At 63.2% G+C, this 113,231-nt stretch carries 105 protein-coding genes and 1 pseudogene (1 of these 106 only partly in view); 50 read left to right on the top strand and 56 right to left on the bottom strand.

The window, feature by feature from the left end; translation table 11 throughout:
• The 5 genes from PQR42_RS05310 to PQR42_RS05290 all read left to right on the top strand — a co-directional run.
• Window positions 1–52: the end of a dihydrodipicolinate synthase family protein gene (locus PQR42_RS05310; RefSeq protein WP_408382878.1), read on the top strand. The gene continues 881 nt to the left of window position 1, outside the view; 52 of the gene's 933 nt are visible here — the last part of the coding sequence; its start codon lies beyond the left edge, outside the window; its stop codon occupies window positions 50–52.
• 441 nt (window positions 53–493) lie between these two features.
• Window positions 494–1,063 carry an RNA polymerase sigma factor gene (locus tag PQR42_RS05305; RefSeq protein WP_408217976.1) on the top strand — a complete coding sequence of 190 codons (570 nt, stop codon included), beginning with the start codon at window positions 494–496 and terminating at the stop codon, window positions 1,061–1,063.
• A complete protein-coding gene (locus tag PQR42_RS05300) occupies window positions 1,063–1,845 on the top strand; it encodes an anti-sigma factor (RefSeq protein WP_408382876.1) in 783 nt (260 codons plus the stop codon). Before PQR42_RS05305 ends, PQR42_RS05300 begins: the two co-directional genes overlap by 1 nt.
• A 137-nt stretch (window positions 1,846–1,982) precedes the next feature.
• Complete coding sequence (locus PQR42_RS05295) at window positions 1,983–3,263, top strand: NAD(P)/FAD-dependent oxidoreductase (RefSeq protein WP_408382874.1); 1,281 nt, start codon at window positions 1,983–1,985, stop codon at window positions 3,261–3,263.
• A 94-nt stretch (window positions 3,264–3,357) separates the two neighbouring features.
• Window positions 3,358–4,053, top strand: a complete 696-nt coding sequence (locus PQR42_RS05290; protein ID WP_408217985.1) for a TetR/AcrR family transcriptional regulator — start codon at window positions 3,358–3,360, stop codon at window positions 4,051–4,053.
• A 75-nt stretch (window positions 4,054–4,128) separates the two neighbouring features.
• On the opposite strand, the gene PQR42_RS05285 is transcribed toward PQR42_RS05290, so the two are convergent.
• The 3 genes from PQR42_RS05285 to aroQ are packed head-to-tail and all read right to left on the bottom strand — an operon-like array spanning window position 4,129 to window position 6,882.
• The gene (locus PQR42_RS05285; RefSeq protein WP_408382872.1) at window positions 4,129–5,490 is read right to left on the bottom strand and encodes an MFS transporter; all 1,362 of its coding nucleotides are present in this window, start codon (window positions 5,488–5,490) and stop codon (window positions 4,129–4,131) included.
• A 49-nt stretch (window positions 5,491–5,539) separates the two neighbouring features.
• The gene (locus tag PQR42_RS05280) at window positions 5,540–6,430 is read right to left on the bottom strand and encodes a shikimate dehydrogenase (RefSeq protein ID WP_408382871.1); all 891 of its coding nucleotides are present in this window, start codon (window positions 6,428–6,430) and stop codon (window positions 5,540–5,542) included.
• Window positions 6,427–6,882: a type II 3-dehydroquinate dehydratase gene (gene aroQ, locus PQR42_RS05275; RefSeq protein WP_408382869.1), complete on the bottom strand. Its 456-nt coding sequence runs from the start codon at window positions 6,880–6,882 to the stop codon at window positions 6,427–6,429. The genes PQR42_RS05280 and aroQ overlap by 4 nt, the downstream gene beginning before the upstream one ends.
• Window positions 6,883–7,202: 320 nt before the next feature.
• Here aroQ and PQR42_RS05270 point away from each other — a divergent pair, with 320 nt between their 5' ends.
• The 3 genes from PQR42_RS05270 to PQR42_RS05260 all read left to right on the top strand — a co-directional run bounded on the left by PQR42_RS05270 (window position 7,203) and on the right by PQR42_RS05260 (window position 10,020).
• Window positions 7,203–9,086 carry a bifunctional sugar phosphate isomerase/epimerase/4-hydroxyphenylpyruvate dioxygenase family protein gene (locus PQR42_RS05270; protein WP_408382866.1) on the top strand — a complete coding sequence of 628 codons (1,884 nt, stop codon included), beginning with the start codon at window positions 7,203–7,205 and terminating at the stop codon, window positions 9,084–9,086.
• A 193-nt stretch (window positions 9,087–9,279) separates the two neighbouring features.
• Complete coding sequence (locus PQR42_RS05265; RefSeq protein ID WP_408217999.1) at window positions 9,280–9,612, top strand: hypothetical protein; 333 nt, start codon at window positions 9,280–9,282, stop codon at window positions 9,610–9,612.
• A 147-nt stretch (window positions 9,613–9,759) separates the two neighbouring features.
• On the top strand, window positions 9,760–10,020 hold the full coding sequence (locus tag PQR42_RS05260) for a hypothetical protein (RefSeq protein ID WP_132377678.1): 261 nt from the start codon (window positions 9,760–9,762) through the stop codon (window positions 10,018–10,020).
• Between the two features lie 116 nt (window positions 10,021–10,136).
• Here the strand turns inward: PQR42_RS05260 and PQR42_RS05255 are convergent, their stop codons facing one another.
• The 6 genes from PQR42_RS05255 to PQR42_RS05230 form a co-directional block, all read right to left on the bottom strand.
• Complete coding sequence (locus tag PQR42_RS05255) at window positions 10,137–10,466, bottom strand: hypothetical protein (protein ID WP_007177862.1); 330 nt, start codon at window positions 10,464–10,466, stop codon at window positions 10,137–10,139.
• Between the two features lie 10 nt (window positions 10,467–10,476).
• Window positions 10,477–11,244, bottom strand: a complete 768-nt coding sequence (locus PQR42_RS05250) for an AraC family transcriptional regulator (protein WP_116123520.1) — start codon at window positions 11,242–11,244, stop codon at window positions 10,477–10,479.
• Window positions 11,245–11,492: 248 nt separating this feature from the next.
• On the bottom strand, window positions 11,493–12,920 hold the full coding sequence (locus PQR42_RS05245; protein WP_408382863.1) for an FAD-dependent oxidoreductase: 1,428 nt from the start codon (window positions 12,918–12,920) through the stop codon (window positions 11,493–11,495).
• Window positions 12,847–13,125 carry a (2Fe-2S)-binding protein gene (locus tag PQR42_RS05240; RefSeq protein ID WP_408382861.1) on the bottom strand — a complete coding sequence of 93 codons (279 nt, stop codon included), beginning with the start codon at window positions 13,123–13,125 and terminating at the stop codon, window positions 12,847–12,849. The genes PQR42_RS05245 and PQR42_RS05240 overlap by 74 nt, the downstream gene beginning before the upstream one ends.
• Window positions 13,118–14,245: an NAD(P)/FAD-dependent oxidoreductase gene (locus tag PQR42_RS05235; RefSeq protein ID WP_408382859.1), complete on the bottom strand. Its 1,128-nt coding sequence runs from the start codon at window positions 14,243–14,245 to the stop codon at window positions 13,118–13,120. The genes PQR42_RS05240 and PQR42_RS05235 overlap by 8 nt, the downstream gene beginning before the upstream one ends.
• Window positions 14,242–15,198: a 4-hydroxyproline epimerase gene (locus PQR42_RS05230; protein WP_408382857.1), complete on the bottom strand. Its 957-nt coding sequence runs from the start codon at window positions 15,196–15,198 to the stop codon at window positions 14,242–14,244. The genes PQR42_RS05235 and PQR42_RS05230 overlap by 4 nt, the downstream gene beginning before the upstream one ends.
• A gap of 349 nt (window positions 15,199–15,547) precedes the next feature.
• Between PQR42_RS05230 and PQR42_RS05225 the strand changes: the two genes are divergently transcribed.
• Window positions 15,548–16,453 (top strand): dihydrodipicolinate synthase family protein, encoded by a 906-nt coding sequence (locus PQR42_RS05225; protein ID WP_408218016.1) that lies wholly within the window; start codon window positions 15,548–15,550, stop codon window positions 16,451–16,453.
• 20 nt (window positions 16,454–16,473) lie between these two features.
• Here the strand turns inward: PQR42_RS05225 and PQR42_RS05220 are convergent, their stop codons facing one another.
• On the bottom strand, window positions 16,474–17,214 hold the full coding sequence (locus tag PQR42_RS05220) for a response regulator transcription factor (protein WP_408493582.1): 741 nt from the start codon (window positions 17,212–17,214) through the stop codon (window positions 16,474–16,476).
• A gap of 397 nt (window positions 17,215–17,611) precedes the next feature.
• Here PQR42_RS05220 and PQR42_RS05215 point away from each other — a divergent pair, with 397 nt between their 5' ends.
• Both PQR42_RS05215 and PQR42_RS05210 read left to right on the top strand, forming a co-directional pair.
• On the top strand, window positions 17,612–18,913 hold the full coding sequence (locus tag PQR42_RS05215) for an MFS transporter (protein WP_408218021.1): 1,302 nt from the start codon (window positions 17,612–17,614) through the stop codon (window positions 18,911–18,913).
• Window positions 18,914–19,058: 145 nt separating this feature from the next.
• Window positions 19,059–20,543 carry an MFS transporter gene (locus PQR42_RS05210; RefSeq protein ID WP_408382853.1) on the top strand — a complete coding sequence of 495 codons (1,485 nt, stop codon included), beginning with the start codon at window positions 19,059–19,061 and terminating at the stop codon, window positions 20,541–20,543.
• Between the two features lie 114 nt (window positions 20,544–20,657).
• Here PQR42_RS05210 and PQR42_RS05205 read toward each other — a convergent pair whose 3' ends face one another.
• The 6 genes from PQR42_RS05205 to PQR42_RS05180 form a co-directional block, all read right to left on the bottom strand.
• The gene (locus PQR42_RS05205) at window positions 20,658–20,930 is read right to left on the bottom strand and encodes a hypothetical protein (protein ID WP_408382851.1); all 273 of its coding nucleotides are present in this window, start codon (window positions 20,928–20,930) and stop codon (window positions 20,658–20,660) included.
• A gap of 64 nt (window positions 20,931–20,994) precedes the next feature.
• A complete protein-coding gene (locus PQR42_RS05200; RefSeq protein ID WP_408218027.1) occupies window positions 20,995–21,426 on the bottom strand; it encodes a DoxX family protein in 432 nt (143 codons plus the stop codon).
• Window positions 21,427–21,639: 213 nt separating this feature from the next.
• The gene (locus tag PQR42_RS05195; protein ID WP_408382849.1) at window positions 21,640–22,047 is read right to left on the bottom strand and encodes a VOC family protein; all 408 of its coding nucleotides are present in this window, start codon (window positions 22,045–22,047) and stop codon (window positions 21,640–21,642) included.
• Window positions 22,048–22,202: 155 nt separating this feature from the next.
• Window positions 22,203–22,667 carry an RbsD/FucU family protein gene (locus tag PQR42_RS05190; protein ID WP_408218032.1) on the bottom strand — a complete coding sequence of 155 codons (465 nt, stop codon included), beginning with the start codon at window positions 22,665–22,667 and terminating at the stop codon, window positions 22,203–22,205.
• The gene (locus PQR42_RS05185; RefSeq protein WP_408382847.1) at window positions 22,661–23,170 is read right to left on the bottom strand and encodes a hypothetical protein; all 510 of its coding nucleotides are present in this window, start codon (window positions 23,168–23,170) and stop codon (window positions 22,661–22,663) included. The genes PQR42_RS05190 and PQR42_RS05185 overlap by 7 nt, the downstream gene beginning before the upstream one ends.
• A 25-nt stretch (window positions 23,171–23,195) precedes the next feature.
• On the bottom strand, window positions 23,196–23,564 hold the full coding sequence (locus PQR42_RS05180; RefSeq protein WP_408382845.1) for a nuclear transport factor 2 family protein: 369 nt from the start codon (window positions 23,562–23,564) through the stop codon (window positions 23,196–23,198).
• Between the two features lie 276 nt (window positions 23,565–23,840).
• Between PQR42_RS05180 and PQR42_RS05175 the strand changes: the two genes are divergently transcribed.
• The 7 genes from PQR42_RS05175 (at window position 23,841) to flhC (ending at window position 28,986) form a co-directional block, all read left to right on the top strand.
• Complete coding sequence (locus tag PQR42_RS05175) at window positions 23,841–24,212, top strand: type II toxin-antitoxin system RelE/ParE family toxin (protein WP_408382843.1); 372 nt, start codon at window positions 23,841–23,843, stop codon at window positions 24,210–24,212.
• Window positions 24,209–24,511 carry an addiction module antidote protein gene (locus PQR42_RS05170; RefSeq protein ID WP_408382841.1) on the top strand — a complete coding sequence of 101 codons (303 nt, stop codon included), beginning with the start codon at window positions 24,209–24,211 and terminating at the stop codon, window positions 24,509–24,511. Before PQR42_RS05175 ends, PQR42_RS05170 begins: the two co-directional genes overlap by 4 nt.
• A gap of 165 nt (window positions 24,512–24,676) precedes the next feature.
• Window positions 24,677–25,543, top strand: a complete 867-nt coding sequence (locus tag PQR42_RS05165) for a helix-turn-helix domain-containing protein (protein WP_408218047.1) — start codon at window positions 24,677–24,679, stop codon at window positions 25,541–25,543.
• 72 nt (window positions 25,544–25,615) lie between these two features.
• Window positions 25,616–26,152, top strand: coding sequence for a GNAT family N-acetyltransferase (locus PQR42_RS05160; protein WP_408382839.1), 537 nt, complete (start codon window positions 25,616–25,618; stop codon window positions 26,150–26,152).
• A 173-nt stretch (window positions 26,153–26,325) separates the two neighbouring features.
• A complete protein-coding gene (locus PQR42_RS05155) occupies window positions 26,326–27,549 on the top strand; it encodes a YeeE/YedE family protein (RefSeq protein ID WP_408382837.1) in 1,224 nt (407 codons plus the stop codon).
• A 532-nt stretch (window positions 27,550–28,081) separates the two neighbouring features.
• Window positions 28,082–28,402 carry a flagellar transcriptional regulator FlhD gene (flhD, locus tag PQR42_RS05150; protein ID WP_028194930.1) on the top strand — a complete coding sequence of 107 codons (321 nt, stop codon included), beginning with the start codon at window positions 28,082–28,084 and terminating at the stop codon, window positions 28,400–28,402.
• A 14-nt stretch (window positions 28,403–28,416) separates the two neighbouring features.
• Window positions 28,417–28,986: a flagellar transcriptional regulator FlhC gene (gene flhC / locus PQR42_RS05145; protein WP_007177883.1), complete on the top strand. Its 570-nt coding sequence runs from the start codon at window positions 28,417–28,419 to the stop codon at window positions 28,984–28,986.
• A gap of 144 nt (window positions 28,987–29,130) precedes the next feature.
• Here flhC and PQR42_RS05140 read toward each other — a convergent pair whose 3' ends face one another.
• The 12 genes from PQR42_RS05140 to PQR42_RS05085 form a co-directional block, all read right to left on the bottom strand.
• Window positions 29,131–30,459 carry an Nramp family divalent metal transporter gene (locus tag PQR42_RS05140; protein ID WP_408382835.1) on the bottom strand — a complete coding sequence of 443 codons (1,329 nt, stop codon included), beginning with the start codon at window positions 30,457–30,459 and terminating at the stop codon, window positions 29,131–29,133.
• A 60-nt stretch (window positions 30,460–30,519) separates the two neighbouring features.
• Window positions 30,520–31,722 carry an acyl-CoA dehydrogenase family protein gene (locus PQR42_RS05135; protein WP_408382833.1) on the bottom strand — a complete coding sequence of 401 codons (1,203 nt, stop codon included), beginning with the start codon at window positions 31,720–31,722 and terminating at the stop codon, window positions 30,520–30,522.
• A 156-nt stretch (window positions 31,723–31,878) separates the two neighbouring features.
• Complete coding sequence (locus PQR42_RS05130; RefSeq protein ID WP_012426429.1) at window positions 31,879–32,535, bottom strand: methionine ABC transporter permease; 657 nt, start codon at window positions 32,533–32,535, stop codon at window positions 31,879–31,881.
• The gene (locus PQR42_RS05125) at window positions 32,528–33,688 is read right to left on the bottom strand and encodes a methionine ABC transporter ATP-binding protein (RefSeq protein WP_408382831.1); all 1,161 of its coding nucleotides are present in this window, start codon (window positions 33,686–33,688) and stop codon (window positions 32,528–32,530) included. Before PQR42_RS05125 ends, PQR42_RS05130 begins: the two co-directional genes overlap by 8 nt.
• A gap of 15 nt (window positions 33,689–33,703) precedes the next feature.
• A complete protein-coding gene (locus tag PQR42_RS05120) occupies window positions 33,704–35,110 on the bottom strand; it encodes an LLM class flavin-dependent oxidoreductase (protein WP_408382829.1) in 1,407 nt (468 codons plus the stop codon).
• A 43-nt stretch (window positions 35,111–35,153) separates the two neighbouring features.
• Complete coding sequence (locus PQR42_RS05115) at window positions 35,154–35,993, bottom strand: MetQ/NlpA family ABC transporter substrate-binding protein (RefSeq protein WP_408218071.1); 840 nt, start codon at window positions 35,991–35,993, stop codon at window positions 35,154–35,156.
• 344 nt (window positions 35,994–36,337) lie between these two features.
• Complete coding sequence (locus tag PQR42_RS05110) at window positions 36,338–36,940, bottom strand: PIN domain-containing protein (RefSeq protein WP_408382827.1); 603 nt, start codon at window positions 36,938–36,940, stop codon at window positions 36,338–36,340.
• A complete protein-coding gene (locus PQR42_RS05105; protein ID WP_408382825.1) occupies window positions 36,940–37,407 on the bottom strand; it encodes a helix-turn-helix domain-containing protein in 468 nt (155 codons plus the stop codon). The genes PQR42_RS05110 and PQR42_RS05105 overlap by 1 nt, the downstream gene beginning before the upstream one ends.
• Before the next feature lie 192 nt (window positions 37,408–37,599).
• On the bottom strand, window positions 37,600–39,192 hold the full coding sequence (locus tag PQR42_RS05100; protein ID WP_408382823.1) for an efflux transporter outer membrane subunit: 1,593 nt from the start codon (window positions 39,190–39,192) through the stop codon (window positions 37,600–37,602).
• 13 nt (window positions 39,193–39,205) lie between these two features.
• Entirely contained in the window at window positions 39,206–42,391 is a 3,186-nt protein-coding gene (locus tag PQR42_RS05095; protein ID WP_408382821.1) for an efflux RND transporter permease subunit, read from the bottom strand.
• A 56-nt stretch (window positions 42,392–42,447) separates the two neighbouring features.
• The gene (locus PQR42_RS05090) at window positions 42,448–43,710 is read right to left on the bottom strand and encodes an efflux RND transporter periplasmic adaptor subunit (protein ID WP_408218086.1); all 1,263 of its coding nucleotides are present in this window, start codon (window positions 43,708–43,710) and stop codon (window positions 42,448–42,450) included.
• Between the two features lie 45 nt (window positions 43,711–43,755).
• Window positions 43,756–44,610, bottom strand: a complete 855-nt coding sequence (locus PQR42_RS05085; RefSeq protein ID WP_408218088.1) for an alpha/beta hydrolase — start codon at window positions 44,608–44,610, stop codon at window positions 43,756–43,758.
• 183 nt (window positions 44,611–44,793) lie between these two features.
• Between PQR42_RS05085 and PQR42_RS05080 the strand changes: the two genes are divergently transcribed.
• Together PQR42_RS05080 and PQR42_RS05075 are read left to right on the top strand one after the other, a co-directional pair.
• On the top strand, window positions 44,794–45,798 hold the full coding sequence (locus tag PQR42_RS05080) for a LysR family transcriptional regulator (protein WP_132377706.1): 1,005 nt from the start codon (window positions 44,794–44,796) through the stop codon (window positions 45,796–45,798).
• 237 nt (window positions 45,799–46,035) lie between these two features.
• Window positions 46,036–46,344: a DUF4148 domain-containing protein gene (locus PQR42_RS05075; RefSeq protein ID WP_408493581.1), complete on the top strand. Its 309-nt coding sequence runs from the start codon at window positions 46,036–46,038 to the stop codon at window positions 46,342–46,344.
• Between the two features lie 222 nt (window positions 46,345–46,566).
• Here PQR42_RS05075 and PQR42_RS05070 read toward each other — a convergent pair whose 3' ends face one another.
• Window positions 46,567–47,640 (bottom strand): purine-nucleoside phosphorylase, encoded by a 1,074-nt coding sequence (locus PQR42_RS05070; protein WP_408382817.1) that lies wholly within the window; start codon window positions 47,638–47,640, stop codon window positions 46,567–46,569.
• Between the two features lie 233 nt (window positions 47,641–47,873).
• Here PQR42_RS05070 and PQR42_RS05065 point away from each other — a divergent pair, with 233 nt between their 5' ends.
• Complete coding sequence (locus PQR42_RS05065) at window positions 47,874–48,854, top strand: aldo/keto reductase (RefSeq protein WP_408218097.1); 981 nt, start codon at window positions 47,874–47,876, stop codon at window positions 48,852–48,854.
• 16 nt (window positions 48,855–48,870) lie between these two features.
• Here the strand turns inward: PQR42_RS05065 and PQR42_RS05060 are convergent, their stop codons facing one another.
• The 4 genes from PQR42_RS05060 to PQR42_RS05045 form a co-directional block, all read right to left on the bottom strand.
• Window positions 48,871–49,776: a cation diffusion facilitator family transporter gene (locus PQR42_RS05060; protein ID WP_408218100.1), complete on the bottom strand. Its 906-nt coding sequence runs from the start codon at window positions 49,774–49,776 to the stop codon at window positions 48,871–48,873.
• 155 nt (window positions 49,777–49,931) lie between these two features.
• Window positions 49,932–54,773 carry an NAD-glutamate dehydrogenase gene (locus PQR42_RS05055; protein ID WP_408382815.1) on the bottom strand — a complete coding sequence of 1,614 codons (4,842 nt, stop codon included), beginning with the start codon at window positions 54,771–54,773 and terminating at the stop codon, window positions 49,932–49,934.
• 169 nt (window positions 54,774–54,942) lie between these two features.
• A complete protein-coding gene (locus PQR42_RS05050) occupies window positions 54,943–55,743 on the bottom strand; it encodes an alpha/beta fold hydrolase (RefSeq protein ID WP_408382813.1) in 801 nt (266 codons plus the stop codon).
• Window positions 55,740–56,774: a M14 family zinc carboxypeptidase gene (locus tag PQR42_RS05045; RefSeq protein ID WP_408218109.1), complete on the bottom strand. Its 1,035-nt coding sequence runs from the start codon at window positions 56,772–56,774 to the stop codon at window positions 55,740–55,742. Before PQR42_RS05045 ends, PQR42_RS05050 begins: the two co-directional genes overlap by 4 nt.
• A gap of 292 nt (window positions 56,775–57,066) precedes the next feature.
• Between PQR42_RS05045 and phnC the strand changes: the two genes are divergently transcribed.
• From phnC to PQR42_RS05015, 6 genes are all read left to right on the top strand, one after another.
• The gene (gene phnC / locus PQR42_RS05040; protein WP_408382812.1) at window positions 57,067–57,972 is read left to right on the top strand and encodes a phosphonate ABC transporter ATP-binding protein; all 906 of its coding nucleotides are present in this window, start codon (window positions 57,067–57,069) and stop codon (window positions 57,970–57,972) included.
• 41 nt (window positions 57,973–58,013) lie between these two features.
• Window positions 58,014–58,991, top strand: coding sequence for a phosphonate ABC transporter substrate-binding protein (gene phnD, locus PQR42_RS05035; protein WP_408218114.1), 978 nt, complete (start codon window positions 58,014–58,016; stop codon window positions 58,989–58,991).
• Window positions 58,988–59,830, top strand: a complete 843-nt coding sequence (gene phnE, locus PQR42_RS05030) for a phosphonate ABC transporter, permease protein PhnE (RefSeq protein WP_408218116.1) — start codon at window positions 58,988–58,990, stop codon at window positions 59,828–59,830. Before phnD ends, phnE begins: the two co-directional genes overlap by 4 nt.
• Before the next feature lie 271 nt (window positions 59,831–60,101).
• Window positions 60,102–60,938, top strand: a complete 837-nt coding sequence (locus PQR42_RS05025) for an EamA family transporter (protein ID WP_408382810.1) — start codon at window positions 60,102–60,104, stop codon at window positions 60,936–60,938.
• Window positions 60,939–61,027: 89 nt separating this feature from the next.
• Window positions 61,028–61,486 carry a helix-turn-helix domain-containing protein gene (locus tag PQR42_RS05020; protein ID WP_408218121.1) on the top strand — a complete coding sequence of 153 codons (459 nt, stop codon included), beginning with the start codon at window positions 61,028–61,030 and terminating at the stop codon, window positions 61,484–61,486.
• Between the two features lie 3 nt (window positions 61,487–61,489).
• Window positions 61,490–62,062, top strand: a complete 573-nt coding sequence (locus PQR42_RS05015) for a VapC50 family PIN domain-containing toxin (protein WP_408218124.1) — start codon at window positions 61,490–61,492, stop codon at window positions 62,060–62,062.
• Window positions 62,063–62,089: 27 nt separating this feature from the next.
• Here PQR42_RS05015 and pdxR read toward each other — a convergent pair whose 3' ends face one another.
• A complete protein-coding gene (pdxR, locus tag PQR42_RS05010; RefSeq protein WP_408218126.1) occupies window positions 62,090–63,595 on the bottom strand; it encodes a MocR-like pyridoxine biosynthesis transcription factor PdxR in 1,506 nt (501 codons plus the stop codon).
• A gap of 123 nt (window positions 63,596–63,718) precedes the next feature.
• Here pdxR and PQR42_RS05005 point away from each other — a divergent pair, with 123 nt between their 5' ends.
• From PQR42_RS05005 to PQR42_RS04995, 3 genes are all read left to right on the top strand, one after another.
• A complete protein-coding gene (locus tag PQR42_RS05005) occupies window positions 63,719–65,002 on the top strand; it encodes a 4-aminobutyrate--2-oxoglutarate transaminase (protein WP_408382807.1) in 1,284 nt (427 codons plus the stop codon).
• Between the two features lie 10 nt (window positions 65,003–65,012).
• Window positions 65,013–66,473, top strand: coding sequence for an NADP-dependent succinate-semialdehyde dehydrogenase (gene gabD, locus PQR42_RS05000; RefSeq protein WP_408245436.1), 1,461 nt, complete (start codon window positions 65,013–65,015; stop codon window positions 66,471–66,473).
• Between the two features lie 221 nt (window positions 66,474–66,694).
• Window positions 66,695–68,110 (top strand): aminotransferase-like domain-containing protein, encoded by a 1,416-nt coding sequence (locus tag PQR42_RS04995; protein ID WP_408382805.1) that lies wholly within the window; start codon window positions 66,695–66,697, stop codon window positions 68,108–68,110.
• A gap of 41 nt (window positions 68,111–68,151) precedes the next feature.
• On the opposite strand, the gene PQR42_RS04990 is transcribed toward PQR42_RS04995, so the two are convergent.
• Window positions 68,152–68,340: a DUF2970 domain-containing protein gene (locus PQR42_RS04990; RefSeq protein ID WP_408218135.1), complete on the bottom strand. Its 189-nt coding sequence runs from the start codon at window positions 68,338–68,340 to the stop codon at window positions 68,152–68,154.
• A gap of 328 nt (window positions 68,341–68,668) precedes the next feature.
• Between PQR42_RS04990 and PQR42_RS04985 the strand changes: the two genes are divergently transcribed.
• From PQR42_RS04985 to PQR42_RS04975, 3 genes are read left to right on the top strand one after another with little or no spacing between them, the layout of a single operon-like run.
• On the top strand, window positions 68,669–70,459 hold the full coding sequence (locus PQR42_RS04985; RefSeq protein WP_408382803.1) for a nitrite/sulfite reductase: 1,791 nt from the start codon (window positions 68,669–68,671) through the stop codon (window positions 70,457–70,459).
• Window positions 70,456–70,872, top strand: coding sequence for a DUF934 domain-containing protein (locus PQR42_RS04980; protein ID WP_408382801.1), 417 nt, complete (start codon window positions 70,456–70,458; stop codon window positions 70,870–70,872). The genes PQR42_RS04985 and PQR42_RS04980 overlap by 4 nt, the downstream gene beginning before the upstream one ends.
• Entirely contained in the window at window positions 70,865–71,344 is a 480-nt protein-coding gene (locus PQR42_RS04975; RefSeq protein WP_408382800.1) for a winged helix-turn-helix transcriptional regulator, read from the top strand. Before PQR42_RS04980 ends, PQR42_RS04975 begins: the two co-directional genes overlap by 8 nt.
• Before the next feature lie 58 nt (window positions 71,345–71,402).
• Here PQR42_RS04975 and PQR42_RS04970 read toward each other — a convergent pair whose 3' ends face one another.
• The gene (locus PQR42_RS04970; RefSeq protein WP_132377724.1) at window positions 71,403–71,729 is read right to left on the bottom strand and encodes a DUF4148 domain-containing protein; all 327 of its coding nucleotides are present in this window, start codon (window positions 71,727–71,729) and stop codon (window positions 71,403–71,405) included.
• 109 nt (window positions 71,730–71,838) lie between these two features.
• Window positions 71,839–72,864 (bottom strand): GlxA family transcriptional regulator, encoded by a 1,026-nt coding sequence (locus PQR42_RS04965; protein ID WP_408218145.1) that lies wholly within the window; start codon window positions 72,862–72,864, stop codon window positions 71,839–71,841.
• Between the two features lie 349 nt (window positions 72,865–73,213).
• Here PQR42_RS04965 and PQR42_RS04960 point away from each other — a divergent pair, with 349 nt between their 5' ends.
• From PQR42_RS04960 to PQR42_RS04940, 5 genes are all read left to right on the top strand, one after another.
• A complete protein-coding gene (locus PQR42_RS04960; protein WP_408493580.1) occupies window positions 73,214–74,179 on the top strand; it encodes a choline ABC transporter substrate-binding protein in 966 nt (321 codons plus the stop codon).
• A 41-nt stretch (window positions 74,180–74,220) separates the two neighbouring features.
• On the top strand, window positions 74,221–75,150 hold the full coding sequence (gene cdhC / locus PQR42_RS04955; RefSeq protein ID WP_408493579.1) for a 3-dehydrocarnitine:acetyl-CoA trimethylamine transferase CdhC: 930 nt from the start codon (window positions 74,221–74,223) through the stop codon (window positions 75,148–75,150).
• A gap of 84 nt (window positions 75,151–75,234) precedes the next feature.
• Window positions 75,235–76,200, top strand: a complete 966-nt coding sequence (locus PQR42_RS04950; RefSeq protein ID WP_408382796.1) for an L-carnitine dehydrogenase — start codon at window positions 75,235–75,237, stop codon at window positions 76,198–76,200.
• A 156-nt stretch (window positions 76,201–76,356) separates the two neighbouring features.
• The gene (locus PQR42_RS04945; protein ID WP_408382794.1) at window positions 76,357–76,866 is read left to right on the top strand and encodes a thioesterase family protein; all 510 of its coding nucleotides are present in this window, start codon (window positions 76,357–76,359) and stop codon (window positions 76,864–76,866) included.
• Window positions 76,859–77,845, top strand: a complete 987-nt coding sequence (locus PQR42_RS04940) for an alpha/beta hydrolase (RefSeq protein ID WP_408382793.1) — start codon at window positions 76,859–76,861, stop codon at window positions 77,843–77,845. Before PQR42_RS04945 ends, PQR42_RS04940 begins: the two co-directional genes overlap by 8 nt.
• Before the next feature lie 34 nt (window positions 77,846–77,879).
• Here the strand turns inward: PQR42_RS04940 and PQR42_RS04935 are convergent, their stop codons facing one another.
• The 3 genes from PQR42_RS04935 to PQR42_RS04925 form a co-directional block, all read right to left on the bottom strand.
• A complete protein-coding gene (locus PQR42_RS04935; protein WP_408205110.1) occupies window positions 77,880–79,319 on the bottom strand; it encodes a sensor histidine kinase in 1,440 nt (479 codons plus the stop codon).
• A 23-nt stretch (window positions 79,320–79,342) separates the two neighbouring features.
• Window positions 79,343–80,305, bottom strand: coding sequence for a response regulator (locus PQR42_RS04930; RefSeq protein WP_408382791.1), 963 nt, complete (start codon window positions 80,303–80,305; stop codon window positions 79,343–79,345).
• 338 nt (window positions 80,306–80,643) lie between these two features.
• Window positions 80,644–81,318 (bottom strand): HAD family hydrolase, encoded by a 675-nt coding sequence (locus PQR42_RS04925; protein ID WP_132377739.1) that lies wholly within the window; start codon window positions 81,316–81,318, stop codon window positions 80,644–80,646.
• Between the two features lie 142 nt (window positions 81,319–81,460).
• Here PQR42_RS04925 and PQR42_RS04920 point away from each other — a divergent pair, with 142 nt between their 5' ends.
• Window positions 81,461–82,489 carry a MerR family transcriptional regulator gene (locus PQR42_RS04920; RefSeq protein ID WP_408382789.1) on the top strand — a complete coding sequence of 343 codons (1,029 nt, stop codon included), beginning with the start codon at window positions 81,461–81,463 and terminating at the stop codon, window positions 82,487–82,489.
• Window positions 82,490–82,607: 118 nt separating this feature from the next.
• Window positions 82,608–83,396: a hypothetical protein gene (locus tag PQR42_RS04915; RefSeq protein ID WP_408382787.1), complete on the top strand. Its 789-nt coding sequence runs from the start codon at window positions 82,608–82,610 to the stop codon at window positions 83,394–83,396.
• Window positions 83,397–83,629: 233 nt separating this feature from the next.
• Here the strand turns inward: PQR42_RS04915 and PQR42_RS04910 are convergent, their stop codons facing one another.
• A complete protein-coding gene (locus PQR42_RS04910; RefSeq protein WP_408493578.1) occupies window positions 83,630–85,906 on the bottom strand; it encodes a hypothetical protein in 2,277 nt (758 codons plus the stop codon).
• Window positions 85,907–87,280: 1,374 nt separating this feature from the next.
• Between PQR42_RS04910 and PQR42_RS04905 the strand changes: the two are divergent.
• Window positions 87,281–87,736 (top strand): annotated as a pseudogene (locus PQR42_RS04905) (ATP-binding cassette domain-containing protein); the annotation flags it as partial.
• A 66-nt stretch (window positions 87,737–87,802) separates the two neighbouring features.
• Here the strand turns inward: PQR42_RS04905 and msrA are convergent.
• Both msrA and PQR42_RS04895 read right to left on the bottom strand, forming a co-directional pair.
• The gene (msrA, locus tag PQR42_RS04900; protein ID WP_408205105.1) at window positions 87,803–88,543 is read right to left on the bottom strand and encodes a peptide-methionine (S)-S-oxide reductase MsrA; all 741 of its coding nucleotides are present in this window, start codon (window positions 88,541–88,543) and stop codon (window positions 87,803–87,805) included.
• A 53-nt stretch (window positions 88,544–88,596) separates the two neighbouring features.
• Window positions 88,597–90,471, bottom strand: coding sequence for a cytochrome c biogenesis protein DipZ (locus PQR42_RS04895; protein ID WP_408382783.1), 1,875 nt, complete (start codon window positions 90,469–90,471; stop codon window positions 88,597–88,599).
• A gap of 266 nt (window positions 90,472–90,737) precedes the next feature.
• On the opposite strand from PQR42_RS04895, the gene PQR42_RS04890 reads away from it, so the two are divergent.
• Together PQR42_RS04890 and PQR42_RS04885 are read left to right on the top strand one after the other, a co-directional pair.
• Complete coding sequence (locus PQR42_RS04890; protein WP_408205103.1) at window positions 90,738–91,484, top strand: response regulator transcription factor; 747 nt, start codon at window positions 90,738–90,740, stop codon at window positions 91,482–91,484.
• Window positions 91,481–92,977 (top strand): HAMP domain-containing sensor histidine kinase, encoded by a 1,497-nt coding sequence (locus PQR42_RS04885; RefSeq protein WP_408382780.1) that lies wholly within the window; start codon window positions 91,481–91,483, stop codon window positions 92,975–92,977. The genes PQR42_RS04890 and PQR42_RS04885 overlap by 4 nt, the downstream gene beginning before the upstream one ends.
• Window positions 92,978–93,010: 33 nt before the next feature.
• Here PQR42_RS04885 and PQR42_RS04880 read toward each other — a convergent pair whose 3' ends face one another.
• Window positions 93,011–93,670, bottom strand: coding sequence for a M24 family metallopeptidase (locus PQR42_RS04880; RefSeq protein WP_408382778.1), 660 nt, complete (start codon window positions 93,668–93,670; stop codon window positions 93,011–93,013).
• Between the two features lie 428 nt (window positions 93,671–94,098).
• Between PQR42_RS04880 and PQR42_RS04875 the strand changes: the two genes are divergently transcribed.
• Complete coding sequence (locus PQR42_RS04875) at window positions 94,099–95,265, top strand: porin (RefSeq protein WP_408382776.1); 1,167 nt, start codon at window positions 94,099–94,101, stop codon at window positions 95,263–95,265.
• 222 nt (window positions 95,266–95,487) lie between these two features.
• Here PQR42_RS04875 and PQR42_RS04870 read toward each other — a convergent pair whose 3' ends face one another.
• Both PQR42_RS04870 and PQR42_RS04865 read right to left on the bottom strand, forming a co-directional pair.
• A complete protein-coding gene (locus tag PQR42_RS04870; RefSeq protein WP_408382774.1) occupies window positions 95,488–96,369 on the bottom strand; it encodes a hypothetical protein in 882 nt (293 codons plus the stop codon).
• Entirely contained in the window at window positions 96,366–96,563 is a 198-nt protein-coding gene (locus PQR42_RS04865; RefSeq protein ID WP_408205098.1) for a hypothetical protein, read from the bottom strand. The genes PQR42_RS04870 and PQR42_RS04865 overlap by 4 nt, the downstream gene beginning before the upstream one ends.
• Before the next feature lie 187 nt (window positions 96,564–96,750).
• Between PQR42_RS04865 and PQR42_RS04860 the strand changes: the two genes are divergently transcribed.
• Window positions 96,751–97,071, top strand: a complete 321-nt coding sequence (locus PQR42_RS04860) for a DUF4148 domain-containing protein (RefSeq protein ID WP_408205097.1) — start codon at window positions 96,751–96,753, stop codon at window positions 97,069–97,071.
• Window positions 97,072–97,479: 408 nt separating this feature from the next.
• Here PQR42_RS04860 and PQR42_RS04855 read toward each other — a convergent pair whose 3' ends face one another.
• A complete protein-coding gene (locus PQR42_RS04855) occupies window positions 97,480–98,448 on the bottom strand; it encodes a hypothetical protein (protein WP_408382772.1) in 969 nt (322 codons plus the stop codon).
• A 193-nt stretch (window positions 98,449–98,641) separates the two neighbouring features.
• Window positions 98,642–99,727, bottom strand: coding sequence for an alpha/beta fold hydrolase (locus PQR42_RS04850; protein WP_408205095.1), 1,086 nt, complete (start codon window positions 99,725–99,727; stop codon window positions 98,642–98,644).
• Between the two features lie 325 nt (window positions 99,728–100,052).
• Between PQR42_RS04850 and PQR42_RS04845 the strand changes: the two genes are divergently transcribed.
• Window positions 100,053–100,514, top strand: coding sequence for a TerB family tellurite resistance protein (locus PQR42_RS04845; RefSeq protein WP_408382770.1), 462 nt, complete (start codon window positions 100,053–100,055; stop codon window positions 100,512–100,514).
• On the opposite strand, the gene PQR42_RS04840 is transcribed toward PQR42_RS04845, so the two are convergent.
• Window positions 100,490–101,368, bottom strand: coding sequence for a LysR family transcriptional regulator (locus PQR42_RS04840; RefSeq protein ID WP_408205093.1), 879 nt, complete (start codon window positions 101,366–101,368; stop codon window positions 100,490–100,492). The genes PQR42_RS04845 and PQR42_RS04840 overlap by 25 nt on opposite strands.
• 120 nt (window positions 101,369–101,488) lie before the next feature.
• Here PQR42_RS04840 and PQR42_RS04835 point away from each other — a divergent pair, with 120 nt between their 5' ends.
• Together PQR42_RS04835 and PQR42_RS04830 are read left to right on the top strand one after the other, a co-directional pair.
• A complete protein-coding gene (locus tag PQR42_RS04835) occupies window positions 101,489–102,253 on the top strand; it encodes a TerC family protein (RefSeq protein ID WP_408205092.1) in 765 nt (254 codons plus the stop codon).
• A 71-nt stretch (window positions 102,254–102,324) separates the two neighbouring features.
• A complete protein-coding gene (locus tag PQR42_RS04830) occupies window positions 102,325–102,618 on the top strand; it encodes a TFIIB-type zinc ribbon-containing protein (protein WP_408205091.1) in 294 nt (97 codons plus the stop codon).
• Window positions 102,619–102,671: 53 nt separating this feature from the next.
• Here the strand turns inward: PQR42_RS04830 and PQR42_RS04825 are convergent, their stop codons facing one another.
• From PQR42_RS04825 to PQR42_RS04805, 5 genes are all read right to left on the bottom strand, one after another.
• Window positions 102,672–103,277 (bottom strand): DUF2894 domain-containing protein, encoded by a 606-nt coding sequence (locus PQR42_RS04825; protein ID WP_408383027.1) that lies wholly within the window; start codon window positions 103,275–103,277, stop codon window positions 102,672–102,674.
• 37 nt (window positions 103,278–103,314) lie between these two features.
• Window positions 103,315–103,962, bottom strand: coding sequence for an OmpA family protein (locus PQR42_RS04820; protein WP_408382766.1), 648 nt, complete (start codon window positions 103,960–103,962; stop codon window positions 103,315–103,317).
• Complete coding sequence (locus PQR42_RS04815; protein ID WP_408382763.1) at window positions 103,959–106,838, bottom strand: DUF802 domain-containing protein; 2,880 nt, start codon at window positions 106,836–106,838, stop codon at window positions 103,959–103,961. Before PQR42_RS04815 ends, PQR42_RS04820 begins: the two co-directional genes overlap by 4 nt.
• A gap of 10 nt (window positions 106,839–106,848) precedes the next feature.
• On the bottom strand, window positions 106,849–107,649 hold the full coding sequence (locus PQR42_RS04810) for a DUF3348 domain-containing protein (protein WP_408493577.1): 801 nt from the start codon (window positions 107,647–107,649) through the stop codon (window positions 106,849–106,851).
• Window positions 107,650–107,886: 237 nt separating this feature from the next.
• Entirely contained in the window at window positions 107,887–108,831 is a 945-nt protein-coding gene (locus PQR42_RS04805) for an aromatic alcohol reductase (RefSeq protein WP_408382758.1), read from the bottom strand.
• Window positions 108,832–109,110: 279 nt separating this feature from the next.
• Between PQR42_RS04805 and PQR42_RS04800 the strand changes: the two genes are divergently transcribed.
• Complete coding sequence (locus PQR42_RS04800) at window positions 109,111–110,022, top strand: LysR family transcriptional regulator (RefSeq protein ID WP_408382756.1); 912 nt, start codon at window positions 109,111–109,113, stop codon at window positions 110,020–110,022.
• A gap of 5 nt (window positions 110,023–110,027) precedes the next feature.
• A complete protein-coding gene (locus PQR42_RS04795; protein ID WP_408382754.1) occupies window positions 110,028–111,260 on the top strand; it encodes an NAD(P)/FAD-dependent oxidoreductase in 1,233 nt (410 codons plus the stop codon).
• A gap of 86 nt (window positions 111,261–111,346) precedes the next feature.
• Here PQR42_RS04795 and mctP read toward each other — a convergent pair whose 3' ends face one another.
• Both mctP and PQR42_RS04785 read right to left on the bottom strand, forming a co-directional pair.
• On the bottom strand, window positions 111,347–112,828 hold the full coding sequence (gene mctP, locus PQR42_RS04790; RefSeq protein WP_408205083.1) for a monocarboxylate uptake permease MctP: 1,482 nt from the start codon (window positions 112,826–112,828) through the stop codon (window positions 111,347–111,349).
• Window positions 112,825–113,022 (bottom strand): DUF3311 domain-containing protein, encoded by a 198-nt coding sequence (locus tag PQR42_RS04785; RefSeq protein ID WP_007177944.1) that lies wholly within the window; start codon window positions 113,020–113,022, stop codon window positions 112,825–112,827. The genes mctP and PQR42_RS04785 overlap by 4 nt, the downstream gene beginning before the upstream one ends.
• Window positions 113,023–113,231: the final 209 nt, after the last annotated feature.

The raw sequence follows: 113,231 nt of genomic DNA, 5'->3' as shown, positions 1-113,231 counted from the left end.
GTTGAAGGTTGCACGGCGGCTCGATCCGCTGGTGCTGCGCTGGGGGCATTAAGGCGCGTCGAAGAGCAACCAGGCGCAAACGGAACAGGCAAAGCGCGCACGAACAAGCAAGCCCATTCCGGTCCGGGCGGTGGCCGACCAATCGGCAACCGCCCGGACCTCATCAGGAATGAGCCGTGCACCCCGTACTTCGTCATACCGCCCGCGACGCGTTTTCCCTCCTGCATCGCGTGGCTCCGTTGCCGGCCTCCCGCTTTCATCAGGCTAGCGCAACGGCCCTACCCTCACTGCACACGCACCCCGTGTCCGAACTGCCCCGCAAGCGCCGCGCAGCGCGCCATATCGTCATGGCGCAACCACATGCAACGCCGGGCCCTGCTGCCACATACGCAAACCTCACCTCATCGGATGCAAGCCGACGAAAAAAAAACCGCATGTAAGGTGGGGGAGAAATTGAGTAACATAGGCTCGCAAGCCGACCCTCACTCCTTCCATGACCGCCAATCCTCGAGAACTGACGCCGGAAACGCTCGCCGAGTTGCTCGAGCGTGTCGCCAAACAGGATTCTGCGGCTTTGCGCGAGCTCTATGATCTCGCCGCCCCGAAACTATTCGGCCTCGCCCTCCGTATATTGAACAAGCACGAGTGGGCCGAAGAAGTTTTGCAGGACAGCTTCGTCAATATCTGGCGTTTTGCCGGCGACTATCGCCGCGCACTGTCCGCTCCGATGACGTGGATGTCGGCGATCGTCCGCAACCGTGCTCTCGATCACCTGCGACGAGTCAATACGCAGGAAACGGAATGGAGCGATGCGTTGGATGATCTCGTGGCGACCGGCGATCCGGATCCCGAAGCGCTGACGGCGGTCAGCCTGCAGGCGCGTTTGCTGGCCGGCTGCATGCAGCAGCTGGAACCGGCGCAACGCCAGGCCGTCGCCCTCGCCTACCTGCGCGATCAAAGCCATAGCGAGATCGCCGAAGTGCTGGCCGTGCCGCTCGGCACCATCAAGTCGTGGATCCGGCGGGGCCTCGCCAAGCTGAAGACCTGCCTGGGAGGCGAGTGATGAATCTCAATCGCTATCCTCAGCTCATCGATCTGCTGGCCGCCGAATATGTGCTCGGCACGCTGCGCGGCGGCGCACGGCGCCGCTTCGAACGCTACGCGGACCACGACACGACGATCCGCACAGCCGTCGACGAATGGCAGCGGCGCATCTCGCCGATGGCCGAACTCGCGGAGCCGCGCATGCCGCCGGCCGCCGTATGGGACGCCATCGAACGGCGTCTCGGACTCGCGGCCACGCGCGAGGCGGCGCGTCCTCGCACTGGTGTGGAAACACCCCCGCGGCCGTCGCGCAGCATCTTCGAGAACCTGGCGTTCTGGCGCGGCTGGGCACTCGGCGTCACGGGCCTCGCCGCAGTCGCCGTGGTGGTCGCCGTGCGCTCGCTGTTGCCGTCCGCTACGCCGCCGGTCACGGCGCCGACCGTTGCTCAGCAACCCGAAACGGCCGTGTCGCATGTCGCGGTGCTGAACAACAAGGACGCGCATCCGGTCATGCTGGTCGCGTGGGACGAAGCGCATTCGACCATGACCGTGCATCCGCTCGGCAAGGTCGAGCTGCCCGCGGGCCGGGCGATGGAACTGTGGGGCATTCCGGCGAGCGGCCATCCGGTCTCACTCGGCATGCTGCCGGACAGCGCGAACGGCAAGGTCACGGCCGGCCAGCAGAAGCCGGAGAATTATGCGGCGCTGGCCGTGTCGATCGAAGCGCCGGGCGGCTCGCCGGATCACAACGCGCCGAGCGGTCCGGTGGTGTTCACCGGCAAGCTGCTGCCGGTGTCCTAGGCGTTTCATGATCAGCGGCATCAGGCCAATGCCGGCATTCGCTCGACGCGAACGCCGGCCTTTGTTTCATCCGCGCTTCGAGACAACGATCGCGCGACGGCTGGACGCGAGCGCGTGATTGCCGCTACCCTAGCCGTATGCAAAGTTTTTACGAAGCCACTGTCACCCGTTCGTCCGCCTATGCGCCGCTGGCTGGCCGGCGTAGCGCCAATGTCTGCATTATCGGCGGCGGCCTGGCAGGACTGTCCACGGCGTTGGGACTCGCCGAGCGGGGCGTCGCCGACGTCACCGTGCTCGAAGCCCGGCAAGTGGGTTTCGGCGCGTCCGGGCGCAACGGCGGGTTCGTGTTCGGCGGCTACAGCCTCGATTGCGCGGACCTGCTCAAAACCCTCGGCGCCATGCGCGCCCGCGAACTCTATACGCTGACTACCGACGCCGTCGATCTGATGAGAAAGCGCATCGCCCGCTATCACATCGACTGCGACGCAACCGACGCCGGCGTGATCCTCGCCAACTGGTTCGACGAACCGGCGCGGCTCGAGTCACAGCGGCGCCTGATGCGCGATTCGTTCGGCGTCGAATGGGAACCGGTGGCGGCGCAGCAGCTCGCTGCGCAACTGAAAACGCGCCGTTATCACGGCGGTCTGTTCGAGCGCAACGCGTTCCACTTTCATCCGTTGAAGTACGTCCTCGGCGTGGCTAACGCCGCGGCGCATGCCGGCGTGCAGATCCACGAGGATTCGCCGGTCGTGCGTCTGCAGCGCGACGGCGCCGGCTTCGTGGTGCACACGCAGCACGGCGCGCTCGACGCGCAACACGTGGTGATGGCGGGCGGCGGTTACGCGCGCCGTGTCTATCCGCTGGTCGAACGCGCGGTGCTGCCGATCGCCACCTACGTGATGGCGACCGAACCGCTCGGCGCGCGTCTGAAAGACGCGATCGACACGCGCGCCGCCGTCTACGACACCCGCTTCGCCTTCGACTACTACCGGCCGCTGCCCGACACGCGCATTCTTTGGGGCGGCCGCATCTCGGTACGCGACCGCGAACCCGAGGTGATCGCGCGCCTGTTGCGGCGCGATCTGCTGAAGGTCTACCCGCAGTTGCACGACGTGCGTATCGAGTACGCGTGGGGCGGCCTGATGAGCTACGCGCGGCACAAGATGCCGCAGATCGGCCGCAGCGCGGATGGCGTCTGGTACGCAGTCGGCTTCGGTGGACACGGCATGGCGCCGACCACCGTGTCCGGCGAACTGCTGGCGGCGGCGATTGCCGGCGAGCGTCCGGTGCCCGAGGCATTTGCGTCCTTCGGTCTGACGCCCGCTTACGGCGCGCTCGGTCTGGCGGCCGCGCAACTGACCTACACCGCCATGCAGACACGCGATGCGCTCGCCGCGCGCCGCCGCCCTGCCGTTTGATGTCGACCAATACGTGGCCGCCTATGCCCGAGACCCGCTCCAGAGGCCAATTTCGCCATGCTAGAATGCGCCGTCACTGCCGCTCGAATACACAATGAAAAAGGGAAGCAAGGCTGCCGAGCCTGATACCAACGGCATCCCGTCCGACAGTCCGCGTACCGACGCCCGGCGCAAGTACGATCCCGAACAGACGAAGCGCAACATCCTCGAGGTCGCGACCCAGGAGTTCTCCGCGATGGGACTGACGGGCGCACGCGTCGACGCGATCGCGGAGCGCACGAACACCACCAAGCGCATGCTGTACTACTACTTCGGCAGCAAGGAAGGGTTGTACCAGGCGGTGCTGGAAAAGGTGTATGGAGACATTCGCGCGCTCGAACAGGATCTGCACGTCAGCGAACTCGATCCGATCGAGGGGATGCGCGCGCTAGTCGAGTTTACATTTGACTATCACGACCGTCAGCGCGACTTCGTGCGGCTCGTGACGATCGAGAATATTCACGGCGCGAAGTACGTCGAGCAGGTCAAGACTTTCAAAGGCCGCAACGTCACCGTGATTCATACAATTGAGGATCTGCTGGCGCGCGGCATCGCGGCTGGGCAGTTCCGCAGCGACCTCGATCCGATCGATCTGCATCTGCTGATCAGTTCGCTGTGCTTTCACCGGGTCGGCAATCGCCATACCTTCGGCACGGCGTTTGGCCGCGATCCGTCGCATCCACGTTTGCGCGCGCGGCATCGCGCGATGATTGTGGATGCCGTGCTGAGGTTCGTGCGCAAGGACGATTGAGGCAATCGGGTTTCAAGTAAAAAACGGGACGCGGCTTTCGCCACGTCCCGTTTTTTTCGTCCAGCGCTGAAACGCTCAATCCACCAGCACGATCCGCTTGATATCGCCGACGATGAAGATGTACGACAGCGCGCCGACCAGCGCAATCGCGCCGATGAACACCAGCGCGCCGACAAACGAGCCGGTTGCCGCGACGATGAAGCCCACCGCCAGCGGCGTCACGATGCCGGCCAGGTTCGCCGCGAAGTTGAAGATGCCGCCGGTCACGCCGAGCAGGCCGTCCGGCGCGATGTCGGACACCAGCGTCCAGCCCAGCGCGGCCATGCCCTGCGCGAAAAACGCCACCGACAGAATCGCGATCACCAGCACGTTGCTCTCGACATAGTTGGCGAGAATGATGGTCGACGCGAGCAGCAGGCCGGCGATGATCGGCAGCTTGCGCGCCACGTTCGGCGACTTGCCGCGGCGCAGCAGCCAGTCGGAAAAGAAGCCGCCGAACATCACGCCGATCGATGCGGCGATGAACGGCATGATCGCGAAGAAGCCGATCTTCAGCCACGCCATATGGCGTTCGGTGGCGAGATACGTCGGAAACCAGGTGAGGAAGAACACCAGCGTCGAGTTGCCGGCGAACTGGCCCAGACAGATGCCCGTCAGTTGACGATGCTTGAGCAGGCGTCCGATGGTGCGCCATTCAAAGCCGCTCTTCGCCGGAGCGACCGTTGCATCGGCGTCCTTCTTGCGATGCGTGAGACCGCCGCCCGCTTCGATATAGTCGAGCTCCGCCTGATTCGCCGACGGATGATCGCGCGGCTCGCGATAGAACATCCACCAGATCACGCCAAACACGAGACCCACGCCGCCCACTACATAGAACAGCGAACGCCAGCCGAACGCACCCATCAGCATGAACAGGAATGGGCTGAAAAAAGCGAGGCCGATATATTCGCCGACCGTGTACGTGCCGGTCGCCATCGCGCGTTCGCTCTGCGGGAACCACGTGGCCACCACGCGGCTATTGGTCGGAAAGCACGGCGCTTCCGAGACGCCGAGGCCGAGTCGGAACGCGAACAGCGCGCCGATGCCGTGCACCAGCCCTTGCGCGAGCGTGCACAGGGACCAGAAGGTCATCGACAGGAAATACGTGACCTTGCTGCCGAAACGGTCGAGAAACAGGCCGCCGGGAATCTGCGCGGCCACATAGCTCCACGAAAACACGGAAAACAGCAGCCCCATCAGCGCGGCGTTGATGCCAAGCTCCTTGGTCAACTGCGGCGCCGCGATGCCGAGCACCGTGCGGTCGAGATAATTGATCATCGTCCCGACCGCGAGCAGCGCCAGAATCTGAAAGCGGGCTTTCGAGCGGCGCGTGGTGTTCACCGTGACGCCTTGCGGCGTGACGGCGTCGACGGGACTGGATTGAATCGGTTGCTGCATGGGGTGTGCGTCTCCTCGATCTGGTTGTTACCGGTTGGCGCGCTACCGGTTAGCGTTGCAACAACGACTGAAAATGGGTGTACACGCGTTCAGCGTCCGGTTCGAGACCGGTGAAGATGCGCATGGCGTCGACCGCCTGATACACCGCCATGCCGCCACCGCTCAGCGTGCGGCAGCCGATCGCTTCAGCCGCCTGCAAAAGCGCGGTGCGGATCGGGAAATAGACAATGTCCGCGACCCACAGATCGCGGTGCAGCAATTCGACCGGCAACGGCAAGCCGGGCAATTTCGCCATGCCGGTGGGCGTCGCGTGAATCAGGCCATTGGCGGCGGCGAGCGATTCGCCGAGCGAGCTGCCGGCGCTGACGGTGGCGGCCGGGAAACGCTTCTGCAATTCCTCTGCAAGCGACGCCGCGCGCGTGGCGTCCACATCGAATAGCGTGAGCGATTTCGCGCCCATGTTCAGCGCGGCGTGCGCGACTGCCGCGCCGGCGCCGCCCGCGCCGAGTTGTACGACGCGCTCCAGCGACACGTCCGGCAAGCCGCGCTGAAACGCACGCGCGAAACCGGACCAGTCCGTGTTGTGGCCGATGCGTTTGCCGTCCTTGAACAGCACTGTGTTGACCGCGCCGAGTGCGCGCGCGTCGTCGGACAGTTCGTCGAGCAGCGGAATCACGGCCTGCTTGCACGGGTACGTGATGTTCAGACCGTTGAAGCCCATGCGTTCGGCGGCCATGAGCAGATCAGGCAGCGCGGCGACGTCGAGTTTCAGCGCTTCCAGATCGATACGCCGGTACACATAGTGCAGACCGAGCTTGCTGCCCTCTTCCTCATGCATCGCGGGCGTCAACGATCCGCCGATCCCCGAACCGATCAGCCCGACCAGATAGGAATGAGGTGTCGCCTGTGAGTTCGTTTGTACGTTCGCTTGTACGTTCATTTCGCCGCCCTATTCTTAAGAATGGTCGCCATCCGCTCCAAAGCCAGTACATAGCCTTGCGTGCCGCAACCGATGATGATCCCGTCCGCCACGGCCGACACGTACGAGTGATGCCGGAACGCCTCGCGGCGATGCACGTTTGAAATATGCACTTCGATGACCGGCTTTTCGATTGCCGTGAGCGCGTCGGCGATGGCCACCGACGTATGCGTGTAAGCCGCCGGATTGATCACGATGCCGTCGACCTTGGTTCGCGCCGCGTGCAGCCAGTCGATCAGTTGATGTTCGGCGTTCGACTGGCAGAAGTCGACCGCGAGATTCAGGCGCTCTCCCGCATCGCGACAAAGTTTCGCGACGTCGTCGAGCGTTTCCGAGCCGTAGATGGTCGGCTCGCGCGTGCCGAGCAGATTGAGGTTCGGTCCATTGAGGACCAGTACTGACGCAAAACTCATGACAACCACTCCTGCTAAGTAAGGCAACAAGCCAGCCACGGCAATCGCCGTGGTTTTGCAACGTGAGCGAAGTGTGCGCGCATTGAGCGTCGCCGTCATTCGGGGTTTCTACGAATTTGTACCATCTAGTTAGTTTGTATAAACTGTCGAGGACTTCGGTTAGAGTGGGCGATTGTGGCCCGCCTCTTGCTGATGCGTGTAACGAACTGGTCCATTTTCCGCATTGCAGCATGTCAGCCAGCGGGATCTGCGAGTGTCGCGCGCCAGGCCGTTGCGCGCCCTATTCAACAGCCGTTTGATTGTTTTTGCAGGAGCCGTTCATGCAACGTTCGATTGCCACCGTGTCGATCAGCGGAACCCTCGTCGAGAAGCTGACCGCGATCCAGGCGGCGGGCTTCGAAGGCGTCGAGATCTTCGAGAACGATTTGCTGTATTTCGACGGCTCGCCCGCCGACGTGCGGCGCATCGCCGAAGATCTCGGGCTGAAAATCATGCTGTTTCAGCCGTTCCGCGATTTCGACGGTGTCAGCCCGGAGCGTCTCGAGCGCAATCTCGACCGCGCCAGGCGTAAGTTCGACGTCATGCATGAACTGGGCACGGACCGGATTCTGGTGTGCAGCAACGTTTCGCCGGACACCATCGGCGACGATTCGCTGATGACCGACCAGCTCGGCGCGCTGGCCCGCGCGGCGGAGGCGGCGGGCGTGATCGCCGGCTATGAGGCGCTCGCGTGGGGCAAGCACGTCAAGACCTACCGGCACGCGTGGAAGCTCGTGAACGCCGTGAATCATCCCAACCTTGGGCTCGTGCTCGACAGCTTTCACACGCTGTCGCTCGACGACACGGTGGACGCGATCGCCGACATTCCGGGCGATCGCATCGCCTTCGTGCAGATCGCCGACGCGCCGAAGCTCGCCATGGACGTGCTCGAATGGAGCCGCCACTACCGCTGCTTCCCGGGCCAAGGCGATTTCGATCTGGCCAATTTCACCGCGCAAGTCGTGAAAACGGGCTACAGCGGCCCGCTTTCGCTGGAAATTTTCAACGACGGCTTTCGCGCCGCCCCCACCACCATCACGGCCGCGGACGGTCATCGCTCGCTGCTGTTCCTCGAGGAACAGACCCGCGCGCTGCTCGAAAGCACGCAGCAGCCGGTCGGCGACCTGTATCGCTCGCCCGCGGCGCCCGCGCACGTCGGCTATCAGTTTCTCGAGTTCGCGGTCGACCACACCACGCGCGCCCAACTCGTCGACTGGCTTGGCAAACTGCGCTTTCGCGAGGCGGGCCGGCATCGTTCGAAAGAAGTCACGCTGTATCAGCACGGCGCGGCCTCGATCGTGCTGAACGCCGAGCCGGATTCGTTCGCCAATGCGTTCTTCCAGCAGCATGGCTTGTCGCTGTGCGCGTCGGCGTTTCGCGTGGACGACGCCAATCAGGCGTTCGAGCGCGCCGCCGGCTTCGGCTACGCGCCGTTTTCCGGGCAAATCGGCCCGAACGAGCGCGTGCTGCCCGCCGTGCAGGCGCCGGACAGCAGCCTGAACTATTTCGTCGACGAAACGCCGGATCAGCCCACCTTGTTCGAGGCCGATTTCGTCCTTACCGACATCAACGGTCCGAGCGAAGTGGGGCCGCTCAGCCGCATCGACCATGTGTGCCTGTCGGTGCCGGCGAATTCGCTGGATACGTGGGTGCTGTTTCTGAGAACCGCTTTGGGGTTTCAGGCCGAGCCCGGCGTGCTGGTGCCCGATCCGTATGGACTCGTGCGCAGCCGGGCGCTGCGCAGCGGTGACGGGTCGGTGCGTATCGTGCTGAACGCCTCCGTGGACCATCACACGGCGGTGGCCGAGGCGCTGCACACCTATCACGGGTCGGGGCTGAACCACGTCGCCTTCAGCACCAGCGACATATTCAGCGCGATTCCCGAGTTCGTCGCCGACGGCTTGCCGGTGCTGCGCATCCCGCGCAATTACTACGAGGATCTGGCCGCCCGCTACGCGTTGCCGGACGAGACGCTCGAGGCGCTGCGCGCCAATAACATCCTGTACGACCGCGACGAGCGCGGCGGCGAGTTTTTCCACACTTACACGGAACAGCTCGACCAGCGCTTCTTCATGGAGATCGTCGAGCGGCGCGGCGGCTACGACGGCTATGGCGCGGCCAATGCCGCCGTGCGGCTCGCCGCGCAGGCTCAGCGGCGCAAATAGGCCGTCAGCGGGTCACGCAGGCAAATTCACGCCGGCCATCCGGGCCAGGCGGGCACGGCGTGTGCGGCATCGGCGGGGGTAGCCGCGCCGCACCGATATAATGGCGCTTGCTTTCGCGGCCAATGCCGCGCGGCTGTGCCACGTGCGGGCGTCGCACGTGCCGTTGTCTGCCGAATGTAACGCCAGGAGAGATATGAAGAAGTTTGCCGTAGTCCTGTCAGTTCCCCTGCTCCTCAGCGCTTGTGCGTATTTCCAGAAGAATCCGGATGCCGGCGAGCCCGTCACGGATACCACCACGCAGCGCTCCGTCAACGACGTGGTCTCGTGCCTCACGCAATTGGCCACCAGCCACGACGCCGCGTTCAAATCCACGGCGATCCCGCAAGGCCAGATGCTCGACTTCGGCGATTCGAATATCGTCAAGGTGCGAAGCGACAACGGTGCCACGACTTACCGTTTCTATGCGGGCAAGCGCCACGTCAGCAACCTGTGGATCGAGTCGGCGGGCAAAACCTGCGCCCCGTAGGGGTTTTGCGGGCATAAGTGTGACAATCGGTAACAGGGTCCGGTGCAATCTTCGTGTCACGGTGTTACAGGACAATGGTGTCTTAAGAATCGTTTAAGACTTCGTCCGCATCATCCACCCGACACTATCCCGCACAAGGTGCGAACCATGAACCAGCCCGATCACAACACGAACGACGCACCGGCGCCGGCCAAGCGGCCCACCATCCTGCGCCGCCTGCTGAGCCACCACGAACTGGCGACGCTGCTGCTGTTGCTGCACGCGCCGATCGACGCATCCGCGAAACCTGAGATTCCGCAGCTTCACGAGGCCGGTCTGATCGAAACGATTTCCGGCGACGCCGGCGCTTCACATATCCGTTTGACGCCTGAAGGTAACGCCGTGCTGCGTGGCCTCGGTGTGAAGTAACGCGCGCTGCTCCAGCTGCGTTCGAAGGCGCGCGCGTCCAGCCGGGGCTCAGGCCCTTTAGTCCAGCCAAACGCCGGCCAGAGCGACTGACGAACACCACGGCCGCCACACACGGCTCATGCCTGCCACACGCCGTACCCCGCTTCACGCAGTCCAATCGCCAATTCCACTTCCATGTCCTGTGCGCCGCGGTAAGGCATGGGATTGAACACCTCATACAGTTCGGGCACGAGGCGCAAGCCGTAATCGCGCACATAGCGATTGGCCTGAATGCCGGCCTTATGCCGGTCGAAGCGCAGATCCGGGTCCAGTCCCGTCATTCCCACATACACGCAAGGCTTGTCGAACCGGTAGTCCGGATTCGCGCGGCGAAAGCGCGCCTCGTTCCAGACCTTGTCGTCCAGCGCGACGACGTAGACGTAGTAATGATGCTTGCGACGAGCCATGTGCAGCGTTTCAGCTCCGCGAAGTGCCGTGCAGCAGCATGCGGTATTCGGTCGGCGTGATGCCGACGGTCGCCTTGAACTGCCGCGTGAACGCGCTGTGGTCGGTGTAGCCGCACAACGCGGCGACGTCGGTGACCTTGTCGTGCGAAACCAGCAGCGCCGTGGCGGCGTCCAGCCGGGTTTTCAGCAGCACCTGACGCGGCGTCAGATGAAACACTTTGTGAAAGTAGCGCTCCAGTTGCGCGACCGACATATCCGCCATTGCCGCGAGCTGCTTCAGATTCAACGGCTGAACGTAATTTTCCTGGATGGACTGCACGACCGCGGCGAGCCGGCTGTAGGCCGGATGGCTGCTTTCGTCCGCTTTCAGATCGCGGGAAATGCCGGCGAGGCCGACCACCTTGCCGGCGGGATCGCGCAGCGGCTGCTTGCAGGTCAGACACCAGCCCGGCTGGCGCCCGGGATACAGATGCAGTTCGAGTTGATCGATCATCTGATTGCCGACGTTGATGATCGCCTTGTCCTGCGCCGTGTAGATGCGTCCGAAGCGGCGCGGGAACACGTCCTCGGCGGTCCGGCCGAGCAGCGCGGACTTTTCCTTGAAGCCGCAGCGTGACGCGAGCGTGCGGTTGACCAGCGCGTAGCGTGCCTCAGCGTCCTTGACGAAGAACACGACGTCCGGCATCGCGTCGAACACCGGCTCGAGCAGCCTGAAGTGCGACAGCATGCCGGACAGCGTTGCGTCGTCCGGTTCGAGCGGATGAGCCAGCGTGTTCATCGTGCGGGTTCCGTTGGTCCGTGCGTTGATGGGGGCAGTCGGGCGAGTGTTCGGTTTTGCGGCGTTGGGTGCTTACGGTTGCTTTGTTGCCGGTTGCATCGTTGCCGGTTGCTTTGTTGCCGCTTGACGCTTGCCGCCTGACGACCGACGCTCGGGACTTGTGGCCTCGTGCCAGGTGTCTCGCATGTGCGGTCGATTATAGGGCCGCGCCGCCGCCGACAATATCCGCTGGCGTGTCGGCGAACGGGTCATTCAAGCTGAGGCGGTTCCGCGATCGCCGCCATCAACGTGCCGATTTGCGCCGGACTGAAGGGCGGACGCGGCGCGCCGGACGGCCAACCGAAGTACAGGTTCGCCGCCGTGCCGCAGATTCGTCCCTGGCAGGCGCCCATGCCGCAGCGGGTGTGCAGCTTGGCCTCGCGCCAGTCGGCGAAGGCGCGCACCTCGCCGATGCTCACGTCCTCGCAGCGGCAGAGCAGCGTGGCATCGGCGGGTGGTGTGCGCGCGGCGTCCCGCAGGGCGAAGGCGGTTTCGGCGCGGCGGCCGAACCGGCGCCATCGCGCGCGTTGCGCGTCGAGGGCGGCACGGCCTTCGGCAGCGCCACTTGCAGTGAGGCCGGCGATCTCGCCCTCCACGCCGGCCAGTTCCGCGCCGCCGACGCCCGTGCACTCGCCCGCCGCCAACACGCCCTCGACAGACGTACGCTGCTCGTCGTCGACGACGATCTCGCCCGCTTCACTGATCGCGCAACCGAGCGCCTGAGCCAGCGTGATGTTCGGCACGAGTCCATAGCCACAGGCGACGCGGTCGCAGTCAAGCGTGACGCGCTTGCTGTCGCGGCCGCGCCGGATGGTGACACGCTCGACGCGGCCGTCGCCCTGCGCTTCTTCGACGATACTGCCGGTCCAGTAATGCAGGCCCGCGAACCCGCGCGTCATGCCGACCGCTTGCCGCAACTTGGCGGGCGCGGCCAGCAGCGAAATGCCGAAACGCGCGACGTCGAACGCCGAAGCTTGCTCCGCCACCGCCACCACCCGTGCCCCCGCCGCACGCGCAGTCGCGAGCGCCGCGATCAGCAAAGGCCCGCTGCCGGCAATCACGATCCGCTCGTCACGCACCGGCATGCCGCCTTTGATGAGCGCCTGCAGCGCGCCGGCGCCGGTCACGCCGGGCAAGGTCCAGCCGGCGAACGGCAGAAGCCGTTCACGTGCGCCGGTGGCGAGAATCAGGCGCTCATAGGTGACACACGCGCCGCCGCGCTCCGCCGATTCGAGCAGCAAGCCGCGTGGACCCAGCGGCGCGATCACGCGAGTCGACGGCCAGTGCGCGATGGTGCTTTGCCCGCTGATCGCAGTGAGGAGGTTGTGCAGCGGCGCCTGCGGCGCGTGGCCCGGACCTTGACGCCAGATCTGGCCGCCCGCGCGTGGATTGTCGTCGAGGAGCGCAACCGTAGCGCCCGCGCGCGCAGCGGCGTGCGCGGCGTTCAAACCGGCGGGACCGGCGCCGACGATGACAATGTCGAAGTGCTGTCTCATCGCGTGCCCGCCGCTTCGCTCAACTCGCCCAAGTTGGCGCCGAAGATGACAATGTCGAAGTGGTGTTTCATCGCGTGCCCACCCCGTCCTGGGTACGAACGATCTGGCCTTCGCGGCACAGAGTCTGACACGCCAGCGCATGTGCCCGGCCGTCGATCGTCACGCGACACTCCTGGCACACGCCCATGCCGCACAGCGCGGCGCGAGGCTGGCCGTTCACCGATAGACGCGTGCTGCGGACGCCCGCTAACATGAGCGCCGCGGCCACGGTCGTGCCGGCCTCGACGTCGATACTCTGGCCGTCGATCGTCAAGCTCACGCGTACCGTGGCCCTCGCGCTACTCATGAATCACCTTCTCAACAAAACGAACAGGCAAATAAGGCTCGACAGGAATCGGCGCGGCGATCCCTACGATCTGCGCGGCAAGCAACTTCGCGGTGGCGAGCGAGGTCGTCACGCCCAAACCCTCGTGACCGGTGGCGAGCCACACGCCGGGCGCGAATTCGCCGGCCGGACCGATCAGCGGCAGGCCGTCCGGCGAGGCCGCGCGAAACCCGGTCCACGCGCGAATGCCATTGAGCGTCGGCAGCACCGGCAGATAGCGTGCGGCGCGCTGCAGCATCTGCGCGAGCACGGGCATCTCGACGGCGGGATCCGTGGTGTCGAACTGGCGCGACGAGCCGATCAGCAATTGTCCCGTGGGCCGCGGCTGCGCATTGAACGCCACCGAGGTGCCGACCGCGTGATGCGCGCTCTTGATGTAGCCGAGTTCGAGCAGTTGATGCCGGATCAGTCCGGGATAGCGGTCCGTGATCAGCAGGTGGCCTTTCTTCGGCTGCACTGGCAGCGACGGCACCAATTGCTGCGCACCCAGACCATTGGCCACGATGACGTGCGCAGCGCCAACTCGCTCGCCGTCCGCAAGCGTAACGCCGCCCGCGCTGACCGATGCCACCACCGCAGCCAGTCGCACGCGGATCTTCGCAGCGCCCGGCGATCGCGTCAGCAGCCACTCGGCGACGGTCGGCGCATACACGATGCTGTCGTGCTCGATCCGCAAACCGCCCGCCAGCGACGCCGCCAGCGCCGGCTCGCAAGCCCGCAAAGCGGGCGCATCGAGCAATTGCGCGGCAATGTCCTGAGCCTCGAACGCGGCATGCATCGCGCGGGCGGCCTGCCACTCTTCTTCGTCGGCGGCGACCCAGAGCGTGCCGCAGCGCGCGAACGCATCGCGCGGACGCAGTTGCGGCGCGAGTTCCAGCCACAAGTCTCGTGAATAGCGGCTCAACGCGAATTCCGCCGGCGAGTCGTTCATCACGACGATGTGGCCCATGCCCGCCGCCGTCGCGCCGCCACCGATGCCCTGCGCGTCGAGCACCTCGACCCGCATGCCAAGCGCCGCCAGTTCCGACGCGCAGGCCGCGCCGACAATGCCTGCCCCGACGATCAGCGCGTCCGCGGTCATGCCGTGCGGATGCCCCAGGCGAAGGGATCGCGCTCGTCGAAGCACAGGCGCGCCTCTGCCGTGACGTACGCGTGACCGGTGATGGTGGGAATCACGTGAACGCCATCGCCGGCATGGCGATAGCTCGCCTCGAACACGCTGCCGATGATGCTCTCCTGCCGCCACACCGCGCCTTCGGCCAGTTTGCCGTCGGCGGCGAGGCAGGCCACTTTGGCACTCGTGCCGGTGCCGCATGGCGAGCGGTCGTACGCGCTGCCGGGACAGAGCACGAAGCTGCGGCTGTCGATACCGTCGCGCGAACCAGGTCCGAAAAGTTCGATGTGGTCGATCAACGCACCTTCCGCGCCGGTGACGCGCTGCGCGATCAGCGCGTCGCGAATCGCCCCGCTGAACGCCGTCAATTCGCCAATGCGCGACGCCTCCAGCGCGCGCCCGTGGTCGGCGACGAGAAAGAACCAGTTGCCGCCCCAGCCGATATCGCCGGTCAACACGCCGTGACCCGGCACGTCCACTTGCACGGACTCGCGATAGCGATACGCCGGCACGTTGCGCACGGCAACGCTGCCGTCCTCATTGAGCGTCGCTTCGACGATGCCGACCGGCGTCTCGATCCGATGACGCCCCGGCCCGATCCGTCCCAGGTGCGCCAGCGAGACGACGAGACCGATCGTGCCGTGCCCGCACATGCCGAGATAGCCGACGTTGTTGAAAAAGATCACGCCGGCCGCGCACGTAGGGTCGTCCGGCTCGCAGAGCAGCGCGCCCACCACCACGTCCGAGCCGCGCGGTTCGGTGATGATGCCCGCGCGCCAGTCGTCGAACTGCGTGCGGAACACGTCGAGCCGTTGCGCTAACGTGCCGCCGCCCAGATCCGGGCCGCCCGACACCACGAGGCGGGTCGGTTCACCGCCGGTGTGCGAGTCGATGATGTCCAAGGTTTTCATGATGCTCATGGTAGAAAGCGCGGCCGGTCGAGTCTTGGTGTGCTTGCGCGTGGATTGTGACGATTTCGGCATAACTACGCGACGCTGCGGCGACTTTGCTCGCTCACGCACACCGCGGCCCGAGCACGCGTGCGGGACGCACAACGGGCGTGGCTCGGAGCACACAGCATCATGCCAGTCACGCGCTCTCGACGCGCCCCGCCTTCCATCCCGAATTAAGCCAGCCGCCTTGATCCTGCGACGCTACAGGCAAAGCGGCTGTGCTGAAATCGTCATTCGCCACGCGCGATTCACGCAAGACGGCAGGATTTTCCCTGCTTACACTGCGCTTGAACACATCACACTCAGGAGAGCAGTCGTGGCGCATATCTGGGAAGGCGTATTGCCCGCAGTCACCACCAAATTCAACGCGGATTTCAGCATAGACCGTGCATGGACCGGCAAGAATATCGAGGCGCAGATCGAAGCGGGTGTGGACGGCATCATCGTGTGCGGATCGCTGGGCGAAGCGTCGACGCTTTCGCTGGATGAAAAGCTGCAAGTACTCGACATCGCCGTCGAGGCCTCGCGCGGCCGCGTGCCGGTCCTGTTGACGATCGCCGAAAACAGCACGCTCGACGCCTGCCGTCAGGCCGAAGCGGGCAGCCGTCATGGCGCGGCCGGTTACATGGTGCTGCCGGGGCTGCGCTATCTGTCGGACCGCCGCGAGACGCTGCACCATTTCCGCAGCGTCGCTGACGCGAGCGCGCTGCCGCTGATGATCTACAACAATCCGCTTGCCTACGGCGTCGACATGACGCCCGAGATGTTCGCGGAAATCGCCGACGAGGAGAAGATCGTCGCGATCAAGGAATCATGCGGCGATGTGCGGCGCGTGACCGATCTGATCAATGCGGTCGGCGACCGTTTCGCGATTCTCTGCGGCGTCGACAATCTCGCGATGGAGGCGATCCTGATGGGCGCGCATGGCTGGGTGGCCGGTCTCGTGTGCGCGTTTCCGCGCGAGACGGTGGTGATCTACAAGCTGCTGAAGGCCGGACGCCTCGAGGAAGCGCGGGCGATCTACCGCTGGTTTGCACCGCTGCTCGCGCTCGACGTATCGGCGAAGCTGGTACAGAACATCAAGCTCGCCGAAGCGATCGTCGGACTGGGCACCGAGCCGGTGCGCCCGCCCCGTCTGCCGCTGGCCGGTGACGAACGCAAGGCGGTCGAAGCGTTGATTCGCAAGGCGCTCGAAACACGCCCCGCGCTGCCGCAGATTTGATCTGACGCGGCTGGGTGGCGTCAGGCCGCTTGCCTCACGACACCGATATCCGCATCGATATCGGCGGCTTCGCCCTGACGCAGATGCAGCAGCCGGTAGCCGCTTTTATAAACCGGTTGCAGCCGGAATTCGTTTTGCGGCTCGATCTCGAGCAGGAGGCGCAGCCGCGAAACGTGACTGTCGATCGTGCGGGTGAATTCGCGGAACTCGCGGCCCCACACCATGGCGAAGATGTGATCACGCGAGAGCACGCGGCCAATGTTGGAGAAGAACAGCGACGCCAGCCGGTACTGGGTGCCGGATAGCTGGACCGGCTGGCCGCGCAGCATGACGAGTTGGCGGTGCGTGTCGAAGTGGTACGGACCGACATTGAAACTCGCGGAGCTGAACCGGTCCGGATACGCCCGCCGCAGCAGCGCCGCGACCCGCTCGCGAAACTCGGCTGCGCGCAACGGCAACGCGACATAGTCGTCCGCTCCGGCGACGAACGCGCGCACGATGTTTTCCTCCGCCGTGTCCACCGAGGCGAAGATGACCGGCAGACGATCGCCGCCCACCGCGCGCGCCGCCCGCAAAACCTCGGCGCCGGAGAGACGCAGGCCCTGCCAGTCGAGCACCAGCAGGTCCACGGTGGAACGCGCGAGCGTTCTCGACATGCTCAGGCCGTCGTCAAAGGTCGTGCAGGAATGACCGGTGGCCGTCAGGACCTTTTCGATCGACTGACGCATGACCAGGTCACGTTGAAGAATGGCAATACGCATGGGATGACTCTTAACTGATAGCTCGGACGCGATTCTCAGAGGCGGGCCCATTCCATCCCATAGGAGCAATCCTAATTTACATATGAATCAATCTGTCCCGACAGCACTGCATCACATTCCCACAAGCGATTGCGACATTTCCCAAGACGTAGTCCTATTGCTACTGAAAGACGCACCGTTCGGGGAACTTTCCCCAATCTAATTAAGCACTTCCCGAAGCGTTCGGCTTTCATCCTGTAAAATCCCCGCCTGGCCTCAATCGTCATCGCGCTTGCCTTACCCGGACCGGCGCGCCGGTGTCCCGTGCTCTACCCAGCGCCTGCCACACTTCTCGCCCGACGACCGCCGTATTTCCACGCGCTACGTGTGGCTCCCAATTCAAGACAAGACACAAGCAATGCAAGCGACAAATCTGGGTGGAGCGCAGGCTGTCACCCCACGCCCTCTTGGGCGCAGCGATTACAAGACGCTCGGACTCGCCGCCCTCGGCGGGGCGCTGGAGTTCTACGACTTCATCATCTTCGTGTTTTTCGCGCCGGCGATCGGCCAGCTATTCTTCCCGGCGGCGATGCCGGACTGGCTGCGTCAGGTGCAAACCTTCGGCATCTTCGCCGCGGGCTATCTGGCACGGCCGCTCGGCGGCATTATCATGGCGCATTTCGGCGACCTGTTCGGCCGCAAGCGCATGTTCACGCTGAGCGTGCTGCTCATGTCGGTGCCGACGCTGATGATGGGCCTGCTGCCCACCTACACCAGCATCGGCGTGCTGGCGCCGGTCCTGCTGCTGCTGTTCCGCGTGATGCAAGGCGCGGCGGTCGGCGGTGAAGTGCCGGGCGCCTGGGTGTTCGTCTCAGAGCACGTGCCGCAGCGGCACATCGGTTATGCATGCGGCACGCTGACGGCCGGCCTCACGGCGGGCATCCTGCTCGGCTCGCTGATCGCCTCGGCGGTGAACCGCAACTTCGCGCCGTCGGAAATCTCCGCGTACGCGTGGCGCATTCCGTTCCTGGTGGGCGGCGTGTTCGGCATGTTCTCGGTCTACCTGCGCCGCTGGCTGCATGAGACGCCGGTGTTCGCCGAACTCAAGCAGCGCAAGGCGATTGCCGCCGAAGTGCCGCTCAAGGCCGTGCTGCGCGACCACGGCCGCGCCGTGATCGTCTCGATGCTGCTCACGTGGATGCTCTCGGCCGCGATCGTCGTGGTGATCCTGATGACGCCCACGCTGCTGCAAAAGCAGTTCCACATCGCGCCGGCCACCGCGCTGCTGGCGAACTGCGTGGCGACGCTGTGCCTGACGATAGGTTGCGTGATGGCGGGCTCGATTGCCGGCCGCATCGGCGCGGGGCGCACGATTTTCATCGGCGGCCTGGCGCTGGCGGTGACGTACTACGTGATGTTCCAGCAACTCGCCGCTGACACCTCGGCGCTGGTGCCGCTGTACGCGGTGGCGGGCCTGTTCGTCGGCGTGATCGGCGCGATTCCGTTCGTGATGGTCAAGGCATTCCCGCCGGTGGTGCGCTTCTCGGGTATTTCGTTCTCGTACAACGTCGCGTACGCTGTGTTCGGCGGCCTCACGCCGATCGCCGTGTCGCTGATGATGAAGTCCAATCCGATGGCCGCGCCGATGTATGTCGGTGCGATATGCATTCTCGGGGCATTGACCACGCTGTTCATCAAGGACGCGCCGCACAAGCGTTAAATCGGCTGCTTCTGCTTTACAAAGACGGCGTGCGCAAACGGTGCGCCGTTTTTTTTGCATCATCGGGCTCGACGCGCCCCGCGCTTGCGCGTGACATCGACACTTCACGCCGCTCCGAAACATGGTGCGCTGCATCGGGCCTACGATGTATCGCATGAACTCCTCAAATTCCCCACACTCATCCGCACTCGGCCGTGTTCTCGCGACGGTCAGTGTCGGCTTCGTCGTCACGCAACTCGACGTGACCATCGTCAACATCGCGCTGCCGAGAATCGGCGCGGATCTGCATGCGAATGTCGCGGGCCTGCAATGGGTCGTCGATGCTTACACGCTCGCGTTCGCCGTGCTGATGCTGTCCGCCGGCGCGCTCGGCGACCGCTTCGGCGCGCGGCGCCTGTACGCAGCCGGCATCGTGCTGTTCGCGCTTGCATCGCTCGCCTGCGGCCTCGCGCTCGACGCGACCATGCTGGTCGCCGCGCGCGCACTGCAAGGCGTCGGCGCCGCCGCCATGCTGCCGAACTCGCTGGCACTGCTCAATCAGTCGTACGGACACGATCCCAAACTGCGTGCTCGCGCGGTCGGGCTGTGGACCGCGGCGGGCGCGATTGCGATCGCGGCGGGACCGGTGGCCGGCGGCCTGCTGATCGCGGCGTTCGGCTGGCGCAGCATCTTTCTCGTCAATCTGCCGATTTGCGCGGCCGGCTTTCTGGCGACCTTGCTATGGGTGCCACGGCCCGAGGCCACGACGCGTCAAAGCCCGCAATCGGCGGCAGCCGGCGCTCCCGACACGAAGCCGCGCGGCATCGACCTGAGTGGCCAGTGTCTTGCCATCGTCGCGCTGACCGCGTTTGTCGCCGCCGTGATCGAATGGCGGCCGCTGGGGCTCGGTCACCCGCTCGTGGCCGGCGGCTTCGTGCTTGCGCTGATCGCAGCAGGCGCCTTTATCGTGGTCGAATCGCGCGTCGCGGCGCCGATGCTGCCGCTCTCGCTCTTCAGCAAGCGCTCCTTCAGCGTGGCGGTGCTGTTCGGCATCTGCGTGAATCTCACCTATTACGGCATGGTGTTCGTGCTGAGCCTGTATTTGCAGCGCGTGCGCGGCTATACGCCGTTGCAGGCGGGCCTTGCGTTCCTGCCGTTGACGGGCGGCTTTCTGCTGTCGAATGTGGCGAGCGGCTGGGTGGTCGGCCGCTTCGGCGTGCGGGTGCCGATGATCGCGGGCGCGATCACGGCAGGGCTCGGCTATGGCCTGCTGCATTTCGTCGACGCCGGCACACCGCTCGTCGGCCTGCTGCTGCCGTTCCTGCTGATTCCGTCCGGCATGGGCCTCGCGGTCCCGGCGATGACCACCGCCGTGCTCGCCTCGACGGACGCGGCACGCGCCGGTACGGCCTCCGCCGTGTTGAATACGGCGCGGCAGGCAGGGGGCGCGGTCGGCGTGGCGGCCTTCGGCGCGTTGGCGAGCGGCGCGGCCGCCACGCAGATCGTCTCGGGCATGCGGGCGTCGACTGCCGTCTCGGTCGGCTTGCTGGCGATCGGCGGCGTGCTGAGTTGCTTCGTGCATCCGCAGCCGCAGTCGTCCGACTCCGCGCGTCGCCATCCTTGTCGCGAACGGGTCGGCGAATCGCACTGAGGGTGGCGGCTCTCGATATCGTGCGCACAAAAAACGACCCCGCGATGCCTGCGCATGGCGGGGGTCGTTACCGGTAATCCGGCGGTAGCGCGCTACAACCCTGTACTGCCTGGCTTATAGCGACGCTTCCTGGATCGTGCCAGTGTCGATTGCGCGCTCGATCAGCCCTTCGTTTTGCGCTTTGGCGATGGCGTCGGCGATCAGCTTTTCCGGCTCCTCGATCTCGGCCTTGATCGTACTGATGAACCCGGACGCATCCAGAACGACCAGCGTCTTCGCCGAATCAGCCAGACTGATAATCACCCGATGCGGCGTGGGCCCTTCACCAAGACTCGCGCACAACTGCGTGGCCTTGCCGCCAATGGTTTGCTCAAAACTTTGAATCATTATTTGCTCCCTTGGTTACAGCCAGAATCGAAAGCGACCTGCACAGACTACCTCAACTGCCGCGTCAAAGGCCGAGTCCGCCACGCGGCGCTCGCGCACCGTCGATGCTGAGACGGCCCGCGCCCGTCACGAACAGCAGCAGGAAACCGCCGGCAATGCCGATGTTCTTCCAGAAATGGATGACCATGTCGCGTTGCAAGGCGGCGTCGGTGACATTCCAGAAATCGTGGCCCAGCACCGCCGTCGCCACCGTGTACACCGCCATGATCAGCGCGAGCGGCCGCACCTTGAAGCCGACGATCAGCAACAGACCGCCGAGCGCCTCGACCGCCGTTGCAATCGGCGCGGCGATCTGCACGAACGGCACGCCCTTCGAATGCAGGTAGCCGACAAAGCCCGCATAGCCCAGCAGTTTCATCACACCGCCCCACAGGAACAGCACGGCAAGCGCAATACGTGCGATGAGGATAACGCCGGAATCGACGGGACGCGACATGAGGGGCTCCTGTAAATGAATAAGCAGCAGACCCGGCCAACAGCCCGCAGTTCCCCACTTTGCACCTGACAATAGGCGGTTTGCCCGCCTTTTCCTAGCTCGGACGCGGATGAGCGGCACGGGACGCGCCGCATGTCGGGAAGGAAAAAGGTGTTCGAGCGGTCCGCTCGTTAGCGTCCGCGCTGCGTGCCGATGGCGGAATCGCCGCCGTGCTTATGCTTGAGGATACGTTGCGACTTCGATCAGATTGCCGTCCGGATCGCGGCAATACACCGAGGTCATCTTGCCGCGCGCGCCGTCGCGCTCCACCGGGCCGGCCTCGATTTCGACGCCTTGGGCGAGCCAATGCGCCTTAACCTCGGCCGGGCTCGTGGTCGTGATGAAGCACAGATCGGCGCTGCCGGGCACCGTCTCGCGGCCGGTGAACCACGCGACGGTATCGGCGGTCGCGGGCCGCAGATTGATCTTCTGATTGCCGTAAAACATCGCCACCCGCGTGCCGGTGCGCGACTCGAACTCGGTGCGCCGCATGCCGAGCATACGTGTGTACCACTCCGCGCTGACTTCCACGTCGGCGACGTTCAGAACGAGATGATCGAGGCTGTCTATCGAGAAGCTCATGGTTTTCGTCACCGTGATGTGAGGCGATGCGCCGCGACGGATCAGGCCGATCCGCCGCCAGCGGCCAGACGAAAAGTTAGCACGTGCGCGAGATTCGCGTACGTCGGCTGGCACGTTGCGCGCATGGCATCGCGCCGCGATGGCGCTGACGAAAGTTACGACTGAGGCGCGTCCGGCGCGAGCAGAACGCCCTTCGTGAAGACGAAGCAACCATAGCCGCGTTCTTCGCCAGTCGCGATCACGCAATACGCCTTGCGCGCCCGCTCATAAAACGCAAACCGCTCGATCGACGCGAACGGCACATCGCGCCCTTCCGCGGCGTTGACCTCGACCTGTGCCTCGCGCTGCACGGCCGGAATCGTGTGCGGCTCGCCCACGACTTCCATGCGCGACGCGGGATGCTCGATGAACGTATCCAGCGGCATCACCGACAGCACCGCGCGAATCGCGCGCGGCGCGCTCACGCCGTCGAGGCGCAGCACTTTGCCCAGCACGCTTTCGCGTGCCACCGAGTCGCCGGGAAAATTGGCGTCGCAGATGACGAGTTCGTCGCCATGGCCCATCGCGCGCAGCGCATGCAGTATGTCGGCGTTCAGCAGCGGGTCCAGATTCTTCAGCACGGTGTCTCCTTGTGGTCCGATTGGCGGCTGACCGCCGAGGTTTGGACGTTGGTTATCGGTCGCGCGAAGCGAGCGGTCCACACCCGCGTTCGAGCCGGGCCGAAGCGGCAGGCGCCCGGCTCGACGAAAGCGTGTCCGCGCGTCGAATCGCATTCCAGCGGACGATTGTAGCAAGCAACCTTGCGGGCATTCGTCGAGGGTGGCGCGTGGCGGCTGCAGGTTGCGTTGCCGGTACGAGTCGTCGGCCGAACGTGCTGCATGGCCGGCAGAGTCGCGGCGCCGCCACACTGCCAGCGCAGCCAGCCGACCACCGCCAGCAGCACGAGACCCGCGCCGCCCAACACCGGCTCGCGCCAGCCCAGCAGCGCGATGAACATGAACGCGCGCGCACCGGCGAGCAGCGCGAAACCGGCGATTACGCTGGACAGCGAGTCGACGGCGCCCGACAGGCGCTCAAACGCGATGGCCGTTTGGGGGACTGCGGCGGCAGCGGGCTCGTGCATGATTGTCTCCGTAAGAAAGCGGTGCTCAGACGCCGTCGGGCACCTGGTCGAGGAAGCCGGTGACGGCCTGCAAGCGTCCATGCGAATCGACCACGCCGAAGTCGGATCCCTTCACGATCGCGTCGCCCGCGGGCGTGGTCAGCTCCCACGAGAAGCGCAGCCGGTCGGCAAAGCCGTCGACCTGGCCCGTTCGGCGAAACGTGTGATACGGGAAGCGCTCGTGCACCGCGCGGATCATCGCGTCGATGCCGTCGTGGCCGGCGCCTGCCAGCAGCGGGTCGCGATAGTCGGCGTCGGCGCTCCAAGTCGCGGCGATCAACTCGCGACGGCGCGCGCCATCGGTTTCGTTCCAGGTGTCGAAATAACGGTCGATCAGATCGGTATGCGCGTTCATCTCCAGACTCCTTCATTGGCATGACTGAGCACTACGCTCGGCAGACACGTTGTATGCGGCGGGCTCGGAGTGAAGATTGACGGCTTGGGCGCGGTGCGTCGATTACGTGGGAGGTAAGCATTCGCACGCGCTTCGTTGTTCGTCGGATTGGCCATCCGGCCGAGTCGTCAGCCGCGGCGGCAGCCGCTAACCTCGTGTGGCAAATGGGAGCCGCGCAGCGCCGCGCGCGGCATACGACGTACTCGACTACCACGGACACGGGGGCCCTTTTTCAATATGGTTTTCACACTTGCAAGACCGTATCCACAAGGATACAATGCTCAGCAGATCGGTTCACCACCTGTGTACGAGGTCAACCGCACCGAGGAATTCGACACCTGGCTTGCACGGCTCGCGGATTTACGAGCGAGGGCAAAGATACTCGTGCGGATCCGGCGTGCGGAACGCGGGCATTTCGGCGACGTGAAATTGCTGGAAGACGGTGTATCCGAAATGCGCATCGACTGCGGCCCGGGCTATCGGGTCTACTTCGCGCGTGAAGGGCGCATGGTGTATCTGCTGCTCTGCGGTGGCGACAAGTCCACCCAGCCGGCCGATATCAAGCATGCCAAAACAATGTGGGCAGCAATCAGAGAGGAACTGTCATGAGCAAGATCAAAACCGCGCGGTTCGACGCGTCACACTACCTCGACAGCGAGGAAATGATCGCTGAGTATCTCAACGCAGCGCTTGAAGACGGCGACGCCGACGTCCTGCTCGCCGCAATCGCCGACATCGCCAAAGCGCGCGGTATCGCCAAGGTTGCGGCAGACGCCGGACTCGGGCGCGAAAGCCTCTACAAAACGCTCGCGCCCGGTTCGAAGCCGCGCATGGACACGGTGTTCAAACTGCTGCGCGCGCTCGGCGTCAAACTCAACGCGGTGCCGGTAAGCGTGGCGGCGGCCTGAGTCGCGGCTCCCGTTCTGCCGGCTTCGCAGTTGACCAGTACCGTGGATTGGCTGTGCTATGAGGCGTGTTTCCGGAGTTTCGTAGGCGTGGCCGGGTGTATTCCGGGGTATTCCATTACCTCTCAGGTAATGGATCGCTAGCGCCGGTTGGCTATCATCGGTGGCATGAACACACTCTCTCTTGCGCAAACCGTTCCGTCGCATGCGCCGGCGGCCAGCCGCACGGTCGGCGATCTGCTACGTGAATGGCGTCAGCGGCGAAGAATGAGCCAGTTGCTGCTCGCGGCTGAAGCCGATATTTCGACCCGGCATTTGAGCTTCGTCGAATCAGGTCGCGCCGTGCCGAGCCGGGAAATGGTCATGCATCTTGCCGAACGGCTCGACGTGCCGCTGCGCGCACGCAATGCGCTGCTGGTCGCCGCAGGTTACGCGCCGCTGTTCCGGGAGCGTCCGCTGTCGGATCCGCAGTTGGCCGCCGCGCGCGAGGCCGTCGACCTGGTGCTGAAGGGACACGAGCCCTACCCGGCGCTCGCCATCGACCGGCACTGGACCATCATTGCCGCGAACAACGCGCTCGCGCCTCTGCTGACCGGCGCCAGTCCGGAACTGCTGAAGCCGCCGGTCAATGCGCTGCGCCTGAGCTTGCATCCGGAGGGCATCGCGGCGTCCATCGTCAATTGGCATGCGTGGCGCGAGCACATATTGGCTCGGCTGCAGCGGCAAATCGACGTGAGCGGCGACGAGACGCTGAGCGCGCTGCGCGAGGAGCTGGCCGCGTATCCTGCGCCACCGGAGGCGGAAGCGGCCGAGCACGACAACGCCGCCGTCAATCAGATCGCCGTGCCGCTGCGGCTGCGCACACCGATCGGCGTGCTGTCGTTTTTCAGCACGACCACGGTGTTCGGCACACCGGTCGACGTGACGCTCTCGGAGCTCGCCATTGAAGCGTTCTTTCCCGCCGATCAGCAAACCGCGGCGGCATTGCGCGAATTCGGCGAGAGCCAACGCGCCGAGGCGGCACGCCAACCGTAGCCCGACTGTAGAAGACGAGGCACACTGCTGCACAGAGCCCTTGTCCTTTCACTCGCAGATTTACGTGGAGAGATGCACTTGAACGACAACGCCGTACTCGTACGCCAACTCGGTCCCGACGACCGCGACGACTACTTCCAGCTTCGCCTGCGTGGACTGAGAGCGCATCCGGATTCGTTCGGCCAGAGTTACGAGGAAGCGCTCGCCAAAGGTTCGTCACAACACGATGCGATGCTGAAGGGCTCGCGTGCGGCTGAAGGCGATTTTTTGCTCGGCGCTTATGCATCGGCCGGAACGCCGTTGATCGGCGTGGTCGGCCTGATCCGTAACCCTAGCGACAAGCAGCGGCACAAAGCCGCGGTGATCGGCATGTATGTCGCGCCGGAAGCCGCGGGCCGCGGCGTTGGGCGCGCGTTGCTCGACGAGTTGCTGGCGCGGGCCGCGCGCGTGGAAGGGCTACGGCAAATCCAGTTGCTGGTCGGCAGCCGCAATGAAGCAGCGAGAACACTGTATGAGTCGTTCGGCTTTCGCAAATATGGCTGCGAGGTCGGCGCGCTGAATGTCGGCGGTGTGTTTCATGATGCGGATCTGATGGCGCTGTTCATCTAATAGATACCGGGCGCGACGAACATCCCCTCGCGTCACGCTCATCCAACCGCCCTGCCTCAGCACGCGATCCGTGCTATCTTTTTTGACTACTTTTTCGTCATACGCGCCCCTAAAAACGGCTTTCCAGCCGCCCGCGGGCTGCCTCGACCCGTCGCTTGTCAGTCAACTCACACATGTCCGACCTCTCTACTTCACTTCCGCGTGTGCCACGCCGTTTCGATATCAATCCGAAACCGCTCGGTGCCGCGCTCGTTCTGATCGCGCTCGGCGCCGTTTATCTGGCGCAGACCGTCAGCGGCCGCCAGGCGGCGCTCTATCTTGTCGGCGCTTTGCTTGGCATGTCGCTTTATCACGCGGCATTCGGCTTCACTTCGGCGTGGCGGGTCTTTATCGCCGACGGCCGCGGCGCCGGCCTGCGCGCCCAGATGCTGATGCTCGCGCTCGGCGTGCTGCTGTTTTTCCCGGCGCTACAGGCCGGCACGCTGTTCGGCCATCCGGTCGTCGGACTCGTCGCGCCGGCGGGGACGTCCGTGCTGGTCGGGGCGTTCATGTTCGGTACCGGCATGCAATTGGGCGGTGGCTGCGCGTCCGGCACGTTGTACACCGTGGGTGGCGGCAGCACCCGCATGATCGTTACGCTGGCGGCATTCGTTATCGGCTCGGTCGTCGCGACCGCGCATATGCCGTTCTGGACCGCGTTGCCGTCGCTCAAACCGCTCTCGATGGTGACCGCGCTCGGCGCGGGCTGGGCCATCGTGCTGAACCTTGTCATGTTCGCTGCGATTGCGGCACTGACCGTTCTGATCGAACGGCGGCGTCATGGCCAACTGGTCAATGAGGCGCCGCGCCAGCCGCATACGTCGCCGTGGCTGCACGGCCCGTGGCCGCTGTTCGTCGGCGCGATCGCGCTGGTTCTGCTCAACTTCGCGACGCTGGCGCTCTCCGGGCGTCCGTGGGGCGTGACGTCGGCCTTCGCGCTCTGGGGCGCCAAGCTCTTTGCCGCGCTCGGCATCGACGTGGCCAATTGGCCGTATTGGGCCGCTCACGCCAACGCGGGCGCCCTCGCCGCCCCTGTTACACATGACGTCACCTCGGTGATGGATATCGGCATCGTGCTCGGCGCGATGGCGGCCGCGGCGCTGGCCGGGCGTTACGCACCGGTGTGGAAAGTGCCGGCGCGCTCTCTGATCGCGGCAGTGGTCGGCGGCCTGATGCTGGGCTACGGAGCGCGCCTCGCCTACGGTTGTAACATCGGCGCCTACTTCAGCGGCATCGTGTCAGGCAGCTTGCACGGCTGGCTGTGGCTGGTCGCTGCCTTTGCCGGGAATGTGCTGGGCACACGCCTGCGGCCGGCGTTCGGTCTCGAAGTCGAACGCGTTCGCCCTACCGGCTGCTAGAACTCACGCAGGAAGTTACAAATGCGGCCTCGTTTGTAACTGGGGTCGCTCCAACCTGTTACATCTCTGTTTTGTCCCCATAGCAGCGCTTAAGAGCGGTATTTATTACTTTATATTGCGCTCGCTTTCTATTTCCTTTCTGTGTCCGGCTGGAATTACCGACCGACTTCCGGGCCGCATCGTTTGCTCAGATGAATCACCAGAACGCCCGTCATACAAGGGTTTTCATGGATCAGACAAAAATCCTCGATAGCGGAAAATTCGCCAAGCATTGCCTATTACAGGACCGTGAAAGAGTTACCGAAATTTGATGTATCTTTTTGAGATATTTTTTTGAGAAGGGATTGATTTCTTGTTTTACCCTTCATACAATTCGTCCCAAGCTGTTACGAAATGTAACGCGATGTATCAAAAGGTCGCTGTCTGTATCAGGCGGTGACAGTAGCCGGAGGACAGCGTTTCCGGCGAGGCACAAAAGACATAACGGCAAAAAATGCCGACATAGTAATTCGGGGCTTCGGAAAACACAGAAATGGACCGTAGCAGCGAGACGCTGGATTCAATCCGCGAGATCAACTTGTCTTACATCATGCTCGCGCAACGTATGTTGCGTGAGGACAAACCGGTCGGCATGTTCCGGCTGGGACTGTCGTCGGAACTGGCTGATTTGCTTGCCGGGCTGTCGCTCGCGCAGATCGTCAAGCTGGCCGCTTCCGATCAGCTTTTGTGCTTCTTCCGCTTCAACGACCACTCGATGTTGTCGGCGTTGACGCAAACGACGAAGCACGCCGCAGTTGCACCGACTCACGCGGCGATCCTGCTTGCAGGCCAGCCGGCTGAACAGTTCGCTTAATCGAGGTGACTGCGATGCTCAAGCGTAGCCTGACGGAAGATGCACAGGAAGTATTCCGCGCCATTGCGCTGATCGAACTGGGCGCACGCATGCAGGTGCTCGAGAGTGAATTGACGCTCTCGCGCGACCGCATGATCCGCCTGTATCGTGAGGTCAAGGGTGTATCGCCGCCCAAGGGCATGCTGCCGTTTTCGGCGGACTGGTATATGACGTGGCTGGCGAACATCCACGCGTCGTTGTTCTACAACACGTACCTGTTCCTGAAGAACGAAGCGCGTTGCTCGCATCTGGATGCGCTGACCAAAGGGTATCGGCTGTATCTGGAGCATTGCCAGCACAGCGAAACCGAACCGGTGCTGGACTTGACGCGTGCGTGGACGCTGGTGCGTTTCTTCGACGCCGACATTCTGCAATTGACCAAATGCTGCCGCTGCACCGGCAAGTTCGTGGCGCACAAACACGATCTGCAACATAACGTGGTGTGTGGCGCTTGCCAGCCGCCGTCGCGTGCCGGCAAGACGAAGAAAGCCGCAGCCGCTCGCCAGGAAGCGCTCGAAGCAGCGCAGATCGCGCAAGCAGCGTGATCGCATCGATGAGGGCAGGTCCAGCCCGATTCGAACCGAAGCCTTGATTGGAAAGTCCGCCTCCGAGCGGACTTTTTTTTCGTCCCATTCGCGTCGGCGGCCGGCTGCCGACCGCCGTCACAAGGCACGCGGCGAAAAGCCGGATCAGCCGGCCAATCCCACCGTCTGCACCACCAGCCACAGGTTCGCCGCGCTGATCACCACAAACAGCGTCCACGCGACGAGCCGCGTCAGCAGCGTGTTGGCGAATTCGCCCATCAACGAACGGTCGCTGGTCATGCGGATCAGCGGATAAAGCGCGAACGGCAATTGCAGGCTCAGCACGACCTGGCTTGCCACCAGCAGTTTGCCGACCGCACCGTTGCCCATCATCTGCACGCCGATCAGCGCGGGGATCAACGCGAGAGCCCGCGTGATGAAGCGCCGTTGCCAGCACGGAATCTTCAGCTTCAGGAAGCCTTCCATGATGACCTGCCCCGCCACGGTGCCGGTGAAGGTCGAGCTTTGTCCCGAGGCGAGCAAGGTGACCGCGAACAACACTGCCGCGAAACCGGTGCCGACGATGGGCGCGAGCAACTTGTAGGCGTCTTCGATTTCGGTGACCTGATTGTGGCCGGTGGCATGGAACGCCGCGGCGGCAAGAATCAGGATCGCCATGTTGATCAGCAGCGCGAACACCAGCGAGGCGATCGTGTCGATGCGCGACATGCCGATCGCCGAGCGGATGCTGGCGGGGTCGCGCTTCACCGCGCGCGTCTGCACGATCGACGAATGCAGATAGAGGTTATGCGGCATGACCGTCGCACCGAGAATGCCGATCGCCAGATACATGGGTTCGCGCGAACTCAAAGCCTGCCACGACGGAATCAACCCCTGCGCGACCGACGGCCAATGCGGCTGCACCAGCGCGAGCTCGATGATGTATCCCACGCCGATGGTCGCGATCAACCCGAGCATGATCGCTTCGAGATCGCGGAAATTCTTGCCCTTCAGCCCGAGCACGATCAACGTATCGAACGCGGTCAGCAACACGCCGGTCGTCAGCGAGCATTTGAATAACAGATGGAAAGCGAGCGCGCCGCCCAGCACTTCGGCCAGATCGCACGCCACGATCGACAGTTCCGCGAGCAGCCATTGAAAGCGCGCCACACGCGGCGAATAACGCTCTCTTGACAACGCCGCGAGATCACGCCCGGTCGCGATGCCGAGGCGCATGCTCAGGCATTGCAGCGCCATCGCCGCGAGACTCGACAGCATGACGACGAACAGCAGGCTGTAGCCATAGCGCGATCCGGCTTCGATGTCGGTGGCCCAGTTGCCCGGATCCATGTAGCCGATCGAGATCAGCAGGCCGGGCCCTGCGAACTGCAGGATTTTCTTCCAGAAAGGCGCGCCTTGCGAGACGGCCACCGAGCCTTGCACCTCGGATGGGCAAAACGGCGCCGTTGCGGTGGTCGGTAGTTTGAACTGCAATCCGGGAATCTCTTGAAGGGGATAAAACGCGGCGCATCGTGCGGGCCGCCGCGAACCGCCTCAAGTGTACAAAGAAACTTCCGGCAACGCGCCGGTGAGCGCGTAGCGGCCGACGTCGCGCACGCGATAGTCGAGCGGATCATGCAGCGTATGCACGCGGGCGTTGCGCCAGAACCGGTCGAGCGCGAGTGGCGCGTGCGTGGCGCGGGCGCCACAGGCGTCGAACAGTTTCTCGCTGACGTCGAGCGCGGCGCGGTGCGCGACGATCTTCGCCTCCGACGTGGCGAGCGCAACCTGTGCGCGTGTTTCCGCGGAAAGTGACGGACCTTGTTGCCACGCGTCTTCGAGCAACCAGGCCGCACGGGTGGCCAGCGCTTCGGCGCTCACCGCCTGCAAGCGCATCTCGCCGAAACGCTGGATCAGATAGGGATCGTCGGTGGCCTTGTCGACGCCGGAATAGATCCACGGCTTGCCGTTCCGCGTGACGTAGGCGCGCGCCTCGTCGAGCGCGCCTTGGGCAATGCCCACGAACAGATTGGTCAGCACCTGTTGCGAGATCAGCGTGCGCAAACTTGCATGCGGCGTGTCGGGCCGCACCATCACTTCATCGGGTTCGACCTTGACCCGCACGAAGGACACACTGCCGCTGTCGGTCTGCCGCTGCCCGATCGGGTTCCAGTCCTCGTGAACGGTGATGCCTTCGCGCGTGGTCGGCACCACGCCGAAAACCGGTTTGCCGGTGACTGGATCATGCGCGGAGACCGTCATCATGTGCGAGCCGCGTGTGCCGGAGCAAAAGCCTTTCTGGCCGTCGAGCAGGTAGCCGCCGTCATCGGTTGCGCTTGCAACGAGTCGCGTGTCGAGCGGATTGACGGCGTTGCCCCACCACCATCGCTCTTCCACGGTGCCACCGAGATAGCGGGCACGTTGTTCTGGATTGCCCCATACATTGACGCTGACCACTTGCAAGCAGGTGAAGCCCAACAGATGCGCGAGCGCGCTGTCCACTTGCGCGATCTTGCGGATCGTCTCGTAGATATCAGGCCAACGCGCGCCGAGGCCGCCGAATTCGCGCGGCACCGCGAGCGTGAGCAGCCCCGCGTCGGCGATCCATTGTTTCTCCCGCGCGGCGTGGCCGCCATCGATATCGCGCTGCGCGGCCGTCGCGCGCAACGCGTCGAGCAGACCCGCGAGATCGCGCACCTCGGGCGCAGCGAATGCCTGAGGCGTTTGCAACGCATCGGCATGACGAGGATCGTTCATGCAATTTCCACGTGAAGAGTTGTTCGGCAAGCGGCGGTAGACGGAGCGCCTTCGCGCGGCGCTCGATGCCGTAGCTAGCATGATAGGCGGTGATGCGGGCGCCGCAAACGTGCGCGGCTATTCTTCATGCAAATAGCAGCCGCGCGCTAAACACGATCACGCTCGCTGCGCAAGCCGCCGCACGAATCGGTCGCCGACGAACTGCACCGCCGTGACGATCGCAATCAGCAGCACGATCACCGTCACCATCACGGTCGTATCGAAACGCTGATAGCCGTAGCGGATCGCCAGATCGCCAAGCCCGCCGGCGCCGACCGCGCCCGCCATCGCCGACGAACCGATCATCGCCACCACGGTGATCGTGAAGCCGCCGAGAATGCCCGGCAGCGCTTCGGGCAAGAGCACATGCCAGATGATATGCCGGCGTTGCGCGCCCATGGCTTGCGCGGCTTCGATCAAACCGCGGTCCACTTCGCGCAGGCTTACTTCAGCCACGCGCGCGAAAAACGGAATCGCCGCGATACTGAGCGGCACGATCGCGGCCCATACGCCGATCGTCGTGCCGATCAGCAAACGCGTGAGCGGCAGCAACGCGACCAGCAGAATGATGAAAGGCGTGGAACGGAACGCGTTGACGAGCGCACCCAGCGTGCTGTTCACCGCGCGCTTCTCGAAGATGCCGCCGCGCGTCGTCGTGACCAACACCAGCGCCAGAGGAATGCCGATGAGCGCCGCGACGAACGCGGACACGCCAACCATGACGATGGTGTCGCGAATCGCGTCGGCGAGTTCGGAAAGCCACAACTCAGACATAGCCCAATACCTCGACATGGTTGGCGTAGCGGCGCGCGCCTTCGAGCAACGTCGCGATCTGTTTCTGCACGGTACTGCCCGCGTTCGCACGCACTTGCGCCGACACCACCAGACGCCCTTGCGCATGCCCCTGAATCCGGTCGATGCCGCCATGCACGAAACTCACGCTTCCGCCTTCGACGCTCAACGCCGACGCAAGGCCGCCGAGATCGGGCTCACGCGCATCGACGCCGGTGAAACGCACGTCCAGCAGAATCTGCGCGTCCGCTTGCGCGATGTCGTGCAGCGGCTTGACCCGTTGCGCGAGGTCCGCCGGCAAGTCATGCACCAAGGTGCGTAACAGCGCACGCGTCGCGTCATGTTGCGGATTGCCGAACACGTGCCACACCGGGCCTGTCTCCACCACTTCGCCGCGCTCGATCACCGCAACCGTATCGCAGACCTCGCGAATCACCTGCATCTCGTGCGTGATCAATACGATGGTCAGATTCAGACGCTGATTGATATCGCGCAGCAACGCGAGGATGGCTTGTGTCGTCTCGGGATCCAGTGCGGAGGTCGCCTCGTCGCAAAGCAGAATGTCCGGGTCCGTGACCAACGCGCGCGCAATGCCGACACGCTGTTTCTGACCGCCGGACAAACTCGCCGGATACGCGTCGCGTTTGGCGGACAAGCCCACCAACTCCAGCAGCGCATCGACTTTTTTATCGATCGCCGCTTTCGGCACACCGGCGATTTTCAGCGGCAACGCAATGTTCTCGCGCACCGTCTTCGCCGACAGCAGATTGAAGTGCTGGAAGACCATGCCGATGCGCCGACGCAACGCCACGAGTCCGCGCTCGTCGAGTTCACCGACACTCACGCCATTCACGCGCAGCGCGCCTGAACTCGGTTTCTCCAGGCCGTTGACGAGCCGCAACAGCGTCGACTTGCCTGCTCCGCTGCGGCCGATAATGCCGAACACCTCACCCTTCGCCACATTCAACGTGACATTGGCGAGCGCCGCGGTCGACACGCCGCGCGCGTTGGCGAACACTTTGCCGACGTCGTCGAATATCACGGCGGGTTGCGTCGCCGTTTCAGGCGAACCAGGATTCACGGCAAGAGACGGCGCGTCTTCGATGAACTGCGGCACGTCGAAAAGATTGGCCATGGTTTCGCTCCTCTCTCACGCTTCCGCGATGGCCGGCGCGGCGGACTGCACCCGGCGACGATGCTGCGCGCCCGCATGGACGTCGGGCAGGCGGGCACGCCCGCCGCCGAACAGTTTCTCGCGCAGCGTCGGCGCAGGATCGTAATCCTCCTTGTAGACGCCGCGGTTCTGCAATTCCGGCACCACCAGATTCACAAAGTCCTCGAACGATTCGGGCATCACCGTGCGCGTCAGATTGAAGCCGTCGACGCCCGCTTCCTCGATCCACGACACCAGTTCGTCCGTGATCTGCTGGGGCGAGCCGACTACCGGCTTCGCGCGCCCGCCGAGCGTCATCTGTTCGAGCACCTTGCGTTTGGTCCACACGCCGCTCACGCTCTTCTTCGAAATCGCTTCGACGGCGGACTGCATCGACTCGGTCTTCACATAGGAGATCGGTTCGTCCAACTCGTATTGCGAGAAGTCGATGCCGGTCGAACTGGAGAAATGCGCAATGCCGCCTTCGGCGCTCGCATAACGGCGGTATTCCTCGAATTTTTCCTGTGCTGCCCGTTCTGTTTCACCGACTACAACGGTGATGCCCGCGAAGATCTTGATGTCGTCCGGCGCGCGGCCGAAGCTCACTGCGCGCGCGCGGATGTCGTCGACAATCGAGCGCGTCAGCTGCTTGTTCTGACCGCCGACGAACACGCATTCCGCGTGACGCGCCGCGAAATCGACGCCACGGCTCGACGAGCCCGCCTGGTACAACACCGGCGTGCGTTGCGGCGACGGCTCGCTGAGATGAATCGCGTCGATCGAATAGTACGGACCGTCATGCTTCACGCGATGCACCTTGTCCGGATGCGAGAAGATGCGCGCCGCGCGGTCGCGCACCACGGCGTCGTCTTCCCAGCTTTGTTCCCACAGCTTGTAGACCACGTCCATGTAATCGTCGGCGCGGTCGTAGCGGTCGTCGTGGCTGATCTGCTGCGCGAGCCCCATGCCGCGAGCCGCGCTGTCCAGATAACCCGTCACGATGTTCCAGCCCACGCGGCCTTTGGTCAGATGGTCGAGCGTCGACATGCGGCGCGCGAACAGATACGGCGGCTCGTAAGTCAGATTCGACGTGACGCCGAAGCCGATGTGTTTGGTCACGTGCGCCATCGCGGGCACGATCAGCGACGGATCGTTGATCGGTATCTGCACCGATTCGCGCAACGGCGTCTCCGGGCCGCCCTGATAAACGTCGTACACGCCGACGATATCCGCGAGAAAGATCCCGTCGAATTTGCCGCGCTCCAGCGTTTGCGCAAGGCTCGTCCAATAGTCGAGATCCGTGTAGTGCGCCGAACGGTCGCGCGGATGCGTCCACAACCCGTGATTGATGTGGCCGACCGCATTCATGTTGAACGCGTTCAGCAGGATCTTTTTCTTCGCCATCGTGCGGCTCCTTTGGCTTTCCGGTTTCGGCTAACCACGCGGGTTACCAGGCGACGGCGTAGAGATTGCCGAAGGCTTTATCGAGCGCGGCGCGCACTGCCGGCGAATGTTGATAGATCGCGATGAACTTGCGGATACGCGGATCGTTCGCGCTTTCCGGACGCACGACCCACTGGATCGCATAGTTCTTGTTTTCCAGGCCGTCGAACAGCAGCGCGCTATTCGGATCGGTCGTGCCGGCCAGCTTGATGAAGCTCGGGTAACCCTGCGCGAGATCGACGTCGTCGAGCGAACGCGCCAGTTGCGATGCTTCGAGCTGCACGATCTTCAAATGCTTCGGGTTGTCGATGATGTCGAGTGTCGTCGCGCGATAGTCAATGCCAGGCTTCAGCTTGATGAGACCGGCGCGCTGCAGCAGCAACAGGCCGCGTCCGCCGTTGACCGGATCGTTGGCGATCGCGACCGTGGCGCCATCTTTCAGTTCGTCGAAGCGTTTGATCTTCTTCGAATACAGGCCGATCTTCATGATCGTGCCCGGCGCAATCGCGACGAAGTTATAACCGCCTTGCTTCTTCGCATTCTCGAGAAACGGAATGTGCTGGAAATAGTTGACGTCGATGTCCTTGTTCGCGAGCGCCGCGTTCGGCGTGTTCCAGTCGGTGAACTCGATGATCTTCACGTCGAGGCCCTGTTCTTTCGCTTCGCGCGCGGCGATTTTGAGCGCTTCGATTTGCGGGCTGGTCGCGGTGCCGATTTTCAGCGTGGGCGAGTCGGCCGCCGAAGCGGGCGCGGCCTGCAACGCGAGCGCGAGACCGAACGCGCTGATGAGCGAGACAGCCGGCTTGTGGAAAAAGCGCTGCACGTTGGATAGAAAAATGCGCATGGTGAACTCGTGGGTCGGGGCGTGGTGTTGATTCGAGGCGAGCCGATCCACCGGCATGCCTTGAGGCGTCTACAAAGGGATTACCTTTGAGACGCAATCAGGCTTGCCGGATAGGTCGAGCAACGGAAAATCCACTGCGTGCGGCTTAAACCGCGCGTGGCAGCGACAGGACGCGCAATCGGGTCAGCGCGGACAGCGGAAGGTCGGACAGGTCATCGCCTCTCTCCAGATGAGGTGCGACTCATCATAGAGGGCGGCAAAGCGGCGGTCTACGAAGGGATTTTTGTAAGGAAAGCGGGAAAAATGATTTGGGCGTGACCACGCGTCGTGGCCGGATGCCGAAGTTACAACAACGGCAGCACGTCCGCGCTCGACAACCACGCGCTGGTTTGAACCAGACCGGCGCGTATGAGCCGATCCAGCAGTTCCTCCACCGACCACGACGGTCGACGCTTACGCGCTCGCAAGTCCCTGAAGGCGGCCAACGCGCGCTTCTCATTCAAATCGATCGGATCGAGGATGAAGATATCAGGATGTTTCACTTCGATACGCAGGTTGGACTCCAACTGTTCCGCCGCGAAATCCTTGAGGTTGAAGGTGACGATCGCATCTGCGCGCGCCGCCACTGCAGTCATGACGACATGCCGGTCTTTCTCGTCGACGCCGCAAATTTCGCCGCTCTCAGGAAGCACCTGCGTAACCAGCGCGTCAGGAAACGTACGGTCCATCGCGCTGCGAATCGCGGCAATCTTCGGCGCGGCATCGTTAGCCGCGCTTTTGTCCGCGAAACGGGCGGCGAGATTGCGGGTCCATTCTTCGTGAATGCGCGCCGACCACTTCGGCGCATAGAACTCGTGATCAGCGAAAGTCAGCAATACGTCACGCACCACCATCGGAAATAGCGAACACGCATCCAGCACGACGGTGAAGCGATCGACCGACAGCATTACAGATCGTATCCACCTATCGATTCGCTGTCGGCCACGATCTCGTCCAACGCGCTCTTGCGTGTTGCACGCATGGTTTCCTTGTAGCGCATCACGTCGTCCATCAGCATGCGGCGATGGCGTCCGACCTTGCGGAAAGGCAGTTCGCCGGCTTCAAGGCGAGCGATCAGAAACGGCCGCGACACGCCGAGCAAATCCGCCGCCTGCTTGGTGGTCAATTCGGTGTCGGCAGGATAAAGAACGAACACCTGCTCACTGGCCATCATGGCCAGCACACGCGAGAGCACCCGCAGCGTGGCGGGCGGAACCTCGATACGGGCGAGATCTCCGTCTGCGCCCTCCTCGACCAACGCGACGCTATGCGCGCCCGAGTGATCGAGCGCAGCGCCCATGAGGCGGCTCGCGGCGGATAGCACGGTTGCGTCGTCGTCCGACAGGATGATGCGATCGGGTGTAGCGGTTGTCATGTTCGACTCCAGATTACCTTCGAGTATAAGTCAATCCGCGTCGTAAACGCAATAAACGCAATATATGAATTATTTGCAACGCGATCACCGTCGCACCGCTTTCCGCTTTCCCAAGTGGATTCGGTTAACGAAAAACGCCGGGCCGCGCTTTCGCGCGACCCGGCGTCTACCGCTCGTCCGTGATTCGACGAATTATTGCTTCGCCACCTGTTGCACGGCAACGGCGGCCGCCACCGGAGCAGATGCCGGCGCAACCGCACCCACCGCCGTATCCGCCGCCTTCACATCGCCCCAACCGCCGCCCAACGCGCGAATCAGATTGACCGTCGCTACCGCCTGCGTGCCCGACAGATGGCTCGCCTGCAGTTGCGAAGTCAGCACCTGCCGTTCACCATCGATCACATCCAGATAGCTGACCGCGCCCTCCGTGTACTGCGTACGCGACAGATGTGCCGCCCGTTGCGATGCCTGTACCGCATCGTTCTGCTCGCGCATCTGATCGTCGAGCAAACGCAAATCGGCGAGGTTGTCCTCCACCTCACGGAATGCCACCAACACCTGCTGACGATACTGCGCCACGTCCTCGTCATACTTCGAACGGGCCTGCGCGAGGTTCGCCTTGCGGCGGCCGCCGTCGAACAAGGGCAGCGTCAACGCCGTGCCGGCAAACGGCCCGAGAATAAACGCGCGGCTCGACCACTTGAACAGATCGCCGAGCGTCGCCGATTCAAAGCCCGCCGCGCCGGTGATATCGAGTTTCGGGAAGAACGCCGACTTCGCGAGGCCGACACGCGCGTTCGCCGCCTGCATCGCCCGCTCCGCCGCCGAAATATCCGGCCGGCGTTCAAGCAAAGCCGAAGGCAAGCCCGTCGGCACACGCACCGTCACCGGAGCCAGCGGCGCTTCCGCGAACGAGAAATCCGCCGGCGGCTTGCCGAGCAGAATCGCGAGACTATGTTCCGATGCCGCGCGCTGACGTGCCACGCCCACTGCGTCCGCACGCGCACTGGCGAGTTCATTACGGGCCCGCGATACATCCAGCTCACCGATATCGCCTTCCTTGAAACGCCGCTCGACCAGCTTCAGCGTGTCCTCGCGCAACGCCACGGTACGGCGGTACAGGTCCTGATCCGTATCGAGCTCACGCAACTGGAAGTAGTTCTGCGCGACGTCCGCCTGCAGCGACAGTTGCACCGAGCGGAACAGCGCCTCGCTTTGCTGCTCGTCCGCACGCGATGCGTTCACGTTCGAGCCGACCCGCCCGAACAGATCCGCTTCGTACGACGCGGTGGTTTGCGCGCGCCAGATCGTGCCGGTGGTGCCGCCCGCGCTATCCGGCTGGAACTGCGATGCCGCCGAAGCGCGCTCGCGCGTCGGGCCGAAGCCCGCATCGAGCTTCGGGAACCAGTCCGACTTCGCCGCCTGCGTCACCGCACGCGCCTGCTGCACGCGCGCCGCGGCCGCCTTCAGGTCCTGATTGGCGGCGGCCGCCTGCTCTTCAAGTGTGTTGAGCTGCGCATCGCCGAAAATCGTCCACCATTCGCCACGATGTGCGTCGTCGGCGGGCTGCGCCTGCTTCCACGTGCCGTTATCCTGCGTCGATGCAGCAGCGGGTGCCGATGCAGCAGAGGTAGCCGACGCCGCAGGCGCTTCCTTGAACGCAACCGGCGTATCCACTTCAGGCCGCTTATAAGTCGGCTCCAGGGAGCAGGCGGCGAGCAACGCGACCAGCAAACCGCTGGCAGCCGCCCGGCCCCATCCGCTCAAAGATTCATAGCGTTTCATTATTGTTTTCTCCTCAGGCGTCCGTCACCGGCGCGCCATAGTGCGGCGAATCTTTCTGCGCGACGTGAATCGTTCCACCCGCCAGCGTACGCAGCACCACATAGAACACAGGGGTCAGCATCAGACCGAACAACGTGACGCCGAGCATGCCGAAGAACACCGCGATCCCCATCGCATGACGCATCTCCGAACCGGCTCCGCTCGACAGCACCAGCGGCACCACGCCCATGATGAATGCGATCGACGTCATCAGAATCGGCCGCAGACGCAAGCGGCTCGCCTCGATCGCCGCCGACAGCGGCGTGTGCCCGTCATGCTCCAGTTCGCGAGCGAACTCGACGATCAGAATCGCGTTCTTCGCCGACAAGCCCACCAGCACCATCAAACCAATCTGCGTGAAGATGTTGTTGTCGCCACCCGTGAGCCACACGCCGGTCAGCGCGGACAGCACGCTCATCGGCACGATCAGGATCACGGCGAGCGGCAGCGTCAGACTTTCATACAGTGCGGCGAGCACGAGGAACACGAGCAGCACGCTGATCGGGAACACCCACAAGCCTGCATTGCCGGCCAGAATCTGCTGATACGTCAGGTCGGTCCACTCGAGCTTCACGCCGCGCGGCAAGACTTCCGCCGCCACGCGTTCGGCCGCGGCTTGCGCCTGACCCGACGAGAAACCGGGCGCCGGCCCACCGTTGATGTCGGCAGCCGTATAGCCGTTGTAGCGCACCACCATTTCCGGACCGAACGTCGGCGTCACCGTCACCAGCGACGACAACGGCACCATGTCGCCCGCGGCGTTACGCGTCTTCAGTTGCAGGATGTCGTCGGCGCGCTGACGGAACGGTGCGTCCGCCTGCACCCGCACCTGATACACGCGGCCAAAGCGGTTGAAGTCGTTCACATACAGCGAGCCCAGATAGATCTGCATCGTGTTGAACACGTCCGTGACCGGCACGCCGAGCTGCTTGGCCTTCACGCGATCCAGATCCACATTCAGTTGTGGCACGTTGATCTGATAGCTCGAGAAGGTCGGGCCGAGTTCAGGCGTCTGCGCGGCCTTCTTCACGAACGCCTCCGCGGCCTTGTTCAACTCCGCGTAACCGAGCGCGCCGTGATCCTCCAACTGCATCTTGAAGCCGCCGAGCGTGCCGAGACCGAGCACCGGTGGCGGCGGGAACACCGCGACGAACGAATCCTTGATCGCACCGTATTGCTGATTCAACGCACCGGCAATCGCACCGGCCGAAAGCTTCTTGTTGCCGCGATCCTTGAAGGGCTTGAGCGTGACGAACACGATGCCCGCGCTGGAGCTATTCGTGAAGCCGTTCACCGACAGACCCGGGAACGCCACCGCGCTCTCCACGCCCGGTTGCTTCAGCGCGATCGAGCTCATATCGCGAATCACTTTCTCCGTACGATCCAGCGACGCACCGTTCGGCAATTGCGCGAAGGCAATCAGGTACTCCTTGTCCTGCGCCGGCACGAAGCCGCCCGGCACCACGCGCGAGATCAGCACAGTTGCGCCCAACAGGATGGCGTAGACCGCCAGCATCGCGCCCTTACGGCGCAGCACGCCGGTCACGCCGCGGCCATACTCCGTCGAACCGCGATGAAAGACCTTGTTGAAACGCTTGAAGAAACCACCCAGCAGGCGATTCATCACGCGCGTCAGGAAGTCTTCCTTCGCGCCGTGGCTGCGCAACAGCATCGCGGACAACGCCGGCGACAGGGTCAGCGAGTTGAACGCCGAAATCACCGTCGAAATCGCGATGGTCATCGCAAACTGCTTGTAGAACTGGCCCGTCAAACCAGTCATGAACGCGAGCGGCACGAACACGGCGACGAGCGTCAGCGCGATAGCGATAATCGGCCCGCTCACTTCCTGCATCGCCTTATAGGTCGCGTCGCGCGCACTCAGCCCGTTCTCGATATTCCGCTCGACGTTCTCCACCACCACGATCGCATCGTCCACGACGATCCCGATGGCGAGCACCATGCCGAACAGTGACAACGCGTTGATCGAGAAACCGAACGCGAGCAGCAGCGAGAACGTCCCGACAATCGACACCGGCACTGCGATCAACGGAATGATCGAGGCCCGCCACGTCTGCAGGAACACGATCACGACGATCACCACCAGTGCGATCGCTTCGAGCAGCGTATGCACGACCGCCTCGATACTCGAGCGCACGAACTGCGTCGGGTCGTAGACGATCTTGTATTCGACGCCCGCCGGCATGTCTTCCGCGAGTTCCTTCATCGCGGAACGCACCTGATCGGAAATCGCGAGCGAGTTCGCGCCCGGCGCCTGGTTGATGGCGAGCGCCACCGCAGGCTTGTTGTCGAGCAGCGAACGCAGGCCGTACTCCGAGGCCGCGAGTTCGATCCGCGCAATGTCTTTCAGGTAGGTCACGCCACCGTCCGGCGTGGTCTTGACGATGATGTCGCCGAATTCGCCCTCAGTCTTCAGACGGCCACGCGCATTCACCGACAACTGCAACTGCGTGCCCGGCACCGAAGGCGATGCGCCGATCACACCGGCCGCCACCTGAATGTTCTGCTCACGGATCGCGTTGACCACTTCGGTCGCCGTCAAGCCGCGTTGCGACACTTTCTGCGGATCGAGCCAGACGCGCATCGCGTAGTCGCCCGAACCCCACAACTGCACTTCGCCGACGCCCTGAATCCGCGCAAGCCGGTCCTTGACGTTCAGCAGCGCGTAGTTGCGCAGATACGTCATGTCGTAGCGATTGTTCGGCGAGATCAGGTGGACCACCATGGTCAGCGTGGGCGAGCTCTTGATCGTCGTGACGCCGAGGCGCTGCACGTCTTCCGGCAGACGCGGCAGCGCCTGGTTGACGCGGTTCTGCACGAGCTGCGTCGCGAGGTCCGGATTGGTGCCAAGCTTGAAGGTCACTGTGAGCGTGAGATTGCCGTCGCTATTCGCTTGCGACTGCATGTACAGCATGTTCTCGACGCCGTTGATCTGCTCTTCGAGCGGCGAAGCGACCGCTTCGGCGATCACCTTCGGATTCGCACCCGGATACTGCGCGTGCACCACCACCGAAGGCGGCACGACTTCCGGATACTCCGAGATCGGCAGCTTGAAGAGCGAAATAATGCCCGCCAGCAGGATCAATACCGATAGCACGCCGGCAAAGATCGGCCGATCGATGAAGAATTTGGATATGTTCATGGGAAGCTCTTAACGTTGGAGCATGCGCCGCGCAGTCAGGCCGCGGCGCGCGAGGCTCACGAATTCTTGTCCGCTTTGGTGCGCGTCTGCGTTTGGGCCTGCGATTGCGTCGGCGACTGCGGTTGCGTTGGCGTCTGCTTCTGTGCGAGCGGCGCGCTGTTCGGATCGTCATCGGTCGTCATCGGCACCATGTGCGCGCGCACCGCGTCGCCAGGACGCACGCGCTGGATGCCGTTCACGACGATCCGGTCAGTCGCTTTCAGACCACCCTTCACCACGCGCAGACTGCCCTGCATGCCGCCCACGTCGATCGAGCGATACACGACGTGATTGCCCTGATCCACCACCAGCACGAACTTCTTGTCCTGATCGGTGCCCACCGCGGCGTCGTCGATCAACAGCGCCGGATGCGGTTCGCTGCCGCCGACTTTCACGCGCGCATACAAACCAGGAATCAGTGCACCGTCCTGGTTATCGAAGCGCGCGCGCACGCGGATCGTGCCCGACGACGTGTCGAGGCGGTTGTCCACCGACTCGATCACGCCGCTGCGCGAGTAGCCGCTTTCGTCCGCGAGACCGAGTTCCACCGGCACCTTGCTGCCGTCTTTCGCGCGGCTCAGGTATTGCAGGTAGGTTTGTTCGTCCGCGTCGAACGATGCGTAGATCGGCGACACCGACACGAGCGTGGTCAGCGGCGCCGCAGTCGCGCCCGCCGATATGACGTTGCCCACCGTGATCTCGGCACGCGACACGCGGCCCGAAACCGGCGCGACAATCTTCGTATAGCCGAGATTGATGCGGGCGGTTTCGACGGCGGCTTGCGCGGCCTTCAGGTTGGCGCTCGCTTCGCGTGCGGCGTTCTGCTTCTCGTCGTAGTCACGCTTGGCGATCGCGTTGTCGGCGATCAGGCGTTGCGCGCGCTCCCAATCACTTTGCGTGTAGCCCGTGCGTGCCTGCGCAGCCGCGAGTTGCGCTTCGGCGCGATCCACTTCGGCAGCGTACGGACGCGGGTCGATCACGAACAGCGTGTCGCCCTTCTTCACGAGCGCGCCGTCCTTGAAGTTGACGGACACGATGGTGCCCGGCACCTGCGAACGCACGTCCACTTTCTCGACGGCTTCGAGGCGGCCCGAATAGCTCTGCCAGTCTGTGATCGTTTTTTGCACCACAGTGGCCACATCGACTTCCGGCACGATGGTCGGCGCGGCAGGCGAGCTCGCGTCCACGCGAATCGCGCCGAACGTGCCCAGCCCGGCCACGACGATGACGGCAAGTGCGGCAATCGCCACACGGCGACGGGAAAGAGGAAGGATAGTCATGTGAAGCTCCCGAGATCGTTGATTAAAGTTCTGCTTATTTCTATTTCAGCGATGGGCGCGCGCATCGAAGCGCCACTGAAAAAATCGCACCGCTTCCTGCAAGGCGGGCGGATGATCGGCCAACGCGGCATGCGAGACACTCGGATAGCGGACCACCTGGGTCAGCACACCGGCGTCGATCAGACTGCTGGCGTATTTCTCCGCTTCCACATGCAGCACGTCGTTTTGCGCCGTCGCGATCAGCGTGGCCGGCAGGCCCGCGAGCCGTGACGATTCGAGCGGCGCGGCATACGGATGCATGCGCTGCGACGCTTGCGGTAGATACGCGCGATAACACGCCGCGCACTCTTTCGCCGTGATGTCCGAGCCGAGGCGCTTTTCGTCGCCCAGACGCGTGAGGCTCGGATCGAGCATCGGCCCGAACAGCGCCTGCGCGGAAATGCGCACGTCACCGCGATCCCGCGCGATGAACGCGAGGCAATTGGCCAGTTGCCCGCCCGCATCGTGGCCGGCTACGCCGACCTTCTTGCTGTTGCCGCCGAACGCACGCGCCCGCGTTTGCACCCACAGCGCCGCGCGGTGCGCGTCTTCAGGCGCGGCGGGAAACGGAAACTGCGGCGCCAGCGAATAGCCAACCGACACGACCAGAGCCGGTAAGTGTTCTGCGAAATAACGCGAGGCGAAGTCCGCCTGGCCGATCGATCCCTTCGTAAATCCACCACCGTGGAAATAAAGCAGTACCGGCAGTGCGGTTTTGTTTGCCTGCCGGTACAGACGCAACGTGATGTCCTGCGCGTGCCCTTCGATCTGCACGTCAGTGACTTCGAGTGCCGTGCTATCGGCCTCTGCCGGGCCGCTGCCGGTGGGCACAAAGGAGTACGGCGGTTTAAATGCTTCCATGTCGAGCCGCGCAATGCGCATAGAACTTCAATGGTGCGAATTGTGGCTTCGGCAGACTCGTAAATAAATGCCTATAATCCGGCAACACAATTCGGCGCCCCTGAACAATCGAATGCGATTGTCTGCGGATTCGCGGTGGAGTCCATTCCTGCTCAGTGCGCCAGCCCCTATTGGAGGTCTGCAATGGACCGGCTTCAGGCCATGCAAGTGTTCACGCGCGTCGTCGACACCAACAGCTTTACCCGTGCAGCGGAAACGCTCGACTTGCCGCGCGCATCGGTTACCACGATTATTCAGAACCTCGAAGCGTTCCTCGGCACGCGTCTGATGCATCGGACCACGCGCCGTTTGTCGCTCACGCCGGACGGCGCGGCGTACTACGAACGCTGCGTGCGCATCCTCGCGGACGTCGAAGAGACCGAGGCCAGTTTTCAGAGCGGCAATAAAAAGCCGCACGGCAAGCTGCGTATCGACATGCCGGGGTCGATCGGCCGCTTGCTGGTGATTCCTTCGCTGTGTGAATTCCACACGCGCTATCCGGACATCGACCTGCAACTCGGCCTGACGGACCGGCCGGTGGACCTGCTGCAGGAAGGCGTGGATTGCGTGGTGCGGGTCGGCGCGCTACAGGATTCCTCGCTGGTGGCGCGTCGGATCGGTTTGTTCGAGGGTGTGACCTGCGCGGCCCCCGATTACATCGAGCGGGCGGGCATGCCGACTTCGCTCGATGACCTGGAGAATCACAAAGCAGTCAATTACTTTTCGAGCCGCACGGGGCGCACGATCGATTGGGCCTTCATGGTTGATGGCAAAGAAGTTGAAGTAAAAATGAAGAGCATCGTCTCGGTGAACGACGCGGACGCCTACGTGACTTGCGGGTTGGAAGGCTTCGGCCTGATTCAGCCGGCGCTCTTCATGGTGCTGCCGCATCTGCGTTCGGGCCAACTGGTGGAAGTGCTGCCGGAGCTGAAACCTTTGCCGATGCCGATTTCCGCAGTCTATCCGCACAGCCGGCATCTGTCGCCTAAAGTCCGCGTTTTCGTAGACTGGATCGCGGAGCTGTTCGATCGTTGTCCGTTATTGAGCGGGCGTGGCAGTCTCGACGCAACCTGCACGAAGCGCACTTTCGAAGAACGCGAGTCCGCTCCGATGCTCGACACTCCGGTAATAACGGAATGGGTCGCGTAAAACGCGTGAGTTGTTGAAGTACAGAATCTGGAACAGTGAATTCCAACCGCGGCTCTAATGCCGCGGTTTTCTTTTGCGGCAGCGCCAGCAAGGCTTTTTACGCAGCATTAGAGCGATTGTTCCGAAATCGCGACAATTCATTTCGCGAAAGTGCGATTTATCCGCACTGCCTCAAAGTCTACATTTCACCCTGTCGCAGCGCCGCTCGTGCTGCAAACGAATCGACAGGAGTGAATCATGAAACGCAATCTCTTAGCAGGTCTGGCTCTTTCGCTGCTCGTGAGCGCACCGGCGTTTGCACAAAGCAGCGGCGGCGGCATTGGCCGCGCCGGCACTTATGAAACGCTGCCTACCCCGACCGCCAGCGCGAAGACGCGTGAAGAAGTGAAGGCGGAACTCGTGGCGGCCTATCGCGACGGTTCACTGCCCGCTCTGAATCGCACGACGTATCCGAACAAAGGCCTGATCGGTCAAACCCAGGCCGAACGCATCGCGCTGCAGGAAGGCACGAGCGGCGACGTCACGCGCGTGGCCAAGGGCCAGTAAAACCAGCGGGCCGCAATGATTCGGTTTCCAAAAGAAATAGTCATTGCGGCGCCATCCATGCACTCTTCAAAAAGGAGCTCATCATGACACCCTCGGAACTCGACGATTGGGATACCGACACCCCTGTGTGGACGCCGTACCGCGCGCCGCAACACTAAGTGTCGAAAGTAGCAGCGAGTGCCCGCGGACCTGGTTCGCGGGCACGGTCGCATTTGCAGGGACCTAGCGCCTCGGCACGCCGTCGCGCCATTCGCCCCAATGGGTGGAGATATCCTGTACGAGCGGATTGCCCGAGAGGAAGAGGTTCTGGATGGCGATCGTAAAGCCGCCTTGCGCGGCATAGTTCAGCAGGTTGTCCGCGCTCGTCTGCCCGTCGTAGGGCCGGTCGAAATCGGAGCCCGCCCGCAACACGGCAACGCGGCTCAGGTCCACCTTGTTCACCGACGCCGCACGCTTGAGCGCCTCATACGTGGCGTTGTCCTCCTGCTGCGTCGTGCAGTAGACGCCCTTTCCGTCGGTCAGAATCTTGGTCCAATCGCGAGCTCGCTGGCCGAGGAGCGTGCCTGACCACCACGTATCGCCGGCCAGCGTATCGCATTGAATGACAGTCGGCGGACGGTTCGCCGGCGCGTACGAGTACTTGGCCCGCGCGGCCTGAGCCTGCGCGTTATCGGACAGCGTCACGTGGCGAGACAAGGCGAACGCCGTATTCGCGAGCCGCGTGTTCAACTGGAATACTTCAGTGCGGTAGTCGAGCGGCGGCTTGTCCGACGGACTCGTCGTGTTGATGCCGAGGTAGCCGGTATTCCAGCCGGGCGGAATCTCGCGCCCATCGATCTCCCACTGAATCCCGAAGTCGACCAGATACTTCGCCCACGCGGCGGAACCCACCGTACCCTGCTGCGGATCGATCCCGGCAATGCCGGCCACCATGAAGTACGTATGCCGCAAATCGAAACGCGGCGAGAACGTCAGCGCCATGATCGACGCAGCAGCATTGGTGTGTCCCATGCCGGTGGTCATCACGCACACGTCCTGCCTGTTGCAATGGACGGTCGGGTAATCGGGCGACAAGCCGTCCACCGTAATATCTCGCCAGGGACCGAGGTTATCGAGCCACACCTGCCCTTCCGGCCCGAACATCGAAATGATCATCACCTTGACGGGCTGCCCGTGCGAGCCGCCGTCGCCGTGCGAGAAACCGTCGTTGTCGTCCGCACTGGCCGGTCCGGACGAAAAGGCCGCGCATGCCGCGAGGGTAATGGCGCAGACGGCGCCGAGTGAGCGAGTCAGCATCGTGATCTTCCTTTTGCTTGTGATGCAGGTTGGGAGAGAGTGCTGCTTTTAAGCCGAAAGAAGTATAGGTGCGAAGAAATTATTTTCCACTACGCGATGCACCATCGGTCCGCGCTTTCGGGCACTGTCTGGAAAGGCATGCAAATCGGCGCAGTACGCGTTCTTCGGCGTTTTCTTATAATCGATAGTCCGCAGCGCACCGGCTTTGTGCACTTCATAACAGGAGCACCACGATGGACTATGTGAAACTCGGCCGTACCGGCCTCGATGTATCGCGTCTTTGTCTCGGTTGCATGAGCTACGGCGTGCCGTCTCGCGGCACGCATCCCTGGTCGCTCGACGATGAAGCGGCGCGGCCCTTCATCAAACAGGCGCTCGATCACGGCATCAATTTCTTCGACACCGCCAACGTCTATTCCGACGGCACGAGCGAGGAGATCGTCGGCCGGGCGCTCAAGGACTTTGCGAAGCGCGACGAGATCGTGCTGGCCACCAAGGTGAATAGCCGCATGCATCCGGGCCCGAACGGCGCCGGGCTGTCGCGCAAGGCGATCATGTCGGAGATCGACCACAGCCTCAGACGCCTCGGCACGGACTACGTGGACCTGTACCAGATCCATCGCTGGGACTACGGCACGCCGATCGAAGAAACCATGGAAGCGCTCCACGATGTCGTGAAGGCCGGCAAGGCGCGCTACATAGGCGCATCGTCCATGTATGCCTGGCAGTTCGCCAAGGCGCTGCACGTGGCTGAGAAGAACGGCTGGACGCGCTTCGTGACGATGCAGAACTATGTGAATCTGCTCTATCGCGAGGAAGAGCGCGAGATGCTGCCGCTGTGCGAAAGCGAAGGTATCGGCGTGATTCCGTGGAGCCCGCTCGCGCGCGGCCGCCTGACGCGCGACTGGAACACCGAAAGCGCGCGCTCCGAGACCGATGAATTCGGCCGCACGCTCTATGCGCAGACGGAAGACGCGGATCGGCGCATCGTCGAACGGGTCAGCCAGATCGCCAAGGAGCGCGGCGTGCCGCATGCGCAAGTGGCGCTGGCGTGGGTGTTGCAGAAGAAACCGATCACCGCGCCGATCGTCGGAGCGACCAAGCTGCATCACCTCGACGATGCGGTGGCCGCGCTCTCGTTGAATCTGAGCGCGGACGAAATCCGCCAGCTCGAGGAACTGTATGTGCCGCACGCGGTGACCGGCTTCCAGTAAGCGGCACGCATGCTGCTCAAACGCGCGGCACCTCCGGTTCGAAAAACACCCAGCGGACTTGCGGGAACGTGGCCTGCAAGTCCGCTTCGATCACGTTGATCGCATCGACCATGGCGCGGCCGCTCGCGTAGTCGATCATTTCCGCCTGCACGGCCACCACCACATGACGGCCCCATTGCAGCGTAATCATATTGATGATGCTGCGAATCTCGGTGCGCCCGCGCAGATGCGCCTCGATAGCGCGCCGCACTTCGGGGCTCGCCGATTCGCCGACGATCATCGACTTCACTTCACGCGCCACCAGCCACGCAATCACCATCAGCAGCACGCCGACGCCGATGGAACCCAGCGCGTCATAGACAGGATTGCCGGTCACCATGGTGAGCAGCACGGCCACGAAGGCCATCGCGAGGCCCGCCAGCGCGGCGATATCCTCGCCCGCTACCACCAGCAGTTCGGATTCGCGCGTCTCCCGAAACCAGCGCCACATGCTTTTGTCGGGATGCGTCTTGCGGATTTCCTTGACGGCGCCCCACAAGGAGAGCGCCTCGAGCACCACCGACACACCGAGCACCACCAGTGCTACATAGGCGTACTGCAACGGCTCGTGCACGAACAGTCGATGCACGCCCTCATACACCGAGAACGCGCCGCCCACAAAGAACAGCAGAAGCGCGACCAGCAGTGAATAAAAGTTGATCTCGCGCCCGCCGCCCATGGGATGCAGCGGGCTCGCCGGCTTGCGCGCTTCACGCAGACCGAATAGCAACAGCAATTGATTGCCGCAGTCGGCGGTCGAGTGGATGGCCTCGGCGAACATCGAGCCGGAACCGGTGAACGCGGCAGCCGCGAACTTGCAGATGGCGATGCCGAGGTTGGCGGCGAGCGCATAGAAAATGGCTTTCGGCGATTCTTCTTTCATCGTCGTGGAAGGCGTCCGTGAGTTTGCAAAGAGCTTTCGGTGAGCAACAGCCCGTATTATGGCCATGCCGGGCGGCATGCGTCCAACCCGGGTGTTGTTTGCACCGCGCTCCGCTTGCTCTCTACAACATTCGCCTTCCCTCGCCCTGCGCAGTGTTATGCCCTTTCGAGCGCCGCCATTTCACGCACGATCACCAGCAGCATAGACAGGCTCGCGCCGCCGGTGGCCCGCAGATCGGCTAGCAGACGCGCGTAGCGTTCCAGTTGCGCGGTGCGCTTCTCACGCCATGCCTCGACCAGCGCCTCGGGCGTGGATGCATCGTCGGCGTCGGCCAATGCGCTCGTCGTCAACGCGCGTTTGAGACGCGCGATGTCGGCCACCGCCGTCGCGCGCGCCAGCATGTCCCAGTGCGTGGGTGCGGGCAACGCGGCCGCGCGCTCGCTGATCCAGCTGGAATTCAGCAGCGTGCCGAGCGCGAAATAAACGCCCGTCACCAGTTCGAGACTGCGCCCGCTGGTCGACGCCACTTCAGCGATATCGAGCAACGCGGCCGAGATCTCGCCGCCCGCGATCCGCACCGCCAGCTCGCTATCCACGCCGGCGTCCGCGAACACGCGCTGCCGCTCGGAGAGCGCTTCGAGATCCGCGCTCGGCAAGAGCGAAGGCCATTGCGGCGCAAGGCGTTGCGCCGCGTCGCGGCAACGCGCGAGCAGGCCGGCCACGTCGCGGGCGCTGACCGCGCCTGATTGCAATTGCCGCAGGAACCACAGCGCGGAACGCTCGACCAGCCGCGCGACTTCGACGAACATGCGCGCCTGGATGTCGTCGGCGACGCGGTTGTCGAGCGCGTCGATACTGCGCCAGACGTCGTCGAGATTGAACACGTCGCGCGCCATGATGATGGCCCGCACGATCTCGCCGGGCTGCGCGTCGGTTTCCTCCATCAGCCGGTGCACGAACTCGCAACCCACGCGATTCACCAGCGCGTTGGTCAGATGCGTCGCGAGAATTTCACGGCGCAGCGGGTGGCGCTGCATCGGCTCGCTGAAGCGCTGCCGCAATGGCTTCGGGAAATATTCGACCAGCATGTCGCTGACGAGCGGGTCTTCCGGCATCGACGATTCGAGCAGCGCGTCGTACAGCCACATCTTGCTGTAGGCGAGCAGCACGGCGCGCTCCGGCGTGGTGAGCCCTTGCTTGGCGGCCTGCCGTTCGGCGACTTCCTCATCGGTCGGCAGAAACTCGATCACGCGATTCAGACGCCCCGCACGTTCGAGGTAGCGCATCAGGCGAGCTTCCGCATCGAGCAATTCGACGCCGTAGCGGCCCGCAATCGACAGCGCCTGCGTCTGGTAGTAGTTGTCCTGCAGCACGAGCAGGCCGACTTCGTCGGTCATTTCGGCAAGCAGCGCGTTGCGCTGCTTCTCCGTCATTTCGCCGTCGGAAACGACCAGCCCCAGCAGAATCTTGATGTTGACCTCGTGGTCCGAGCAGTCCACACCCGCGGAGTTGTCGATCGCGTCGGTATTGATACGGCCGCCGCGCTGCGCGAACTCGATGCGCCCGAACTGCGTAAGGCCGAGGTTGCCGCCTTCGGCCACGACCTTGCAATGCAGATCGGAACCGTTGACTCGGATCGCATCGTTGGCACGATCGCCGACTTGCAGATGCGTTTCGCGGCTCGCCTTCACATAGGTGCCGATGCCACCGTTGTACAGCAGATCGACCGGCGCCTGCAGAATCGCGCGCATCAATTCAGCGGGTGCGAGCGCCGGTGCACTGATGCCGAGCACCGACTGCACCGCCGGCGACAGCGGAATGGTCTTGGCGCTACGCGGAAACACGCCGCCGCCCGCCGAGATCAGCGAAGGATCGTAGTCGGCCCAACTCGAACGGTCGAGAATGAACAGGCGCCCACGTTCGGCCAGACTGACCGCCGGATCGGGATTCGGATCGAGAAAGATATGCCGATGATCGAACGCGGCCACCAGTTTGATATGCGGCGACAGCAGCATGCCGTTGCCGAACACGTCGCCCGACATGTCGCCCACGCCGACCACCGTGAAGTCCATGGTCTGCGTGTCCACGCCCATTTCGCGGAAGTGCCGCTTGACCGACTCCCATGCGCCGCGCGCGGTGATGGCCATTTTCTTGTGGTCGTAGCCGACCGAGCCGCCCGATGCAAACGCGTCGTCGAGCCAGAACCCGTATTCCTGCGAAATCGCGTTCGCGTAGTCGGAGAACGTGGCCGTGCCTTTGTCGGCGGCGACCACCAGATAGGGATCGTCGGGATCGTGGCGCACCACGTCGGGCGGCGGCACGATGGTCGTACCGGCGAGATTGTCGGTCACGTCGAGCAGGCCGCGGAGGAAGGTCTGATAACACGTAATGCCTTCGCGCATCCACGCGTCGCGTTCGGTTTGCGGCGGCGGATTCTTCACGACGAAGCCGCCTTTCGAACCGACCGGCACGATCACCACGTTCTTCACCATCTGCGCCTTCATCAGGCCCAACACTTCCGTGCGGAAGTCCTCGCGCCGGTCCGACCAGCGCAGGCCGCCGCGCGCCACGCGTCCGCCGCGCAAATGCACGCCTTCCACGCGCGGCGAGTACACCCAGATTTCGAACATCGGTTTCGGCTCGGGTAGGCCGGGCACCTGCGTGGGATCGAACTTGAAGGACAGATACGGCTTTGGATGTCCGTCGGCATCGAAGCGATAGTAGTTCGTGCGCTTGGTCGCCTTGATGACGCCGAGAAATTGCCGCAGTATGCGGTCTTCGTCGAGATTCGGCACCTGATCGAGCGCGCTGTCGATCGAGCGCAGCCAGCCGTCGACGCGCGCCTCGCGCGTCTCGCCCAATACCGGATCGAAACGGGCAATGAACAACTCCACCAGCATGCGCGCTATCGCCGGATTGCCGGTCACCGCGCGTTCGATATACGCATCGCTGAAGGTCGAGCCGACCTGCCGCAAATACTTCGCGTACGCGCGCAGGATCGTCACCTCGCGCGCATTCAATTGCGCGCGCAACACGAGGCGATTGAAGTCGTCGCTTTCAATCGCGCCGGTCCACACCTGCTCGAACGCTTCTTCGAAGAGATCCTTCACGCGCTCGATGTCGAACTCCGCGTCGTCCGCGAGTTCGAGGCCGAAGTCGTGAATCCACGCGGGCGTCGCGCCCAGCGCCTCGATCAGATAGGGCCGCTCCTCATCGACACGCACGCCGAGATGTTCGAGCATCGGCAAACTGCGCGACAAGGCGATCGGCAAACCCGCGCGATACACCTTGAAGCGAAACGCGCGCGGGCCCGATTCGATCGGGCGATACAGGTTCATGGCGAGCCGCTCGCTGCCTTGCACGCGTTCGATCAGTTCGATATCGCGCACCGCCGTGCGGGCGGGATAATCGTCGCGATAGCCGGCGGGAAACGAATCGCCGTAGTGTTGCAGCAGACGGTTGCCCTGCTCTTCGCCGAAGGCGTCGAGCAAGGCATCGGCGAGATCGTCCTGCCAGCGGCGTGCGACCTGCACGAGCCGCGCTTCCAGTTCGCGCGTATCGACGTTGGGCATGCCGCCCGGCTTCGCGTGCACGACGAAGTGAATACGCGCCAGCGTGGACTCCGACAGCAGCGGCGTGAACTCGACACTCTCGCCGTTGAATGCGTCGGCCAGCAGATTGGCGATGCGTTGGCGCAAATCGGTGTTGTACTTGTCGCGCGGCACGAACACGAGGCACGAGACAAAACGATCGAAGCGGTCACGCCGTACGAACAGCCGGGTGCGCTGATGCTCCTGCAAACGCAGCACGCCTAGCGCGATATCGTAGAGCTGATTCTCTTCGGCCTGGAAGAGCTCGTCACGCGGATAGGTTTCCAGCACCGTGACCAGCGATTTCGCGAGATGACCTTTCGGCAGGAAACCGGCTCGTCTCACGATATTCGCGCATTTGCGCCGCACGATCGGAATCTCCGCGGCCGACACGAAATACGCCGTGGATGTATAGAGACCGATGAAACGCCGCTCGCCGGTCACCTTGCCGTCAGGGCCGGTCATCTTGATGCCGACATAGTCCAGATAGCCCGGCCGGTGCACGGTGGCCCGCGAATTGGCCTTGGTCAGAAAGATCGGCGACGAACCAGAAATGATCTCGGCCGCGGCCGGCGGCAAGGGTGTGATCTCGGCGGCGCCGGCGGGCCGCAATGCATCGCGCAGAATGCCCAGACCCGAACCCGGCACCGCGCGCAGACCATAGCCAATATCGTGCTGCACCAGTTCGTAATCGCGCTGGCCGAGAAAGGTGAAGTGATCGGCCACCATCCATTCGAGGAACGCGCGTGCTTCCAGACCTTCCGGTCCGCCCTCGCCGGCTTTCATGCCTTTGATCGTGACGCGCGCGAGTTCGACGATCTTCGGCCAGTCTTCGACGGCGGCCCGTACGTCGCGCAACACCTTGGCGATTTCGTCACGCAGCGCGTCGAGTTTTGCGGCATCGCCGCAACGGTCCACTTCGAAGTGGATGAACGACGTCAACTGCGAACGCGTATCGCTCGCTTCTTCCGCGCCCTGGATCAAGCGCGCGATACTGCCGTCGGGCGCACGCCAGATGCGAAACACCGGATGCACGACGGAATGCAGCGCGAGGCCCTGCCGGTTGACCGCCATCGAGACGGAATCGACCAGAAACGGCATGTCGTCATTGACGATCTCGATCACCGTGTGATCGGAGTGCCAACCGTGCTGTTCGAGAATCGGGTTATAGACGCGCAGCCGTTCGGCGCCGGGCACGAAGCGTTGCGCCGTTTGCCAATGCGCGAGCGCCGCGCCGTAGAGATCGGCAATCGAGCGGCTTTGCAGATCGTCGGCGTCGACGAAATCGTAGTAGTGCCGCAGAAAGGTCTCGACGACCTTGAAGGTTGGCTCAGGCAGGCGCCCTCGCGCAAATTCGACGACATCGTTCAGCAAGTGCGTGACGGCTTCTTCGTTCTTTGCTTGCATGATCAACTCCCCCGGCTGGGCGGCAATGGCGCGTATCGCTTGATACTCGCTTGATTCGCATGCATCGTCTGAAGGGGAATTATGCACCTGACGACCGGCATGCGACGGACGACGGCACTTAGGTTATACCCGCTGCCGGTGAATGCGTCGTTACGGCGGGCCCAGCTGTTTAAAGCACGGGCCGGGGAACCGCGTGCTCCTGCGCGAGCCATGCGCGGACCTGTTTGCTGGTCCACGCCGGGTCGTCGTGCGGCAGGTCGTGGCCGGCCCACGGATGCTCGCCATGCAACGCGCCCCACGCCGCCGCGAGCTTGGCCGAGCACACGGGGTCGACCAGTTTGTCGGCGCGCGAAGAAAGAATCAGCAACGGGCACTCCGGTCGCGCGGCGTCCGCAGTGAAATTCGCCGCGGCCCAGAGTTGCCGTAACGCATTGCCACGGCTCACGGGCGCGCTGCGGCGTATCCGGCTCCAGGTGTCGAGATCGTCGCCCAGCGTCTGCACGTTGTTACACGTCAGCCGATGAATGCCGTGTTCCGCGCGCGGCGCGTCGCGCCAGTGCGCGGCCACGCCCAGCAGGTCGGGCCATGCCGAAGGACGCAAGCGCTCCTGCATCTGACTGAACGGCCGCATGCTCGTATTGATCAGCACTAGCCGTTCGATCTCGTAGGGATGCCGTTGCGCCCAGTCCGTCGCCACCATGCCGCCGAGCGACATCGCCAGCACGCAATATGGACCCGGCATGCCGCTTTGCAGAGCAGCATTTCGCACGAAGCCGACCATGTCGGCGACCGTCGACGGTGCGCGCAAGTGCGCGAATTCGCCATTGCCCGGCAGATCGAGCAGCAGCAGACGGCCAGGCGCGCCCATGTGAAGGGCCGATTCATTGACCGCGCCATGCAGCAGGCCGGGCAAGCGGCCCCAGTGGCGGACTTCACGCGTGAGGCCGCGTAGCAGGATCCACGTGCTCATACGCTTTCCGGTTTATACCAATGGTCGATCGCGCTTTGCAGCAATTGCTCGCGACGATTGCCTTGCGGCAGCCAGCGTTGCGACGAAAAGGCCGCGCGCGCCAGAAAGTCGAGCAGGTTCGCGTGACGCCGCAGCACGCGCGCCGTGCGATGCGCCTTCACCGGATTGAACATGCCCTGACGCGAAAACAACTGGCGCGGATTCTTCTTGATCCACAGCCAGGAGCCGAGTTCGAGGGTCATCGGCAGAAAGACGTTGGGCGCGGGCGCGCGGTCGTAAGCGAAGTCCCACAGATCGCCGTGCAGCAGGTATTGATGGCTCTGCGGTTCGAATGCGTAGCCATGATGGGGATGCGCGCGTTCGAACATGGTTTTCAGCACGTACATTTCCGGCAAATGCGGCATCACTTTGCGGGTGCGTGCGTATGGGAACCAGATACTGTCGCTCCAGCCGTAGCCCGAGTGGCAATCGAGCGCGATGCTCAACGGCCGCGTGGCCAGTTCGGTCTCGACCACCCGCAGCAGCGCCGAGGCCTCGGGTTCCATCGGCTCGCCCTCGCGGCCGCGATACCACGGCAGCCAGGCGCCGACGCGCTGGCCGCCCGCCAGCAGCGGCACGCGTTCGTCGGCGTTCTGCGGTGCGTTGCGCATCAGGTCGACGCCGTTCGGGTTGGCGCGCGTGGCCGCCCACATGCCGCCCGGATTGACGATCGGCATAAAGATCAGACGAATCGACTGCAATTGGCGCACCAGCAGCTCGTCCCATTCGAGCCGCGCAAGCAGCGCGCGCATGTAGTCGAGCACGAGTTGCGAGCCGATCCGCTCGAGCCCGTGAATGCCGCCGAAAAAACCGATTGCCGGCGCTTGCGGGTCGGTGGAACCGATGCTCGCGGTCTGCACGGCGAATTGCCGGCCGCGCACCGTCGTCTCGCAGACGGTGCGGATCGCGAAGCTCGCGCTGCCCTGCTCGAGGATCGCCCTGAGATCTTCGTACTCCGCAAAACTGTCGGGAAGGAAGCTCAGAGGCTGCATGACGATGTCGCAAGCGATTGCAAGGTTAATGGGGACGGCACATCGATTCACGCAATATAGCCTGGCCGGAGGCCATCATGCTGAAGCGGCGTGGGCCGATGCAAAATCATGTCACACCCATGTCATTTTCCATTCGAACGGATGACTCCAATTTGTCTTTCCGCCGACGCAAAAAAGACACAAGAAGATATAGTCGTCTAGACGTTGCGATGCCTTCACTCAACCGTCACAGACGCTTCCTAGAATGAGCCCCACACATGCCGGCAGCGGCCGGATGCATCAAGGGGTACTCATGGAAGCAATTCGGGAAGCAATTCGTATCGAACGGTTGAGCAAGACTTTCAGCAACGGCCGCAAGGCGCTGGACGAAATCGATCTGCGCGTCGAGCCGGGCGAAATGGTTGCGTTGATCGGCGCCTCGGGCTCGGGCAAGTCGACGCTGCTGCGCCATATCGCGGGCTTCACGGCTTCGGATGCGCAGCCGTCGCAGATCGCGATTCTGGGTCGGCCGATTCAGCAGAACGGCCGCATCGTGCGGGAAGTGCGCAGCATTCGCCGCGACATCGGCTTCGTATTCCAGCAATTCAATCTGGTGAACCGCCTCTCCGTCGAAAGCAATGTGCTGATCGGCGCGCTCGCGCGGCTGCCTTGGTGGCGCCGCCTCAGCGGCCGTTTTCCGCGCGCCGAGCGGGCGTTGTCGATGGCCGCGTTGAACGAAGTCGGCATCGGCGAACATGCGCGCGAACGCGCCGCCAATCTCTCCGGCGGGCAACAGCAACGCGCGGCGCTCGCCCGCGCGCTGGTGCAGCGCGCGCGCATCGTGCTCGCCGACGAACCGATCGCCTCGCTCGACCCCGAGTCGTCGCGCCGCGTGATGGAGATGCTGCGCACGCTGAACGTCGAGCATCAACTCACGGTGCTGGTCTCGCTGCATCAGGTCGACATCGCGATGCAGTATTGCCCGCGCACGATCGCGCTGCGCCGCGGCAAGGTGGTCTACGACGGCCCTTCCGCCGCGCTCACGCCGGCCCTGCTCAAGAAACTCTACGGCGACGACGCCCGCGAGTTGCTCGATGAAGCCGCCATAAGCGCGGACGACCTCGACACAAAAACCGCTAACGGCAACACACCGCCTCAGGACACCGCGCCCACTTCCACGCGCTACGCGTTCGCTCTCAATCCGGCGCACTCGAACTGAGCGCGCCCATTCAGTCTGTCAACTCAACCGGATCTCAAACAATGAAATTCCTGCGTTCATTGATCACGCTGGCCGTCGGCGCGGCCGCTCTTGCTGCTGTCGCCACCGCGCAAGCCGAGGACCTCAACCTCGGCATCATTTCGACCGATTCGTCCTCCGTGCTGAAACAGCGCTGGGAACCGCTGATTCAGGACATGAACAAGCAGACCGGCCTGAACGTCAAGGCGTTCTTCGCGACGGACTACGCCGGCATCATCGAAGGCATGCGCTTTAACAAGGTACAGGTCGGCTATTTCGGCAATGCGTCGGCGATCGAGGCGGTGGACCGCTCGCAAGGCGAAGTGTTCGCGAAGATCCAGTATGCGAACGGCGATGCCGGTTACTACTCGGTGCTGATCACGAACGTGAACAGCCGTTTCAAGACGCTCGACGACGTGTTCAAGAACACGAAGGACGTCACGCTCGGTTTCGGCGATCCGAACTCGACCTCGGGCACGCTGATTCCCGGCTACTATCTGTTCGCCAAGCACAACACGCCGGTCAACACTTCGTTCAAGACCGTGCTGCCGTCGAGCCACGAAGCGAATCTGCTGGCTGTCGTGAACAACAAGATCGACATCGCGACCAACAACACCGAGATGCTCGACACGCTGAAGAAAGAGCACCCGGACAAGTTCGCGCAAGTGCGCGTGCTGTGGAAGTCGCCGCTGATTCCGTCGGATCCGCTGGTGTGGCGCAAGGATCTGCCGCAAGCCACCAAGGACAAGCTGCGCAACTTCTTCCTGAACTACGCGAAGACCGATCCGCACGAAAAAGCGGTGATGGCGGCGATTACCGGTTACAGCGGCTTCGCGGCATCGTCGGACGCGCAGTTGCTGCCGATCCGTCAGGTCGCCTTGTACCAGCAGAAGCAGAAGATCGAGAGCGACGCGCATCTCTCCGATGACGATCGCAAGACCCAGTTGGCCGCACTCGACGCGAAGCTGAGCGCGCTGAACACCGCGCAATCGAAGCAATGAACACGGTCGATCTGATCACGTCGCCGGCGCGTGCGAGCGACGCGCTCGACGCCCAGGCGGCGCGTCTTCCCGCGCCTGCCGCCGGCAAGCGTAGCTGGCTGTCGCTGCTCGGCTGGATCGCGCTGCTTGCCGTGTTGGGCGGCGCATGGCACAGCGCCGACATGCGTCCGCTGGATCTGCTCACTGACTCCGGCAACATGGGCCAGTTCGCCAAGGACTTCTTTCCGCCCGACTTCACCGAATGGCGCAGCTATCTGCACGAGATGGTCGTGACGCTTTCGGTGGCCGTGTGGGGCACCGCTCTCTCGCTCGTGTGCGCGGTGCCGTGCGGACTGATGTCCGCTCACAACATGGCGCCGATGTGGATCGTGCAGCCCATGCGCCGCCTGATGGACGCGTGCCGCGCGATCAATGAGATGGTCTTCGCCATGCTGTTCATCGTGGCGGTCGGGCTCGGTCCTTTTGCCGGCGTGCTGGCGCTGTGGGTGCACACCACCGGCGTGCTCGCCAAGCTGTTCGCCGAAGCGGTCGAGGCCATCGATCCACGTCCGGCCGAAGGCGTGCGCGCCACCGGCGCCACCAGTCTCGACGAAATCATTTACGGCGTGCTGCCGCAAGTGCTGCCGTTGTGGATCTCGTACGCGCTATATCGCTTCGAATCGAACGTGCGCTCGGCGATGGTGGTCGGTATGGTCGGCGCGGGCGGTATCGGCGTGGTGTTGTACGAAGCGATCCGCTCGTTCAACTATGCGCAGACGGCCGCGGTGATGATCATGGTGATCGTGGTCGTGACGGTGATCGACCTCGCGTCCGCGTGGCTGCGCGAGCGCGTGACCTGAAGTTGGCGACCTGACGGCTCGGTGGGAAGTTTGGCGATGCGCGGCTTCGTCAGCTTTTCCGCCGCGCGCCGTCGCGCGCTGCGTCTCAACCTGCATGCGCGGGGTTTAACCCGTCTTTGCAGCGTCTTTTTGACGCCACAAATCGCCTCAATTTTCCAAATAAAACCCCTTCGATCGAATCGTCCACTCCTCTATTCCGGCGTTCTGCTGGAATAATCACGGGCTCATGGCCCGCCCGCAGGCCTTCGCTTCTCCTCTCCCCTGGTCTTCGATGGAAACCTTTGTCGTTCTGCTGGTGCTGCTCTCCGCGCTGCTTCACGCTACGTGGAACGCGTTTCTACATCTTTCCGAAGATCGCGTCTGGCTGCTCGGCATGATGGCGATTCCGTATATCGCCGTGAGCGCGGTCGGCGTGGTCGTGCTGCCCATGCCGGCGCCGGCGGCGTGGCCGTACATCGTTGCATCGGTGGCGCTGGAATTCGGCTATCTGCTGGCGCTGATTCGCGCCTACAAAAGCGGCGACTTCGGGCAGATCTATCCGATCGCGCGCGGCCTTTCGCCGATGCTCGTGTTCGCCGGCGCACTGGTCTTCGCGCATGAAGCGCTCAAGCCGCTGGCGGCGATCGGTGTGGCGTTGGTGTCGATCGGCATTGTCTCGCTGGCGTTTCGCCGCGGCATGCGCTTTTCGGGCGAGAGCGTGCCCTTTGCGCTCCTCACCGGCTTTTTCATCTCGGCGTATTCGGTGGTCGACGGAATCGGCGCGCGCCTGGCGGGCAATGGCATGAGCTACGTCATGTGGGTCTACCTGATCTGGAATATCCCGCAGTTTCTGCTCGCCTGGCATTGGCGCGGCGGCGCCAAAGGGTTGTTCATCGGCCGCGCGGTGGTGCTCAAAGGCATGGCGGCGGGCGTGCTTGCGTTGAGCGCCTACTGCCTGATCATCGAGGCCTACCGCTATCTGCCGATTGCGATGGTCTCCGCGCTCCGCGAGATGAGCTCGATCTTCGCGGTGGTGATCGGCTGGCTGTTCATGCGGGAGAAGCTGACCACGCGGCGAATCGTTGCGTGCGCGCTGGTGACGCTGGGGGCGGTGTTGATACGGGTTTGACGGTCAGTTCACCCCTCATCTTGTTTCGTTTATTGCGATTTCGTTTATTTCGATTTAGAATGGCCAGATCGAAGGAGTCGAATCGCGCCATGAACACCACCATCCATCCCACGCCGCTGCCGTCCGAACAGGAGGCCGAGCTTGCCCGCACCTCCAGCCGGAACCTGTCGGTGGTGCTGTCCAGCCGCGCCGAGACGCAACAGTTCGACTTCAAGGACGACAGGGGGCAAACGCGCACCGTCGAATTGCCGACTTCGGTCGTGCGTCTGATGGTCGACGTGCTGACGGAGATCGGTCAAGGTAACGCCGTCTCCATCATCCCGATTCATGCCGAACTGACCACGCAGGAAGCAGCCGATCTGCTGAATGTTTCGCGGCCCTACTTCGTGCAGTTGCTGGAGAAGAAAGAGATACCGTTCCGCAAGGTGAACACTCACCGGCGGGTGCGGTATGAAGACGTGATGGCCTACAAGAATCGGATCGACGCCGACCGACGCAAGGCGCTCGACGAACTCGCGGCATTGTCACAGGACATGGGTCTGGAATAACCGATGTCGTCACATTTCACCGCTGTCTACGACGCCTGCGTTCTGTACTCCCAACCATTACGTAATCTGCTGATGCGTCTGGCGCTCACCGATCTGTATCGGGCGCGCTGGACGCGGGCTATTCATGACGAATGGGTACGCAATCTGATCGCGAACCGTCCGGACCTGGATCGCGAGAGAATCTATCGCGTCCGCGAACTCATGGACGCCCATGTACGCGACGCATTGGTCGAAAACTTCGAGCACCTGATACCGGCCATCGACTTGCCGGATCCCAACGATGCACACGTCGTTGCTGCTGCGGTCCATTGCGGTGCTGAGCTCATCGTCACGTTCAACCTGAAGGACTTTCCGGCTGCGGCCTTGCGCACTTTTAACGTGGCCGCACAACACCCGGACGACTTCATTGCCGATCTGTTCGACCTCAACCAGGCGAGAGTGCTCGAAGCGATGGCCGAGCACAGAAAGTCATTGAAAAACCCACCGAGGTCCGTCGACGAGTACCTCGACACCCTGGCCAGAATCGGTCTCACGCAAACCGTTAAGGCTGTTCGCCCCTACAGCATCGCGATCTGAAACGAAGGCGCCTGGCGCGGCCCACCCTCACGCAAACTCCGGTAACGTCGCATCGATCGCATCAGCCAGCGTGTTGAAAGCCGGCGCGATCTCCTCATCCGGCACGCACGCGTAGCCGATCAGCAAGCCCGACGGCGCCAGCGCCGGCTGCGCGTAATACCCCGACAACGGTCGCACGACGATATTGCGCTCCAGCGCGGCAGCCGCCACCCGCCGATCGTCGCTTCCATCGGGCAACTGCATCACGAGATGCAAACCGGCGTCGCCGCCCACCGCCGGCAAGGCGTCGCCATAACGCTGCGCCGCGGCGTCGAGCAACGTCTGACGGCGCTGTCCGTAGAGCGTGCGCATCTTGCGGATATGCGAGGTGAAATGCCCTTCGGCGATGAACTCCGCGAGCATCGCCTGCTGCAGCAACTGCCCCTCGCGATACAACTCGGCGCTCGCGGTGGCAAAGCTCTCCGCCAGCGCTTCCGGCACGACGAGGTAGCCGATGCGCAACCCCGGAAACAGCGTCTTGCCGAAGCTGCCCACATAAATCACCTGCCCCGACGTATCCAGACCTTGCAGCGACGCCAACGGCCGGCTGCCATAGCGGTATTCGCTGTCGTAGTCGTCCTCGATGATCCAGCACTGGTTCTGCCGCGCGTATTCGAGCAACATGCGCCGCCGCGCGAGGCTCATCACCATGCCGAGCGGATATTGGTGCGAAGGCGTGACGAGCATCAGCTTCGGCGGCTGCGCGAGGTCGTCGGCGGAAGGATTGATCCCTTCCTCGTCGACGGGTATCGGCCGCGATTCCAGGCCGGACACGTGCAGCACGCTGCGCACACCCCAATAACAGGGGTCTTCGGTCCAGATCACGTCGCCCGGATCGGACAGCAGGCGCACGGCAAGGTCGACCGACTGGTGAATCCCGGTCGTGATGATGATCTGCTCCGGCGTGCAGCGCACCGAGCGCGAAGTGCGCAGATAGTCGGCCAGCGCGTGCCGCAGCGAAGCCAGGCCGCCGCCCGGCGCGTACGTCAGCAGGTCCGGGCGCAGTCGGCGCCAATACTTGTTGTGCAGGCGGCTCCAGACGCGCGCCGGAAACTTCGTCACGTCCGGCACGCCGGGCATGAACGCGCCCCACTGCCGCTTGGACACGCCCGCACCCGCGATCAACCGCGCGCCGCGCGTGGACAGCGCGCGCCGCGCCTGCAACGGCGCCGGCTCGGGGCGCGCGGCGGGCGCCTCGGCGTCGGGCACGCCGACGATCTCGTCCGGCGCACTGTCGGCGACGAACGTGCCGCGCCCGGTCGCCGAACTGACATAACCTTCGAGTACGAGTTGCTCGTACACCTGCGTGACGGTGTTGCGCCCAATGCCCAACTCCTGCGCCAGCAACCGCGACGACGGCACCTTGCTGCCCGGCGGCAATTCGCGCGACAGGATCGCCTGCTGCAACAGCCGATGCAGCTGACGATAGATCGGCTGACCGTTGCCCCGGTCGAGGCGCTGGGCCAGCCAGTCGGACAAAACGCTCGCGCGCATGATTGGCTCCTACATTTTTATTGAAATGGCTCTGAAGTTAAGAGCCAAATCTCATTATAGTCGCTGCATGTGCTGCGCTGAGCGCGCGGCGTCCGCAAAAACCGAGGAGCGAAGGAGATGACTATGAAGAACGCAGAACTGAAGAGCCGTAAAGACGCCGCCACGCCGCGCGGCGTCGGGGTGATGTGCGATTTCTACGCCGAGCGCGCTGAGAATGCGGAACTGTGGGACGTCGAGGGCCGCCGTTTCATCGACTTCGCGGCCGGTATCGCCGTGTGCAACACCGGCCACCGCCATCCGAAGATCCTCGCCGCGATCCGCGACCAGTTGGATCATTTCACCCACACGGCGTATCAGATCGTGCCGTACGCGTCGTATGTCGAACTGGCTGAAAAGCTCAACGAGCGCGCGCCGGGCGACCATCCGAAGAAAACCGCGTTCTTCACGACCGGCGCCGAAGCCGTCGAAAACGCGATCAAGATCGCCCGCGCCGCGACCGGCCGTCCGGGCGTGATTGCCTTCACCGGCGGTTTCCACGGCCGCACGTTGATGGGCATGGCGCTGACCGGCAAGGTCGCGCCGTACAAGATCGGCTTTGGCCCGTTCCCCTCGGACGTGTTCCATGCGCCGTTCCCAAATCCGCTGCACGGCGTGACCACGGCCGACTCGCTGAAGGCCATCGAATTCCTGTTCAAGGCCGACATCGATCCGAAGCGCGTCGCCGCGATCATTTTCGAACCGGTTCAGGGCGAAGGCGGCTTCTATCCGGCGCCGGCCGAATTCGTGCGCGCCCTGCGCAAGCTGTGCAACGAGCACGGCATTCTGCTGATCGCCGACGAAGTCCAAACGGGTTTTGCGCGCACCGGCAAGCTGTTCGCCATGCATCACTACGACGTGGTGCCCGATCTGATGACGGTCGCCAAGAGTCTCGCCGGCGGCATGCCGCTGTCGGGCGTGATCGGCCGCGCGGAGGTGATGGACGCCGCAGCGCCTGGCGGCCTCGGCGGCACGTATGCGGGCAATCCTCTGGCGGTTGCCGCCGCGCACGCGGTGCTCGATATCATCGACGAAGAGAAGCTCTGCGAGCGCGCCACGGTGCTGGGTGACCGCGTCAAGGCCAAGCTGATCGCGCTGCAAAGCGACGTGCCGCAAATCGCCGATGTGCGCGGCCCCGGCGGCATGGTCGCCGTCGAGTTCTGCAAGGCAGGCGGCACGGAGCCGGACGCGGAGTTCACCAAGCGCGTGCAGACGCGCGCACTCGAACGCGGCTTGCTGCTGCTGGTGTGCGGCGTCTATTCGAACGTCGTGCGCTTCCTGTTCCCGCTCACGATTCAGGACTCGGTCTTCGACGAAGCCATGGCGATTCTCGAAGACGTGATCAAGGACAGCGTCACCGTCGCGGCCTAAGGAAAACCACATGACCACGTTGAGCTTGAAAGACCCGTCGCTTCTAAAGAGCCACGCCTACATCGCGGGCGAATGGCAAGGCGCCGACGACGGGACGACCTTCGAAGTGAAGAACCCCGCCACGGGCGAAACGATCGCGACGGTGCCGCGCATGGGCACGGCGGAAACCCGCCGCGCCATCGACACGGCTAATGCGGCGTGGCCCGCATGGCGCGCCACGACCGCGAAGCAGCGTGCCGTGATCCTGCGCAAATGGCATGACCTGATGATGGAGAACGCCGACGATCTGGCGAAGATCCTCACCACGGAACAGGGCAAGCCGCTCGCCGAAGCCAAGGGCGAAATCCAGTACGCCGCGTCGTTCCTCGAATGGTTCGCGGAAGAAGGCAAGCGCGTGAACGGCGACACCATCCCGACGCCGGCCAACGACAAGCGCATCGTCGTGACGAAAGAGCCGATCGGCGTCTGCGCGGCCATCACGCCGTGGAACTTCCCGGCCGCGATGATTACCCGCAAGGTCGGCCCGGCGCTCGCGGCGGGCTGCCCGATCATCGTCAAACCGGCTGAAGCCACGCCGCTCTCCGCGCTCGCACTGGCTGTGCTGGCTGAACGCGCGGGCGTGCCGCGCGGCGTGTTCAACGTCGTGACCGGCGAGCCGAAAGCCATCGGCGCGGAAATGACGGGCAATCCGATCGTGCGCAAGCTGTCGTTCACCGGCTCGACGCCGGTCGGCCGTTTGCTCATGGCGCAGTGCGCGCCGACGGTCAAGAAGGTGTCGCTCGAACTCGGCGGCAATGCGCCGTTCATCGTATTCGACGACGCGGATCTGGACGCCGCGGTGGCCGGCGCGATTGCCTCGAAGTATCGCAATAGCGGCCAGACCTGCGTGTGCACGAATCGTTTCTACGTGCATGACAAGGTCTACGACGCGTTCGCCGAGAAACTGCGCGTCGCCGTCGAACAGCTCAAGGTTGGCCGCGGCACCGAAGACGGCGTCACGCAAGGTCCGCTGATCAACGAAGCGGCCGTGCTCAAGGTCGAGTCGCATATCGAGGACGCGCTCGCCAAAGGCGCGCGCATCGTCACCGGCGGCAAACGTCATGCGCTCGGCCACGGTTTCTTCGAGCCGACCGTGCTCGCGGATGTCACGCCGGCCATGAAGGTGGCACGCGATGAAACCTTCGGGCCGCTCGCGCCGCTGTTCCGTTTCTCGTCGGATGAGGAAGTGATCCGCCTCGCCAACGACACCGAGTTTGGCCTCGCGTCGTACTTCTATAGCCGTGATATCGGCCGCGTCTGGCGTGTCGCCGAAGCGCTCGAATACGGCATGGTCGGCATCAACACGGGCCTCATCTCGAACGAAGTCGCGCCGTTCGGCGGCGTCAAGCAATCGGGCCTGGGCCGCGAAGGTTCGCATTACGGCATCGACGATTACGTGGTCATCAAGTACATGTGCGTCGGCGGGATCTGAACGCAAAGCTTGAAGTGAGAAAGTGAGAAACGGCCACGTCGGCATATCCGGCGTGGCCGTTTTTTTGTTGGCTCGGCGGAAACAGACGCGCTGTGTGGCGGCAACGCTCGCTCTTGCGCTGGGAACGCAAACGGATCCCTATTCTGCCCGGTCCTGTCGTTAAACTGCTGGCACAATTGCGCAGTTGACCGCGGTGCACGCAGCCGAATAACGACCGTTAAATGAAACGCTTCGAAATGCTGGCCAACACCATGGCCGATGAAATTCGCTCGGGCAGCCGTCCGGTCGGCTCCCGCATGCCATCTTTGCGGCATCTCACCACGCAGCATGGCGTCAGCCAGTCCACGGTGTTTCGCGCCTATTACCTGCTCGAAGAGTGGGGCTTGATTCGAGCGCGTGAACGCTCCGGCTACTATGTGGCGCCGGGCGCCGCGCTCGAGCAACAACCGGCGCCCCGCCCTCAAGTCGCTCTGGAGTCCGCCAAAGTCGAGATCAGCGATCTTGTCTTTTCGGTGCTCGAAGCCGCGAAGCATCCCAACGTGGTTCCGTTCGGCTCGGCCTTTCCGTCGCCGCAGCTGTTTCCCCTTCAGCGTCTTGCCAGGTCGCTCGGGCATTCGAGCCGTTTGATCAGTCCGTGGAGCACCGTCGTCGATCTTCCGCCGGGCAATGAGCCATTGCGTCGCCAGATATCGTTGCGTTACATGGGGATGGGCGTTGCTCAACCGATGGAGCAACTTGTCGTCACCAATGGCGCGCTGGAAGCACTGAACCTGTGTTTGATGGCCGTCACGCGGCCGGGCGACGTGGTCGCGATCGAGTCGCCCGGCTTCTATGCGGCCTTGCAGGCCATCGAGCGCCTCGATCTGCGGGCGGTGGAGATTCCAGTCGATCCTGTTTCAGGCATCGATTTGCAAGCGCTCTCGGACGCCCTCGACAAGCACCCTATCCGCGCATGCTGGTTCATGACCAACTATCAGAATCCCACCGGCGCGGCGATGTCGCAGGACAAGAAGAAAGCGCTGGTCGAACTTCTCGCCCGGCATGACGTGCCGCTCATCGAGGATGACGTGTATGGCGAACTGCATCATGCGGCGACCTACCCGCTGCCCGCCATCGCTTTCGACACGAAGGGGCTGGTGATGCACTGCAGTTCATTTTCAAAGACGCTCGCACCGGGATACCGCATTGGATGGGTAGCCGCGGGACGTTTTGCGGAGAAGGTGCAGCGCCTGAAGTTGATGACCACGTTGTCAGCGAGCATCCCCGCCCAGGCGGCCATAGCGGACTATCTTCAGCATGGCGGGTACGACAAGCATCTGCGGAAACTGCGCGGTGCGTTCCGCAATCAGCTCGCCTCGATGGACACTGCGCTGCACCGCTGCATGCCTGGCGAATCGCATTGGACGCTGCCGTCTGGCGGCTATTTTCTGTGGCTACGGCTACCGTCGCATGTCGACGCGATGCAGTTGCACCGCCTTGCGATAGAGAACGGCATCAGCATTGCACCGGGTCCTATTTTCTCCGCGCGACACGAATTCCGGAACCATATCCGGTTGAACTTCGGTCATCCATGGAGCGACAGCACGGAAAGCGCTGTCGAAACGCTGGGCTCGCTGCTCGGGCAGGCGAGCCGATGAACCGCGTTCAACACGCTCTTCCTGCGAATGTACCGCAACCGTCAATGCGCCACGCTGACCGCAAGTCTGGCGAGTGCAAACAGCGTCGCGCCGAATCCGGCGGCGAGGACTACCGCGACTAGCGGCAACAGGGGCAGCTTGACGCCCGCCATGTCGGCCTGGTGCGAGGCGCCGCGGCGGATGCCAAAAAAACTCCACAGTACGATTCGCGTCATCTTCAAGAGGTTCATGGCATCACCTTCGAGGCAGGGTTGTTGTATCTCACGCGATAGTTTGAACCCGTCAGGTCATGCAAAACAGTAGCAGTTGCGATCAATTCCAGCGCAGCAGTCTTCCGCTTCTGCCCGGCCGCCGCGCCGCCGGTTCGCTCACCATCTGCTAGCGTGTTTTCAGCGGCATCTGCTGCTTTTCAGCGACCGCCATTGCCTCTATCGTTCGTTGGAAGCCACCGGATCGGGCGCGGCATCGCAGGTGTCGCTGCCGATCCAACCACGGCTCCTTCCACGAAACCGACGCTCAGCCAGACTGCGTCATGTAGGGCGGCAGTCGCACCGGACCATGTACCAATACACCGAGTTTGACAAATCATTCGTGCGCAGCCGCGCTGCGCAGTTTCGCGACCAGCTCGAACGCTGGCAGTCCGGCAAGCTGAGCGAGGACGACTTTCGTCCACTGCGTCTTCAGAATGGATGGTATGTGCAACGGCATGCGCCGATGTTGCGCGTGGCGATCCCATACGGAGAGTTATCGAGCAGGCAGTTGCGCATGCTCGCCCGGATTGCGCGCGAATACGATGAGCCGGAGGCCGAGGTCTATCGCCTTGCCAGCGAAGCGCAGCGCAAGCTCGGCACCGTCCGCTTGCCCACGAACTATGCGCATTTCACGACACGCACCAACGTGCAGTTCAACTGGATTCCGCTCTCAAAGGCCGCGGACGTGATGGAGTTGCTCGCCAGCGTCGACATGCACGGCATTCAGACGAGCGGCAACTGCATTCGCAACATTTCCTGTGACGAACGCGCGGGTGTCGCGCCTGACGAAATTGCCGACCCGCGTCCGTTCGCCGAAATCATGCGGCAGTGGACAACCCTTCATCCCGAGTTCGCCTTCTTGCCGCGCAAGTTCAAGATCGCGGTCACCGGTGCGAGCGAAGACCGCGCCGCGACGGACTGGCATGACGTCGGCCTTCGTCTGCTGCGTAACGAGGCGGGCGAACTTGGATTTCGCGTCACGGTTGGCGGCGGGATGGGCCGCACTCCCGTGATCGGCACCGTGCTGCGCGAGTTTTTGCCGTGGCAGCACATCATGAATTACATCGAGGCGGTGGTGCGCGTCTACAACCAGTACGGACGCCGCGACAATAAGTACAAAGCGCGGATCAAGATCCTGGTGAAAGCAGAAGGCCAACGTTATATCGACGGCGTCGAGGAAGAGTTCCGCCAGATCGTCGAGCACGACGGCGGCCCTCACACTATTCCGCTGGCCGAACTCGAGCGCGTCAGTGCGTGCTTCGCTCTACCCCAAATGCCTTCCGTGGACGCGCCGGTCGACCTTGAAGCGATCGCAACGTCGAACGCCGCGGCCCTTGAGACGCCGCAGTTCGAACGCTGGCTCCAGCGCAATGTCGCGCCGCACAGGAGCCAGCGCTTGCGGATTGTTACGCTCTCGTTCAAACGCCTTCTGCAAGCGCCCGGAGACGCATCGGCGGAACAACTCGATCGCGTGGCAGACTTGGCCGAACGGTTCTCCGCGGGCGAAGCGCGTGTCACCCACACGCAGAATGTCGTTCTGCCCTGGGTGCATGTCAACGACCTCCTGCCCCTCTGGGAAGCCGCGCGCGCGGCAGGACTCGCGAGCGCCAACGTGAATTTGCTGACGGACATGATCGCCTGCCCGGGTGGCGATTTCTGTGCGCTCGCCAATGCCCGTTCCATTCCGGTTGCCGAGGCCATTACCGACCGCTATCAGGATCTGGACGAACTCAACGACATCGGTGAAATCGACCTGCATATCAGCGGCTGCATCAATTCGTGCGGCCATCATCATAGCGGGCATATTGGCATCCTCGGTGTCGACAAGGATGGCAAGGAATGGTACCAGGTGACGTTGGGCGGCTCGGACGGTTCGAGCGCCAGTGGCCGCGCGCAAGCTGGCAAGGTCATTGGCCCGTCGTTTTCCGCGATCGAGGTGCCCGAGGTCATCGACGCGCTACTGTCCGCTTACCTCGACATGCGAGTGACGGTTGGCGAGAGGCGCGAGTCGTTCGTCGAAACGGTTCGACGGGCAGGCATCGAACCGTTCAGGACAGCCGCGGATCGCGTGCGCACGCTCATGGAGAAAACGGCATGAACGGCACGACACGTATCAGGCTTCTCACTTTGCCCGAGCATGCGTCGGACTCGTCGCGGCAGGTTCTCGCTCTGGCAAACGATGAGGACCCGGTCGAGCAAAAAGAGGCAATCGCAACTGCTGCGCGCGTGGAATTGCACTTCCCCAGTTTCACCGACGGGCGAGCCTACAGCCAGGCGTATCTCCTGCGCCGCCGCCTCGGTTTCAAAGGCGATCTGCGGGCAACAGGCGACGTGCTCGTCGACCAGTTGATTCAGATGGAGCGAACCGGGTTCTCAAGTGCGGTACTGAAAGACGGCATCGATCCAGAGGACGCGCAGCGCCAACTCGACCGCTTTCCTGCGTTTTATCAGGGCGATGTTATTCACGACGCGCCCTTTGTGCGATCAGATGCCAGGAATGAGGATGAGTGACGGCACGAGAGACATGCGGGTGGTGTCTACAACCACTCCGATATCTGGGAACTACTGCGTAAAACAAGCTGTGTCGCGGGATAGCGGATCGTCGCCAGATGCATTTTCGGGAGCTTGCCCGTCCCGGCTCGCTCTCGCACGCGTCGGTCAAAAGTGGACCGTTTTGGCAATGATCGCGTTGCGGGACAAGCATCTGCGCTTTGCCGAGATCAGGCGTCGATTAGACGGTGTCTCCGACAAAATGCTTTCTCAGACGCTGAGATCGATGGAGAGAGATGGACTTGTCGAGCGACACGTTGACGACCAGCGTCCGGCGCGTATCGAGTATCGCTTGAGTCCGCTCGCTCGCACCGTGCTGCCGATCGTCACCGAGTTGAAGCAATGGGCCGAACGTTTTGTCGACACAATCGAGGCCAGTAATCACGCGTATGACCATAAGATCGGACAGTCCGCGTGTCAGGCCGTTTCATAGGCGCTGGAAATGTCACGATCCAGCGCCCTGCTACAGCTGCTACACACAACGCGATCGATTAACGACCGTAGTTAACAACCGGAGCCGAGTACGAACTGTTCGTGGTGTCCGAACGGCCGCCTGCCTGCGACGAACCATTGGTGGCCGAACCATAGCCGCTCGTCTGAGCAGCGCTCTTTTGTGCGGCGACACGCGCTTCAGCAGCCTGAATGTTCGCCGGATAGTCCTCGTCGTTCGCGGTGCCCGGGTTATAGCCGGCCTTTTCCAGCTGGATCAGTTCGGCGCGCACTTGAGCACGCGTAACCGGCTGATTCGATTGAGCAAAAGCGGCGAGCGGAGCCGAAATGAGAGCGGCGATGACAACAGCTTCGATCAGGGATTTCATGATACCTACCTCCAGAGATTGTTTTTTGCCATGCCGCGAACTCGTGTCTGCAGCGTATGGATACAGTCTAGGAGGCAATGTCCATAGGGTAAACCCCGAATCAACGAATTCACTGTTGCGATAAACGGGACAGTTGGGGCGCCGAAGCAAGGCTTCGCCCCGGCGATGGCGCCAGTTCACCCGCATTTCGGCCGCCCGTCCCTTGCCGGTCGCTTCTCGGACTCGCGCCGAAACGCGCGCGATACGTCCGCGAAAAATGCGAGGGCGACTCGAACCCGCATGCCACGCAAATCGACGTAATCGACATGTCGGTCTGTTGCAGCAACTCGCGCGCACGTGTGAGGCGCAACTGCAGATAGAAATGCGTCGGCGTGTCCTTCAGCGAGGCGCAGAACAGCCGCTCCAGTTGCCGCCGCGTCACGCCGATCTCCTGCGCGAGCTGGTCCGGCGTGAGCGGCTCTTCCATATGCTGTTCCATCACGCCGATCACCTGAATCAGCTTGCGATTGTGCACGCCGTAGCGCGCCGCGATCTCCATGCGCTGATGGTCCGAGCGTTGCCGGATACGGCTCACCACGAATTGCTCCGAGACGGCCGAGGCCAGCGCGGCGCCATGCTCACGGCCGATCAGGTCGAGCATCATGTCGATCGACGCCGTACCGCCCGCGCACGTAATGCGCCGCGCGCCGATTTCGAACAGCTCCTGGCTCGCATCGAGCGACGGATAGCGCTCGCGGAATGCCGACAGCGCTTCCCAGTGCACGGTCACACTGTCCGCGCCGCCGAGCAGCCCGGCTTCCGCGAGCACGAAGCTGCCGGTGTCGATGCCACCGAGCGTCGCGCCCGCGCGCTCCAGGCGCTTCAGACAATCGCCCAGCGCGCGCGTGTAGCAGGCGAGCGGCTCGAAGCCCGCGACGACGAAGAGCGTCCGCGCCGCGTCGATGTCGCCGATGGCGGCATCCGCGTTGATCGAAATGCCGTTGCTGGCGGCCACCGGCGCGCCGTCGAGACTCAGAATGCGCCAGCGGTACAGATCGCCACGAAAGCGGTTCGCCACGCGCAACGGCTCCACCGCCGACATGAAACCGATCGCCGAAAAGCCCGGCAGCAACAGGAACGACATATCTTCGGGCATCGTGCTCAGACTCGATCAGGAGACAAAAAACGCAGGCGCGGGCGGGTTCCCGGCGAGCGTAGCAAGCAGCACGCGAGCCGGCAAGGCACGCCAAAATTCCCGCTTCACTCGATGTTGCATCGCAATGCGAACGACGCAGGTTTTCCCTCATTGTCGCGTGGGAGCAAGAACGGGTCGCTGGCGGTCGCTTTGGTCGGAATATGGGGCATTAACGTTACGTCATTCGTGCAGTTCAGGCATCACACAAGCCGTATCGCATGTCCGGGGGCCGCTTCGCCTGATGTCGTTTGCTCAGGCGAAGCGGCCCGGTTCGAAACACGCTGTCAAACGTGTCAGAAGAGGGAACGTCATGAAGTTACGCATCAAAGCCCTGCTTGCCCATCTTGCGTGCCTCGCGGCCGCCATCGCCGCCGCCGGCACTGCGCTGCCGGCCTTCGCCCAGGACCCCGCTGCCTGCCGCGCGGTACATTTCGCCGACATCGGCTGGACCGATATCACCTCGACGACCGCGCTCGCGTCGACCGTGTTCGAAGGACTCGGCTATCAGCCGGTGACGACCGTCGCCTCCGTGCCCATCTCGTTCGCGGGACTGAAGAGCAAACAGCTCGACGTGTCGCTCGGCTACTGGTGGCCGGTGCAGGAAAAGGCGATCGCGCCGTTCGTCGATTTGAAATCGATCCAGGTGCTGCAGCCGCCTAACCTCACCGGCGCCAAGGCCACGTTCGCGGTGCCGAGCTACGAATACGACGCGGGCCTGAAGACTTTCGCCGACATCGCCAAACACCGCGATCAGCTCGACGGCAAGATCTACGGCATCGAGCCCGGCAGCAGCGCGAACGCGGCGATCCTGAAGATGATCGCCAACAATCAGTTCGGCCTCGGCGGTTTCAAGCTGATCGAATCGAGTGAAGCGGGCATGCTGGTCTCGGTCGATCGCGCGATCCGCGAGAAGAAATGGGTGGTCTTTCTGGGTTGGGAACCTCATCCGATGAACATCCAGATCGACATGAAATACCTCACCGGCAGCGACGGTGTTTTCGGCCCGAACGACGGCGAAGCACGCGTTTACACGCTGACGTCCCCCGACTTTCTGACGCGTTGCCCGAACGCGGGCAAGCTCGTCAGCAATCTGCGCTTTTCGACGCAGCTCGAAAACGTGGTGATGCAATCGGTCATGAACAAGGAAAAGCCCGCCGACGCCGCCAAGGCGTATCTGAAGAAAAACCCGCAAGTACTCGATGCCTGGCTTGCCGGCGTGAAGACGTACGACGGCAAGGAAGGCTTGCCCGCGGTCAGGGCTTATCTGGGTCTTTGATCCCGCCCGTTGCGCATTTCAATTCACAGGAACCAGCTCGCATGAATCATGAAGTCATCGTGACCTGCGCGGTCACCGGCGCAGGCGATACCGTCGGCAAGCATCCGGCCATTCCCGTCACGCCGAAGCAGATTGCCGAGGCCGCCATCGAAGCCGCGAAGGCCGGCGCCACCGTTGCGCATTGCCATGTGCGCGATCCGAAAACCGGACGCGGCAGCCGCGATCCGCAACTGTATCGCGAGGTCGTCGACCGCATTCGCTCGTCGGGCACCGACGTGATCATCAACCTGACGGCCGGCATGGGCGGCGATCTGGAGATCGGTCCCGGCGAAGACCCGCTGCGCTTCGGCGCGAACACGGATCTGGTCGGCGGCCTCACGCGCCTCGCGCATGTCGAGGAACTGCTGCCGGAAATCTGCACGCTCGATTGCGGCACGCTCAATTTTGGCGACGGCGACTACATCTATGTGTCGACGCCCGCGCAGTTACGGGCCGGCGCGCGGCGCATCCAGGAACTCGGCGTCAAGCCTGAACTGGAGATCTTCGATACCGGCCATTTGTGGTTCGCGAAGCAATTGCTCAAGGAAGGTTTGCTCGACGCGCCGCCGCTGTTTCAGATTTGCCTCGGCATTCCCTGGGGCGCGCCCGCCGACACCACGACCATGAAAGCGATGGCCGATAACCTGCCGCCCGGCGCGCAATGGGCCGGTTTCGGCATCGGCCGCATGCAGATGCCGATGGTCGCACAGGCGATGCTGCTCGGCGGCCACGTGCGCGTCGGCCTCGAAGACAACATCTGGCTCGACAAAGGTGTGCATGCAACGAACGGCACGCTGGTGCAACGCGCGGTGGAAATCATCGAGCGGCTCGGCGCTCGCGCGCTGACGCCCGCTGAAGGACGCCGCAAGCTCGGTCTGCCCGCGCGTGGCGAGCGTCAACTGGAGCGGCGCGCGGCGGGACAGTACGCTTGATCGATCGCGAGAGTCGCGCGGCGCGTTCGTTGCAACGCGCCGCGCGTCAGAACGGACAACACATAGGCAAAGGAAACGTCAGCAATGGCAGTGATCGTCGATATCAAAACATTCGCGGCAATCGGCGCAGGCGTGATCGGCAGCGGCTGGGTGGCGCGCGCGCTCGCGCACGGGCTCGATGTCATCGCGTGGGACCCGGCGCCGGGCGCGGAGAAGCAGTTGCGCGAGAACGTCGCGAACGCATGGCCGGCGCTGCAGCGCGTGGGGCTGGCCGCGGGCGCGTCGCCCGAGCGATTGCGCTTCGTCGATACGATCGAAGCCTGCGTCGGGTCGGCGGACTTCATTCAGGAAAGCGCGCCTGAGCGCGAGGAATTGAAGCTCGCATTGCACGAGCAGATCAGCCGTGCGGCGAAGCCGGATGCGATCATTGCTTCGTCGACGTCGGGTCTGTTGCCGAGCGAATTTTACGCACGGGCGGTGAATCCCCAGCGTTGCATCGTCGGGCATCCGTTCAATCCAGTGTATCTGCTGCCGCTCGTCGAAGTGCTGGGCGGCGAAAGCACCGCGCCGGAAACCATCGACGCCGCGCTGCGGGTATATCGTGCGCTTTCGATGCGGCCGCTGCGCGTTCGCAAGGAAGTGCCGGGCTTCATCGCCGACCGCCTGCTCGAAGCGCTGTGGCGCGAGGCGCTGCATCTGGTCAACGAAGGCGTCGCGACGACCGGCGAAATCGACGACGCGATCCGCTTCGGCGCGGGCATCCGCTGGTCGTTCATGGGCACGTTCCTGACGTACACGCTGGCAGGCGGCGATGCGGGCATGCGCCACTTCATGCAGCAATTCGGACCCGCGCTGGAGCTGCCCTGGACTAAACTGGTGGCACCGAAGCTGACGGACGAGCTGATCGAGCGGGTCGTGGACGGCACGGCCGAACAGGTCGGGCCGCGGTCGATCAAACAGCTCGAACGTTACCGCGACGATTGCATTACGAGCGTGCTGGCGGCGATCGCGGAGGCGAAGGTGCGGCATGGAATGCTGCCGGCTGACTGAGGGCGGACGCGCGGAAGGACTTGAAGGCACGGAAGGACCTGCGACCGCGGAAGGGCCGAAAAGCGCGCAAGGATCGAAGGGCGCGCCAAGCGTCGGCGACGCATGGCCCCGCGCGCAGCCGCCGCCTTTGATACGAACAACGGAGACAACTTGCTAATGCCGCAATCCGCTGCCCTGCCAAGCTATCGCGACACGGTGCGCGCCGAATGGGTCGATTACAACGGCCATCTGCGCGACGCGTTCTATATGCTGATCTTCAGCTTCGCGACGGACGCCCTGATCGACCTCATCGGTTTGCCGGACGCCGTGCGCAAAGAACGCCGGCGCTCGATCTACACGCTCGAAGCGCATATCAACTATCTGCATGAGATCAAGGAAGGTGCGCAGGTGCGCGTCGACATGCGTTTGCTCGGGCACGACGCAAAGCGGCTGCATCTGTACCTCGAAATGTTTGCCGGCGATGTCGACGAACCGGTGGCAGCCGGCGAGCAGATGTTGCTGCATGTGGATACCGGCGGACCACGCGCCGCCGCGTTCGATCCGGACGTCGCGGCACACGTGCGGGCATTGGCCGACGCGCATGCCGCACTGCCGCCCGCCGCGTTTGCCGGCCGCGTGATCGGCTTGCCCGCGCGAACGAAGCCCAGTGGGACTGGCCATGCTTGAGCCAGAGATTGCCGCGTTCATCGAAAGAACCGCCGCGATTTATCCGGGGCATTCGACTTCGTTGACGCCGCCTGAACAGCGCAAGATTTACGACCGCTACGCCGCGGCGATCACGCCCGCGTTGCCGGATGAAGTCGTGACGCAGGACGCCGAATTCCAAACCGGCGCGGGCCATTCGATCGCATTGCGGCTGTACCGGAACCGTGCAAGGCATCACGAGGCGCCGCGTGGCGCCGTGCTGTACTTTCACGGCGGCGGCTTCGTGCTCGGCTCGCTGGACAGCCATCAACTCGTGACCGCACGCCTTGCCGCGGACACCGGTCTCGATGTGATCGCGGTCGACTACCGGCTGGCTCCCGAACATCCCGCGCCGGCCGCGCATGACGATTGCATGGAGGTCACGCTCGCCGCTTTGGCAGGGCGCTTGCCGTTCGATCTGCGTCCCGGCGCTCCACTGCAACTAGCCGGCGACAGCGCCGGCGCCACGCTCGCGGCCAGCGTGGCGATGCGGCTACGCGACGACGCCATTCAAGGCATAAGCGGCCTCGCGCTGATTTATCCAATGCTCGGCACCGAGCCGCAGATGCCCGCGCGCGAAACGGAAGCACATGCGCCGATGCTCAAGCTAGCCGACGTTCATGCGTTCCGCGATCTGTATTGGGGCACCCACCCGCCCTTCCCCGCGTGGACGATCCCACTCGATGCGACCCGCTACGACGGCCTGCCGCCGACGCTGGCGATCGGCGTCGAACATGATCCGTTGCGGGACGACGCGCGCGTGTTTGCCGAGCGTATCAACGCGGCCGGTGGCGAGGCGCGGCTCCTGATCGGCGCCGGGCTCGTGCATGGATGCTGGCGCGCCATCGAATCGAGCCCCGGCGTACAGAGGTTTCACGAGGAAGTGTGCCGTTTTCTGTCCGCCCATGCGACGCGGGCGTCGTCCGCGGCCGGTCGTCAGCACGGGTCAGGCTACGGATAGTCGGTCGCAACGGCCACCGCTTTCAACCTATGGATTACTGGCTCTGACGCCAACGTGGCGAGCGCGCAGGCGTCTTGCGCAATGCGCGATCCGCTGGCGTGTCCGGTGCCGGCAACCGCACGGTGAAGGTCGTGTGGATGCCTCGTATCGAACTGCACTCGATACTCCCGCCCAGCAGTTCCGTCGCGCGACGGCAGAACGCGAGCCCCATGCCCGCGCCACTGCCGTGCCGCTTGGTCGTGAAGAAGGCGTCGAAGATATAGGGCAGGACGTCGGGCGCGATGCCCGGCCCGGTATCGCGGAATTGCAGCACGCAGAAGTCCTGATCCTGAACGGCGCTGATCGTGATCTCGCCATCGCCGCCCACGCGAATGGCGTGCAACGCGTTTTTCAGCAGGTTGAACAGCACGGAAACCACGACCGTGTCCGAGCCCGAAAAAGACAGGGCGAGGTCGATGGGCATCACCGTGACACGCTCACGCTCGTCGCCGCTGAACGGATACCGCTCCAGCGCCGACATCACGCACTGGTGCACGGAATGCCGGCTGAAGCCGCCGCGGTCCAGACGATCGAGCGTGAAAGACGCGAGCGCCATTTCGACCATCGCGCTGGTGCCGGAGACTTCGCGCCGGATCGCCGTCGCAAGCTGGCCGATGCGCTCGGACTGTCCGGACTCGTCGTGATCGTCATACAGCCCGTGCGTGACGGCCGTCCGGTAGCCCTTGAACACATGGCCCCATACGCTGGCGATTTCGTCGGCGTGCATGCCGATGGTCGCGAGCGGTGTCGAAATCTCGTGCGCGATGGTCGCCGCCACGGCATACGGATGAATCAGGTGATAGCGGACGATCGTGATCGCCAGCAGCCCGAGGCTCAGGCCGATGAACAGGACGCCCGGCGGATAGAACCCGAAGCCGTAGTTGACCGCGTAATCGACCGCGGCAAACGAGTACAAACAAAGGCTCGCCAGGCACAAATCGAGGCGCCGGCGCGCGTCGCCCTCCGCCTTCTGGCGCGCGGCTAGCAGCAGCTGTCCGCTGCGCCCGGCCAGCAACACGGTCTGCACGACATGCACGGGGTGCAGTGGCCCCGCGACCGGATAGTAGCCGAAGAAGAAGTGCTGATAGCCGGCCACCACTTCGTTACCGGGCAGCAGTATCGCGAGGACGAAACACAGACCGTACGACGCGAGCAATATCGGCCGCTCCCGGCGCTGCGCCGCCACCTCCGTCACGAAGTGGTAGAACGTTGTCGGCAGAAAGAGAATGAAGAGATAGCCGCATCTGACCAGCAGGTCCGCGGTCTGCGGGTTTTCAGTCTGAAACAGCAGCGTCCATGCGCCTTGCCAGGCGAAGGTCGCGACGCACATCAGGATGAACGGCGTGAATAGACGCGTCGCGCCTTGCGTAATCAGTACGTACAGCGCGAACACCACGAACATCGCGGACACGAAGGCAGTCGGAATGGCGTACATGTGGCTCAACGTGTCGACAGACTTTAGCGAGTCCGCTCATTCCGCCATTGCGCGAAGGTCACCAGGTCCAGGCCCACGTCGGCCTTGTCGATCGGGGTCCAGCAGTAGAAAACGTCATCCCAGCCCGGAATGGTCCGCGGCGTCAGCGTCCTGACGGTCATGCCGGAGCGATACGCCAGATTCGGCCAGAAGATCGGCATCACCTCGCGCACCGCCATTTGCTTCAGGAGTTCGGCCGGGCCGTCCTCGTCCGCGACGATTTCGCCTTGGGAAATCCAGTCGTTCTCAGCCCACGCGACGAAAACGCTCGGGTTGCCGGCGCGATCGAACATCAGAATGGCGTCCTGTTCCGGGCGCCAGTAGTACTCGACGATACCGTTCGCGGCCACCACCTCGTCGATGACCTTGCGCGTTCGCGAGTCGCAATACGTCATGCCGTTCTCGCCCAACGCCAGCCAGCCGCCTTCCGAACAATGCCGGATTTTGGCATCCTTCAAGAAATGGGCCAGCCGGTTCGCGGAGTCGGTATCCGTTTTTCTCAGGTACAGATCGACGATTCCCGCATTGAAGGCTTTGACCGCGACGGTTTCGTCCGCGACTCCGGTCAGCAGCACTTTCGCGCAGCGCAGATTGGAGATGGACGAGAGGAATTCGACGCCGTTCATGCCCGGCATGTCGAAATCCACGACCACCGCCGCCACTTCCGAGAAACGGGAGCCGCGAGCCAGGATGTCCCGTTCCGCCGCGGTTTCCATGTAGCGCTCAAAACCCGTCTCGCTCACGCATGCCGACGCGGGCGCGAACTCCAGCGAATTCTCGCGAGCATGCTGACGGATGAACGCAAGCGCGGTTTGCGGCCGCGTAAAAAACAGATTGGTGGCGGTATCCGGAAAGAAACGCCGCAGGGCGTCGAGGTAGCTGTCGTTGTCATCCACGAAAACAACCGTCGACGGATAGATAACAGGTGGTCGGATAAAATTGTTCATATTTTCACGTGGTTCGTCACGCCCCCGCTGGAGGACAACCGCGGCAGGCCGCCAGCCGTGGGGTCACAGCAACCCGCACGGCAAGCCCGCACGACAAGCTGCGGCGCGGCGGCGCCCCAAGCATTGGGGAGCCGCCTCCGGTTCCCGCATGTTCGTCTATGGAACATTCCGGCGCGCCTCGGACCTGCTTATAGGCAGGATTCTCTCACGCCGGTCGCCAAGGCGGTTTTCCGCTGAACAATATAGTACAGGGCCTTGGCATCGATCGTGCGAAGTCGCCGCGGCGCTCAACGGCAGCGCTTATGCGTTCCGGGAATCCGCGATGCAAAGCAGCTCCTTTACGGCCGCGACGCAACCTCGTCCAGATGCTCCAGAAGATCGGCGGGATCGTCGTAGACCCGCAGCGCGCCCGCCCGTTCCAGTTCCTCCGTGCCGTACCCGCCCGACAGCAAGCCCACACCCAGCGCACGACAGCGCCGCGCCGCGAGCATGTCCCAGATGCTGTCGCCGACCACCACCGTGTTTTCGACCGGCACACCAAGGCGTCCCGCCGCGGCGATGAACAGATCCGGATCCGGCTTTGCATATTTGACGTCGTCGCGCGTCACGACCACCGCCTTCGCGGGATCGACACCCAGCGCCTCCAGATTGAGCGCCGCCGTCTCCATGCGGCCGCTCGTCGCGACGGCCCAAGGCGTTCCGGCTTGCGTCAGCGCGTCGAGCAAGGCCCGCGCGCCCGGCAACGGACACACCTGCGCGCGCAACCGCTGATAGGCCGCGGCGTGAGCATGACGCAGACGCTCGACCCGTTCGGCGCTGATTTCACCGTGCGTTTCCCGCAGAAGCTGATTGGTGAAAAGGCCGCCGCTCATGCCGATCTTGCGGTGGATTCGCCAGACCGACAAGGGAATGCCTTCGCTGTCGAGCGCTTCCTTCCAGGCCAGCACGTGCTGGTAGACGCTGTCGACCAGCGTTCCGTCGAGATCGAAGAGGAAAGAGGTCTGGATTCGCATGGTGTGCTCCTGTTGATGACTCCGTTCGCCAATATGCCATGTCCCGGGATTCGCGGGTCGCGCGAATCCGGTCCCCTTTCCCCTTGACCCTCACGTAGCGTAAGGTTCTAACCTCCAACGTGCATACTGACCGGAGGCTCGAATGCTGTTGAAAGTGGGAGAACTTGCGAAGCGCAGCGGACTGACCGTGCGCACGCTTCACCACTACGACGCAATCGGACTGCTCATACCTTCGGCGCGTGCCGAGAACGGCTACCGGCTCTACGACCGCGACGACGTCGCCCGGCTTCATCAGATCCAGGCGCTGCGCCGTTTCGGACTCGCGCTCGCCGAGATTCAGACCTGCCTGACGCAACCGGAGACGCCGCTGGTATCGATCGTCGCGCGGCAGATCGCCATGCTCGACAGCCAGATTGCACAGGCGAAGCGCTTGCGCGAACGCCTCGTCGATCTGCACGGCGTGTTGCTCGACGGCAAGGAACCGGAGCTGACCGATTGGCTGATCACGTTGGAGTTGATGACCATGTACGACAAGTATTTCTCCGAAGACGAACTCGCACGCATGCCGATGTACCGCAATAGCCAGACGCCGAACCCGGAATGGATCGGACTCATCGGCGAGGTCCGCGCGTTGATGGACAGCGGTGTGACGCCCGAGAGCGACGAGGCGCGCGCCTTGTCGATTCGCTGGATGACGATGCTCGTGCGCGACACGAACGGCGACCCCCGTCTGCTCGCCAAGCTGAATCTGATGCACGACAACGAACCGTCGATGCAAACGCATATCGGTATTTCGACGCAGTTGCGCGACTACGTGCTGCGCGCCTTCAGCGAAACAAAACTGCTGATCTACGAGAAGTATCTGTCGCCCGAGGAGATTCGCTTCATGCGCGCCAACTACGGCAAGCGCTCAATGGAATGGCCGCAACTGATGGCCGACGTGCGCGATGCGATCGACGTGGGCGTCGGGCCGCGGACATCGCGAGCACGCGGGCTTGCGCTTCGCTGGCTCGAACTTTTCAGAAGCTACGCGGGCGACGATCCACGTACGCAGGCCAAGTTCCGCCATGCGCTGCAAACGGAGCCGGAGTTGATGACCGGCACATGGGCGGATGAAACGCTGCTCGCGTTCATCCGCGAGGCGATGGCGAACGTCGCGCAGCCGCTTTGACGTGACGCGCGGCTTCCGGTCGATTTCGGCCGGCCGGGAGTTCAGCGGTCTGCACTGAGTCGATTCTCGCGCTGTGTTGTTCATGCTAGCCTCGTGACTTCCAATAACAGGACGTCGCATGAACACACCTCGATTGCGCCCTCATGGCCTGACCCGGCGACGCACGATCGCGATGCTTGCCGCGCTATTGACGATTTCGACCAGCGTGAATCACTCTGCCCTCGCGCAGACTGAAAACACGACCAACGTCGAGTATTTCGGCTCAGTCGGTGAAGCGAAGGTCGGCATGACGCTCGTGCTGCATGGGAAAGTGATCGGCAAAGGACATTACTTCTACTACCGCTACCTCAAGGATATTGCACTGACCGGCCAACAGTCGGGCAGCAATTTGACCTTGCAGGAAGCGAACGGCACGTTCGATCTGCACTTCGTGGGCAACGGATCGAACGGCGCCCAGCCACTCGATTTTTCAAATAGCGTGGGCCTTGCCGGCAGTTGGACTGGCGGCGCAAAGACCTTGCCGGTCAAATTCGCTCTCGAAGGAATGTCATTCGCGGACGCGAATGCAGGACACCGCTACGGGATGATCACCGACGAAACGGATGACGCATTCGAAGCACGCGCTCAGGGCTTTTACTTCGCCGCGCTGAAGGGCGACTCGAAGCAGGCGGCGCGTTTCGTTCACTTTCCGCTGCGAGTGAACTGGAGCGCGGCGCATCACGAGATGATAGGTTCGGCGAATCAGCTTGCCGCCAACTGGAATCGCATCTTCACGCCCAAGTATCTTGCGGCGCTACGTGAGACCGTTCCGCATGATATGCCGGTGATCAAGAGCCAGTACGCGATGCTCGGTGCCGGGCTGGCTTTCTTTACCGATAAGGGTGTCGAGGTTTTGAATGCGCAGTAGGAGCGCGCTGGGCGGGGTGGAGAATGTTGCAGCGCGGGCCGCTCTCTCGGTCTTTACGCGTCGCGAGCGCGGGCGGACCTTGTGGTTGCGATCGACGTCGGCACGCAACGGCTACAGCGTGCCGTCACCGACCTTGCCGCGATGTGTAATCGACGCGCCGCCATTCATATCGGCGGCGCGTCGATCGTTTTCAGCGCTTATTAGAATGCTTATTGACGCGCTTATTGAGCCACTTACTGGCCCGTGTAACCGAGCGGAACAGTCGCATTGGCTTTGGCAACCGTCGCGTTGTTCGACACGATGTACTGCGGCACTTCGGTGAGAGTCAGCGCGACCTGGCCGTTGGTGTAGGCAACCGTGCTGACATTGCCGTAACCATCGATCTTCGTCACATTGCCCGACGTGCCAGCGTTGTCGACCTGCAGCGAATAACTGGTCGAATAGCTCTGGCTATACGTGCCGTTGCTCGCCGGCCACTGCGCGTTGTTGTGCGTCCACGCCGCGGTCACGACCTTGCCGTTACCCAGTTGCTGGAATCCGTACGCAAAGACGCCGGCGGGTGCGCTCTTGATACGGCCCAGCGTATTCGTGCCGTCGAGAACACGCGTCATCGTTGCGAAGGCCATCGCTTCAGGCTTCGGCGAAAGGTTGGTCGCACCGAACGCGCCTTGCGCGTTGTTCAGATCGAAGAACGAGCCGTATCCCACTTCGCCCGGATAGTCGGCACCGTAGAACAGCGTCGTGACCTGTGCACCGCCGCCAAGCACGATGATGTGCGCCCGCACGCCGACTGCCGCATGCGCGAACAACTGGTTCTGCGACGGCACATTAGGACCGTAGTTGAGACCCGGATCGTAGCTCACGCCGGCTTCCGTGAAGAACAGCTTCATGTTCGGCTTGCCTGCCTGCATGACCGAACGCAGCTGCGTCATCTGGTTGTCGAGCGCGTTGGCCTGGTTCGCCGGATCCGGATCGGAGTCCTGCAATTCAGGCGGATGAGACGGGTACGTACCCGCATTCCAGTAGCCATGCGTTGCGACCGCATCGATGTAATTCCACAGACCGAGTGCGCCAAACTTCTGCAGATAGCCCGTTGTACAGGTATCGCAATTCGAAGCGAACGGATTGCCTGTGCCCATCACGACTGCATTCGGATCGGTCGAGTGAATGCCCTGATAAGCAGCCTTGTACATGGCGACGAAGTTCGCGTCGCTATCCGCCCAGCCGAGGCTCGGTTCCCACGTTACCTGATAGTAGTTCTTTTGCTGATTCGGGTAATTGGCAGCGCGGATCAGGCTCGTATCGGTGCCGACCTTGCTCATGAAGGTCTGGAACTCAGGCATGTTCGACGGCGCGTAGTAGCTGTCGTTGAACTGACCGGTCTTCGAATCCCACGCCGGCAGTCCATCGAGACGCACGATGCGCATCTGATCAGGATTCGCCTTGTAGAACGGATCGAGGTCATTCACGTTCGGCGTGTACGTGTTCGGACCATTGGGTTCCATCGCCGATACCTGACGGTCATCGATCGTCCACGAGATGCCCAGAGCGTGCAGCGCTGCAATGTTGCCGTTGAAGCCCTGCATGCCGAAGCGGTGCTGATCCTGATGCGCATACGTCACGGTGCCCAGTGCCGAACTGAGGTTCGGCAACACACCGAATGTCGCGATGCCGACCGGACGCGTGCCGCTTCGCGGCAATGTGCCGCCGTTCGAACGCAGGGTGGCGGTGAGTGCGCCATAGCCGGACCACGTCGACGTACACGGAATCGTGCTGGTTTGTACACCGGCCTTGACTGCGAAACTGCCTTGCGTCTTGATCGCGCCGTTGGAATCCGCTACGGACCAGACAACGGTATCCGCGCTCGGCGCGTTCGTCGTGATTGCGAGCTTGAACGAGGCGTTGTTCTGGAACACGCGCAGGCCGTCGGTGGTGGGCGTGTCGGCGCTGATCACGCCGTTCGCGGTTCCGCCAGCCGTTTGCGTCGGCGTGCTGCACGACATGGTCGAGCCGCCCGGCGTCGGGGACGGCGTCGCGCTCGGAGTCGGGCTCGGCGCGGGAGTCGGCGTTGGCGTTGGCGTTGGCGTCGGGGTCGGCGTCGGCGTCGGTGTGGGAGTCGGTGTGGGAGTCGGTGTGGGAGTCGGGGTCGGGGTCGGGGTCGGGGTCGGCGTCGGGGCCGGAGTCGGCGTTGCGGCAACCGCTTTAACCCAGCAAGACTTGCCATAGCCGTACGCCGGATCCGACTGCGACACTGCGCCGACATAGCAGCCGACGCCGTTGCTGAACGTGCGCGGCGCTGTCAACATCACCGACGGCGAGGTGGGCGGAACCGCACCGAACACCACCGAGCCCGTTCCGAGGAATGAGCACTTGCCATTTTCCTGCGCGCACAACTTGTATTGCTGCCCTGAGACCGTGATGGTGCTTGCCTGAGCCTGCGCGCTTTCCGCGGCAAACGATGCCAACACTGTTGCTGATGCAACGCCCAATAGTTTCAAGTATCTCGTCATTGTCCGTATGTTTCGCTAAAAGCAGGTTGTCCCCGAGAATTCAGCAAGATCGATCAGTCGTCCCGCCTTGACGTTTTTGAGTACAGAGAGAGGTGAACCTGAGAACGCGCTGACCGCGTTCATTGCTGATGAAGCTGAAGCTTTGATGTGCCGCTATCCGGTGCGGACGCACTTGCCATCCGCTCGCACGCCGACTTCCGCCGAACAGCGGCGTAATCGAAATTTTTCCCGACGTCGAACCAGCATCTATTTATTACGACATCCTTACTATTTAATTGCATCGCGATCGTTCGACAATCGCTACCAATGACTACATCGAGATCTTCAACACCGACCATCGAGCGCAACGTGCACCAACATCAGACCGTGCGCACCGATTGCGTGAAAAATTCTGCCGACGCCGGGATGAAGGATTCCACCGATCGAATGACCGGGAAAACATCACAAGGGGTTAATGCATGCCGCTGACGCGGCTCGAACATCTGGCGAGGCTCGCACTGACAGGTCAGTGCACCTCAGTTTGATAAACAAATGTCGCACCAATATGCGCGAGTTAAAAATTTAGGATCACGAAAAATTAATGCAATTTTTTTTCGTTCACCGTTGACAGTCCGTTATTGACGTGAACCCGTCGGCTCGCCAGTGATCAAGGTGCGCCCTCGCCTCGCGAGTCGGGTTCGGAACCCAAAAAACCGATTGATCCGCGGACTTTCTTCGCGCGATCCAACGGCAGCGAAAGATCTGATGCGTCGAATTCGAAGCGTGCCACGCCTCCGTCAACACCGCTTCGCCTGAGAAATACAGGCTACCGCAGCGCAGCAACGATCAATGTAACTGTTACAGAATGGACAGTGCTCGACCTGTCTCTCTCCGGTATTAGTTACAGAAGTTTTAGCAGACGAATTATAAACGTTTCATCCGCGTAACGTGCCCGCTTCAGGGGCGATAAGTGATAATTACGAAAAATTTCAATAAGATCCGTCCGAAGCTTTTCCAAACGATGACGAATAGAAAAGCTCTGCCTCATAGCGCGGCAGAAAACGTAAATGTTTGATTTGTCAGCAGATTGATGGCGTCTTTCTTGACCGATGTTGCGGTCGCGCAACTTTTATATTGGTAATACAAATACACCGGCGCCGCTACTGACCGCATAGCGGGACGAAAACGGCCATTTTGAGGGTATTGGAGGAGAAATAGTGTCGCATCGTTTTTATCGGAAATTCAGTTCGTTCCAGGAAACAACCGAACGGAGAAATCGATGCGACGATATCTCGCGAATTTACTTCGGATGACGAACTAGATGGGCATTCCGTATAGAATTGAATATCGCCGCGGCCAGCAAAGTCGACGCAGCATCTTCGCCAGCAACGCATCCACCGCCAACTTTTTTCGGCGGTCTTCTCGGACTACTACCTGCTCGATACGTTGATCCACGGCGAGGGCACGCTGACGACGGAAGCGCGAGACTATCTCGAACGCCTCGGAATCTCCCACAAGGTGTCGGTTCGCGATGGTGCATCCGCCACGACCGATCTGTCGACGGGTCAGCGCAAACGGCTCGCGCTGGTGCACACGTATCTGGAACGCCGGCCGGTGATGGTGCTCGACGAATGGGCGGCCGACCAGGACTCGACCTTCCGCCGGATTTTCTACAGCTAGATCCTGCCGGACCTGAAGCGTCAGGGCAAAACGCTGATCGTGATTTCACACGACGATCGCTATTTCAATGCAGCCGACCGTTATATCCGGCTGGAAGACGGCCGCTTTGTCGAAGAAGTGCGGCCCGTGCACGTGTCGGGTCATGCGCCGCTTCAGGCCAACACATCGTAATGCGCCGCGTGCCGCCGAGGCCAAGGCCAAGGCCAAGGTCGCGGTCGCGGCGCATCAGCCCATTGCCTATCGCGCCGCCGTCGCAAACAGCACCGGATCGTTGCGATACAAATCCGGGAACATCCGCTTCAGGTCAGTCACTTTCGGCAGATCGTTGATCGCGATGTACGGGTAGTCCGGATGCAGCGCGAGGAAGTTCTGGTGATAACTTTCCGCCGGATAAAAGCCCTTGAAGTCCTCCACGCGAGTCACGACTTTCGCTGAAAACACATGAGCGTTGTCGATCTGCGTGATATACGACTGCGCAATACCGCGCTGCGCTGCATTCACCGGAAAGATCGCCGAGCGATATTGCGAGCCGTGGTCGGGGCCCTGATAGTCCAACTCAGTCGGATTGTGCGCGACCGAGAAGAAGATCTGCAGCAAACGTCCATACGTGATCTGCGTGGGATCGTAAGTGATCTGCACCGACTCCGCGTGTCCCGTATCGCCGTCGCTGACGGTTTCGTATTGCGCCGTGGATGCCGCGCCGCCGCTGTACCCCGAGGCAACCTGCTTCACGCCGCGCACGTGTTCGAACACGCCTTGCACGCCCCAGAAACAGCCGCCCGCGAACACCGCCGTTTCGGTATGCGTCGCGGCGGCTTTTTCGTCCTGTACGGGCGCGGGAATCTTCGTGGCGGCTTCAGCCGAATGCGCGACGTGCTGCGCGGCCACCACACCGAGAGCAACGACGACGAGGCCCATGATTCGAGTGACGGAGAAACGCTTCCGCAGCGACGCTGTGCTGTTAGATATCGTGCGCATGGTCAGTCCTTTTGGTCAATTGAGAGTTGTTGGGGCGGCCCGCTCGCACCGCCTTAGCCGAACGTGAAAGCAAACGCCTGCACGCCCGGGTCCAGAAATTCGATCGAGAAGGTGTGATCGCCGACTTCGCCGGTTTGCCGCACCAACTGATAGAGACGCTGTCCGGTCACGGTGCCGCTGCCATCGGCGGCGACGTCGGTGCCGTGCGACGCACCGGGCGCGGCGCCGTCGACGCTCACGCGAAACCGCACCGGCTTACCGTCCTTGCCCGGACCAAGCACCAGATGCAGGTCGCGTGCATGAAAGCGATACACGATGCGCCCCGACGGGGCCACGAGCGTGGCGTGCTCCGCGCCCACGTTCCATGAACCGGCGAGCCCCCAGTCGTTGACGCCAGGTTGCGACGGCGCCGCATACGTGTGCGTCTTGTCCGCCACTTCCCCGCCCGGCGACACGAAGTTCTCCGCCCGCTGATAGCCGACGTAGGTTTCCGGCGATTGCATGTCGGCGTTGTCCGCCGCGGCCTGCACGCCTTGCGCGCCGCCGTGTGCAATACCGATGGCGACCTTCGACGCATTCGCATGGCCCGCCTCGGTCAGCAGTTGCTGGATCACCTTCTCCGATTCAGCGTAATCGCCTTCGCCGAAGTGGTGATAACGGATCTGCCCTTTCGCATCGACGAAATAGTGCGCGGGCCAATACTGGTTATTCAGCGCGCGCCAGATCGCATAGTTGTTGTCGATCGCGACGGGATAGTCGACGCCGAGGTCGTGCGTTGCCTTCTTCACGTTGTCGATATTGCGTTCGAAGGCGAATTCCGGCGCATGCACGCCGATCACGACGAGCCCCTGATCCTTATACTTCTGCGCCCACGCTTTGACATACGGCAGCGAGCGCAGACAGTTGATGCACGAGTAAGTCCAGAAATCGACCAGCACGACCTTGCCGCGCAAGTCCTGCGTCGTGAGCGGCGGCGAATTCAGCCATTGGACCGCGCCGTTCAACGGGGGCAGCACGCCTTCGACCGGCAGCGGCGCCGCCTCGGCGGCGGTGCGCATCATCGCGCCGCCCTGCGCCGCATTGGCCACGGTGGAATCCGCATCGGCGTTAGCGGCCGGTTGCGACGCGGGGTTGGCGCTCACCATCGCACCGCCGGACGCATCGGCCGGATTGTCGGCGACCGGCGCTTTGCCCGGGGCCGCGTTCGGCGACAGCTTATCGACGAGTTTCTGTTCGAGACCGCCAGTCGCGACGGTCGAGACACGAGCGAGTATGCCGGTGTCGAAACCGAGCGCGATCGCCGCCACGCCACACAACATCAGCGCACCGATGCCGCGGCGGATCCATTCGCCTGCGCCGAGCGACCGCTTCATCGCCGTGAACACCTTGCCGCCGATCAGCAGCGCCACCGCCAGCGAAGTCGCCGCACCGGCCGCGTAGGCCGCCAGCAGCAACGTCGTGCCGACGCTCGCACCGCGCAATGCCGCCCCCGTCAGCACGAGACCGAGAATCGGACCGGCGCACGGCGCCCACAGCAGCCCGGTGGCAATGCCGAGCAAAAACGACGAACCCGCGCGGACCTGCTGACCGTCGGCCTGCGCGAAATTCGACAGGCGATTGCCGGCGCTGACGAGCGGCCGCATCAGATGATCGGCGAAGCGCGGGAACAGCAGCGTCAGCCCGAAGATCGCGAGCAGTGCGATAGCCAGCCAGCGGCCGTACTGGTTGGCTTGCGTGACCCAGCCGCCGCCCACCGCGGCAAGCGTGGCGACGAGGGCGAAGGTCAGCGCCATGCCCGCCAGCAAGGGCAATCCGCTGCGCACGAAAGGCTGGTCGGCGCGCGCGAAAACGAAGGGCAGCACCGGCAGGATGCACGGGCTGAGAATCGTGAGAGCGCCGCCGAGATAGGCGAGAACGATGAGTAACATGTCAGTTCCGAACGTTCATTTAGGTCGGTTAAAGTGGGCACGCTGGCTCGGCCGGCAGCCGGCGTGCAGTTCATCCAAAGCCTGATACTGCGGAAAGTGCCCACATCCTAGAGCGCCGCCGGTGTCGAAGTCCTCACGAAAAGTTAAATTAAATGTGATAACTCGCTGCCGGGAAATTTTGCACAATGGCGCAAGGGCCGCTTTTCCCGGCGGCCACGCCCGGCCCTCCTCCTCAACCACGCCCTGAACCGCGGCTCTAGCCCACCATGGACAATCTGAAGCGCATCCTGATCGTCGAAGACGACGTCGACATCGCCAACGTGCTGAGTCTGCATTTGCGCGACGAGCGCTATGAAGTCGTGCACAGTGCCGACGGCAATGAAGGGCTGCGCCTGCTGGAACAAGGCGGCTGGGACGCGCTGATTCTCGATTTGATGCTGCCCGGCGTCGACGGACTCGAAATCTGCCGGCGCGCCCGCGCGATGACGCGCTATACGCCGATCATCATCACCAGCGCGCGTTCGAGCGAAGTGCACCGGATTCTCGGCCTCGAACTCGGCGCGGACGACTATCTCGCCAAACCGTTCTCCGTGCTCGAACTGGTGGCGCGCGTGAAGGCGCTGCTGCGCCGCGTCGACGCGCTGGCGAAAGACTCGAAAATCGAAGCCGGCAGTCTGCGCATCGCCGGGTTGTCGATCGATCCGCTCACGCGCGAGGCCGCCGTCGACGGCAAGCCGATCGAACTCACGCCGCGCGAATTCGACCTGCTGTACTACTTCGCGCAGCATCCCGGCAAAGTGTTCTCGCGCATGGACCTGCTCAATGCGGTGTGGGGCTATCAGCATGAGGGCTACGAACACACCGTCAACACCCATATCAACCGGCTGCGCGCGAAGATCGAGGCCGACCCGGCTCAACCCGAGCGCATCCTGACCGTCTGGGGTCGCGGCTACAAGCTCGCCGTGCCCGGCGAGCCACTCGCGCCCGCCGGCGCACCGAAGGACCCATCGTGAATCTGACGCTGACCCAGCGGCTCTCGCTCGTTTTCTCCGTGCTGTTGCTGGCATGCTGCGGCGCGTCGGCCTTCCTGCAAATCCGGTCGAGCGATCTGCACGAGAAGGAAGTCATACAAAGCCTGTCGCGCAATCTCGCCGACCATATCGCTCATGGCAATTCGCTGATGGACGCCAACGGCTTGCGGCCCGACGCAGTCCGGCAATTGTTCGGCCAGCTGATGAGGGTGAATCCGAGCGTCGAGGTCTATCTGCTCGATAACCAGGGGCGCATCAAAGGCGACGACGCGCCCGCGGGACACGTCAAGCGCGAGCAGGTGAATCTTGCGCCGATCCGGCAGTTCATCGCAGGAGACGCGTTGCCGATTCTCGGCGACGACCCGCGCAGCGTCGACGGTAAAAAGGTGTTCAGCGCCGCGCCGCTGCAACTGAGCGGACAGGCGCCGTCGGGGTATATCTACGTGGTCCTGCTCGGAGAGGAACACGACGCGCTCGCCGCGCGCGTGGCGGCCAGTTCCGTGCTGCGCACGACCTTGTGGTCGATGGCGCTGGTCGCCCTGTTGGGCTTGCTCGCCGGTTTGACCGCTTTCGGCCTGATCACGCGGCCGCTGCGCCGCCTCACCGACGCCATGCGCCGCTTCGATGCGGAGGGCGAGCCCGACACGCAGCCGAGCGTGCCGCGTTCGTCGCCGGCCGGCCGGCGTGACGAAATCGCCGTGCTCGAAGCGACGTTCGCACAGATGGCGCACCGTATCGGCGAACAATGGCGCGCGCTGACGCGGCAGGACCAGCAGCGCCGCGAGCTGATCGCCAATATTTCGCACGACCTGCGCACGCCGTTGACGTCGCTGCACGGTTACCTCGAGACACTGTCGTTGAAGTCCGACACGCTCGGCGAAACGGAGCGCAAACGCTATCTGGCGATCGCGCTCGCGCAAAGCGTCAAGGTGGGCCGGCTCGCGCAGGCTTTGTTCGAACTGGCGAGGCTCGAGCACGGCAACGTGCAACCCGCGCTTGAGCAATTCTCGCTAGTCGATCTGGTACAGGACGTCTTCCAGAAATTCGAATTGCCGGCCGAAGCGCGGCACATTCAGTTGCAAGCGAATATTCCGCCACGCCTGCCGAACGTCAGCGCCGATCTCGGCATGATCGAGCGCGTGCTGACGAATCTGCTCGACAACGCGATTCGCCATACACCCACTGAAGGATCGATCGAAGTCGCTCTCGCGCATAAGGAGGGCAAGGTGTCCGTCACGGTCAGCGACACGGGCCCGGGCATTCCGCCCGAGCAGCGCGAAGGTCTGTTCGAGCGTCCATTCAGCTCCGGCGGCGCGCACCGGGGCGGCGGACTGGGATTGCTGATCGTCCAGCGCATGCTGCAACTGCACCATAGCCAGATACGACTGCTCGACACGGCGGGAACGGGCACGACCTTTTGCTTCGAGTTGCCGACGGCCGCCACCCGGTCGAGTGCCGCCGGCGTCCTGATGTGACGAGGCGCGCTTTATTCCGCTGCGGGTCCAGGCTCAGATCAGCAAGTCCTCATAGAACGCGCCGAATGGCCGGGTCGGATGGGCGAGTTGGATTTCCAGAATCCACAGGCCCGCGTCCGGGCAATCGGCGAAATCACCCAGGTTGCCCGCCTTGTAGATCGCGTGCGGAAAGTCGCTCACGCGATGACCCTTGATATCCAGATTCAGACGCCAGCCGAGTGCCGCGGCGCGCTGCTCCGCGAACTCGTATAGCGCTTTTCCGCCAGCGCGGGTCGTGCGCCAATGATGTTCCACCTCGTCGAATACGGTTTTCGCGGCATCGGCGCAGGCCTTCATCTCAGCGTCGTTGCCGACCACGAAGGTGGCGCCCGCATCACCTTCGTGCCCCTGAAAAACGACGCCGAGGTCAACGAAAAAAATATCGTCGTCCTTGAGCCTCGGGTCGCCTTCCGACTGCTCCTTGAAAACCTTCAGCGTGTTTTCGCCGAAGCGCACCAGGATCGGATGCCAGATACGGTCCATGCCCATATCTCTGAGCACGTCATGGCATTCGACCCTTGCCTCCGACTCCAGCATGCCAGGCTGTACCCGTCGCGCCAGCCGGTTCACGACTTCCCACGTCTTGCCCTGCGCATATTTCATCGACTCGAGCACGTATTTGCTGCCGACCGCCTGCTTCGCCGCTGCTTCCATCCACTCTCTCCGGTTATATCCACCTGAATATAGCGAGCAGAAAGTCCAGTGTCCACGGCGCACGTCACCTTACTGTGTGTCATAAAGACGACAACTACCTACGAATTCGTTTACGAGAAGTTAACAGGCCGATATATTCCGCAAGACATAACGGGACAAGACGGCTCGCTTCTCTCAAAGACACTCGCGCGCCGGACCGATTCGCCGATGCTCCGACGCGTCCGTCACCAGGCGGTGCCGATCACGCACAACGTGGTCGTCGTCTCGCCCCCGTTCAATCGCATTCTTCAGACATCGATCCTTCCCTGCGCGGCCTCGTGCGGCTTTGCCGTGGGCGCTCGATCCATGTCTGGTGTCGTTTGCCAACCCGGTTCGCGCCGCGCGCAGCAACACGCGCCGCGCAGCCACCCTATAAGAAGAAGGAAAAGATGAAAAAGACCCTGCTCGCAGCCGCCGTCCTCGGAAGCATCACGCTCAACGCACAGGCACAAAGCAGCGTCACGCTGTACGGCCTGATCGATGCCGGTATCAGCTACGTGAACAACGCCCGCGCCGGCACGGGCCACGACCACCTCGTCAAATACGACGACGGCGTTGCCTCGGGCAGCCGCTGGGGCCTGCGCGGCACGGAAGATCTGGGCGGTGGCCTGAAGGCGCTGTTCGTATTGGAAGGCGGTTTTAACAGCGGCAACGGTACGCTGGGCCAGGGCGGCGCACTGTTCGGCCGTCAGGCTTATGTCGGTCTGTCGCAGAACAACGTCGGCGCGCTGACGTTCGGCCGCCAGTACTCGTTCTCGACGGACTACCTGGGCGGCACATATTCGACCGGCAGCCAGACCGCTGCAGGCAACTACGCTTATCACATCAACGACGTCGACCAGTTGACGTCCAGCCGCATCAACAACGCGGTCAAGTTCAGCAGCGCGAACTTCTCGGGCTTCACGTTCGGCGCGTTGTACGGCTTCTCGAACCAGGCAGGCGCTTTTGCCGGTGCGCCGGCAACCGGCACGGCCGCGGCACCGGTCGCGGGTTCGTCGCGCGCGTATAGCTTCGGGGCGAACTACGCGAACGGCCCGATCAGCGTCGGCGCTGCGTACACGGACATCCGTTTCCCGAGCCAGGCCGTCCCGACCTTCTCGACCACCCTTGCAAACGTGACGACAGGCAATGTGCGCGACCTGCGTACGTACGGTGTCGGCGGCCGTTACACGATCGGCGCGGCCACACTGTGGGCGCTCTATACCAATACACGTTTCGAAACGCTGACGGGCGCCGCGACCACGTTCACGGCTTACGATGCAGGCGCGAAATACGCGTTCACCGCGGCCTTGACGGTCGGCGCGGGCTACACGTACATGCATTTGAGCAACGCGAACACAGGCCACTGGAATCAGGGTGACCTGAGCGTCGATTACGCGCTGAGCAAGCGTACCGACGTGTATGCGCTGGGTATCTACCAGATCGCTTCGGGCCACAACACCGCAACGGGCGACGTGCAGGCGCAGATCGGCTCGAGCACGAGCTTCTTCGGTCCGTCGGGTCCGGGCGCGGACAACCAGTTGGCATTCCGCGTCGGCATTCGCCATCGCTTCTGATGTATACGTTCCTCGCCACGGCGAGGAACGCTGTTAGTCGAGCGGTATCTCGCCGCTCACCAACCGACGAGCTTCAGTGTCTGCACTTCTCTTTGTGCTGCACACTGAAGCTCGTCGTCGTATCCGGGGTCGTGAATGACGTGCTTTTCCACCGCCGCGCAGTCACCCGAAGCCACAGTCGGCGTCGTCGTAGCCGCGACGGCCTTTCACGAACCTTGAGAATCAGACGTTGATCGCCGCCTTCCGAAGCCGACGACGTTCCAGCCAGTTGCGTAACTGCCCCACCACGAACGCGCCGATCAGCAACGACAAATACAGCATCAGGATGTTGTGGCGCCATGTGTCGAGCGCAAGTTGATGCGCGACCAGCTTTGGGTCAGCCTGCAATGGCCCGACGCGAAGTGCCAGGACTGCTTGCTTCATTCGAACAAAACCCGCGGCGGACAGCATGGGCACCAGAACGAGCAGCGCAATCAGAAAGGGCTTCGCGCGCCGCGCCGCCGCACGATGACGCATACGCAACCACAGTCCCAGACAACCATGCACCCAGCCCGGCGCAAGCAGTGCAAGCTGCAAACCTTGCGTGCCACTGGTGATGAGCGATATCACGATACGCTCGTAGTTCGGTTCGAAACCGTACAGCGACGAAGCGAGCCGGGTGGACACCACATGGCGGATCAGCAGCAGAGGCAGACTCAGTCCCGCCCAAAGCCGAACCCATTCAGTGAGCGGCAGTTTCCAGTGACGGCGCCCGTAGATCGTTCGCAGCGCCAGCGAAAAATGCAATAACGACGCGCCATAAAGAAGCACCGTTCCCGGCGCACTGCGCCACACCCGCAGCGCCAACACAAGACCGCGCCCCGCAAGATCCAGCGACCAGATCCCGAGTGCGTGATTCACCAGGTGCAGGGAGAGATAGACCAGCAGAACCACGCCGGACACGAGCTGACAGCGGCGCAGGAGAGTATGGACGGTCGATTCCCTCACAACGCGAGCAGACAAGCCCAGTGGCCGCCGAAAAGGCGCTATCGGCGCCCGCCCGGCGGCTCGCAGCATGTCGCCCGGAAACAGTGGCTTCCAGGTCGCAATACGCGTTCGATTCATTTCGCCCCCCACGCGAGAGGCCGTTCCTGCCGATTGCCACCCGTTTTGTGATTCACCGGCGTCTGGCGAATAGCGTCGGCAAATTTCTGCAGCGCTGACAGCGAACCGCACACGCTGTGGTATTCCTCCCGGCCGATCCGGGCGTCGAGAATAACCGCCATTCCCGATTGACGGGCCATATCGATGATGTCCATTTTGATCACCCCCAATTCGTGTCTTCACGCACTGCAAGACGCCGAATCCCAGGCGGTTATTCCCGCGCTCCTTTCAACGCGCTGCCGGGAATAAGAAATCCACTCCGCTGGTTTACCGGTTCAGAGCGTGCTGATGCCGACTCGCGTCGAGTTCGAAAATTGCGCTCGCACATTGAGGAGTATTGATATGAAACTGACCTCTCTGAACCGTCTCACGGTCCGCGTTGTAGCCGGCGCACTCGTTGCAAGCGCCGCCTTTCTGGCAACGGCAAGCGGTGCCTATGCGCAAACGTCGGCCACACCCGGCACGCATCAGGTCACGCGCGCCGAAGTGCGGCACGAACTCGAGGAGTTGGAGGCCGCCGGCTACGACCCGTCTCGCGGCGACGAAAGCGACTATCCCGCCGATATTCAGGAAGCGGAAAGAAAAGTAGCCGCCATGCACGCAGCCCAGCAGAGCGCGCTCGACGACAACCAGCCGGCAATGCAAAACATGCCCATGCATTGATGGCGTTCCGGTGTGTGTGAACCTGTGGACAGCGGGTTCTCCTTTTGAGCGTCGGTTTTCTTCGGATCGACGCTCCTTTTTTCCCGCATCGAACTCACCGTGGGTGGGTGCTCGCGTCTAGCGGCTGGAAGCGAAACCGCGGCTGGAGATCGAGATGGAATTGCCGTCGGGGTCCTTGGCATTGGCAAATGTGTAGCCGTCCGCCCGATGCGTCGCGCCGAATCGCAGGCCGTCCTTTGCGCACTGCTCCTTGAACGTTGTTATCAATGGTTGATTGTCGGCGAGAAACCGGCTGGCCTTATGAGTTATTTGGGCAGATGTTCACCCGCGAGTGTTAACTCATCCGGCCTTTTCGGCAAGACCCCGGTACCATCAAAAAACGAGGCAGCCTTGCTGCCTCAATCGTCATCACATCTGACTCAGCATCACACTGTTCAATGTGCGCCGCACGATCGGCGCGAGCGACGCGCCCAGCCGCTCGCCCTGACGTTCGTCGATCAGACTCGTCAAAAGCTTGGAAAAACGCGGCTCTTCGACACCCGACACGATGTACTGCCAGCGATACGCATCCAGCATCCCAGCTTTCACGCGCGCCTGTTCGTGATCCGTGAACGTGCGCCCGGCATTGGCGAGAAAGTACTCCGCATCGGCTTCGGCCTGCAATTGCAGCAAACCGTCCACCGCGCCGATCAATTCGATCAGGTCGCCAATCGCCGCATCGCGCGCCGTGGCATCGAGCTTCGCGTCGTCACGCACCCATTCGAGTTCGTCGATGATCGCGTGCTGCGACTCTTCCTTCCAGTGAAACAGGAACACGTCCTTGAACAGTGGCGACAGACTGTCGTCAACTTCCATGCTCTGGCGATAATGCACTTGCGTCACGATCTCGATGCAGCAGGTCAGCGCGAGAATGGCCCACGTCGATTTGCCGAGCACGAAGTTCGCGACGTCGTCGGTCGGCGGCAGAAAACGGTAACCCGCCGGCATGTCTTCACCGGCCAGTATCTCGATGCGGCGGAACAGTTCCTGATGCTTCAGTTCCTCTTCGGTGAAGCGCATCACGGCTTCGAGCGCGATCTGGTCGCCCAGCGCGTGATCGCGGCCCACTTCGAGCATCTTCGCGGCGACAAAACGCTCGACCAGCCGGAACATGTTCGCGTAAGTACGTCCCTGCACCTGCGACATCAACCGGCGGTCGCCCGCGTTCAGGAACGGTAGCCGGTCGACTTCCGTGAGACCGTCGGGCAGGAACTTGTGCGAGAGATCGAAACGGCGTCCGCGAATCACGTCGCGGTCGATATCCCAGCGGATACGCCGGGACACTTCAATACATTTCGCGTAACGCTGGGACGGCAACTCGGCCTGGATCGCATTCATGGCACTACTCCTCGATGGAAAAGGGATTCGAGCGGCGCGGCGAGATTTCGCGTGGGTCACCGTCTGAATCGAATTTTCCGTGGCGGAGTGGAAGTGCACATGAGGCGGCGGTCCCGGCAGACAGCCGGGATAGCGTGGATTCGTGCGATGCGAGGGGGCCTATGTCCCGGATCGCCGGGCAGGCCCGATACCGTCACGCTGCGGGCGAATCGAAACCCGCCTTGCGGGCAAGCACGATGGCCTGCGAACGGTTCTCCACTTCGAGCTTCGCAAAGATGCTCGTGATGTGATTGCGCACGGTCTTTTCGCTGAGCGCGAGTCGCGCGGCAATCTGGGCGTTATCGCGTCCGCCCGCAATCAGTTCGACAATGTCGCGCTCGCGCGGCGTCAGCGTGGCGAACACGGGGTCGATGCCGACGTCGGCGGAGAGGAAGTTTCTGATTTCTTCACGCCAGCGCAGCCACGCGGGCTCCGTATCGAGCAGCAGATGATTTTCGCTTTCGAGCGGCACGAAACGCGCATCCGGGATCTGCCCCGCGAGCAGGCGGCTTTCTTCGAAGGGCACGCGGGCGTCGCCGCTGGCGTGCAGCACAAGCGTCGGGCACGTGACCTGTTCGAGCAGATCGACGACATCGATCTCGTTGAAGACCCGCATGATTCGCGCGGCGTTGCGCGGCGTGGTGGTCATGCGTTCGAGTTCGTTGAACCAGCGATGCTGCTCGGGCGTGCCGCCAGGGATGAACTGCGTCGTGAAGAATTGCCGGAAGGCCGGATTTTGCTGCCCCCAGCCGAGTTCGGCGAGCTTGACGAGCGTTTCGGCCTCGTCGCGCATCGCGTCGCCGCCCTGCCGCTTGAGCTTGCCGCGCGCATAGCCGCCGTAGAGTATCAGTTGCTTCACGCGCTCCGGATGCGCGACCGCATAGGCGACCGAAATCGACGCACCCTGCGATATGCCCAGCAAGGTGAAGCGTTCGACGCCGCTCGCGTCGATCACCGCCTCGAGATCATGCAGCCAGGCTTCGAACGAAATCTCCGCTACGTCGCGATCAGACAAGCCGCAGCCGCGCTGGTCGTAGCGCACGAGCGTGTGCTTGCGGCTCAGTTCCTCGACCAGATGACTCCATACGGGACTCTTCAGATCGAGTTCGAGATGGCTCAGCCAGTTTGCAGCCTTGACGATCGCCGGACCGGTGCCCGAACTCGCATAGGCAATGCGTACGCCGTCGCTGCTGGTACAGAAACGTATCTGCTGCCGGAGACTGGGCGGACTAGCGGACATGACACGCGGAATCTGGTTGTGGGCTGGAGAGGCCGTGATTTGTCGGAGGAAAGAAACTTCCCGCTACCCGCGCGGGGTGACGTCATGGGCAGCTTTCAACATAGAAAGCCGTCGCGATGTAATCAAACGCTGCAAACGTTTGAGCGCGGACGCGGGACGTGCCGTGGCGCAGGGGCATTTCCCGAAACACCGACTTCGTGATTGCCTTGCCGAGCTTCGTCTTTTCCGAACCTTCGCTTCGCAATTAGCAGGTTTATCCGATCCTGAACGTACCGCAGACTGAAGCTCATCTTCACTACGGACATCGTCCAAGCAAGGAAAAAACATGCGAACCTATCCGCGTAACAGCCCGCAAGCCGCAGCACGCATCGTCGCGCTGGCCCTCACTTCGGACGGTCACGTGTGCAGTTCGGAAGAGCGCGTGCTGCAGCGATTGAATATCGCCGGCGAACTCGGTCTCGCGCCCGCGCAATTCGAGCAGATCGTGCAAACGTTCTGCGAGGACCATTCGGTCGCGCATCCGTCGTTCGCGCCACCAGTGGGCCGTCTCGATCCGGCCATGCTCACCACCTTGATCGACGAGATCGACGATCCTGCGTTGCGCCGCAAGGTCATTCGCCTATGTGTCGCCGTGGCGGTCGCGGACGATTATCTGGCGGACGGCGAAATCGCCCTGCTCGCCGCCATGCTGAACGCGTGGGGACCCAACCTGACGCCGGCCGCCAATCGTCACGGGCTCCCGTCGCGCGTCGTGCGCGGTTATCAGCGCGCGCCCGCCACCACCTGAGAAGCGAGCCCATGATGTTGCCCGCGACGCGAGCGGATGGCGTGAATCTCCTCGATCACGCCATCCGCGCGACCGAGCCAACGCAGGCCCCGCAGCAGCGACAGATCCTCCGCGCCGAGTTCCGCGAGCGGAAACACGCCGAGGCCGCGCGCGGCGAACACCGCCATCAGCGCGCTGTCCTCGAATTCGCCGACGATGCGCGGCCGGATGCCCTGCGCGTCGAACCACCGGTCGAGCCGCGCGCGCAAGGCGGCGTGGCGGGTTGGCAGAAGCACGGGCACGTCCGCGAGGCATTGCGGAAAGCCCGCGCGCGCGGATTTGCGGACGATTTCCGCCGGGCCGTACCAGTCCACCGGCGAGCCGGCCAGGCGCTGGCTCAGCACGCGCAGATCGGCATTGTGCGGCGCCGGCTGGCAAGCGAGCACCAGATCGAGCCGATGCAGCGCGAGTTCCGACATCAACTCGGCATGCTCGCCCTCGTGACACAGGAGCCTGAGCGACGGCGTACCGAGCACCGGCGCCAGCAGCGCGTGCGCCGCGAGCTTTGAAATGCCATCGGAAAGACCGACGGCGAGCCGCGCCACGCCTTCCCCACCGGCCTCGCGCATCTCGTCGAGGAGCGCCTCGCCGAGCTGAAAAATCTGCTCCGCGCGATTGAACGCCGTCTCGCCGGCTTCCGTCATCGTGACGCCGCGCCCAGCCGGTTTCAGCAATTGGCGCCCGATCGATTTCTCCAGCTCCCGCACCTGCGCGCTGATGGTCTGCACCGCCATGTCGAGCCGTTCGGCCGCGCGCGCAAAGCCGCCCTCTTTCACGACGATCCAGAAATAGTACAGATGACGGTAATTGAGCATGGCGTGACACTTCGAAAAAAACGATATGTCGCTCAGCGTATCACTGATTTATCCGAATCAAGGAGGAGGCGATCATGGCGTTAATCCGACATCACCCGTATTCATTCGCCCACGGACACCATGGACACTCTGCTCACACTCGTTGCCGACCCCGCCGCCTGGGCCGCGCTCCTCACGCTGGTCGTGATGGAAATCGTGCTCGGCATCGACAACCTGATTTTTATTTCGATCCTGAGCAACAAGCTGCCGGAAGCGCAACGGGCGCGCACGCAGCGCATCGGCATCATGCTCGCGCTCGTCATGCGGCTCGGCCTGCTCGGCACGGTTGCGTGGATCGCGCAATTGACCGCGCCCGCCATTACGCTCCTGGGCCACGCGTTTTCGTGGCGCGATCTGATTCTGCTCGGCGGCGGCCTGTTCCTCGTCTGGAAGGCGACGCGTGAGATCCACCACCACGTGGTCCATGCGGAAGAGGAACGCAGCAAGGCGGGCAGCACCGTCCAGTTGACCGTGGCGGCCGCGATCGGCCAGATCCTGGTGCTCGATATGGTGTTCTCGGTCGACAGCATCATCACGGCGGTCGGCATGACCGAACACATGCCGATCATGTTCGTCGCGGTGATCAGCGCGGTCCTGGCAATGCTGTTCGCCGCGCGCCCGCTGTCACGCTTTATCGATCGCAATCCGACCATTGTCACGCTCGCGCTCAGCTTTCTGCTCGTGATCGGCATGACGCTGATTGCGGAAGGTTTCGGCTCACACGTGCCTAAGGCCTACATCTACGTGGCGATGGCGTTCTCCGCGTTCGTCGAGGCGATGAACATGCTGGTGCGTCGCGCGAAATCGAAGCGCACTCAGCACCGGGCAATGATCGATAGCGTGTGATGGTTTGTTTCCGGATCGGGCGCTCGCCCGGTCCAGCATTCGATGTCTTTCTACTCTTGAGGAGCGACACCATGAAATGCCCCGTTTGCAAGACCACCGACCTGCTGATGACCGAGCGTCGCTCGATCGAAGTCGATTACTGCCCGGACTGCCGGGGCGTGTGGCTCGATCGAGGGGAACTCGACAAACTGATCGCGCAGGACGCCGCGAGTACCGACGCACCGCCCGCGCCGCGTGCGAGCCGCGATAGCCATCGGGAGCGGGACCATTCGTACGATACCCACCGTGGCTACGACGATCGTCGAACGGACTATCGGACGCAGAAGAAAAAGCGCTCGATTTTCGACGTGTTCGATTTCGACTGAGCGCCGTCAGCCATGAAGGAAGAAGCGCCGGGAACGTTCCGGCGCATATCGCACTAGCGTGCTTTGCCGCGAGCGCTCTTGCCGGCGTTGCCGGCGCGAGGCGCGTCTTTACCAGCAGGCGCAGCGCCGCCGTTCATTTGCTCCATCCACGACAAGGCGTCGACGTAGGATAGAAACTGCTTGAGGTAGCCCGGCGAAACTTCGCGCATGAGCGAGAGCGCCCGGTGCACGAGGCTGCTCGAGTTGAGCGGACCGGCGTTCCCAGGCACCTGCTCCAGCGACTGCCGCATCTGCTTCTCGGTACGGACTTTCGACCAGACCTCCCTGAAGTAATCGAGCGCGGGCAGTTCGGGATAGGAAGCGGCGCGTGGCAAACCGATCGCCGCGGGCACATGATCCTGACTCGCGATGTAGTCGACAAGGCTCTTCAGCGTTGCATGCGCGGGTTCGTTCGCGGCGTGGGCAACAGCGTCGTCAGCCGGAGATGCCGCGCGTTCGATATGCCCGGCATACGCGTCCAGCAGACCGGCTAGCCTCTCGTCCAGAATCCGCCGCGCTTCGCCGCTATGGTCGGCCGCGCGCCGCTCGAGCGCCTCGATGAAATGGAAGCGAACAGGATCCAGGCGATCGGCGCCGCGCTCGCGCCACGCGTCGAGCATCGCACGGGCTCCGTTTGCCGGATCGTTATCGCCGTTGTTACTCACGAGGCTTCACCGTTGCACTCAATGGCCGCGGGACCGGCGCTATTTCCACGCGACGGTTTTTGGCGCGCCCTTGCTCGTCGGCATTCGAACTCACCGGTTGCCCGGAGCCGAACGCAGCCGCAAACAGCGACGACGCGGGCACGCCGTCGTCGATCAGCGCGCGCGTCACCGTCAACGCGCGCTGCGCCGACAATTCCCAGTTGTCGGCGAAACGGCGGTTGCCTTCGCGCAGGCGCTGGTCGTCGGTAAAGCCGCTCACCATCAGGATTTCGTCATTGGCGCCGAGATACGCGGACAGCGGTCCGGCCAGGCTCTTCAGCAGATCCCGGCCTTGCGGCTGCAATTGATCCGAGTTCAGCGCAAACAGCACATTGCCGCTGATGCCGATGCGCCCGTTCACCAGCGTCACGCGCCCAGCCGCGAGCGGGCCCGCGAGCGCCTGCTCGAGCGTCTTGCGGCGCTGCGTTTCCAGCTGACGCTGCTTGACCTCCTGCTCCAGCTTGCTCGAAAGCTCCAACTGCACGCCGATCACGCCCACGAGGATCAGCACGAAGGCGCCCAGCAGCACCGACATCAGGTCGCCGAAAACCGGCCAGATCGGCGCGACCTGCTCCACGCCGCCGTCGATGTCCTCGCTCATGCCGCCTCAACTCCGGCTGAAGCGCGCCGGCCGGCGAGCTGCTGCAGGTCTTCGACGATCTGCTTCTGCGACATCACGCTCAGGTCGATGACTTCCCGCGCCTGCGCCACGTAGTACGCAAGCTGTTCGTCGCTGCGTGCGAGGGATTTGTCGAGCGCGCTCTCGATACGTTGCAGGTGCGTCACCAGCTTGTCGTTCGACTCGCCGAACACCTGGACGGCGGCGCCGAACGCTTCGCCGAGACTCGCCACTTCGACGGCGCTGCCGGTGACTTGCGCGGCAACCGAGCCCAGTTTGCCGGTTTCGAGTTCGATCTTGTCGGTGAAGCGCGTGCCGACGCGCTCCAGCAAATCCGCCGACGTGGCGACCAGCGCGTCGACCGCCGTGCGCTGCTCGGTGGATGCGTGATTGACGGCGTCGAGCAGCGTTTCCAGCGTTTCCAGCAGGCGGCCGCGCTCTTGCAGCATCGCGGTGTCGCGGACCATGCTGTCGGAGAGCTTCTGGCGCAGTTCGGCGACGACTTCGGCCGCGGCCTTGGGCGCTTCCGAGGCCGCTTGCACGAGTTGGCCGATCTCGGCGATCGTGTCGCTGGCGTGGGCCTGCGTCTGGGCCGAGATGTCGCGCGCGGTTTGCGCCAGCGTCTCGCAGATTTCCTGCTGACGGCTCGCGGTGCGTGCGCCCGCTTGTTCCCACTCCTGGCTCAGCGTCGTGGCCATCGCCCCGAGCGCTTCGGTCCAGGCTGCCAGACGCTGCTGATCCCGCGAGGCCAATTCGGCTTGCAGGTTCGCCGCAGCCTTCGGCGCTTCCGCTGCAGCCTGGACGAGCCGGTCGATTTCGGCAATCGTATTGCTGGCGTGTGCTTGCGTTTGAACCGATATGTCGCGCGCCGTTTGCGCCAACGTCTCGCAGATTTCCTGCTGACGGCTCGCGGTTTGTGCGCCCGACTGTTCCCATTCCTTGCTCAAGGTCGCCGCCATCGCGCCGAGCGTCTCGGTCCAGGCTGCCAACCGCTGCTGATCCCGCGAGGCCAATTCGGCCTGCAGATTCGCCGCGGCTTTCGGCGCTTCCGCCGCAGCCTGCACGAGCCGGTCGATTTCGGCAATCGTGTTGCTGGCGTGCGCCTGCGTTTGAGCCGATATGTCGCGCGCCATTTGCGCCAGCGTCTCGCAGATTTCCTGCTGACGGGTCGCAGTGCGCGCGCCCGATTGCTCCCATTCCTTGCTCAACGTCGCTGCCATCGCGCCGAGCGTCTCGGTCCAGGCTGCCAACCGCTGCTGATCCCGCGAGGCCAATTCAACCTGCAGATTCGCCGCTGCCTTCGGTGCTTCCGCCGCGGCCTGCACGAGCCGGTCGATTTCGGCAATCGTGTTGCTGGCGTGCGCCTGCGTTTGAGCCGAAATATCACGCGCCGTTTGCGCCAACGTCTCGCAGATTTCCTGCTGACGGCTCGCGGTTTGTGCGCCCGACTGCTCCCATTCCTTGCTCAACGTGGCAGCCATCGCACCAAGCGCTTCGGTCCAAACCGCGAGCCGCTGTTCATCCTTCGAAGCCAGCGCGGTCTGCAAGTCCGCGTGCGACTGTCCGACTCCGCGCAGCAGGGACGCCGCGTGCTGCTCGAAAGTCGCGGCGGCCGCAGCCATTGCCTGCTGGTTGCTCGCCGCGAGCTTCTCGCCGACGCTCTCCTGACGCGACAGCGCCTCGTTCCAGGCCTGCGAGACCTTGCCCGCCGTGCTGTCCAGCCGCGCGGAAACGCCATCCAGCAGACCGGCCGAGCGTTGCTCGAACGTGTCGGTGAAGCGATCCAGCGAGGCGCGCAGATGCTGCGCCAGTTCCTCGCTCGAACGCTGATGCCCTTCCAGTGCCTTGTTCCAGATATCCGCGACGGTCGTCGTGGTCGTCTCGAAGCCGCTCGTCAGCCCGTCCAGTTGCCGCTGCACGGCGTGCGTGACGGTGTCGTGCAACGCCGTCGTCTCGCGCGCGAGGCCGGCCATCGTGGCTTCCATGACCGGCTGCAGCGCCGCGCCGGCGGCGCGCGTGCTGTCCGCCACGCTCTCCTTCAACGACTGCTCGACCGAACCGGCGAGCCGCGTATAAGCGGCCTCGGCCCTGCCGTGGAAGGCCTCCTGACTGGCGATCTGCCGCTCGTTCAACGCGAGGCTTTGTTGCTCGATGGCCGACATCATCGTCTGCAGACGGTCGACCAGCGTGGGCATCACTTCAGTCTGACGTTGCAAAAGCCGGAACGCTTCCTCGCGCTGATGGCTCTGCGAGTAGATGCGCAGGGTCGTCGCGATCTTCACATCGAGCATCTGCGCTGCCTGCAGGCGCTCACGCCGGCACAGCGCGGACAGCAGCCCCAGCATCGCGGAAGTCGCCACGCCCGCAATCGAGGTGCCGAACGCAAAGCCCAAACCCTTGACCGGCGCGGCGAGCGAAGCGCGGATCGCCTGCAGGTCGGTCGCGCTTTCCAGCGCCATGCCGGTGCCGCGCAAGGTCACCACCATGCCGAGCAGCGTGCCGAGCATGCCCAGCAGCACCAGCAAGCCGACCAGGTAAGGTGTCAGCGCCGGACCCGGCAAGGCCACCCGCTCGCCCTCGACACGCAGGCGCGCCGCGTTGCGCAAGCTCGGATGCAAGGGCTCGAGCCATACGCCGAGGCTCGGCGGCGGCCCGGACAGCCCGGCGACCGCGTGCGTCAGCGTGGCCGTGGCCTGGTTGTAGCGGTGCAATTCGAGCGCGCCCGCCAGGTAGCACACGCCGATCAGTAAGGTGACGGCCAGCGCCAGCGGGTTCGAACCGAGGTAGCCGGCGGCGATCCAGCACACAGCGGCCAGACCGGCCAAAAACACGACGAGATCAATACGATATCTGGACATAGTGTCCCAGTTAGCTGGCGCGAAGGGCGGCTAGCAACCCTTCGACCGGTTGTAAACGAACATCCAGTTCGGCAAGCAACACGCTTTGCATGTCCTTGCGGAACACATTCAGCCATGCGCCGGGTGTGAGCGCCGCGGTGTTGCTTGCGGCGTTGCTTGCGGCATCGCTTCCCGCGTCGTCCGCGGCCTCGGCGGCCTCGGCGGCGGCCAGCGTCGCCTGCTCGGCCGCGCGCAGACGCTCGAAGTGGCCGGCGAGCAGCCCAGGCACGCTAGCGAGCAGCGTGCGCTCGCGCTCGCCCAACGCGCGCTCCATCACCGCGTCCACCATCGCGAGCCGCGCCATGGCGGGCGTTCTGGTGGCCAGCATGCCCCGCAGGCGGCCGCGCAGATTGCCGATCGCCATTTCCATCGACTGCTGGATGGAGAGATAGCGCTGACGAAAAACCGCGTAATCGGCCGCTGGCTCCACGGGCGCATTCTGCGACGACGCATGTGCGGACCCATGCGCGGACCCGCGCCGCCTGTCGGCCGCGAACACGCTATCGCCCGTGACGGTCTTCGCCAGCGAACTGCGTGCGCGCACGTACTCCGACTCTTCGGCGCTGCCGAAGCTTCGCGCGGCGGCGGTGACGGCGGGCGGATTGCCGCTCAGTGCCGAGGACAGCGCAATGGCGTCGGTCCAGCCGAGCCATTGGCTGAGCCGGTCCGAGAGCGATTGCCTGGATTCGGGAGCATCGACATCCGCGAGGCGTGCCAGTAAGCGAATGAGCGCCGGGCCGCTGAGGGCGGTGCGCTGGGGGGCTTGCAACATACCACCGGAGACAAAAAAGTCGCCAGTTTACACGCTGTCGGCGCCTGGGCGGCTGCGAGTCGATCCGCGGACCGTGCGCGAGGCGCATTTTACTTGACCGGCGCGGTGCTCGGCGGCCCTGCCGGCTTGGTGATTCGCCTGCTGCTTTGGCCTTCTTCGACGTTTTGCTTCGACGTTCTGCTTCGGCCTTCTGCTCCGGCTTGCTGCCCCGGCTCGCTTCTCCTCCCGATCGCGCGCCTACTGAAGCGACACGCCCTTGTTCGTCACAAGATTTTCGCGCATCCAATGCTCCATGCTGCAAACCGCCATGCCGCGCTGCGCGTTGAACGTGCGATCCATGTCCCATGACACGCCCGCGCCTTCCGCAAACACCACGCGGTACTTCCTGATTGAGCTGCCGGGCTCCCCGGCCAGTTCGCCTTGCAATTGCGGCACGCGCCATTCGACGCGGTGAGCCTTGCGCCCGAGCAACGTGTCGACGGCATCCGCCACCTGGCGATAAGTCACCGTATCCCCAGCGACGAACACGACCTCGTCCGCGATGCGCGGTTCGGCGAACACGATCTCCACGGTCAGCCTGCCGATGTCGTCGGCCGTGGTGACAGTCACCGCGTTGTCCCAACTGCCGAGCGCGTGAACCGTGTTCTGCTCCAGATCCACCACGCCGAAGGACGGCTCGAACAGGAAACTCGTGAACATGCCGGTCGACACGATCACCCATTCGGTCCGGTCTTGCACGCGCAGCAGGTCGCGCACGTCGAGTTGTTCGTCGAACAGGTCCTGCGCGCTGCCCCGGCCGATCACGTCGTAGTCCACGCCGAACTGCCACGGGAAATAGCGCGCGACGCCGGCCGCGAGCACGGCACGGGCAATCTTCAACTGCACGCCTTTGCCGCCGACAAACCCGGTGCAGGAGACGACCGTGTCGAAGCGTCGGAACAGCGCGGCAAGCGATGCCTCGGACTGCGCGGCCAGATCGCCCGGCACGAGCTCGATGGAGAGCGCGCGCAACTCGGCGACCTCCTTCTGCTTGGCGGCATCGCTCGATTGTAGGGTCGACGGCCGCAGAAGAACCGCGACCGACACGCCCGGCGCCGACGCGGCCCTGCGCGCGAGACTGCGCAATACGGCCATGCCGAGTTCACCGGCGCCGAGGACGAGAATGGATTGAGTGTGCGACATGGGTAGGACCTTTTCGAAGTTCGGGAATCGATTGATTGGCGTTCGCTGATGCGATCCGCTGGCAAGACGTGGCGTAGTAGCTTCCTGCACACGTCAACCGGACGATCTGGAGTCTAGGTGCGCAAGTCGCCGCCATTGTTCGCCCTCACGGAATTGAGAAAGCGCCCGCGTCGAACCCACCGGCTCAAGTCGGATAAGCGAACGACTCCATGTAAGATGAACGCCCGCTTCAACGCGCCTGTGGACGGCGCTGCGCGAACCTGGACAGGTGCCCCGCTCATGGACAAACTTCAAGCGATGACGACCTTCATGCGCATCGTCGAGGCTCAGAGCTTCAGCAAGGCCGCTGAGACGCTTTCGCTGCCGCGTTCGTCGGTGACCACGATGATCAAGAATCTGGAGCACGAGCTGGGCACTGCCCTGCTCCGGCGCAGCACGCGCACGCTCAGCCTGACCGACGCAGGCGAGCGGTACTACGCGTCCTGCCGGGCGATTCTCGCGGAAATCGCGCGCGTGGAAAGCGAGTTGTCCGCCGACGCAGCAACCCCGCGTGGACGTGTCCGCGCGGACATGCCGGGCGTGATCGGGCGCGCGATGGTGTTGCCGCGGCTCCGCGAATTCGAGCAGCTCTTTCCCGGCATCGAACTCGTGCTCGGTCTGAGCGACCGGCCTGCGGACCTGATCTACGACGGCATCGATTGCGTGATCCGCACCGGCGAACTGGCCGATTCGAGCTTGATTGCGCGACGGCTCGGAGAACTCAGCTGGATCACGTGCGCATCGCCGCGATATTTGAAAGAATATGGCGAGCCCGAAAGCGTGAGCGCACTCAACGATCACCGTGCGATCAATTACATTTCGAACGCCACCGGCAGGCCGCTCGACTGGCGCTTCCACGTCCAAGGCGAAGATCTCACGATGACCATGCCAAGCCGCTTCTCGGTGAATGAAACAGAAGCCTATCTGCAATGCGGCCTGGAAGGATTGGGACTGATTCAGCTCTCGGAGTTCGTCGCGCTGCCGTATCTGAAATCGGGACGTCTGAAAGAAGTCCTCGCCAGTGCGCGATCGTCGGCTGTGCCTGTTTCGATCGTCTATCCACACGGCCGGAATGCAAGCGGCGCGACCCGAACGTTTGTCGACTGGATTGCGGAGCTCTTCGAACAAAGCGACTTCAAGCGAGGCCTATAAGTAGAATGAAATTCGATACCGTTGTGCTCGGGGCGGGCATTGTCGGCGTATGCGTTGCCGTGCATTTGCAGAAACGCGGCCGTCAGGTCGCGCTGGTCGATCGCAAGCTGCCCGGCAACGAGACCTCGTTCGGCAATGCCGGGCTGATTCAGCGCGAAGGCGTTTATCCCTACGCGTTTCCTCGCGGACTCGGCACGTTGCTGCGCTACGCGCGCAACCAGTCGGCGGACGTTCGCTACCATGCCGATGCGATCGTCAAGACAGCGCCGTTTCTGTGGCAATACTGGCGCAACTCTCATCCGACGCGGCACGCCGCCATTGCGAAGTCGTACGCGACGCTGATCGAGCATTGCGTGAGCGAGCACCGGGCGCTCGCTACGGACGCCGGCGCGAGCGCTCTGTTGCGCCCAATCGGCTGGATGAAGGTGTTCCGCACCGCAGCGGCTCGCGATGCGGAAACGCGCCTTGCCGAACAGTGGCATCGCGAATATGAGGTCGAGTTCGAAGCGCTCGACGCCGCCCGCCTGCAACAGATGGAGCCCGATCTCGACAAGACTCTACTGGGCGGTCTGCGCTATCCGGCATCCGATTCCGTGAGCGACCCGAACGCGCTCGTCACCGCTTACGCCCGGTATTTCGAAGCGCTCGGCGGACGGTTTTTTATCGGCGATGCGGACACGCTGCGCGATGGCTGGCAAGTCGATACGGAAGCGGGAACGATCTCGGCTTCATCCGCGGTCGTGGCGTTGGGGCCGTGGTCGGGTCGCGCGAGTACACGATTGGGTTACCGCCTCCCCCTCGCCGTCAAACGCGGATATCACATGCACTACGAGCCGCAGGGGACGGCCCGCCTGAATCATCCGGTGCTCGACGCGGAAGGCGGCTACGTGCTAGCGCCGATGGCACGCGGCATCCGCTTGACGACCGGGGCGGAAATCGCGAACCTCGATGCGCCCAGGACACCGACGCAACTCGCCGCGGTCGAGCCGGTTGCCCGCACGCTGTTTCCCTTGGGCAAGCGTCTCGATGACGAACCCTGGATGGGCCGACGTCCCTGCACATCGGACATGATGCCGATCATCGGGCCCGCGAAAAAACACGAAGGCTTGTGGTTCGCGTTCGGCCACGCGCATCACGGGCTGACCTTGGGTCCGATAACCGGACGTCTGATCGCCGAGATGATGACCGGCGAAGAAACGCTCGTGGACCCGCGGCCGTTCAGCGTTGAGCGGTTCTAACTGCGCGGGTCGCGCTTCGAGCCACATAAAAAAACGCCGCGGACAAACAAGCCCCGCGGCGTTTCTCTTACGTCAACATCAATCGCTCAGGCCGCAGCCACCACCCTACGCGGCGACAGAACCGACACGGCGAAACTCACGACGATATTGACCACCAGCGCGATCAGCCCGATATAGACCGGATAGACCGCATCGCCGAGATGCAGGGCGAACACCGGCTTGAGGCCTTGGGAAATCGCCAGTCCGGTGCCGAGCACGATCCCGGCCAGCCAGCCGAGGAACAGGCCCGGCGTGTTCAAACGACGCGTGTACAACGAGAACACGATCGCCGGGAAAATCTGCAGAATCCACACGCCGCCCAGCAGTTGCAGGTCGATCGCGTACTGCGTCGGCAGGAACACGATGAACAGCAGCGCACCGAACTTCACGACGAGCGAGACGATCTTCGCCGTGGAAGCCTCGCCTTCAGGCGAGATATTCGGCGAAACGAGCGGACGCCACAGATTGCGCGTGAACAGATTGGCCGCGCCGATCGACATGATCGCCGCGGGCACCAGCGCGCTGATCGCAATCGCCGCCGCCGCGAAGCCGACGAACCACGACGGGAACAGCGTGTTGAACAGCGCCGGCACCATGTCCGAAGCCGACTTCACATGCACGCCGGCCGCGATCGCCATATAGCCGAGCAACGCAATCAGACCCAGCAGCAGCGTGTAAGCCGGCAGGAAGATCGCATTCTTGCGCACCGTATTCGCCGACGAGGACGACAACACCGCCGTCATCGTATGCGGATACATGAACGCCGCCAGCGCCGAGCCCAAAGCCAGCGACGCATAGGCGGTGAATTGCGTCGGCTTCAGAATGATGCCGGTCGCGCCGCCCTTGGCCTTGAAATACGTATCGGCCGCGTCGAACACATGCGCGTAGCCGCCGAGCTTGGCCGGAATCAGCCACACCGCCGCGATCACGACGATGTAGATCATGATGTCCTTGACGAACGCGATCATCGCCGGCGCGCGCAGGCCGCTCGCATACGTGTACAGCGCGAGAATCACAAAGGCGACAATCAGCGGCATTTCGCCGGTCACGCCGAGCCCCTTGATCACGACCTGCATACCCACCAGTTGCAGCGCGATATACGGCATGGTCGCGACAATGCCGGTGATCGCGACGGCCGCCGGGAACCACTTGCCGCCGTATTCGCCCTGCACGTAGTCCGCTGCCGTGATGTGGTTTTTCGCCTGAGCGATCTTCCACAGTTTCGGCATGACCGCGAACACGAACGGATAGACGATGATCGTGTACGGCAGTGCAAAGAAGCCATACGCACCTACCGAATAGACCAGCGCCGGTACCGCGATCACCGTATAAGCGGTATAGAAGTCGCCGCCCACGAGGAACCACGAAATGACCGTGCCGAACTGGCGGCCGCCGAGGCCCCACTCGTGCAATTGCGTCAGGTCGCCCCGTTTCCAGCGCGCGGCAAAGAAGCCGATCACGGTGACGAGAACGAAGAATGCGATAAAGACGGTCATCGCAACCGGATTCACAGGATTCGTATCGCTCATTTGACACCTCGGTACACGACGTAAATCAGTAGCGAGGTCAACGGCACCCACAAGAACTGATACCAGTAGAAGAACGGAAAGCCGGCGAACGACGGACGCGTGTCGTTATAGAACGGCAGCCACAGCAATGCGATGTACGGGATCAGCAGGATCAGCCATAGCCATGAACGGCCGGCAGGTTGGGAGGTCTCCACAATCATCTCCTAAGTCTATTATTGACACCGCGCGCCACGACTTGTGGTCAGCACGCGGAAGCCGGTTACGCGATATGAGTCGGCAAAACCGGAGTGCGCTCCTCGCGCCGCGCAAACGCCCTCAAGGCGCACTACGCCGCGGGGATGTAGTATTCGCCTTCGTGAGCGTCCTCACAAGCGCGCAACTACGTAAGCCGGCTACGTAGTAT

Source organism: Paraburkholderia sediminicola, from assembly GCF_046027355.1.
Taxonomy (GTDB): Bacteria; Pseudomonadota; Gammaproteobacteria; order Burkholderiales; family Burkholderiaceae; genus Paraburkholderia; species Paraburkholderia sediminicola_B.
Note: the sequence above shows the minus strand (reverse complement) of the source record. Positions and strands in the feature narration are given on the sequence as shown.

Excerpts from the sequence above, each read along its gene's own strand:
- PQR42_RS05305 (WP_408217976.1), top strand. The coding sequence starts at position 494 with ATGACCGCCAATCCTCGAGAACTGACGCCGGAAACGCTCGCCGAGTTG.
- PQR42_RS05300 (WP_408382876.1), top strand. The coding sequence starts at position 1,063 with ATGAATCTCAATCGCTATCCTCAGCTCATCGATCTGCTGGCCGCCGAA.
- PQR42_RS05295 (WP_408382874.1), top strand. The coding sequence starts at position 1,983 with ATGCAAAGTTTTTACGAAGCCACTGTCACCCGTTCGTCCGCCTATGCG.
- PQR42_RS05290 (WP_408217985.1), top strand. The coding sequence starts at position 3,358 with ATGAAAAAGGGAAGCAAGGCTGCCGAGCCTGATACCAACGGCATCCCG.
- PQR42_RS05285 (WP_408382872.1), bottom strand. The coding sequence starts at position 5,490 with ATGCAGCAACCGATTCAATCCAGTCCCGTCGACGCCGTCACGCCGCAA.
- PQR42_RS05280 (WP_408382871.1), bottom strand. The coding sequence starts at position 6,430 with ATGAACGTACAAGCGAACGTACAAACGAACTCACAGGCGACACCTCAT.
- aroQ (WP_408382869.1), bottom strand. The coding sequence starts at position 6,882 with ATGAGTTTTGCGTCAGTACTGGTCCTCAATGGACCGAACCTCAATCTG.
- PQR42_RS05270 (WP_408382866.1), top strand. The coding sequence starts at position 7,203 with ATGCAACGTTCGATTGCCACCGTGTCGATCAGCGGAACCCTCGTCGAG.
- PQR42_RS05265 (WP_408217999.1), top strand. The coding sequence starts at position 9,280 with ATGAAGAAGTTTGCCGTAGTCCTGTCAGTTCCCCTGCTCCTCAGCGCT.
- PQR42_RS05260 (WP_132377678.1), top strand. The coding sequence starts at position 9,760 with ATGAACCAGCCCGATCACAACACGAACGACGCACCGGCGCCGGCCAAG.
- PQR42_RS05255 (WP_007177862.1), bottom strand. The coding sequence starts at position 10,466 with ATGGCTCGTCGCAAGCATCATTACTACGTCTACGTCGTCGCGCTGGAC.
- PQR42_RS05250 (WP_116123520.1), bottom strand. The coding sequence starts at position 11,244 with ATGAACACGCTGGCTCATCCGCTCGAACCGGACGACGCAACGCTGTCC.
- PQR42_RS05245 (WP_408382863.1), bottom strand. The coding sequence starts at position 12,920 with ATGCGCTGGCGTGTCAGACTCTGTGCCGCGAAGGCCAGATCGTTCGTA.
- PQR42_RS05240 (WP_408382861.1), bottom strand. The coding sequence starts at position 13,125 with ATGAGTAGCGCGAGGGCCACGGTACGCGTGAGCTTGACGATCGACGGC.
- PQR42_RS05235 (WP_408382859.1), bottom strand. The coding sequence starts at position 14,245 with ATGACCGCGGACGCGCTGATCGTCGGGGCAGGCATTGTCGGCGCGGCC.
- PQR42_RS05230 (WP_408382857.1), bottom strand. The coding sequence starts at position 15,198 with ATGAGCATCATGAAAACCTTGGACATCATCGACTCGCACACCGGCGGT.
- PQR42_RS05220 (WP_408493582.1), bottom strand. The coding sequence starts at position 17,214 with ATGCGTATTGCCATTCTTCAACGTGACCTGGTCATGCGTCAGTCGATC.
- PQR42_RS05215 (WP_408218021.1), top strand. The coding sequence starts at position 17,612 with ATGCAAGCGACAAATCTGGGTGGAGCGCAGGCTGTCACCCCACGCCCT.
- PQR42_RS05210 (WP_408382853.1), top strand. The coding sequence starts at position 19,059 with ATGTATCGCATGAACTCCTCAAATTCCCCACACTCATCCGCACTCGGC.
- PQR42_RS05205 (WP_408382851.1), bottom strand. The coding sequence starts at position 20,930 with ATGATTCAAAGTTTTGAGCAAACCATTGGCGGCAAGGCCACGCAGTTG.
- PQR42_RS05200 (WP_408218027.1), bottom strand. The coding sequence starts at position 21,426 with ATGTCGCGTCCCGTCGATTCCGGCGTTATCCTCATCGCACGTATTGCG.
- PQR42_RS05195 (WP_408382849.1), bottom strand. The coding sequence starts at position 22,047 with ATGAGCTTCTCGATAGACAGCCTCGATCATCTCGTTCTGAACGTCGCC.
- PQR42_RS05185 (WP_408382847.1), bottom strand. The coding sequence starts at position 23,170 with ATGCACGAGCCCGCTGCCGCCGCAGTCCCCCAAACGGCCATCGCGTTT.
- PQR42_RS05180 (WP_408382845.1), bottom strand. The coding sequence starts at position 23,564 with ATGAACGCGCATACCGATCTGATCGACCGTTATTTCGACACCTGGAAC.
- PQR42_RS05175 (WP_408382843.1), top strand. The coding sequence starts at position 23,841 with ATGGTTTTCACACTTGCAAGACCGTATCCACAAGGATACAATGCTCAG.
- PQR42_RS05170 (WP_408382841.1), top strand. The coding sequence starts at position 24,209 with ATGAGCAAGATCAAAACCGCGCGGTTCGACGCGTCACACTACCTCGAC.
- PQR42_RS05165 (WP_408218047.1), top strand. The coding sequence starts at position 24,677 with ATGAACACACTCTCTCTTGCGCAAACCGTTCCGTCGCATGCGCCGGCG.
- PQR42_RS05160 (WP_408382839.1), top strand. The coding sequence starts at position 25,616 with ATGCACTTGAACGACAACGCCGTACTCGTACGCCAACTCGGTCCCGAC.
- PQR42_RS05155 (WP_408382837.1), top strand. The coding sequence starts at position 26,326 with ATGTCCGACCTCTCTACTTCACTTCCGCGTGTGCCACGCCGTTTCGAT.
- flhD (WP_028194930.1), top strand. The coding sequence starts at position 28,082 with ATGGACCGTAGCAGCGAGACGCTGGATTCAATCCGCGAGATCAACTTG.
- flhC (WP_007177883.1), top strand. The coding sequence starts at position 28,417 with ATGCTCAAGCGTAGCCTGACGGAAGATGCACAGGAAGTATTCCGCGCC.
- PQR42_RS05135 (WP_408382833.1), bottom strand. The coding sequence starts at position 31,722 with ATGAACGATCCTCGTCATGCCGATGCGTTGCAAACGCCTCAGGCATTC.
- PQR42_RS05130 (WP_012426429.1), bottom strand. The coding sequence starts at position 32,535 with ATGTCTGAGTTGTGGCTTTCCGAACTCGCCGACGCGATTCGCGACACC.
- PQR42_RS05125 (WP_408382831.1), bottom strand. The coding sequence starts at position 33,688 with ATGGCCAATCTTTTCGACGTGCCGCAGTTCATCGAAGACGCGCCGTCT.
- PQR42_RS05120 (WP_408382829.1), bottom strand. The coding sequence starts at position 35,110 with ATGGCGAAGAAAAAGATCCTGCTGAACGCGTTCAACATGAATGCGGTC.
- PQR42_RS05115 (WP_408218071.1), bottom strand. The coding sequence starts at position 35,993 with ATGCGCATTTTTCTATCCAACGTGCAGCGCTTTTTCCACAAGCCGGCT.
- PQR42_RS05110 (WP_408382827.1), bottom strand. The coding sequence starts at position 36,940 with ATGCTGTCGGTCGATCGCTTCACCGTCGTGCTGGATGCGTGTTCGCTA.
- PQR42_RS05105 (WP_408382825.1), bottom strand. The coding sequence starts at position 37,407 with ATGACAACCGCTACACCCGATCGCATCATCCTGTCGGACGACGACGCA.
- PQR42_RS05100 (WP_408382823.1), bottom strand. The coding sequence starts at position 39,192 with ATGAAACGCTATGAATCTTTGAGCGGATGGGGCCGGGCGGCTGCCAGC.
- PQR42_RS05095 (WP_408382821.1), bottom strand. The coding sequence starts at position 42,391 with ATGAACATATCCAAATTCTTCATCGATCGGCCGATCTTTGCCGGCGTG.
- PQR42_RS05090 (WP_408218086.1), bottom strand. The coding sequence starts at position 43,710 with ATGACTATCCTTCCTCTTTCCCGTCGCCGTGTGGCGATTGCCGCACTT.
- PQR42_RS05085 (WP_408218088.1), bottom strand. The coding sequence starts at position 44,610 with ATGGAAGCATTTAAACCGCCGTACTCCTTTGTGCCCACCGGCAGCGGC.
- PQR42_RS05080 (WP_132377706.1), top strand. The coding sequence starts at position 44,794 with ATGGACCGGCTTCAGGCCATGCAAGTGTTCACGCGCGTCGTCGACACC.
- PQR42_RS05075 (WP_408493581.1), top strand. The coding sequence starts at position 46,036 with ATGAAACGCAATCTCTTAGCAGGTCTGGCTCTTTCGCTGCTCGTGAGC.
- PQR42_RS05070 (WP_408382817.1), bottom strand. The coding sequence starts at position 47,640 with ATGCTGACTCGCTCACTCGGCGCCGTCTGCGCCATTACCCTCGCGGCA.
- PQR42_RS05065 (WP_408218097.1), top strand. The coding sequence starts at position 47,874 with ATGGACTATGTGAAACTCGGCCGTACCGGCCTCGATGTATCGCGTCTT.
- PQR42_RS05060 (WP_408218100.1), bottom strand. The coding sequence starts at position 49,776 with ATGAAAGAAGAATCGCCGAAAGCCATTTTCTATGCGCTCGCCGCCAAC.
- PQR42_RS05055 (WP_408382815.1), bottom strand. The coding sequence starts at position 54,773 with ATGCAAGCAAAGAACGAAGAAGCCGTCACGCACTTGCTGAACGATGTC.
- PQR42_RS05050 (WP_408382813.1), bottom strand. The coding sequence starts at position 55,743 with ATGAGCACGTGGATCCTGCTACGCGGCCTCACGCGTGAAGTCCGCCAC.
- PQR42_RS05045 (WP_408218109.1), bottom strand. The coding sequence starts at position 56,774 with ATGCAGCCTCTGAGCTTCCTTCCCGACAGTTTTGCGGAGTACGAAGAT.
- phnC (WP_408382812.1), top strand. The coding sequence starts at position 57,067 with ATGGAAGCAATTCGGGAAGCAATTCGTATCGAACGGTTGAGCAAGACT.
- phnD (WP_408218114.1), top strand. The coding sequence starts at position 58,014 with ATGAAATTCCTGCGTTCATTGATCACGCTGGCCGTCGGCGCGGCCGCT.
- phnE (WP_408218116.1), top strand. The coding sequence starts at position 58,988 with ATGAACACGGTCGATCTGATCACGTCGCCGGCGCGTGCGAGCGACGCG.
- PQR42_RS05025 (WP_408382810.1), top strand. The coding sequence starts at position 60,102 with ATGGAAACCTTTGTCGTTCTGCTGGTGCTGCTCTCCGCGCTGCTTCAC.
- PQR42_RS05020 (WP_408218121.1), top strand. The coding sequence starts at position 61,028 with ATGAACACCACCATCCATCCCACGCCGCTGCCGTCCGAACAGGAGGCC.
- PQR42_RS05015 (WP_408218124.1), top strand. The coding sequence starts at position 61,490 with ATGTCGTCACATTTCACCGCTGTCTACGACGCCTGCGTTCTGTACTCC.
- pdxR (WP_408218126.1), bottom strand. The coding sequence starts at position 63,595 with ATGCGCGCGAGCGTTTTGTCCGACTGGCTGGCCCAGCGCCTCGACCGG.
- PQR42_RS05005 (WP_408382807.1), top strand. The coding sequence starts at position 63,719 with ATGAAGAACGCAGAACTGAAGAGCCGTAAAGACGCCGCCACGCCGCGC.
- gabD (WP_408245436.1), top strand. The coding sequence starts at position 65,013 with ATGACCACGTTGAGCTTGAAAGACCCGTCGCTTCTAAAGAGCCACGCC.
- PQR42_RS04995 (WP_408382805.1), top strand. The coding sequence starts at position 66,695 with ATGAAACGCTTCGAAATGCTGGCCAACACCATGGCCGATGAAATTCGC.
- PQR42_RS04990 (WP_408218135.1), bottom strand. The coding sequence starts at position 68,340 with ATGAACCTCTTGAAGATGACGCGAATCGTACTGTGGAGTTTTTTTGGC.
- PQR42_RS04985 (WP_408382803.1), top strand. The coding sequence starts at position 68,669 with ATGTACCAATACACCGAGTTTGACAAATCATTCGTGCGCAGCCGCGCT.
- PQR42_RS04980 (WP_408382801.1), top strand. The coding sequence starts at position 70,456 with ATGAACGGCACGACACGTATCAGGCTTCTCACTTTGCCCGAGCATGCG.
- PQR42_RS04975 (WP_408382800.1), top strand. The coding sequence starts at position 70,865 with ATGAGTGACGGCACGAGAGACATGCGGGTGGTGTCTACAACCACTCCG.
- PQR42_RS04970 (WP_132377724.1), bottom strand. The coding sequence starts at position 71,729 with ATGAAATCCCTGATCGAAGCTGTTGTCATCGCCGCTCTCATTTCGGCT.
- PQR42_RS04965 (WP_408218145.1), bottom strand. The coding sequence starts at position 72,864 with ATGCCCGAAGATATGTCGTTCCTGTTGCTGCCGGGCTTTTCGGCGATC.
- PQR42_RS04960 (WP_408493580.1), top strand. The coding sequence starts at position 73,214 with ATGAAGTTACGCATCAAAGCCCTGCTTGCCCATCTTGCGTGCCTCGCG.
- cdhC (WP_408493579.1), top strand. The coding sequence starts at position 74,221 with ATGAATCATGAAGTCATCGTGACCTGCGCGGTCACCGGCGCAGGCGAT.
- PQR42_RS04950 (WP_408382796.1), top strand. The coding sequence starts at position 75,235 with ATGGCAGTGATCGTCGATATCAAAACATTCGCGGCAATCGGCGCAGGC.
- PQR42_RS04945 (WP_408382794.1), top strand. The coding sequence starts at position 76,357 with ATGCCGCAATCCGCTGCCCTGCCAAGCTATCGCGACACGGTGCGCGCC.
- PQR42_RS04940 (WP_408382793.1), top strand. The coding sequence starts at position 76,859 with ATGCTTGAGCCAGAGATTGCCGCGTTCATCGAAAGAACCGCCGCGATT.
- PQR42_RS04935 (WP_408205110.1), bottom strand. The coding sequence starts at position 79,319 with ATGTACGCCATTCCGACTGCCTTCGTGTCCGCGATGTTCGTGGTGTTC.
- PQR42_RS04930 (WP_408382791.1), bottom strand. The coding sequence starts at position 80,305 with ATGAACAATTTTATCCGACCACCTGTTATCTATCCGTCGACGGTTGTT.
- PQR42_RS04925 (WP_132377739.1), bottom strand. The coding sequence starts at position 81,318 with ATGCGAATCCAGACCTCTTTCCTCTTCGATCTCGACGGAACGCTGGTC.
- PQR42_RS04920 (WP_408382789.1), top strand. The coding sequence starts at position 81,461 with ATGCTGTTGAAAGTGGGAGAACTTGCGAAGCGCAGCGGACTGACCGTG.
- PQR42_RS04915 (WP_408382787.1), top strand. The coding sequence starts at position 82,608 with ATGAACACACCTCGATTGCGCCCTCATGGCCTGACCCGGCGACGCACG.
- PQR42_RS04910 (WP_408493578.1), bottom strand. The coding sequence starts at position 85,906 with ATGACGAGATACTTGAAACTATTGGGCGTTGCATCAGCAACAGTGTTG.
- msrA (WP_408205105.1), bottom strand. The coding sequence starts at position 88,543 with ATGCGCACGATATCTAACAGCACAGCGTCGCTGCGGAAGCGTTTCTCC.
- PQR42_RS04895 (WP_408382783.1), bottom strand. The coding sequence starts at position 90,471 with ATGTTACTCATCGTTCTCGCCTATCTCGGCGGCGCTCTCACGATTCTC.
- PQR42_RS04890 (WP_408205103.1), top strand. The coding sequence starts at position 90,738 with ATGGACAATCTGAAGCGCATCCTGATCGTCGAAGACGACGTCGACATC.
- PQR42_RS04880 (WP_408382778.1), bottom strand. The coding sequence starts at position 93,670 with ATGGAAGCAGCGGCGAAGCAGGCGGTCGGCAGCAAATACGTGCTCGAG.
- PQR42_RS04875 (WP_408382776.1), top strand. The coding sequence starts at position 94,099 with ATGAAAAAGACCCTGCTCGCAGCCGCCGTCCTCGGAAGCATCACGCTC.
- PQR42_RS04870 (WP_408382774.1), bottom strand. The coding sequence starts at position 96,369 with ATGAATCGAACGCGTATTGCGACCTGGAAGCCACTGTTTCCGGGCGAC.
- PQR42_RS04865 (WP_408205098.1), bottom strand. The coding sequence starts at position 96,563 with ATGGACATCATCGATATGGCCCGTCAATCGGGAATGGCGGTTATTCTC.
- PQR42_RS04860 (WP_408205097.1), top strand. The coding sequence starts at position 96,751 with ATGAAACTGACCTCTCTGAACCGTCTCACGGTCCGCGTTGTAGCCGGC.
- PQR42_RS04855 (WP_408382772.1), bottom strand. The coding sequence starts at position 98,448 with ATGAATGCGATCCAGGCCGAGTTGCCGTCCCAGCGTTACGCGAAATGT.
- PQR42_RS04850 (WP_408205095.1), bottom strand. The coding sequence starts at position 99,727 with ATGTCCGCTAGTCCGCCCAGTCTCCGGCAGCAGATACGTTTCTGTACC.
- PQR42_RS04845 (WP_408382770.1), top strand. The coding sequence starts at position 100,053 with ATGCGAACCTATCCGCGTAACAGCCCGCAAGCCGCAGCACGCATCGTC.
- PQR42_RS04840 (WP_408205093.1), bottom strand. The coding sequence starts at position 101,368 with ATGCTCAATTACCGTCATCTGTACTATTTCTGGATCGTCGTGAAAGAG.
- PQR42_RS04835 (WP_408205092.1), top strand. The coding sequence starts at position 101,489 with ATGGACACTCTGCTCACACTCGTTGCCGACCCCGCCGCCTGGGCCGCG.
- PQR42_RS04830 (WP_408205091.1), top strand. The coding sequence starts at position 102,325 with ATGAAATGCCCCGTTTGCAAGACCACCGACCTGCTGATGACCGAGCGT.
- PQR42_RS04825 (WP_408383027.1), bottom strand. The coding sequence starts at position 103,277 with ATGCTCGACGCGTGGCGCGAGCGCGGCGCCGATCGCCTGGATCCTGTT.
- PQR42_RS04820 (WP_408382766.1), bottom strand. The coding sequence starts at position 103,962 with ATGAGCGAGGACATCGACGGCGGCGTGGAGCAGGTCGCGCCGATCTGG.
- PQR42_RS04815 (WP_408382763.1), bottom strand. The coding sequence starts at position 106,838 with ATGTCCAGATATCGTATTGATCTCGTCGTGTTTTTGGCCGGTCTGGCC.
- PQR42_RS04810 (WP_408493577.1), bottom strand. The coding sequence starts at position 107,649 with ATGTTGCAAGCCCCCCAGCGCACCGCCCTCAGCGGCCCGGCGCTCATT.
- PQR42_RS04805 (WP_408382758.1), bottom strand. The coding sequence starts at position 108,831 with ATGTCGCACACTCAATCCATTCTCGTCCTCGGCGCCGGTGAACTCGGC.
- PQR42_RS04800 (WP_408382756.1), top strand. The coding sequence starts at position 109,111 with ATGGACAAACTTCAAGCGATGACGACCTTCATGCGCATCGTCGAGGCT.
- PQR42_RS04795 (WP_408382754.1), top strand. The coding sequence starts at position 110,028 with ATGAAATTCGATACCGTTGTGCTCGGGGCGGGCATTGTCGGCGTATGC.
- mctP (WP_408205083.1), bottom strand. The coding sequence starts at position 112,828 with ATGAGCGATACGAATCCTGTGAATCCGGTTGCGATGACCGTCTTTATC.